At 44.3% G+C, this 97,948-nt stretch carries 88 protein-coding genes, 5 tRNA genes and 2 pseudogenes; 46 read left to right on the top strand and 49 right to left on the bottom strand.

Features of this window, described 5'->3' with window-relative positions; genetic code table 11:
- Positions 1 to 21: 21 nt before the first annotated feature.
- The 5 genes from F0229_RS13900 to F0229_RS13880 form a co-directional block, all read right to left on the bottom strand.
- Positions 22 to 108, bottom strand: a tRNA-Leu gene (locus F0229_RS13900).
- 80 nt (positions 109 to 188) lie between these two features.
- Positions 189 to 264 (bottom strand) — tRNA-Gly (locus F0229_RS13895).
- Between the two features lie 45 nt (positions 265 to 309).
- Positions 310 to 383: transfer RNA gene (locus F0229_RS13890), tRNA-Cys, on the bottom strand.
- A gap of 199 nt (positions 384 to 582) precedes the next feature.
- On the bottom strand, positions 583 to 2,028 hold the full coding sequence (gene viaA, locus F0229_RS13885) for an ATPase RavA stimulator ViaA (RefSeq protein ID WP_017064542.1): 1,446 nt from the start codon (positions 2,026 to 2,028) through the stop codon (positions 583 to 585).
- An 11-nt stretch (positions 2,029 to 2,039) separates the two neighbouring features.
- Positions 2,040 to 3,695, bottom strand: coding sequence for an ATPase RavA domain-containing protein (locus F0229_RS13880; protein WP_017067123.1), 1,656 nt, complete (start codon positions 3,693 to 3,695; stop codon positions 2,040 to 2,042).
- 288 nt (positions 3,696 to 3,983) lie between these two features.
- Between F0229_RS13880 and F0229_RS13875 the strand changes: the two genes are divergently transcribed.
- The 5 genes from F0229_RS13875 (at position 3,984) to F0229_RS13855 (ending at position 8,359) form a co-directional block, all read left to right on the top strand.
- A complete protein-coding gene (locus F0229_RS13875) occupies positions 3,984 to 4,499 on the top strand; it encodes an NUDIX hydrolase (protein ID WP_171733069.1) in 516 nt (171 codons plus the stop codon).
- 39 nt (positions 4,500 to 4,538) lie between these two features.
- Positions 4,539 to 5,543, top strand: coding sequence for a low-specificity L-threonine aldolase (ltaE, locus tag F0229_RS13870; RefSeq protein ID WP_171733068.1), 1,005 nt, complete (start codon positions 4,539 to 4,541; stop codon positions 5,541 to 5,543).
- Positions 5,544 to 5,631: 88 nt separating this feature from the next.
- A complete protein-coding gene (locus F0229_RS13865) occupies positions 5,632 to 5,946 on the top strand; it encodes a cytochrome c (RefSeq protein WP_017069125.1) in 315 nt (104 codons plus the stop codon).
- 167 nt (positions 5,947 to 6,113) lie between these two features.
- Positions 6,114 to 7,049, top strand: a complete 936-nt coding sequence (gene ylqF, locus F0229_RS13860) for a ribosome biogenesis GTPase YlqF (RefSeq protein WP_029405588.1) — start codon at positions 6,114 to 6,116, stop codon at positions 7,047 to 7,049.
- 284 nt (positions 7,050 to 7,333) lie between these two features.
- Positions 7,334 to 8,359 (top strand): GGDEF domain-containing protein, encoded by a 1,026-nt coding sequence (locus F0229_RS13855; RefSeq protein ID WP_171733067.1) that lies wholly within the window; start codon positions 7,334 to 7,336, stop codon positions 8,357 to 8,359.
- Positions 8,360 to 8,516: 157 nt separating this feature from the next.
- Here F0229_RS13855 and F0229_RS13850 read toward each other — a convergent pair whose 3' ends face one another.
- Complete coding sequence (locus F0229_RS13850; protein WP_055318731.1) at positions 8,517 to 9,062, bottom strand: GNAT family N-acetyltransferase; 546 nt, start codon at positions 9,060 to 9,062, stop codon at positions 8,517 to 8,519.
- A gap of 166 nt (positions 9,063 to 9,228) precedes the next feature.
- Between F0229_RS13850 and F0229_RS13845 the strand changes: the two genes are divergently transcribed.
- Positions 9,229 to 10,371: a fatty acid desaturase gene (locus F0229_RS13845; protein ID WP_029405586.1), complete on the top strand. Its 1,143-nt coding sequence runs from the start codon at positions 9,229 to 9,231 to the stop codon at positions 10,369 to 10,371.
- Positions 10,372 to 10,610: 239 nt separating this feature from the next.
- Positions 10,611 to 10,901: a putative quinol monooxygenase gene (locus tag F0229_RS13840; RefSeq protein ID WP_017062602.1), complete on the top strand. Its 291-nt coding sequence runs from the start codon at positions 10,611 to 10,613 to the stop codon at positions 10,899 to 10,901.
- A 230-nt stretch (positions 10,902 to 11,131) separates the two neighbouring features.
- Here F0229_RS13840 and manA read toward each other — a convergent pair whose 3' ends face one another.
- The 4 genes from manA to mngA form a co-directional block, all read right to left on the bottom strand.
- Positions 11,132 to 12,319, bottom strand: coding sequence for a mannose-6-phosphate isomerase, class I (manA, locus tag F0229_RS13835; RefSeq protein ID WP_171733066.1), 1,188 nt, complete (start codon positions 12,317 to 12,319; stop codon positions 11,132 to 11,134).
- A gap of 2 nt (positions 12,320 to 12,321) precedes the next feature.
- Entirely contained in the window at positions 12,322 to 13,488 is a 1,167-nt protein-coding gene (locus F0229_RS13830; protein ID WP_171733065.1) for a glycerate kinase, read from the bottom strand.
- 45 nt (positions 13,489 to 13,533) lie between these two features.
- The gene (gene mngB / locus F0229_RS13825) at positions 13,534 to 16,173 is read right to left on the bottom strand and encodes a mannosylglycerate hydrolase (protein ID WP_171733064.1); all 2,640 of its coding nucleotides are present in this window, start codon (positions 16,171 to 16,173) and stop codon (positions 13,534 to 13,536) included.
- Between the two features lie 237 nt (positions 16,174 to 16,410).
- Positions 16,411 to 18,345: a PTS 2-O-a-mannosyl-D-glycerate transporter subunit IIABC gene (gene mngA / locus F0229_RS13820; protein WP_171733063.1), complete on the bottom strand. Its 1,935-nt coding sequence runs from the start codon at positions 18,343 to 18,345 to the stop codon at positions 16,411 to 16,413.
- 317 nt (positions 18,346 to 18,662) lie between these two features.
- Here mngA and F0229_RS13815 point away from each other — a divergent pair, with 317 nt between their 5' ends.
- From F0229_RS13815 to dcuC, 4 genes and pseudogenes are all read left to right on the top strand, one after another.
- Entirely contained in the window at positions 18,663 to 19,385 is a 723-nt protein-coding gene (locus F0229_RS13815) for a GntR family transcriptional regulator (protein WP_171733062.1), read from the top strand.
- 215 nt (positions 19,386 to 19,600) lie between these two features.
- Positions 19,601 to 19,801 (top strand): hypothetical protein, encoded by a 201-nt coding sequence (locus F0229_RS13810; RefSeq protein ID WP_081325372.1) that lies wholly within the window; start codon positions 19,601 to 19,603, stop codon positions 19,799 to 19,801.
- Positions 19,802 to 19,824: 23 nt separating this feature from the next.
- Positions 19,825 to 20,028 (top strand): annotated as a pseudogene (locus F0229_RS13805) (hypothetical protein); the annotation flags it as partial.
- A gap of 425 nt (positions 20,029 to 20,453) precedes the next feature.
- Positions 20,454 to 21,821, top strand: a complete 1,368-nt coding sequence (gene dcuC / locus F0229_RS13800; RefSeq protein WP_016788598.1) for an anaerobic C4-dicarboxylate transporter DcuC — start codon at positions 20,454 to 20,456, stop codon at positions 21,819 to 21,821.
- 190 nt (positions 21,822 to 22,011) lie between these two features.
- On the opposite strand, the gene F0229_RS13795 is transcribed toward dcuC, so the two are convergent.
- Both F0229_RS13795 and narQ read right to left on the bottom strand, forming a co-directional pair.
- Complete coding sequence (locus F0229_RS13795) at positions 22,012 to 22,644, bottom strand: response regulator (protein WP_017062609.1); 633 nt, start codon at positions 22,642 to 22,644, stop codon at positions 22,012 to 22,014.
- Complete coding sequence (gene narQ / locus F0229_RS13790; protein WP_065583907.1) at positions 22,631 to 24,361, bottom strand: nitrate/nitrite two-component system sensor histidine kinase NarQ; 1,731 nt, start codon at positions 24,359 to 24,361, stop codon at positions 22,631 to 22,633. Before narQ ends, F0229_RS13795 begins: the two co-directional genes overlap by 14 nt.
- Positions 24,362 to 24,614: 253 nt before the next feature.
- Between narQ and napF the strand changes: the two genes are divergently transcribed.
- The 6 genes from napF (at position 24,615) to F0229_RS13760 (ending at position 29,230) form a co-directional block, all read left to right on the top strand.
- Complete coding sequence (gene napF / locus F0229_RS13785) at positions 24,615 to 25,094, top strand: ferredoxin-type protein NapF (RefSeq protein WP_017072237.1); 480 nt, start codon at positions 24,615 to 24,617, stop codon at positions 25,092 to 25,094.
- A 22-nt stretch (positions 25,095 to 25,116) separates the two neighbouring features.
- Complete coding sequence (locus tag F0229_RS13780) at positions 25,117 to 25,422, top strand: chaperone NapD (RefSeq protein ID WP_017062612.1); 306 nt, start codon at positions 25,117 to 25,119, stop codon at positions 25,420 to 25,422.
- Entirely contained in the window at positions 25,419 to 27,908 is a 2,490-nt protein-coding gene (gene napA / locus F0229_RS13775; RefSeq protein ID WP_104216304.1) for a periplasmic nitrate reductase subunit alpha, read from the top strand. The genes F0229_RS13780 and napA overlap by 4 nt, the downstream gene beginning before the upstream one ends.
- Positions 27,909 to 28,017: 109 nt before the next feature.
- Complete coding sequence (locus tag F0229_RS13770) at positions 28,018 to 28,473, top strand: nitrate reductase cytochrome c-type subunit (RefSeq protein WP_008219291.1); 456 nt, start codon at positions 28,018 to 28,020, stop codon at positions 28,471 to 28,473.
- Positions 28,474 to 28,502: 29 nt separating this feature from the next.
- A complete protein-coding gene (locus F0229_RS13765) occupies positions 28,503 to 29,081 on the top strand; it encodes a NapC/NirT family cytochrome c (RefSeq protein WP_017069144.1) in 579 nt (192 codons plus the stop codon).
- 11 nt (positions 29,082 to 29,092) lie between these two features.
- Positions 29,093 to 29,230, top strand: coding sequence for a TIGR02808 family protein (locus tag F0229_RS13760; protein WP_010430103.1), 138 nt, complete (start codon positions 29,093 to 29,095; stop codon positions 29,228 to 29,230).
- 436 nt (positions 29,231 to 29,666) lie between these two features.
- On the opposite strand, the gene F0229_RS13755 is transcribed toward F0229_RS13760, so the two are convergent.
- Positions 29,667 to 30,350 carry an SH3 domain-containing protein gene (locus tag F0229_RS13755; RefSeq protein WP_171733061.1) on the bottom strand — a complete coding sequence of 228 codons (684 nt, stop codon included), beginning with the start codon at positions 30,348 to 30,350 and terminating at the stop codon, positions 29,667 to 29,669.
- 96 nt (positions 30,351 to 30,446) lie between these two features.
- Here F0229_RS13755 and F0229_RS13750 point away from each other — a divergent pair, with 96 nt between their 5' ends.
- The gene (locus F0229_RS13750) at positions 30,447 to 31,022 is read left to right on the top strand and encodes a hypothetical protein (RefSeq protein ID WP_171733060.1); all 576 of its coding nucleotides are present in this window, start codon (positions 30,447 to 30,449) and stop codon (positions 31,020 to 31,022) included.
- A 269-nt stretch (positions 31,023 to 31,291) separates the two neighbouring features.
- Positions 31,292 to 31,534: a hypothetical protein gene (locus F0229_RS13745; RefSeq protein ID WP_017062621.1), complete on the top strand. Its 243-nt coding sequence runs from the start codon at positions 31,292 to 31,294 to the stop codon at positions 31,532 to 31,534.
- A gap of 169 nt (positions 31,535 to 31,703) precedes the next feature.
- Here the strand turns inward: F0229_RS13745 and F0229_RS13740 are convergent, their stop codons facing one another.
- Positions 31,704 to 32,162, bottom strand: coding sequence for an Lrp/AsnC family transcriptional regulator (locus F0229_RS13740; RefSeq protein ID WP_017062622.1), 459 nt, complete (start codon positions 32,160 to 32,162; stop codon positions 31,704 to 31,706).
- Between the two features lie 149 nt (positions 32,163 to 32,311).
- Between F0229_RS13740 and F0229_RS13735 the strand changes: the two genes are divergently transcribed.
- Both F0229_RS13735 and F0229_RS13730 read left to right on the top strand, forming a co-directional pair.
- On the top strand, positions 32,312 to 33,241 hold the full coding sequence (locus tag F0229_RS13735) for a DMT family transporter (RefSeq protein ID WP_017064490.1): 930 nt from the start codon (positions 32,312 to 32,314) through the stop codon (positions 33,239 to 33,241).
- A gap of 158 nt (positions 33,242 to 33,399) precedes the next feature.
- Positions 33,400 to 33,864 (top strand): hypothetical protein, encoded by a 465-nt coding sequence (locus F0229_RS13730; RefSeq protein WP_017062624.1) that lies wholly within the window; start codon positions 33,400 to 33,402, stop codon positions 33,862 to 33,864.
- Between the two features lie 48 nt (positions 33,865 to 33,912).
- On the opposite strand, the gene F0229_RS13725 is transcribed toward F0229_RS13730, so the two are convergent.
- The 6 genes from F0229_RS13725 to F0229_RS13700 all read right to left on the bottom strand — a co-directional run bounded on the left by F0229_RS13725 (position 33,913) and on the right by F0229_RS13700 (position 38,280).
- A complete protein-coding gene (locus F0229_RS13725; RefSeq protein WP_171733059.1) occupies positions 33,913 to 35,286 on the bottom strand; it encodes a HAMP domain-containing sensor histidine kinase in 1,374 nt (457 codons plus the stop codon).
- A gap of 66 nt (positions 35,287 to 35,352) precedes the next feature.
- Positions 35,353 to 36,084, bottom strand: a complete 732-nt coding sequence (locus tag F0229_RS13720; RefSeq protein WP_017067448.1) for a response regulator transcription factor — start codon at positions 36,082 to 36,084, stop codon at positions 35,353 to 35,355.
- An 81-nt stretch (positions 36,085 to 36,165) separates the two neighbouring features.
- Positions 36,166 to 36,846 carry a spondin domain-containing protein gene (locus tag F0229_RS13715; protein ID WP_017072230.1) on the bottom strand — a complete coding sequence of 227 codons (681 nt, stop codon included), beginning with the start codon at positions 36,844 to 36,846 and terminating at the stop codon, positions 36,166 to 36,168.
- A gap of 9 nt (positions 36,847 to 36,855) precedes the next feature.
- The gene (locus F0229_RS13710; RefSeq protein WP_065583911.1) at positions 36,856 to 37,539 is read right to left on the bottom strand and encodes a spondin domain-containing protein; all 684 of its coding nucleotides are present in this window, start codon (positions 37,537 to 37,539) and stop codon (positions 36,856 to 36,858) included.
- Positions 37,532 to 37,672, bottom strand: a complete 141-nt coding sequence (locus F0229_RS13705) for a hypothetical protein (RefSeq protein ID WP_017067451.1) — start codon at positions 37,670 to 37,672, stop codon at positions 37,532 to 37,534. Before F0229_RS13705 ends, F0229_RS13710 begins: the two co-directional genes overlap by 8 nt.
- A gap of 266 nt (positions 37,673 to 37,938) precedes the next feature.
- The gene (locus F0229_RS13700) at positions 37,939 to 38,280 is read right to left on the bottom strand and encodes a YggL family protein (RefSeq protein WP_171733058.1); all 342 of its coding nucleotides are present in this window, start codon (positions 38,278 to 38,280) and stop codon (positions 37,939 to 37,941) included.
- A gap of 254 nt (positions 38,281 to 38,534) precedes the next feature.
- Between F0229_RS13700 and F0229_RS13695 the strand changes: the two genes are divergently transcribed.
- Positions 38,535 to 40,562, top strand: a complete 2,028-nt coding sequence (locus tag F0229_RS13695) for a PhoX family phosphatase (RefSeq protein WP_171733057.1) — start codon at positions 38,535 to 38,537, stop codon at positions 40,560 to 40,562.
- Between the two features lie 256 nt (positions 40,563 to 40,818).
- On the opposite strand, the gene F0229_RS13690 is transcribed toward F0229_RS13695, so the two are convergent.
- The 3 genes from F0229_RS13690 to F0229_RS13680 form a co-directional block, all read right to left on the bottom strand.
- Positions 40,819 to 41,439, bottom strand: coding sequence for a LysE family translocator (locus F0229_RS13690; protein WP_017064486.1), 621 nt, complete (start codon positions 41,437 to 41,439; stop codon positions 40,819 to 40,821).
- A gap of 164 nt (positions 41,440 to 41,603) precedes the next feature.
- Positions 41,604 to 42,890, bottom strand: a complete 1,287-nt coding sequence (locus tag F0229_RS13685; protein WP_017062632.1) for a DEAD/DEAH box helicase — start codon at positions 42,888 to 42,890, stop codon at positions 41,604 to 41,606.
- Positions 42,891 to 43,072: 182 nt separating this feature from the next.
- The gene (locus F0229_RS13680) at positions 43,073 to 44,056 is read right to left on the bottom strand and encodes a GTP-binding protein (RefSeq protein ID WP_017069160.1); all 984 of its coding nucleotides are present in this window, start codon (positions 44,054 to 44,056) and stop codon (positions 43,073 to 43,075) included.
- Between the two features lie 552 nt (positions 44,057 to 44,608).
- On the opposite strand from F0229_RS13680, the gene clcA reads away from it, so the two are divergent.
- Entirely contained in the window at positions 44,609 to 46,015 is a 1,407-nt protein-coding gene (gene clcA, locus F0229_RS13675; protein WP_017062634.1) for a H(+)/Cl(-) exchange transporter ClcA, read from the top strand.
- A gap of 206 nt (positions 46,016 to 46,221) precedes the next feature.
- Positions 46,222 to 47,202: a TDT family transporter gene (locus F0229_RS13670; protein WP_061038186.1), complete on the top strand. Its 981-nt coding sequence runs from the start codon at positions 46,222 to 46,224 to the stop codon at positions 47,200 to 47,202.
- 159 nt (positions 47,203 to 47,361) lie between these two features.
- Here F0229_RS13670 and hmpA read toward each other — a convergent pair whose 3' ends face one another.
- Positions 47,362 to 48,558 (bottom strand): NO-inducible flavohemoprotein, encoded by a 1,197-nt coding sequence (gene hmpA, locus F0229_RS13665; protein ID WP_171733056.1) that lies wholly within the window; start codon positions 48,556 to 48,558, stop codon positions 47,362 to 47,364.
- Positions 48,559 to 48,924: 366 nt separating this feature from the next.
- Between hmpA and norR the strand changes: the two genes are divergently transcribed.
- Both norR and F0229_RS13655 read left to right on the top strand, forming a co-directional pair.
- Positions 48,925 to 50,517 carry a nitric oxide reductase transcriptional regulator NorR gene (norR, locus tag F0229_RS13660; protein ID WP_017072223.1) on the top strand — a complete coding sequence of 531 codons (1,593 nt, stop codon included), beginning with the start codon at positions 48,925 to 48,927 and terminating at the stop codon, positions 50,515 to 50,517.
- Between the two features lie 89 nt (positions 50,518 to 50,606).
- Positions 50,607 to 50,966: a glutaredoxin gene (locus tag F0229_RS13655; RefSeq protein WP_017062638.1), complete on the top strand. Its 360-nt coding sequence runs from the start codon at positions 50,607 to 50,609 to the stop codon at positions 50,964 to 50,966.
- A 109-nt stretch (positions 50,967 to 51,075) separates the two neighbouring features.
- Here the strand turns inward: F0229_RS13655 and F0229_RS13650 are convergent, their stop codons facing one another.
- Positions 51,076 to 51,711, bottom strand: a complete 636-nt coding sequence (locus F0229_RS13650) for an OmpA family protein (RefSeq protein WP_029235219.1) — start codon at positions 51,709 to 51,711, stop codon at positions 51,076 to 51,078.
- Positions 51,712 to 51,969: 258 nt separating this feature from the next.
- Here F0229_RS13650 and F0229_RS13645 point away from each other — a divergent pair, with 258 nt between their 5' ends.
- The 6 genes from F0229_RS13645 to F0229_RS13620 all read left to right on the top strand — a co-directional run bounded on the left by F0229_RS13645 (position 51,970) and on the right by F0229_RS13620 (position 57,567).
- Positions 51,970 to 52,596 carry a thioredoxin domain-containing protein gene (locus F0229_RS13645; RefSeq protein WP_171733055.1) on the top strand — a complete coding sequence of 209 codons (627 nt, stop codon included), beginning with the start codon at positions 51,970 to 51,972 and terminating at the stop codon, positions 52,594 to 52,596.
- 76 nt (positions 52,597 to 52,672) lie between these two features.
- On the top strand, positions 52,673 to 53,146 hold the full coding sequence (locus F0229_RS13640; protein WP_017062642.1) for an FKBP-type peptidyl-prolyl cis-trans isomerase: 474 nt from the start codon (positions 52,673 to 52,675) through the stop codon (positions 53,144 to 53,146).
- Positions 53,147 to 53,318: 172 nt separating this feature from the next.
- On the top strand, positions 53,319 to 53,909 hold the full coding sequence (locus F0229_RS13635; RefSeq protein WP_017062643.1) for a TetR/AcrR family transcriptional regulator: 591 nt from the start codon (positions 53,319 to 53,321) through the stop codon (positions 53,907 to 53,909).
- 143 nt (positions 53,910 to 54,052) lie between these two features.
- Positions 54,053 to 55,084: an NADP-dependent oxidoreductase gene (locus tag F0229_RS13630; protein WP_017062644.1), complete on the top strand. Its 1,032-nt coding sequence runs from the start codon at positions 54,053 to 54,055 to the stop codon at positions 55,082 to 55,084.
- 35 nt (positions 55,085 to 55,119) lie between these two features.
- Entirely contained in the window at positions 55,120 to 55,740 is a 621-nt protein-coding gene (locus F0229_RS13625) for a glutathione S-transferase family protein (RefSeq protein WP_017064479.1), read from the top strand.
- 150 nt (positions 55,741 to 55,890) lie between these two features.
- Complete coding sequence (locus tag F0229_RS13620) at positions 55,891 to 57,567, top strand: RluA family pseudouridine synthase (protein ID WP_017062646.1); 1,677 nt, start codon at positions 55,891 to 55,893, stop codon at positions 57,565 to 57,567.
- Between the two features lie 166 nt (positions 57,568 to 57,733).
- On the opposite strand, the gene F0229_RS13615 is transcribed toward F0229_RS13620, so the two are convergent.
- The 3 genes from F0229_RS13615 to F0229_RS13605 all read right to left on the bottom strand — a co-directional run bounded on the left by F0229_RS13615 (position 57,734) and on the right by F0229_RS13605 (position 60,153).
- Positions 57,734 to 58,027 carry a YkgJ family cysteine cluster protein gene (locus tag F0229_RS13615; RefSeq protein ID WP_080582263.1) on the bottom strand — a complete coding sequence of 98 codons (294 nt, stop codon included), beginning with the start codon at positions 58,025 to 58,027 and terminating at the stop codon, positions 57,734 to 57,736.
- A 175-nt stretch (positions 58,028 to 58,202) separates the two neighbouring features.
- Positions 58,203 to 59,387, bottom strand: coding sequence for a D-alanyl-D-alanine carboxypeptidase family protein (locus F0229_RS13610; protein ID WP_017064476.1), 1,185 nt, complete (start codon positions 59,385 to 59,387; stop codon positions 58,203 to 58,205).
- A gap of 178 nt (positions 59,388 to 59,565) precedes the next feature.
- Positions 59,566 to 60,153 (bottom strand): DUF4136 domain-containing protein, encoded by a 588-nt coding sequence (locus F0229_RS13605; RefSeq protein WP_171733054.1) that lies wholly within the window; start codon positions 60,151 to 60,153, stop codon positions 59,566 to 59,568.
- Between the two features lie 268 nt (positions 60,154 to 60,421).
- On the opposite strand from F0229_RS13605, the gene F0229_RS13600 reads away from it, so the two are divergent.
- Positions 60,422 to 60,676: a YgjV family protein gene (locus F0229_RS13600; RefSeq protein WP_017068159.1), complete on the top strand. Its 255-nt coding sequence runs from the start codon at positions 60,422 to 60,424 to the stop codon at positions 60,674 to 60,676.
- Between the two features lie 135 nt (positions 60,677 to 60,811).
- Here the strand turns inward: F0229_RS13600 and F0229_RS13595 are convergent.
- Both F0229_RS13595 and F0229_RS13590 read right to left on the bottom strand, forming a co-directional pair.
- Positions 60,812 to 62,276 (bottom strand): annotated as a pseudogene (locus tag F0229_RS13595) (diguanylate cyclase).
- A gap of 294 nt (positions 62,277 to 62,570) precedes the next feature.
- A complete protein-coding gene (locus F0229_RS13590; protein WP_017072213.1) occupies positions 62,571 to 65,738 on the bottom strand; it encodes a glycosyl hydrolase family 18 protein in 3,168 nt (1,055 codons plus the stop codon).
- A gap of 475 nt (positions 65,739 to 66,213) precedes the next feature.
- Here F0229_RS13590 and F0229_RS13585 point away from each other — a divergent pair, with 475 nt between their 5' ends.
- On the top strand, positions 66,214 to 67,800 hold the full coding sequence (locus F0229_RS13585) for a BCCT family transporter (RefSeq protein ID WP_017072212.1): 1,587 nt from the start codon (positions 66,214 to 66,216) through the stop codon (positions 67,798 to 67,800).
- A 129-nt stretch (positions 67,801 to 67,929) separates the two neighbouring features.
- Here F0229_RS13585 and F0229_RS13580 read toward each other — a convergent pair whose 3' ends face one another.
- Positions 67,930 to 68,292 carry a RidA family protein gene (locus tag F0229_RS13580; protein ID WP_017062654.1) on the bottom strand — a complete coding sequence of 121 codons (363 nt, stop codon included), beginning with the start codon at positions 68,290 to 68,292 and terminating at the stop codon, positions 67,930 to 67,932.
- Positions 68,293 to 68,573: 281 nt separating this feature from the next.
- On the opposite strand from F0229_RS13580, the gene F0229_RS13575 reads away from it, so the two are divergent.
- On the top strand, positions 68,574 to 69,020 hold the full coding sequence (locus F0229_RS13575) for a DUF417 family protein (RefSeq protein WP_017064470.1): 447 nt from the start codon (positions 68,574 to 68,576) through the stop codon (positions 69,018 to 69,020).
- Between the two features lie 123 nt (positions 69,021 to 69,143).
- Here F0229_RS13575 and F0229_RS13570 read toward each other — a convergent pair whose 3' ends face one another.
- The 6 genes from F0229_RS13570 to F0229_RS13545 all read right to left on the bottom strand — a co-directional run bounded on the left by F0229_RS13570 (position 69,144) and on the right by F0229_RS13545 (position 73,830).
- Positions 69,144 to 69,662, bottom strand: a complete 519-nt coding sequence (locus F0229_RS13570; protein ID WP_171733053.1) for a GNAT family N-acetyltransferase — start codon at positions 69,660 to 69,662, stop codon at positions 69,144 to 69,146.
- 69 nt (positions 69,663 to 69,731) lie between these two features.
- Positions 69,732 to 70,196, bottom strand: a complete 465-nt coding sequence (locus tag F0229_RS13565; protein ID WP_017062657.1) for an acyltransferase — start codon at positions 70,194 to 70,196, stop codon at positions 69,732 to 69,734.
- A 118-nt stretch (positions 70,197 to 70,314) separates the two neighbouring features.
- Positions 70,315 to 70,464, bottom strand: a complete 150-nt coding sequence (locus F0229_RS13560) for a hypothetical protein (RefSeq protein WP_017062658.1) — start codon at positions 70,462 to 70,464, stop codon at positions 70,315 to 70,317.
- 94 nt (positions 70,465 to 70,558) lie between these two features.
- The gene (locus F0229_RS13555) at positions 70,559 to 70,915 is read right to left on the bottom strand and encodes a hypothetical protein (protein ID WP_171733052.1); all 357 of its coding nucleotides are present in this window, start codon (positions 70,913 to 70,915) and stop codon (positions 70,559 to 70,561) included.
- A gap of 213 nt (positions 70,916 to 71,128) precedes the next feature.
- Positions 71,129 to 72,376 carry a RidA family protein gene (locus F0229_RS13550; protein WP_171733051.1) on the bottom strand — a complete coding sequence of 416 codons (1,248 nt, stop codon included), beginning with the start codon at positions 72,374 to 72,376 and terminating at the stop codon, positions 71,129 to 71,131.
- A gap of 569 nt (positions 72,377 to 72,945) precedes the next feature.
- Positions 72,946 to 73,830 carry an AraC family transcriptional regulator gene (locus tag F0229_RS13545; protein ID WP_017067592.1) on the bottom strand — a complete coding sequence of 295 codons (885 nt, stop codon included), beginning with the start codon at positions 73,828 to 73,830 and terminating at the stop codon, positions 72,946 to 72,948.
- Between the two features lie 193 nt (positions 73,831 to 74,023).
- On the opposite strand from F0229_RS13545, the gene F0229_RS13540 reads away from it, so the two are divergent.
- The 6 genes from F0229_RS13540 (at position 74,024) to F0229_RS13515 (ending at position 79,961) form a co-directional block, all read left to right on the top strand.
- Positions 74,024 to 75,172, top strand: a complete 1,149-nt coding sequence (locus F0229_RS13540) for an iron-containing alcohol dehydrogenase (protein WP_048615371.1) — start codon at positions 74,024 to 74,026, stop codon at positions 75,170 to 75,172.
- Positions 75,173 to 75,397: 225 nt separating this feature from the next.
- Positions 75,398 to 76,144 carry an amino acid ABC transporter ATP-binding protein gene (locus tag F0229_RS13535; protein ID WP_029224268.1) on the top strand — a complete coding sequence of 249 codons (747 nt, stop codon included), beginning with the start codon at positions 75,398 to 75,400 and terminating at the stop codon, positions 76,142 to 76,144.
- Positions 76,144 to 76,941, top strand: a complete 798-nt coding sequence (locus F0229_RS13530) for an amino acid ABC transporter permease (protein ID WP_017062664.1) — start codon at positions 76,144 to 76,146, stop codon at positions 76,939 to 76,941. Before F0229_RS13535 ends, F0229_RS13530 begins: the two co-directional genes overlap by 1 nt.
- A 12-nt stretch (positions 76,942 to 76,953) precedes the next feature.
- Positions 76,954 to 77,763, top strand: a complete 810-nt coding sequence (locus F0229_RS13525; protein WP_102447775.1) for a transporter substrate-binding domain-containing protein — start codon at positions 76,954 to 76,956, stop codon at positions 77,761 to 77,763.
- 134 nt (positions 77,764 to 77,897) lie between these two features.
- The gene (locus F0229_RS13520; protein WP_171733050.1) at positions 77,898 to 78,824 is read left to right on the top strand and encodes an ABC transporter permease subunit; all 927 of its coding nucleotides are present in this window, start codon (positions 77,898 to 77,900) and stop codon (positions 78,822 to 78,824) included.
- Positions 78,825 to 79,016: 192 nt separating this feature from the next.
- Positions 79,017 to 79,961, top strand: a complete 945-nt coding sequence (locus tag F0229_RS13515; RefSeq protein WP_171733049.1) for an ADP-ribosylglycohydrolase family protein — start codon at positions 79,017 to 79,019, stop codon at positions 79,959 to 79,961.
- 60 nt (positions 79,962 to 80,021) lie between these two features.
- Here F0229_RS13515 and F0229_RS13510 read toward each other — a convergent pair whose 3' ends face one another.
- The gene (locus tag F0229_RS13510; protein WP_171733048.1) at positions 80,022 to 80,912 is read right to left on the bottom strand and encodes a LysR family transcriptional regulator; all 891 of its coding nucleotides are present in this window, start codon (positions 80,910 to 80,912) and stop codon (positions 80,022 to 80,024) included.
- A gap of 102 nt (positions 80,913 to 81,014) precedes the next feature.
- Here F0229_RS13510 and F0229_RS13505 point away from each other — a divergent pair, with 102 nt between their 5' ends.
- Positions 81,015 to 81,626 carry a LysE family translocator gene (locus tag F0229_RS13505; RefSeq protein ID WP_171733047.1) on the top strand — a complete coding sequence of 204 codons (612 nt, stop codon included), beginning with the start codon at positions 81,015 to 81,017 and terminating at the stop codon, positions 81,624 to 81,626.
- Positions 81,627 to 81,694: 68 nt separating this feature from the next.
- Here F0229_RS13505 and F0229_RS13500 read toward each other — a convergent pair whose 3' ends face one another.
- From F0229_RS13500 to F0229_RS13475, 6 genes are all read right to left on the bottom strand, one after another.
- On the bottom strand, positions 81,695 to 82,882 hold the full coding sequence (locus F0229_RS13500; RefSeq protein WP_171733046.1) for a DUF1501 domain-containing protein: 1,188 nt from the start codon (positions 82,880 to 82,882) through the stop codon (positions 81,695 to 81,697).
- An 8-nt stretch (positions 82,883 to 82,890) separates the two neighbouring features.
- Positions 82,891 to 84,252 carry a DUF1800 family protein gene (locus F0229_RS13495; RefSeq protein ID WP_171733045.1) on the bottom strand — a complete coding sequence of 454 codons (1,362 nt, stop codon included), beginning with the start codon at positions 84,250 to 84,252 and terminating at the stop codon, positions 82,891 to 82,893.
- 140 nt (positions 84,253 to 84,392) lie between these two features.
- Positions 84,393 to 84,824: a GNAT family N-acetyltransferase gene (locus F0229_RS13490; RefSeq protein WP_171733044.1), complete on the bottom strand. Its 432-nt coding sequence runs from the start codon at positions 84,822 to 84,824 to the stop codon at positions 84,393 to 84,395.
- A 90-nt stretch (positions 84,825 to 84,914) separates the two neighbouring features.
- A complete protein-coding gene (locus tag F0229_RS13485) occupies positions 84,915 to 85,409 on the bottom strand; it encodes a GNAT family N-acetyltransferase (protein WP_017058965.1) in 495 nt (164 codons plus the stop codon).
- Between the two features lie 72 nt (positions 85,410 to 85,481).
- Positions 85,482 to 85,820 (bottom strand): zinc ribbon domain-containing protein YjdM, encoded by a 339-nt coding sequence (locus F0229_RS13480; protein WP_004731484.1) that lies wholly within the window; start codon positions 85,818 to 85,820, stop codon positions 85,482 to 85,484.
- Between the two features lie 179 nt (positions 85,821 to 85,999).
- Complete coding sequence (locus F0229_RS13475; RefSeq protein ID WP_102278796.1) at positions 86,000 to 87,163, bottom strand: threonine/serine exporter family protein; 1,164 nt, start codon at positions 87,161 to 87,163, stop codon at positions 86,000 to 86,002.
- A gap of 523 nt (positions 87,164 to 87,686) precedes the next feature.
- On the opposite strand from F0229_RS13475, the gene F0229_RS13470 reads away from it, so the two are divergent.
- The 3 genes from F0229_RS13470 to F0229_RS13460 all read left to right on the top strand — a co-directional run bounded on the left by F0229_RS13470 (position 87,687) and on the right by F0229_RS13460 (position 88,456).
- A tRNA-Gly gene (locus F0229_RS13470) sits at positions 87,687 to 87,761 on the top strand.
- A 38-nt stretch (positions 87,762 to 87,799) separates the two neighbouring features.
- Positions 87,800 to 87,874 (top strand) — tRNA-Gly (locus tag F0229_RS13465).
- Positions 87,875 to 88,198: 324 nt separating this feature from the next.
- Positions 88,199 to 88,456 carry a hypothetical protein gene (locus F0229_RS13460; RefSeq protein ID WP_171733043.1) on the top strand — a complete coding sequence of 86 codons (258 nt, stop codon included), beginning with the start codon at positions 88,199 to 88,201 and terminating at the stop codon, positions 88,454 to 88,456.
- A gap of 126 nt (positions 88,457 to 88,582) precedes the next feature.
- Here F0229_RS13460 and F0229_RS13455 read toward each other — a convergent pair whose 3' ends face one another.
- The 5 genes from F0229_RS13455 to F0229_RS13435 all read right to left on the bottom strand — a co-directional run bounded on the left by F0229_RS13455 (position 88,583) and on the right by F0229_RS13435 (position 96,126).
- Positions 88,583 to 89,137, bottom strand: a complete 555-nt coding sequence (locus F0229_RS13455; RefSeq protein ID WP_171733042.1) for a cupredoxin family protein — start codon at positions 89,135 to 89,137, stop codon at positions 88,583 to 88,585.
- Positions 89,138 to 89,243: 106 nt separating this feature from the next.
- Positions 89,244 to 92,387, bottom strand: coding sequence for an efflux RND transporter permease subunit (locus F0229_RS13450; RefSeq protein WP_171733041.1), 3,144 nt, complete (start codon positions 92,385 to 92,387; stop codon positions 89,244 to 89,246).
- The gene (locus tag F0229_RS13445) at positions 92,384 to 94,108 is read right to left on the bottom strand and encodes an efflux RND transporter periplasmic adaptor subunit (protein WP_171733040.1); all 1,725 of its coding nucleotides are present in this window, start codon (positions 94,106 to 94,108) and stop codon (positions 92,384 to 92,386) included. The genes F0229_RS13450 and F0229_RS13445 overlap by 4 nt, the downstream gene beginning before the upstream one ends.
- 11 nt (positions 94,109 to 94,119) lie before the next feature.
- Positions 94,120 to 95,562, bottom strand: a complete 1,443-nt coding sequence (locus F0229_RS13440; RefSeq protein ID WP_171733070.1) for a TolC family protein — start codon at positions 95,560 to 95,562, stop codon at positions 94,120 to 94,122.
- 99 nt (positions 95,563 to 95,661) lie between these two features.
- Positions 95,662 to 96,126 (bottom strand): hypothetical protein, encoded by a 465-nt coding sequence (locus F0229_RS13435; protein ID WP_017059270.1) that lies wholly within the window; start codon positions 96,124 to 96,126, stop codon positions 95,662 to 95,664.
- Positions 96,127 to 96,359: 233 nt separating this feature from the next.
- Between F0229_RS13435 and F0229_RS13430 the strand changes: the two genes are divergently transcribed.
- The coding region (locus tag F0229_RS13430; protein ID WP_216606141.1) for a VCBS domain-containing protein at positions 96,360 to 97,948 on the top strand (1,589 nt) is incomplete at its 3' end.

Here is a 97,948-nt window from a genome sequence, read left to right as displayed (position 1 = left end):
GCGAGGTAATAATCAAATAGATGGTGCCCCGGGCCGGACTTGAACCGGCACAACGCGAACGTCGAGGGATTTTAAATCCCTTGTGTCTACCAATTCCACCACCAGGGCACGCAATACTTTATTGCGATGCCGATTACTGAAAAGTAAAACACCATCTTAATGTCGAAATGAACCAACACTACAAAATATGGAGCGATACATCGGGTTCGAACCGATGACCTCAACCTTGGCAAGGTTGCGCTCTACCAACTGAGCTAGTATCGCATTTTCATTCTTAATATCTCTTACTTATAAAACTAAGAGAAAGAATGGAGGCGCCTCCCGGAGTCGAACCGAGGTCCACGGATTTGCAATCCGCTGCATAGCCACTCTGCCAAGGCGCCTTTTGAATTCAACACTTTAGGGACTTAAGTAAGCCGCACCGCTGTGTTCGGGTGTCTACTTTACGGATTGAGGGGAGATAGTCAAACAAAAAAGTGAATTTAAATTCCGTTTGCTGACATTTAAATCAAATTGCTGCATGTTCGATCTCTTCAATCAAAAAACACACAGCAAAATGGAGTTAAACAAGATGTTCTAGCGTTACCACTTCTTCATGAAACGACCGACAAGACTCGGATGATACGCCCAGCAGTGGTCAAACATAGTCATAAGTTGAGGGTTGCCATACTTAGAAAGGCTAACCGCATGGAAACGGTTTTTGTGTTCTTTCAACTTTTCAACCTGAGCAATCATTTCGTCTGATTGTTTCGGCGCAATAAAGTCAGAAAGTACGATTAAATCGGCATTCTTGTATTTATCACCAGTCATTAGGTCAATCGACTTCATGAGAACAGGTTCCAAATCCGTACCGCCGTGGAATGAGTAACTTAAGAAGTCGCTCGCTTCACGTAGGCCATCTTGCCTTGTTAACTCATAGGTAATCTGCTCAGAAGAAAAAAGAATCACATAACAGTCTCTCTCTTCTGCAAGAGCAATTTGCATTAAGGCATAAGCCATTGCTTTAGCAGACTGCTCAGGGAAACCACTCATAGAACCCGAAGCGTCCACACAGACGATAAACGGGCCCTTTTCAATATCGATGTTCTTGCTATCTGGTTTTTGCGCCTTCACTTTGCGTAACGTGCGTGATTTACCTTGCGAGCGATAGCTCAGTAAACGCTTGTCGGCCAAGTGCTTGTAAAAGATAACCTCAAGTTCAGGATAAGCTAAGAACATGGTTTCGTTTGGCAGCATCTTGTTAAGGTCATCACTTTCATGAATCCCGACAATATCATCGACCGCTTCATCGCTTTTCTCTTCAACCACCTGCAATTCTTCTACAGGGGCTTTGTGTAGCGAAGGATCATCTTCCTCACCAGCCATACGGCCTAGCTTTTCAGCGATCTCTTGCAAGCCCTTGTGCTTATTCAAGAACTCAGCATGACGTTTCATGATGGTAAGGTCTGTTTTGCTTAATTTGGCAGAAGCCATGTCCCACAAGCGCCCTACACTGCCTTCGTCACCCGACTCAGTCACTTTATCCATGTTTTTCATGGTTTCCATGCGCTGATAAAGATCGGCTAAGACTTTTTCTTTGCTTGTTTCAAGTTCAGTTACTTGAGCTTGTTTAATCGCATCAGAAAGTGATTGGTACCATTGGTCGCAAAAGTAGTGTGGAAACATCGCGTTATAAACACCCTTGTTGTTCTCCATAAGGCGTCGAGCTTGTAGATAAAACGCTGAGTGCCACTCCAGCTTTTTGATAACGCTGTCAATCTCATCAAAGAACTGAGGTTCATCCCAGTAAATCACTTCTTGGTAAAGGGCGATTTCCTCTTGGAATCGATCAGTTTCACACACCTTAGTAACGCGTTTTTTAACTTTACCGCGCCATTTAACTAAGTGGTTTTTCACTGATGTTTTCACACCTTTGTTCTCTGCAGCCATCATGACTTGAGAACGAGCGATGAGATCATTCATCGCGGTATCAATGATTCCGGAATCAGCTACCATCAAAGCGAGGTTTAAGCCGTCTGCTCCTAACATATGCTCTCCTCTTACTCGAAGTACTGGCTCATAAACTTAATACGCTGAGCGATCTTGGCACTCTTCACTTTCGTGGTTTCAAGATCTTGCGTTACCGATTGCAAACTTGCTTCCATCGCTTTTGGTAAATCAGGGTCAATATAGTTATGAGGTAATGCATCATGGAATTCAGTACGAACGCGTTTTAACTTGAATTCAGCTTCAGTTAACTGTTCTAAGGCTTTCTCAGCGCCACTCAACCACTTGTTGTACAGTTCTTGGTCTAAACCGTCAGTAGTAACCACACTCACCAATACAGAGCGATTGGCGATGTCTTTAATCACTAATTGGTTTGATGCATCCAAGTCGAGTTTTAAACGGCATAGGTTTTTATTTTCGTTTACGTAACCGTAAATATCACCGTGACCTTCTTTAAGAACACGATCAAAATCGTCTTTGGCTACGTATACCCAACGGCTATCGCCTTTCTCAGATTCAGAAACCGACATGTTGCTTTGCAGCATAACCAGTTTCACTAGATTGTAAGCACTGCCCACGCTGTACATTTTCGCGTTCTTGATGTCATTCTGGTAAACATCTTTACGCAACAAGCCACTGGTTGACTCCATAGAAAGTGACACCGACAACGTTGATTCAACATCGTCTTGAATCTCTTCTAACTCTTCACGAGACATTTCAATTTGAGCTTTCGACTCTTGTTGATCAAACGCTCGGTTCAATGCAAAGTCTTTCACCACGCTACGAACCACATCACGTGATTCTGGGCTATGCCACAAACAATCTTGCAGAAGCATAATATCCAGCGGGTTCACGCTATCGCGACCACTGAAGAACGCACTCGCTTTCAATAGTTTAACGGCCTTCTTCCAGCGTCTGTCTGATACATACAATTCTGACTCTGAAGCAGAGCCTTGCTTCTTAACCGTCTCTTCAAGCATGGTTTTTAGTTCAAACAACTTATCAAACGAATTGTCTGTCAGTTCCAGCTTATCGAGCTCTTTCTGCCATTGATGGTATTCAATGTCCGTAATCGCCAAACCTTTTGGAATTACCGCTTCTTGAGAAGTACCCGTCGTCAGCATCGATTTGAAGTTTTGTTTGTTTTGAATACGGTTCACGAACACGCGTACCAACATACGGTCATAAAGTGCTTCCAAGCCGCTGTCTTCATCTGGAAGTTCGTTGGATGCCGATACTAGTAGACGCATCGGTACACGTTCAATATCACTGCCGTTTTTGAAAGTCTTTTCGTTAACGACAGTAAGTAGCGTGTTTAGGATTGCAGGGCCGGCTTTCCAGATCTCATCAAGGAATACAACTTGTGCTGTTGGTAGGTAACCTTCGGTCAGCCTTACATAACGACCGTTGTCTTTTAATTCTTGGATACTTAGCGGGCCGAACACTTCCTCTGGCGTAGAGAAACGTGTCATCAAATATTCAAAATAACTACTGTTGTCAAAAGCCTGAATAAGACGTTTTGCGATAAGGCTTTTTGCAATGCCCGGAGGGCCTAATAGAAACACGCTTTCACCAGCCAATGCAGCCAGTAAACATAGCTTAATCGTGTCTTCTCTTTCATAGACTCCATCAGAGAGAGCATGCGCTAATTTATTGATTCTTTCAGAGAGTAGCGCCTTGTCAGCATGTGAAGAAATAGAAGGGTTCATGCGTTACTCCGAAAATCTTTGAACAATTGAGAGTGTAGATATGTTTTTATACATTTGTTAGCACTTTGTTACAAGTGTATTTTATTATTGAGTTGCATTTATATCAGATGGTTACGTCGGTAATTTTGGCGCAATCATAGATTCCAATTATGAGAGTAACATCACGAACGGCGTGAAACTAAATCTATTGCTAACCCTAATTTTTCTTTTATTTTCGACACCATAGACGTTATGGTGGTGCACGTCTTCCGTTATACGAAAAATTGGCAAGGAATGTGGCCAGACTGCATGAGTAAAGTTATCCATAAATGGAAAAGTATTTCTCTCATAGAAGAGAACGTGACGCTCCCTACGAACGTCGTGGTAAAACATACAACAATAAACCACCCTGGCGCGGCAGTTATTCTTCCTATCACTTCGTCTGGAACAATCATCCTCATTAACCAATTCCGCCCTTCTCTTAAGAAATGGCTTTTGGAACTACCTGCAGGCACGATGGAAATTGATGAGTCACCTCTTCAATGTGCCCAGCGTGAATTGGAAGAAGAAACCGGTTACAGCGCAACTTCCTTTCAAAGCTTGGGGCAAGTCACCCCTTTGGCTGGCTTCTGTGATGAAATACAGTATCTGTTTGTCGCAAAAGACTTAAGCCTCACTACCCGCTTTGAATGCGATGACGATGAAGTAATAGAAGTGATCGAACTGAGTTTAGAAGAACTGCACGATAAAATACGACACGATCAAATCACTGATACCAAAACTATCGCTTGTTTAAGTAAAGCCCAACTATGTGGCCATCTATAGCCAATTATATGGCTACCTAAAGTACTCTAGGAGAGAAACATGGACTTTCGTTCTGATACCGTAACTAAACCTTCGCAAGCTATGCGTGACGCAATGGCAAACGCAGAAGTGGGCGATGATGTTTATGGCGATGACCCAACCGTCAACGAACTAGAACAGTGGGCAGCAAATGAGACAGGCTTTGAAGCGGCAATGTTTACCTCTTCAGGTACACAAGCCAACCTTCTTGGCTTAATGGCGCATTGTGAGCGTGGTGATGAATATCTGTGTGGCCAGCAGGCGCACAACTACAAATACGAAGCTGGCGGCGCTGCGGTCCTTGGTTCTATCCAACCTCAACCAATCGAGAATAACCCAGACGGTACTTTAGACTTTAAAAAGCTTGCCGCTGCGATTAAGCCCGACGACAGCCACTTTGCTCGTACCAAGCTTCTTAGTTTAGAAAACACGATCAATGGTAAAGTCCTGCCAATGTCTTATCTAGCGGAAGCACGTGAATTCGTAAACCAACACAGACTTCAAATGCACCTAGATGGCGCGCGCGTCTATAACGCAGCAGTCGCATTAGATGTACACATCAAAGAGATCGCACAACATTTCGATTCTATGACGATTTGCTTATCAAAAGGCTTAGGCGCGCCGATTGGCTCTCTACTTCTTGGTAGTAAAGAGTACATCGCTAAAGCACGCCGCCTACGTAAAATGGTGGGTGGCGGTATGCGTCAGGCAGGTATTCTTGCCGCAGCGGGAAAAATGGCTTTAACAGAGAACGTTACTCAACTTAAAGCTGACCACGAGAACGCAAAAAATCTAGCGATTGGTTTAAGCAAACTAGAAGGTTTTTCTGTTAACCCTGATTTCATTCAAACTAACATTGTATTTGCTAAGTTAGATGAGTCTGTGGATATCAACCGAATCGCACGCGAACTGGGCGAACAAGGCATTACGATGTCACCAGGGAATCCTGTTCGATTTGTTACTCATAGAGATATCAGTTCAGAAGACATCGCTACTTTCCTAACTAAGTTGGAAAATGCGCTTTAAGCCATACTAAATGTTCACCCAGAACAAATAAGACTTGAGCTTCCTCTTAGGGGAAGCTTTATAATCATGTTTTTATCGGAGTAAAAACGTGCATTACCCAACCTTCGCTCTAATATTACTAGCTCTTTCCTCTAACCTTCATGCCTCTGATTTTGGCGACGCTGAACTAGGTAAAGTTAAATCACCAAGCTGCGTTTTTTGTCATAACCCTACCAGTCAATCGACTAATAACTCCTATCCTAAGCTTTCTGGCCAAGATCCAACCTATCTCTTTAATACAATGAAAGCGTATCAAACCGGAGATAGGCAGGGCGATTACGCGGATATGATGCGAGCGCAACTAAGTAAGCTTAACGATCAAGATTTGAAAGACATAGCGGCTTTTTACGCTTTACAAGATTAGCGGCTCCCACCTTTAATAGGTCAATCATCAGCTAAATAAACATCACCAAGTCGCCTATACTTCAAGCAAACTCACTGAGCTCATTGAAGGTCGGGATAGATATACCTTTACACGTATCATCCAACCCTTACAATGTGCAGCAAATATATTTATCAAGGTTTATCTCTATGTCTATTCAATGGTTTCCGGGTCACATGCATAAAGCCCGCAAAGAAATCGAAGAAGTTATCCCACAAGTTGATGTGATCATCGAAGTACTGGACGCTCGTATCCCGTTCAGTAGTGAAAACCCAATGATCTCTTCACTGCGCGGCGATAAGCCTTGTGTAAAAGTGCTGAACAAGCGTGACCTTGCAGATCCTGAACTGACTCAACGTTGGATTGAGCACTTCGAGAAGGAGCAAGGCGTTAAAGCGATTGCGATTACGACTAGCGTAAAAGAAGAAGTTAACCACGTTATGGAGCTGGTACGTAAACTGGCACCGCACCGTGAACAGATGGGCAAAAACATTCGTACAATGATCATGGGCATCCCGAACGTGGGTAAATCGACCATCATCAACTGCTTAGCTGGACGTACGATTGCGGTTACTGGTAACCAACCTGCGGTAACTCGTCGCCAACAACGTATCAATCTGCAAAATGGCGTGATCCTTTCAGATACTCCAGGAATCCTTTGGCCTAAAGTAGAAAACCCACACAGTGGCTTCCGCTTGGCTGCAACAGGTGCTGTAAAAGATACAGCAATGGAATACGATGAAGTGGCATTCTACACAGTAGAATACCTAGCAAAGCAGTACCCTAACCTTTTGCAAGAGCGCTACCAAATTGAAGAGCTGCCTGAGTCTGACATCGAATTGATGGAAGCGATTGGCCGTAAGCGTGGTGCACTTCGTGCCGGTGGTCATATCGACATTCACAAATGTTCAGAAATCCTGCTTCACGAATTGCGTAACGGCACTTTAGGTAAGGTAACACTTGAGCTACCTGAAATGATCACACAAGAGCTGATCGAAGTTGAAGAAGCGGCTGCGCTGAAAGCCGAACAACAGATTAAGAAAAAAGAAGAGCGTCGTAAGCGTTACTTGAAGAACAAGCGTTAATCGCTATTAGTTTTTATTAATCTACTTTAGTTTCTGTTTACCACTCTTACACCTGCCTCTAATATATTCACGTTCTATCGATGATAGAGCGTGAATATTGCCTGTTACCGTTTGTTGATCTAGCTAACATACTGACAAATCTATAGAAACGGTCGTTTACAATCCCAAAGACTGTGACATACTACGCAAATTATTGTGTATCAATCTCGGCTAATTTCTCAATGCGCTCTTATTCTGGGTTCAAGAATCAAAGATTTAAAACCTATTTCGATAATGAAATTTATTTGCCGTACATAAATTTCATCTACACCCCTATCTCAATATTCTGTGCTTTTATCGTCACCGACTACATCCACTTTGGTAGCGAGTGCATTACGCCTATCATTTTCCGAGTCATACTTTTTTTATTGATGATGGCCGCCGCCAGATACTGTATTACAAACAAACCCAACGTTTTGGAACTCGTAGAAAGTGCCTTCCTTGTAATTAGCTCACTTTTCTTGGTCTATGTCGGTCGACTAGCCATCGAGCTGAACAACTTCGATTACCAAGGTGGCATCATTTTAGTGATGATCTACATTGGTACGTTTTCAAGATTGTCAGCCAGATACGGTATATCTACGCTGTCGTTTATCTTTTTGGCTTATCTCATCGGCCTTGCGCCACTGCTTTATGAAGCGGAGCCAGAGCATGAAATAGAAACAATTTCCGTTTATATCTCGGCTTACATCCTAATCTCAGCGGCCTGTGTTAGACGTGACCTGGAAGTACACAAACGTTTCGCTCAATCCGAGCAACTCCGCAAACAAGCGATTCAGCTTCGCAAGCAATCTAATATGTTCGAGGCCCTTTCCTATCAAGACGCACTAACGGGCTGCTACAACCGCCTTTATCTTCATCAGGTGATAGAACCGAGCATAGACCGTCAGCGATCCATTACATCGCTCATGATAGATATTGATCATTTCAAATCGATTAACGACACCTACGGCCATCAAATGGGTGACATGGTGATTAAAGAACTGGCCGATGAGATTCAAAAACGACTACCGACTAGCAGTAACTGCTTTCGATACGGGGGTGAAGAATTTTTGGTGATGGTGCAAGGGGAAACAAAGGCTTCAATTGAATCGCTAGTTAACTCCCTTTTAGAGTCCCCTTCTCGCCTTAGGTTAGAGGTAACGATTTCAATCGGTGTAAAACATGCACCTCAGGCCCTTGGTTCTGTCGAGCAACTTATCGACGACGCCGACCAAGCACTCTACATTTCGAAGAAAGGCGGTAGGAATAAGATCACATGGTGTGATTAATCACCCAGTATTTCACGCACCTTAGCGATTAACAAAAAAGACGACTACTCCAATCAAAAAAGCCCCGAACAATTTAATGCTCGGGGCTTTTATCTTTATTCTTCAGCTTTGGTAAGCGTTGCAATTAAGCAAGGAACCAGTATTCAACAAGAATCGTCTAAGAATACACGACGCTTGCTGTTTTCTGTTCAAGTTCAACGGGAGAGTTCCAAGAAATCACTTTTTCGTTCACTTGGCTACCACATGGTGCATTCCAAACTTGCTCTAGCTCTTCTTTGCCTCCAATTGCTTCATAAAACGCGATAGCTTGGCGATTTTCAGACATCACTTCTAGGTAAAGCCCTGAATCCGAATAGTATTGCTGTAACCACTTCGATAGTTCAGACAATAGACGCTTGCCTACACCGCGACCGCGGTAATTATTGTCTACGTGTAACGCATCAATGAACGTACCTCGTTCAAAGTTGTGATTGCCAAACGCGCAGACGAAACCAACCAGTAAACCGCCTTCTTCTAGCAATAAAACATGTTGGTTGAAAGGAGGATTAATCAAACGAGTCTGCCAAATAACAGATCTGTCCTCCAAAACATCATTTTCTAAGTAATCATCAGCAAGGATGCCACGGTAATATAGCTTCCAGCTATCCGCGTGTAATTGGGCAATCCGCTCATAATCTTTATATTCAGCTACCTTAATTTCCATTTATTAGCCCTTAGTACTTCCATTTATGACTTGCTACTACATTTCACACTACCTTTATACAATATTTAAGCAAAACATACTAATACACGTTTACACTTTCAATATTGACTTACACGTGTACGCTGATATTCTAGCGCACAGATGTAAGCCCAATGGAAATTTGCTAATGAATAGTGCCGACAAACAATCTACAAAAAAGCCGCCATTAATCTGGCTCAATATTTTTGTATTCTCTTTTAGTATGCTGCTTGCTGTTGTTGCGGCTCCCGTTTATGGCTACTTTTTTGGCTATGGCATGGAGCACTGGATATGGCTAGCAATCTGCTTTACGTTCTGTAACCTTTCAATCACGACGGGTTATCACCGCTTATGGTCACATAAAGCGTTTGAAGCGCATTCAAGCCTAAGATTCCTGTTTGCATTAGGTGGTGCGTTTGCTCTGCAGAACAGCGCGCTACACTGGTCTTCTGACCACCGGGTACACCACAAACATGTCGATAATAATGACAAAGACCCGTACTCTGCAAAACGCGGCTTTTGGTACTCGCACATTGGTTGGATGATTCGTAATTACAGCACCTCAATGTATGAAAACTATGAAAACTGTCGTGACCTGAAGAAAGACAAGATCGTAATGTGGCAGCACAAGCACTACGTTCTGTTGGCATTACTGATGAATTTCGGAGTCCCTATCGCATTAGGTGTTATTTACGGTGACGTACTTGGCATGTTGTTAATCGTAGGCGCTGTTCGTTTGGTACTTAACCACCACACAACATTCTTCATTAACTCTCTTGCTCACATCTGGGGTAGCCAACCTTTTACCGACAAAAACACGGCCCGCGATAACGGTGTGTTGGCGGTTCTAACTTTTGGCGAAGGCTACCATAACTTCCACCACATTTTTGAGAACGACTACCGTAACGGCATCTACTGGTGGCAATACGATCCTACAAAGTGGTTGATCAAAAGTGCTTCATTGATGGGACTGACAAGTAAGCTTAAGAAGACCCCTCAAGCTCGTATTGAGAAAGCTGAAGCGTCAATGTTACTTAAACGCACCCAGCAAAAAATCATGCATCGTGCCGACAAGCAACAAATCGCAGAGAAGCTTCAACAAGAGTTTGATGCTCTAGTATCAAACATGAACGAATATTACGAAGTTAAAAAACAGCTACTTGAAAGCAAGCGCGAAGACGTTGTGAAGAAGTACGAACACTCTGTTCTTAAGGTTCGTTATCAGCAAATCAAAATGAATTTCGAACAACAGAAGAAAAATTGGGCAATGACGGTTGAGCAATACGCTTAAGCTAAAACAGTACGCTTAACACCCCAGTAACAACACAGTTTGATTCTTATTCAAAAGCCCTCATATTGCTATGAGGGCTTTTTTTAATAAGCATAACCTACTCGGCTCTGGCCCTATGCTCTCGAGTTTGAATTGTGGATGGTAAGAACCATAGTTATTGGATTTCAGAACTCTTTCTTCATTCTGAATTTATAACTATATTACTTAAACTTACCGAGTTTAAAGCGAAGGAATTGAAAATGAGCAAACTGACTATTATTGCAACGATCGTCTCTAAAGAAGACAAAACTGAGCTTGTAAAAGCTGAGATGATTAAATTGATCGATAAAACCCGTGTTGAAGACGGCTGTATTAACTACGATCTGCACCAAGATAACAGTAACCCTGCTCACTTCGTTTTTCATGAGAACTGGGAGTCTGAAGTTCATCTAGAGAAACACTTAGCGAGCCAACACATCGCTGACTACATGGCTGCGACTGAAGGTTGTATTGAAACCTTTGTGCTTAATAAAATGACGCACATTGCCTAACCAGTCACTCAGTACTAATTCAATAAAAAGCCCTGCTCTGATCGCAGGGTTTGTCTTTTCTACAAGCTTATATCTGCTCATTCTAATAATGAAAAAACCCGCCAGAGTAGCGGGTATGGTCAATAATCATGACTGTCAAAGACAGATAGGTAACAACCATCAATCCAATATTGAGTACCACTTTACAGTGGCACTCTGACATTTCTTTTGCTGATCGCTAGCACGGGGCACTAGTTAAAAGCACGAGCCAAAATGCCATTCCCTTGATATTGGTAAACACTTGAATTACTACTTACAAAGACCGATTCTCCGGGCTTAAGAGAAACTGACCGCCCTTCTGAAGTGACGGTCGCCTCTCCTTCCACACAGAACAAGATCTCCGCGCTACGTAGATACTGTGACTTGCTCTCATCAGTCGCAGACAAGATATCAAAGCCAAAGTCATCCACTGGAATCGGATAACTCACCTTGCCCTCTTTCAATACAGGCTTAAGGCGGATATCTTCTGGCTTAATCGGCTCAAAGATTGTGTTGTCGATAAGCTCAGGGACATCGATATATTTGGGAGTGAGACCGGCACGCAGCACATTGTCTGAGTTTGCCATAATCTCTAAACCCGTACCTTGAACATAAGCATGTGGGGTTTCTGCGAACAGGAACATCGCTTCACCGGGCGCCAGCTCAACCGTGTTAAGCATTAATGGCGCAAATAAGCCAATATCACCTGGATAATGCTGTTTGAATTCGATGCTGTATTGAAGAGCTTCACGCCCCATGACCGTTTTGGCTGGTCGCGCATGTGCAGCATAAAGCTCATTAAGCGCAGACGCTTTGCGGTCACCTTCAAGAGACATAATGGCGCTAAAGAACGACTTCAAAGAATCACTGTCGGCATTGGCTTTTAGTACATTAAGCTCAATCGCTAACGAAGGAATATCCGCTTCTTCGAACAAGGCAATAATGTCGTCGATTGGACGAAAGCCATTCATCGCTTTGTAGAAGGTCAACGCATAAACCAACTCAGGTTTATGGTTTGGATCTTTGTAGTTGCGATTAGACGCATTCAAAGGGATACCAAGTGCATTCTCACGCTCAAAACCTAATTCTGATTTTCGCTTGTTCGGGTGAACCTGAATCGATAACGGTGTTTCAGCGGCCAACACCTTAAACAAGAAAGGCAATTCACCGAAACGAGCCGCCGTGTATCCGCCTAAGACATCGATTTTGTTTTCATCAATCATGTGAGAAAGCGATTCACCGGTATCGCCTACCTTTGAACAACCATTTGGATGAGCACCCATCCAAATTTCTGCTTGAGGTTCCTGGTTTGGGTTCACAATACCAAACAATTGGTTAATGGAGTCTTTGCTTCCCCATGCGTAGTTTTGAATAACGTTGTCGAGTTTAAATAGAGACATAATTACTTCTCATTAAAAATCTGGCTACCAAGCTTGAGCGTGGCGGCGATATTACGGGCAGTGCGAGTCAGGTTTTGATTCGCTTCTGATAAAACTTGGTCTAAAGACTGAGGTGAACGTACGGTTCCAAATAAGCTAGACATTGAGCCGTAAAGTTTTTCAACGTCTTGCCCCAAAGAGCCCGCAATTCCAATGGTTGGAATACTCAACTTTTGAGCTCGCTGAGCGATGCCGAAAGGTGTTTTACCTTGCAGGGTTTGGTTGTCCATCTGCCCCTCTCCGGTCACGACCAGTGAAGCACCTTCAAGAACCTTATCTGCATCCAAGGCATCTAATACCATCTCAATACCCGCTTTAATTTGGATATTGAATGCAAGACTTAACCCCAGAGGTGTACCACCAGCAGCACCAAATCCAGCTGTGTCGCGATGATTAGTACCCGTATGTGCTTGAGCGATATCGGCAAAGTGCCCGATCGCAGTATCAAGTTGTTCAACTTGAGCTTTTGATGCGCCTTTTTGCGGACCAAACACAGTACTGGCTCCGCTTTCGCCACATAATGGATTATTCACATCACACGCGACCACGAACGTCACTTCTTTGCATCTAGGGTGCAGTCCTTCAAGATCGATGCTTGCTAACCGGCTTAATTCGGCGCCGCCACCAGATAGCTCGTTGCCTTGCTTGTCTAATAACTTGCCTCCCAACGCTTGTAAGATGCCAGCACCTGCATCATTGGTTGCGCTGCCGCCCAAACCCATAATGATTTGTTCAACACCTTGATCTAGTGCATCTTTGATCAATAGCCCAGTACCAAACGAAGATGCGTTTGACGGTGCTCTTTCTTCTACGGTTAACATGTCTAAACCCGATGCTTGAGCAAATTCCACCAAGGCAGTTTTTACGTTGGCGCCATCAACAGTCTGTTCCAACGAAGCCCAATAAGCCGAACATTCACGCCCGATTGGATCCGTCGTGTGCAGCCGTTGCTTCTTACCATTGAGCGCCTCTAGCAACACATCTACTGTGCCTTCTCCGCCATCAGCGAGTGGCATTTTCACAAACTCTGCATGAGGGAAAACGTCAGCAAACCCACGCTCAATACAAGACGCAACTTGATGAGCGTCGAGTGACTCTTTAAATGAATCGGGGGCAATTACAATTTTCATTGTCGTTCACCATTCCCGCCCACCAAGGTGAGCGGGTGATTGAAATTAGAATTTGATTTGGAATGTTTTCGCTTGGCAAGATGCTAGTTGGCCGAAGGTTTCTGTTGCTAGATCACCTTCGCGTACTCGCTCATCCATACTTGTCTCTTTCCAGCTTGAAACCGCTTGAGTGAAGGAGATTGAATCCGACACTGAGCCTGTTTCTGCCGGGTTGTAAACACGCATGATCAACGCATCTTCGTCTTCCGCTTTCTTGAGTACGCTTAGTACCGCACCTGCTTGTTGTTTCGATAGCAAGCTGAAGCTCATTGGTAGGTTTTGCTCGCCCACATTCAGCTTCATTGCGTTGTAAGGGATCTTGTTGTAGCATTCGACTGGAGTGACATTGTCACGTGCTTGCGCCATGATGTTCGCGTCAATATGGTTACCAGAGAAGCCACACAGTGTGAATTCACACACTAACTTGCCGCGCACTTGTGAATCTGGTGTCGGGATCTTGATGCCTGATGGACGGCCCGGACGAAGCAATAGCTCTTCTTTACCCAACACGCCGATACCACGGAATAGTGTCAGTGCGAAGGTATCTCGGTTTTCGTCACCTTGAGATGCAATCACTTCAAATTCACGTAGACCATTCGACATAATCGCCATGCCCGCTTTGCCGTTTTCTAACGCTGCAAAGTTCATTAACTGGTACACAGGAACTGGTGCTTCTTTCCACTTCTCTTCTTCCCAAACCGCCATTGCTGGGTCATTGGTTGGTCGAGTAATACAACCAAACTGGTTATCTGCAACCACAGTTTCAGAAACGAATGGCGTTGGTACTAAAACACGTACACGGTGGTCGTCGGCTTGGTTGTCTAGCTCCATGCGTACTTCAATGCGGCGAGAACCCTGCTTCAATACCACTTGGCATTGCGCTTCAATGAACCCATTTTGACCCGTGCGTTCTTCACGTTCTGCAAGGTTTGCAGGCACGTTCATTCGGAAAGCGATGTTCGCTACCGATTGGAAGCCTTGGTGATTGATCGAAGTTTCCACTGGGAATTCGTCTGAGTACAGTAACCATTCTTGACGAGATGGAGAGTAATCGTACTCATCGCCGTCATCAGAACCGTCTTCTAAACGAAGGACTTGGTCGAATACTTGCTCTGTCTCTTTGTCGAAAATAGTCAGAGTACCGTTGTCGTTTACATTGATTCGGTAGTATTCGTTCTCTAGCAAGTAGTCTTTTTGTTCTGCAACTTTTACTGCGCCCTTCTCGTTACCTTGGATGTGTAACGTGGTGAAGCCCATCGCTGGCACAGTGCGTTTGATTTGAATATCAAACTCCATGAACGGGTCGTAGTTGCCGTAGTGAACAATTTGACGGTCTACTTTACCTGGGTCAATTTGGCGCTTGTCTTGGATGAAGTACTCAACTGGGTTTTCGTTTTCATCAAAGATAGAGAACTCTTGAGCACGGATAGTGATGGTTGTGTTCACCACTTCTTCACGCTCGTATGGTGAAAGGTTGAACATCACCAGTTTGTCGCAACCTTCGCGATCTGGCATGTGGTCAACAATCTTACGCTTGTAAAAGTGAATCAGGTTGGTCGCCATGTCGTCCGCAAGGATGTAGCGGTTTAGGATCTCAGCGTGAACCTTGTCAGAACAACAGCAACCAATCGAGTCGTGAGCGTGGTTCTTCATGCTCTCTTTCCACATTTTCTCAATCAAACCGTGGTGGTATTCAAAGCCTAATGTCCAAGCGATAGACGCTAGTGGTTCTAAGATGTTTACAATCTTGTTTTCGATTTCCGCGTGGATCAGTTTGATGTCCATACGTGTTGACGAAATCGTGCGGTGAACACGCATGTATTTACCGTCGTTGAATTCGCCTTTGATTGTGTCGAGTTGGTCACGCGCTGCTTCTACTTTCTCGAATACTTCTTCAAAGCGACTCATTGAGAACTCGCGATCTGGGTAGATTTCGCGAAGCTTGTCCATTACTTCAAAGATGTCTTTTTGAATCGGCATTTGGTCGTGGCCGTTCGGTAGCAAGATATCTTTAGTCACCGATGGCTTTTCTAGTACTGGGAAGTACTTATCTAAACGAGCACGCAGCCCTTCTTCGTCTTGTGGAAGGTATTTACCAATCGCGTAACCCAGCGGAAGCACTTGTGCCGTCACTTCACTGCCGTCATTAGACTGCCATAAGAATTCTGTTTTGTTGGTGCCATGACGCTCTGAACAACCACGCCAGAACATTGCACGCGTGATGTCGAAGCCGTTGTAGATCATTGGCAGCTGTGAGCTCATGCTGAATGAATCTGGTAGGTAACCAATCTTCATTGCATCGCCAAACTTCATACAGTCACGAATGCCATACATCATGTTGCGTACAATTGACTCACCAGAAACTTGCATTGTGTCGGTTTGAGAATACCAAGGGCCAATAATTAACTTGCCCGCTTCAACCAATGCTTTTACGCGCTCTGTGTTTTCTGGTTTGATTGCGAAGTAGTCTTCTAAAACGGCGGTTTGACCATCTAGAACGTAGTATTTGTATTCTGGATCGCTCTCCAGACGGTTCATGATTTCTTCCATGTTGTTCACAAGAAGAATACGAGACTCTTCTGTTGTGAAATACCATTCACGATCCCAGTGCATGTGAGGAGTAATGTGTACGCGTGATGTAGTCATAATCATTTACCTAAATGTGTCGCTTCGAGTAAAACTAAAGTTCGAACCCAAATACGACTAAATTAAAGTTTTTCAAGGGGTTAAAATTGGCTGCCACTAAATTTAGGGCGCAGAAAACCACGCCCAGAATCTGTGTGAATAAAACCGTTAGGAGCACAGGCATTTAGGACAGCCAAGTTGTTCGTTATTTTTTATACGGTGTTTTAATTGCGAGCTAGAAGCTAGCTCAAAATTCAGTTAGTTCTGTGTTGCAGTACTTGCTTCAAACTTACCCTTTTTTACAGCGTGACCACGCCACATCAGAAGAGTAACAGTTGAAATCACTGTGCCGACAATCGCAGCACCGAACCAGATTGCAGCAGCAGAGAATGCGCCCAAACCTGAATCGTGTAACAAGAAGATAGAGAAGATACCTGCACCCGGAGTCGATAGACCAATACCTGCCGCGCCAACCATCGCACCTGTAACCACTGATCCTAGTAAGAATGAGCCGATTACACGGATTGGATCTTCAATCGCCATTGGGATTGCACCTTCGGTAATACCCGCAAGGCCAAGTAGCCATGTCGATTTACCGGTTTCAATCTCAAAGTCTTTGAATAGGCGTGGAGCAATCATGGTTGAAGCCGTTACAGTGAACGCCGATACCATTTTTACTGAACCAAAGATTGCGTAAGGGCCATAAACACCGTTCGCCATTGCACCTAAACAGAATGCGTAAGCGGCTTTGTTTACCGGACCACCTAAGTCGAATGATACAAACAGACCAAGAATCGCACCCAATAACAGCGCATTGGTGCCTGACATACCGTTCAACCAATCCGTTAGACCTTGGTTTAAGAACGCAACAGGTTTACCGATAACAAACAGCATCAAGCTACCCGCTACCAAAGTACCAATCACCGGGTAAAGGTAGAAAGTAAGGAAGCCGTTAAATGCAGGGCCTAAGCGAACATGCTCTTTCACCCAGCGCATCACGTAACCCGCAATCAAACCACCAACAACACCGCCTAGGAAACCTGAACCAATGATGTTTGCAGCAATACCCGCAGCAAAACCAGGACCAAGTGCCGGTTTGTCGGCTAATGAGTAAGCAGTGTAAGCTGCCAGTACTGGCACCATTAATGTACCTAATAGGCCGCCACCTAATTTACGATACATCCACAGCCAAGAATCTTTTGTTGCGTAAAGCTCTTGCAGGTCAAAAATTTGCGCAATAAGAACAGCAACCGCAAGAACAGTACCACCAGCAACGATAAGAGGAACTGCGTAAGAAATACCAGAAAGCAGCGCTTGTTTAAGCTCAGTTTTCAGTGGCAGTTTTTTCGGTTTGTCATCAGTAGCCACTGTACGCTCTGCACCGTTACCTTTTTTCGACTCTTCAATCGCTTCATTTAGAATGCGTTCACCGTGTTTAATCGGTTCTGCAACTGGCGTTTCAACACGAGGGATTCCGTTAAAACGATCCACTTCTTTAATCGCGACTTCAGCAGCAAAAACACACGCCACAGCATTGTTTAATTGCTCAGCCGTCAAACGATCTTCAATGCCATTTGCGCCCTGCTTTTCAACATGAACCTTGTAGCCAAGCTTTTTGCCCGCTTTTTCAAGGTATTCTGCAGCCATATAGGTGTGAGCAATGCCTGCAGGGCAAGCAGTAACACATACAATTGTCGGCGCATTTGTATCTAAGTTGTCTTGTTTTTCTTCTTGCTGATTATCGCCATCAAGAAGCGCGAAGATTTCATCAACGGTTGTTGCTTTTAATACTGCTTCACGAACATCGTCATCAACCAATGTGGTTGTCAGTTCGGTCAGCAGGTGCATGTGGGTAGAACCCGCTTCTGCATTTGGAATGGCAATTAGGAAGATAAGATTCACATCTTCGTCTTCATCTAGGCCTTTCCATTTCATGTCTTCTTTCAATGTTGCAACAGCGAAACCAGCTTCTTTAACCGCGTCAGTCTTGCCGTGCGGTACTGCTAGGCCTTCGCCAAGCGCTGTCGGGCCTTGCTCTTCACGAGCAAATACTGCATCAAGATACTCTTGTTTGTTGTGCAGTTTGCCTTGCTGATTCAGTTGGTCAGCAAGTGCGTAAATCGCTTCTTCTCGACTGCTAAACGTAGTTTGCAGATTTACGAGCGACTTATTCGTTAGAGTAGTAAGTTTCATAACCTTTGTCCCATAGTCACGGATTAGTACGACAGTCGTCCCTGTCGACGAGATGAATAATACAACTTTAAGACATTTAATCCGTGATCACGATCTCATCAATACATATTTGTATTTAATTTGTATTTAAACTGTATTGGTAAATCCTTTAAGAAAGCTTGTTATGTATCGTTTAATTTGTATTATATGTACTACAAAACGCCGATACGATGCTCACACTAACCTTTAAAGCAAGGCTTATATAGAGCAAATTTACGTATTTAAGGTACAGGTTGTTAATCAAAGTCTAGTTGTCCTAGCGCACAAATGAGGCAAAAATGGCAAGACTCCCTATGTATCGCCAAATCGCCGATGCAATAAGAGAAAAGATCAGTTCTGGAGAATATAAAGTTGGAGAAGCACTCCCAACAGAAGCGCAATTGCGTGAAGTATTCTCGGTAAGCCGCGTAACGGTTAGGCAAGCACTGAAACTACTCATCGAAAACGATGAGCTTGAAAGCGTTCAAGGCAGCGGAACTTACGTCAAAGAGAACAAGATCAATTACGACATCTACAAACAGTCGAGCTTTCAAGAAAAGTGGGCGCATTTGGATGTCGTTACCCACAGTGAGGTTCTGGCTTTTGAAATGAAGCCGTGTTCTTTGGCGATGTCTGAACATTTAGATATAAAAGAAGGTGAATTGGTTTTCTACGTAAAACGTGTTCGTTTCATCGACAACAACCCAATCACGGTTGAAGAAACTTGGTTACCTGTTGCCCTATTCCCAGATCTCACCTATCAAGTGATGCAGACATCAAAATACGACTTTATTGAGAACACCAAAGGCATGGTGATTGATCGAAGTGAGCAAGAATTGGTGCCGATTCTTCCGCCTGAAGACGTTGCTAAACAGTTAGGTATTAACCCAGCTCAGCCTATCATTGAAAAACGTACTCGCGGTTACCTCGCCAATAACACGGTATTTGAATACAGCCGAAACTACTTCACGTCTAACGATTACCGATTCACTTTGGTCGCCAGACGCCAAAGATCAGGCTGAATCTAGCACCGCATATAGCCAACACAGAGGACGCCTGTTCTCTGTATTGGTGCGCATTCCCTACTCATCACACTGCTTTCAACCACTCCAAATATTCCTAAACCGATATCAAATAACCTCACGAAAGATCATTCACCTTCATTTAAATACTGTTCGCGCGCTTTGACCATAAAATGAACGCCAAATAACAAGAGCAACCGTCGACAGGAATGTAGATGAATACCAAACAACTTGAGGACGCGGTCAATGAAGTGACCTTGTTCAATCAACACCTGCACTTAATCCAATCCGTCCACACCATTCCTACACCAAAAGTGAATTTGGAGTCGATGGCTATGGAGCCTGCGCCGACAATGCCAACGGTTCGATTCGATCACTGTCTACTCATCAGACTAACACTTAGTTCGTCGTGTTAAATCACTTTATATACAAAACCATTATGTCGAAACACACTATCTCACGAACATCGCACCCATTAGCAAATACAATTTCATACACACGATTCCTACCAAAGCTACCTTTAGTTCTAATCGCTTTCTCTATGCCCCTATTCGCAGAAGAAGTTGAAGAAGTGGTACTCGAGGACGAAGTCGTATTAAATGAAGGTTCTGAGTTAAACGAAGAAGCTGAAGAATCGCCTTATTATAACTTGTGTTTTAGCGCTTACTTATGGGAAGTAAGTAGGCGTTAAACATAAGTAATCTTTAAATGTAAGTAAGCTTAAAAGCTAAGATTCTCACCTCTTTACTCCGATAAATACCCACTTCGTTACACGTTTCCTTCCAAAGTACAAAAAATACTCGCGATTTATAAAACAACACCACCATATGCAAATAGAACAACCAAAGGTGATCCAAGTTATATTCTATTGAGATAGATAATTTGTTTATTAACATCTAAACAACAGTAGTTGTTCATGATTTACAACCACAATTAACATTAAAGAAAATGTTTGTCTTAGATCATATCAACCTCAACTATGCCTCGTGCCACAGTGCAGTTTTCTGTACATTCATTGTCATATTCTGAAACACTTTCTTATATTTTTTAAACTTTGTGGAGATTTCTATGTTAGAGCTCTTGATCGGATTAGTGATTACTATCGCTGTTGGTTACTTTATTGTGAAAGGCTATAAAGCGGCAGGTGTATTACTGACAGCTGGCCTTGCCCTACTTCTTATTACTGGCCTTATAGGTCACACAGTCTTACCCGCTAAGGTCGCTTCAACAGGTAACATGGTTACCGACTCACTAGAATTCGTTAAGTACATGCTTCAGTACCGTGGAGGCGGCCTAGGCATGCAAATCATGCTTCTTTGTGGCTTTGCTTCTTACATGACGCATATCGGCGCAAACAATGTGGTAGTAAAACAATTCTCTAAACCGCTTGCTGCTATCAAATCTCCATACGTACTTCTTGTTGCGGCTTACATCGTAGCGTGTCTAATGTCTCTAGCAGTAAGTTCTGCAACAGGCCTTGGCGTGCTATTGATGGCGACCCTATTCCCAATGATGACGGCAATGGGTATTTCTCGTCCAGCAGCGGTGGCGGTTTGTGCATCACCTGCAGCAATCATTCTTTCACCAACGTCGGGTGATGTGGTTATCGCAGCAGAAAAATCAGGTATGTCTCTTGATGTGTTTGCTGTTCAAACGGTACTGCCTGTTTCTATCTGTGCGATCATCGTGATGGCGGGTGCGGCTTTCTTCTGGAACAAATACCTAGATAAGAAAGAAAACACGCCAATGGAAAAAGTAGACGTTTCAGAAATTGAAACGAATGCGCCGGCTTTTTATGCTGCTCTTCCATTCTTACCTATTTTTGGAGTATTTCTATTCAACGGTCGTACCATTCCGGGCCTTTCACTTGATATCTACACCATCGTAGTAGGTTCAATTTTCGTGGGCGCTGTTATCGATTACGTTGTGAAGAAGTTTGACGGCGAAAAAACACTAGAAGACCTAGATTCTTGCTACCAAGGTATGGCCGAAGCATTTAAAGGCGTAGTAATGCTGTTGGTTGCGGCGGGTGTATTTGCTCAGGGCCTAATGTCTATCGGTGCAATTGATAACCTAATCGGTCTTGCCGAATCTGCAGGCGCAGGCGGCATCGCATTGATGCTTATCCTCACAGGTCTAACGGTTGCTGCGGCAATTGCGACAGGTTCAGGTAATGCACCTTTCTATGCATTCGTAGAACTGGCTCCATCATTAGCGGCGAAAATGGGCTTGAACCCAGCGTTCCTAATCATCCCAATGCTTCAAGCATCGAACCTAGGTCGTACAATTTCCCCAGTATCTGGCGTAATCGTAGCGACTTCTGGTATGGGTAAAATCAGCCCATTTGAAGTCGTAAAACGTACGTCTGTACCGGTAATCTGTGGTCTTATCACGGTTATCTTCGGTACGCTTGTATTGGTTCCAATGGCGGCTTAAGCCTTAAGTTTCTAATCTCAAAGAACGAGAACAAACGAACACCAATACTGATATAAAATGCGTAAACAAAAAGGCGCTGAACTTAATAAGTTCAGCGCCTTTTTTAATGCCACTTTCTCACATCGTCAAAACTATCGAGACATGTATAAACAGTCAGGCTTGAAATAGTGTTATCTCAAAGGACCAAGCCCTACTTCATTTCACCATAGCGTTCTAGATACAGAACCGTGGCAGCGGTACGGGAAGGCACTTGCAGCTTTTTCAGTAGACTCTTCATATGTACCTTAACTGTCGATTCAGAAATGAACAGGTGATCAGCGATCTGCTTATTGCGGTAACCTTTCGCGACTTCTTGAAGGATCTGCATTTCGCGTTCAGTCAGTTGTTCGAAGATATCATTGCGACTTCCAGCATCATTTAGGTAACGAGCAACCACACTGCTGTAAGCCTTGTCACCGCTGTGTGCTTGCTTAAGCAGTTCAATTAACTCATCGGGTTCAGTGTCTTTCAACAAGTAGCCATCAGCGCCTGCTTTTACAATCGCTTCAATGTCTGCAGGGCTATCAGAAACCGTTAGAATAACAATGTTTGCGCTAGAACCGTCAGTGCGAAGTGCTTTCAAGGTATCTAAACCAGACATGCCCTTCATATTGAGATCCAAAAGGATCAAATCAGGTTCTTCTTCATGAGCAAGAGCAACCGCTTCAGTGCCGTTACTTGCTTCTGCAATCACTTCGAATTCGTCTTCAAAGCTCAGTAATTGGCTTATACCTCTGCGCATCAATGGATGATCATCAACCAGCATTACTTTACAAATCGTCAACTTTAACTTCCTTCAAACTTTTATATTTCAATATGACTGTACAGCCTTCACCTTGCGCCGCTTCAATCGTCAAGTCGCCATTCAGTCTTGCCGCACGCTCCTGCATAATGCTCATCCCGTAGTGGTTCACCTTGGAACTACTTGAGTCAAAGCCATCTCCATTATCTTTTATCACGACTAATACTTCACCGTCCTCATCGATACAGCATACATCTATCAAGTCGGCATTGGCGTGTTTTATTGCATTTATTGTTGCTTCACGAATCAATTGAAGCAAGTGAACCTGACTATGCGCATCAAGCTCGATCGATGAGAGATTATTAGTGAGGTTAATCTTCGCATCGGTTCTCTCGCTGAGCGCCTCAAGCATGGTACTTAAGGCGTCTCCAAAGTTGCCCTCTTTAATGGTCAACCTAAATGTGGTGAGTAGCTCTCTTAACTGGGTATAAGCGTCGGCTAAGCCGTTTCCGATCTCAGACGCGATTTGTTCAGATTGCTCTCGGTGCTGTTGCTCTGGCAGTTTGCCAATCACACGCTTTAATAGTGTAACTTGAATTTTCAAGTACGACAGTGATTGAGCCAATGAATCGTGGAGTTCACGTGCAATCGTGGCACGCTCTTCCATGATAATAAGCTGTTCAGCTTTCTTTTGAGCACGATTGTAGTAGATCGCTCTCGATAGCAGTTGAATGAAGCTTTCGATCAGAGCTTTAGTTGAGTGCCCGTGGTGATATGAACAGTATAAATAGCCGAGAATAAGTTCGTTATCGTCGAGTTTCATCTCAAACTTTTCGTAGTCTAAATTCGAATCGTAACCTTCATCCATAATCAATGAACGGCCTGAGTTATCGACAATCTCGAGCCTCAGTGATCCAATCCCTTCCAAGCTCACGAGATGCTGCAAGATAGCTCGGAAGTTTTCAGGAGCAATACGCGTCACCGTGAGCTCTTGTGACGAGTTATAAAGTGCCTGCAGCGACTGGTTCGCATTTTGCAGCTCAATCGTCTTTGCATCCACCACATCTTCAAGGTTTCGATAAAGCACGCCCAAATCTTTGGCCATCGAGTTAAATGTCTTAGTCAGAATGCCCAGTTCATTGTTGTTAGTGACATTTAATTCCACCTCAAAGTCACTGTTTTTGATCCGCTGACTGGCTCCAACGAGCGCGTGGAGTGGCTTAACAACTTGTTTACGTACAAAGTGAACAACAAAAAGAGATATGACCAGAATCCCACCAAGGCCGATACCACCAGCCCACGCTAACTTTATTAACTTGTCTTCAGAGAACTCTTGCAGCTTATAAACGAAGCCATCGATTTCAGCCACGAAGTTTTCAACCAACACCAGGTAGTGATCGCGCTCTTCGCTATTCAAGACCTGTTTTAGCTCATGCCAACGGCCGATAATTAAATAGTAATCTTCTGTGATGTCTGTCGGAACATTCCAACTGACCAAATTAGTCATGGATGGCGAGTAAAGAGAACTTTCGAATTCACGAATATGAGATTCGTAATCGACGGATTCTATTTGAATATCATGGGCTAAACGGTAGCTTTGCATTCGCATTGAACCGGCCACGTTAACCGCTTCCGCATCATTCAAACTTGAAGCCAAAGTAAAGATGGCAAAGCCAGTCGTAGCAACCGACAACAGCAGTATAGAGAGCAAAGATTTTGCTATCGTACTTGTTACAGATGAAACCGGTTTTATAAGCAAAAGTGCCTTCCTATTGATAAATGACTTGCCAGCGATATCGTATTGTCACACATCAAAAATCATAGCTCCATTCAATATGTGATCACTCGCTCCGTAATTTATTGATCTAAGACAATATATGCCCCCAATTAGCCCTTAGGGGGTATTTATACAATTGTTTCTAAAACTACACTACTTGTGAGGACCCATTACAAGATATTAATAGAATAATGACCTACAATTACAACATCTTAGTAACATCTATAGGTATCTAGTGGTAGATCTATCAAAACGCCGTCTTTTTTCAAGACGAAAAGTTGACTCAAGCCAGATTCGTTTGCCTTGGATTGACAGCCTAGAAAGCTTTACAGATGACTGTACTCGCTGCGGTAAATGCATCGAGAGTTGTGAGACTAAGATAATCATTGTAGGCGATGGTGGTTTTCCCACTGTAGATTTCTCTATTGATGAGTGTACGTTCTGCTATCAATGTGCAGATGTTTGTCCCGAACCCATTTTTAAGCCAAAGCAAGGAGAGCCTTGGCAAGCAAAAGCACAAATCTCTGATAAGTGTTTAGCGCAACAAAATGTTGAATGCCGAAGCTGTGGTGACATGTGTGAACCTATGGCCATTCAATTTGAACTTAGAGCAGGCAGTGTTGCTCTACCAAAAATCGAGTTAGATGAGTGTAGCGGTTGTGGGGCCTGCGTAGCAGTTTGTCCGACTTCAGCTATTCTTGTGAGTAATGCATAAATAAAAATAACGAGAGCAATTTATGGCACTAAATGAAGTGCATATATCAAGTTTAGTCGTGCATGTGAGCCCTGAGCATCTAAATGAGATCAAAGCGGAGATCGATCAATTCGATAACGCTGAAATCTACGGAGATAGCCCTGAAGGCAAAATCATCGTGGTCCTAGAAACTGAAAACCAAGGTTTTGTAACGGACACCATCGAAGCAATAAACAACATTAAGAACGTTTTGGGGACAGCTTTGGTTTATCACCAAATCGAAACTGGACTCGACGAAACGGATTTAGAAACTGGAAGTAACAATTCTCAACTTGAGGGTGAAGTATGAAAATGACAAGACGTGCGTTTGTGAAAGCAAACGCAGCTGCATCAGCGGCAGCCGTTGCAGGTGTAACTCTACCGGCAACAGCAACCAACCTGATTGCTAGCTCTGATCAAACAAAAATCACGTGGGATAAAGCGCCTTGTCGTTTTTGTGGTACGGGCTGTTCAGTACTAGTAGGTACTCAAAACGGTAAAGTGGTTGCGACTCAAGGCGATCCAGAAGCTCCTGTAAACAAAGGCCTTAACTGTATCAAAGGCTACTTCCTTTCAAAAATCATGTACGGCAAAGACCGTCTAGAACAACCTCTTCTTCGTATGAAAGATGGTGAGTTCCATAAAGATGGTGATTTCGCACCCGTATCTTGGGACAAAGCGTTCGACGTGATGGCTGAGAAATGGAAAGCTTCACTGAAGAAGAACGGTCCAACAGGTGTTGGTATGTTCGGTTCAGGCCAATGGACAGTAATGGAAGGCTACGCAGCCGTTAAGATGATGAAAGCGGGTTTCCGTTCAAACAACATAGATCCAAACGCTCGTCACTGTATGGCTTCTGCTGTAGTAGGCTTCATGCGCACTTTCGGTATTGATGAGCCAATGGGTTGTTACGATGACTTTGAACACGCAGACGCATTCGTACTGTGGGGTTCAAACATGGCAGAAATGCACCCAGTACTATGGACTCGTATTACAGACCGTCGTCTAAGCCACCCACACGTTAAAGTAAACGTACTGTCTACTTACTACCACCGTTCTTTCGAGCTTGCAGACACGGGTTACATCTTCGAACCTCAATCAGATCTAGCAATTGCTAACTTCATTGCTAACTACATCATTCAAAACGATGCCGTTAACTGGGACTTCGTGAACAAGCACACGAACTTCAAGCAAGCAACGACAGACATCGGTTACGGTCTGCGTGACGATGATCCACTACAGAAAGCAGCCGCAAACCCTAACTCCGGCGAAATGACTGCTATCTCTTTCGAAGACTACAAAGCGTCTGTTGCTGAATACACAGTTGAGAAAGCGTCTGAAATGTCAGGTGTATCTCAAGAAGACCTAATCAAGCTGGCTAAGCAATATGCCGATCCAAACATCAAAGTAATGTCACTTTGGACTATGGGTATGAACCAACATACTCGTGGCGTATGGATGAACAGCCTTGTGTACAACATCCACCTTCTTACAGGTAAGATTTCTACTCCAGGTAACAGCCCATTCTCACTAACTGGCCAACCGTCAGCGTGTGGTACAGCGCGTGAAGTTGGTACATTCGCTCACCGTTTACCTGCCGATATGGTGGTTGCTAACCCTAAACACCGTAAAATTGCAGAAGATATCTGGAAACTTCCAGAAGGCACCATTCCACCGGTACCCGGCGCTCACGCTGTTCTTCAAGACCGTATGTTGAAAGACGGTAAAATCAACGCTTACTGGGTAATGTGTAACAACAACATGCAAGCGGGTCCAAACATCAACACTGAACGTCTGCCAGGTTACCGTAACCCAGATAACTTCATTGTATGTTCTGACCCGTACCCAACGGCAACAGCTCAAGCGGCTGACCTCATCCTTCCAACAGCAATGTGGATTGAGAAAGAAGGCGCTTACGGTAACGCAGAGCGTCGTACACAAGCATGGTACCAACAAGTGAAAACTGTAGGTGAAGCTAAGTCTGACCTATGGCAAATCATGGAATTCTCTAAGCGCTTCACTATTGAAGAAGTTTGGGGTGAAGAACTGGTTGCGAAAATGCCTGAGTACCGTGGCAAAACCATGTACGACGTGCTTTACAAAAACGGCAACGTTGATGCATTCCCACTGTCTGAAGCTCAAGAGCTTAACGACGATGCACAAGCTCAAGGTTTCTACGTTCAAAAAGGTCTATTCGAAGAATACGCAGCCTTTGGTCGCGGCCACGGTCACGATTTAGCACCATACGATCGCTACCACCAAGTTCGTGGTCTACGTTGGCCTGTTGTTGACGGTAAAGAGACACTATGGCGCTATAAAGAAGGTTCAGATCCATATGCTAAGAAAGGTTCTGATTGGGACTTCTACGGCAAACCAGATGGTAAAGCACTGATCATCAATGCACCATACGAAGCGCCACCTGAAGTACCAAACGATGAATACGATATGTGGCTATGTACCGGTCGTGTTCTTGAGCACTGGCACACAGGTACTATGACTCGTCGTGTACCAGAACTTTACAAAGCAGTACCGGATGCACTTTGCTACATGCACCCTGCTGACGCTAAAGCTCGTGGCCTACGTCGTGGTGATGAAGTTCTTATCGAAAACAAACGTGGTGAAGTTCGTGTGCGTGTTGAAACTCGCGGCCGTAACCGTCCACCACAGGGCTTGGTATTCGTACCATTCTTTGATGCAAGAATTCTGATCAACAAGTTGATCTTGGATGCAACGGATCCTCTGTCTAAACAGACGGATTACAAGAAGTGTCCAGTTAAGATCACTAAAGTTGCTTAAGCCCTAGGCTTAGAGAAACGATCTTAAGTATTTAATATTGCGACTACTTTTTCATCCTTTTGAAGAAGTAGTCCTCTCAAAGAATTAGCCTTTAGGCGGAGAAATTAACATGAAAAAACTGATTACTGCCCTACTATCAGCCGGTCTTTTGCTAGCTGGCGTAGCTCAAGCTGAGCTGGATAACCCTGGCGGCATTGGTGGCGTAGAGTCTTTACGTGGTGTAAGTGAGCTTGAAGCAACACGAGCAGCTGACGACTTCAAAAAGTACCCTCGCGACCAAGTGCTTGAGAGCGATTACGTATACCAGCCACCATTGGTACCTCACAATATCCGTAGCTACGAAGTCTCTCTGAACGCAAACAAATGTCTGTCTTGCCACAGCTGGAAAAATGCGAAAGAGATGGGTGCGACAAAAATTAGTGTTACTCACTACATGAACCGTGAAGATGCAGTACTTGCTGACGTTTCACCTCGTCGTTACTTCTGTCTACAGTGTCACGTTCCTCAAGCTAATGCGAAACCATTAGTAGAGAACGAGTTCAAACCTGTTGACTCACTACGCTAATCTTAGCCGTATTGTAGAGAGGCTATTATATGAAATTATTAAAAGCGTTTTGGAAAAGACTTGCGACACCAAGCAAAGCAGCCGTAGGCGTTGTTTTGTTCTTGGGTTTCTCGGGTGGTCTTTTGTTCTGGGGTGCATTCAACACGGGTATGGAGGCAACCAACACGGAAGAATTCTGTTCTGGCTGTCACGCACCTATCGTTGCTGAAATCCAAGAGACAATTCACTACTCTAACCGTTCTGGTGTTCGTGCAATCTGTTCAGACTGTCACGTACCGCATGAGTGGACTGATAAAATCGTTCGTAAAGTTCAAGCATCAAAAGAGCTATACGCTCACTTTATTGCTAAGACAATTGATACGCCTGAGAAATTCAAAGAGCGTCGTCATCACTTAGCTGAGCGCGAATGGGCTCGATTGAAGAAGAACGATTCACTTGAGTGTCGTAACTGTCACCAGTTCGATTACATGGACTTCTCAGAGCAGAGCCCCCGTAGTGCGAAACAACACTCGACTGCACTAGCTTCTGGTGAAAAAACGTGTGTAGACTGTCACAAAGGTATTGCACACAAACTACCAGACATGCACGGCGTTGAAGGCTGGCAATAAGGAGCGATTGAATGAGTACTTTAGAAAGCGTAATTTGGCACATCCTAGGTTACAGCGCTATGCCAGTTATCATTCTTGGTGGCTTTGCAGGTGTTGCAGCCGTATCTCTTTGGATTTTATCTATGGGTAAAGACAAAGAAATCGATTAACAATCGAGATTCCATCAACTTCTACCAGATAATTCTGATATGAGTTGATACGAAAAAGCCACTGATTTCAGTGGCTTTTTTATTGTCTGGTGCTTCGTATTTCGACTGTTAAGGTATTCCTACTGTTAAGTAAGAGGCAAAACGTTAAGCTTGGTTTTCCGAAGCTTCTGGATCGACGTTCTCTTTATCGACATCTTCCTTATCAAAAATCGGCAGCACCTGCTTTACGGAATCCCGACAACAATACTCTCATACCATAAAAACTGTAGACCCATTGTTTAAACGGAATAGCCAGATACTGCTTATATCGGATTAAATATAATGAGGTGCCAATAAAGAAGCCCACTCTGCGATAAAGTAAGATTTCAAAAATTTTACTTATGAACGGTAACCCTAAAGAATATTAATACGTCCAACACTTAAAATGGGGCGATTTTTACTTCGTAAATATTTCGTTTGTATTTACATCTAAATAAATTTTATTTTCAAGAGACAGTCCGCCGCAATAAATAAAATAGACATCTCGATTGCTGTACTTAACAGATTTCACCCATCCGCCTAATTCTTCAAAATCACTTGGGGCACACTCCCCCTCAGAGATCAGTTTAGCCACCGAATTACGGAATTTTTCTTGATGGAGCTTGAGGTCATCAGACTTAACCAAATAGGAATCCAATATCTCTTTGCTTTCTTTTTCCGAAATAATGACTTCATCATTCGATAAGCCTGACATAGAGACCCATTCCGCCGTCTGTGGGCCGCCTTCTTTAAGGACTATATAGTCTGAGATACGTGCCCATTCGCCTTGTTTCTCGAGTACCTCCACCTTTTCTCCTTTATAGAGGTAATCTGTTATCAAGCCATCAATTTCAGGTTGCTCGACCACTTCTAGCTTTCTCTCCAAAACGTAAAATTCCGTCTGCTCGGGTTCAGGCTGAAGATCCATGGTAGGTACAAGGTCAGATTCAGATTGCTCGGTAGCTTCTAACGCCGGCTCTTCCGTTTTCTCTTGTGGGATTGGGTCTTTATTCATGACTAAGAAGTAGTATGCCGCTCCTCCCCCTCCGCCCAATATCAACAACACAAGTAAAGCGATCAGCGCTTTTTTCATCAAATCCACCAGCTCTTCCGTTATAGGTATGTCTCAAGTGTACATCAACTCATGCTGCTGCTCATCTATACTCTCAATAGAGCGCACGGTAAGTAGAGGAAAGTCATGAGTTTTTGGGGGAAAGTTATCATTGTAAGCGTAACTTTGAGTGCCAATGTCGCTCTAGCGAATCATTGTGACCGTGAAAACTGGCAAACACTGTTGGATCGTCAGCTCTCTTTTGAAGGTCGCTATAATCAGTACACCAAAGAGTTCAACCAAGTTCTTTCAACCTATGAGTCACAGACATTGTTATCTAAACACTTTAATGAAAAGCAGATCATTGAGCTTTGGGCAAAGTACGAAGAAAGGTTTAATGTGCAGCTCAATAGTCATATGAATACCGCGTATGACGTCTCCGAGGTTTTGCTACAACAGGCGTATGTTGTGTCTAGTGAACTTGAAGGCGCTGACTCTCTAGCGTATTCATGGCAAGCCGTCGCCAAACACTGCACCAAAGCAAGACTCCCGCGCCAGGCAGAAAGCGCAAAGGTGCACGTACAAAGCTCACAATCACTCTCCCGAGATCTCCATACACTCAGTGAAAAATTCCGTCAGCTGTCTTCAAAATACCGCAGAGAAGCGACGATGATTGATGAAGCGCGCCACATAAACCGACCAGCAAACGATGCATCAAACTGAAATCACCATTAGATTCTCTCACTCGTTCGACTGGACTTTTCCGATAAATATGCTCAATCCCATTCATAATATTCTAAGAACTCGTTAATCAAAGCTTTATCAATAGGTTGTAAAAGTAATGTGCTATCTATCAACAATGAAGTTCGATTTCCGACCAATGCAAGCGAGTATGTGAGATATTCATCACAAAATAGATTTACAAACGCCAGAAAATTGTTATCATGAATCTTCATATAACTTAATAACAAGAAACATTTTGGCTAGGTAATATGCAAAAGACTATGGCTTTCAACTGCTTGAGTAACACGGAATGGACTGCAGAGATAAGAGGTAAACTTTTATCTGTAGCTAAACACATGGAAGAGTTCGGTTCAGTAAGTGAGCTAGAGCTATGTAAGATATTTGGAGAGACAATTTGGAATGACGGCGTGGATTATCATTCACATGCTTTTTCATTCAGAATTAATGCACAAACTGGGGATTGTTCAATCTCTAACTTTAAGTATCACTAAGTTTTGCACCTATCATATACGGAGTACCTTTCACGAGGTGCTCCGTTTTTTATTGCCTGAAGCCTGACACTTAATGGATGATTTTTGATATTGACCGCGCTTCTACTTCAGGAGTAAACCATTTCGTTTTCAGCTCATTCTGCCTTCGTGTTACTGCTCAGAGTTTGGCTTAATCGGTATAAATTGGCAGTGGTGCATTGCCTTTTACTTGTCTTATCGCAAGGTGGGTATGAATATCTTTCACGTTAGAGAGCCTTTGAAGTTTTCTTGTAAATGCCTCGTAGGCCATCAAGTTCGGGCTAACCACTTCTAGCAAATAGTCATAAGCCCCAGATACAACGTGGCAACTGATCACCTCTTCCATCTCTACAACAGCCGCCTCAAACTTATCTATCGACACTTCTTGGTGGTTGTTTAGGCTCACCTCAACAAACACACTCATTGCGATGCCGACTTGTTCTCGTGACAAGCTCACACGATAACCGTCAATAATGCCCTTTTCTTCTAGCCTTTTGACTCGTCTTGCACAAGGCGAAGGTGATAAACCCACTTCATCAGCAAGTTCAGCCGTGGTTAACCTGCCATCTTTTTGTAGCAGTTCGAGAAGATGCCTATCAATTCTATCCATAGTAAATGCCAAACATTAGTTAAATCCGTTAATTATTTGGTGAATATTAGCAGAAATCATCAACGATAGTTCAAGTTTAGCCAAAACTTGCCAACCTGTGGCACACCAACTGTTCCATAATGAGTCATCACCCACTCTCCTTCTATATTATGAATCTTGGCTACTTATCTATTACTGTCACCCTACTCATTTGGGCGAGCTTTTTTCTTTCTCTTAAAGGCGGCGCAAATTCAGATTTAACACCTGCTGATATCGCTCTCACAAGATTTCTCATACCGGCTTTGGTGTTATTGCCTTTGATGTGGAAAGCACGCAGCGCAATTGCCGTCGTCCCTAAACGGTATCTAACGGGTATGTTCGTAGGTAGCGGATTACCTTATCTGCTTGTTGCCGGAACGGCCATGCAGTTTGTTCCGGTCTCACATGGCAGTGCTCTTGTTCCGGGCACGCTCCCTCTGTTCGTCACAGGAATTGCGGTACTCTTTTTTAAGCAACCACTCAGCCGACACCGTGTTGTTGGTTTAGGTTTGGTTTTACTCGGTATACTGTTGTTTTTAGGAAGTAGCTTAAGCAGCTTCAACTTTGAATACACCAAAGGTCATTTATTGTTTTTATGCGGAAGCTTAATGTGGGCGATGTTCACCATCTCAGCCCGTGTCGCTAATCTTAATGCGTTAGTCAGTGCCGGTTTTATTTCTCTCTGTTCTACTTTGCTTTTACTCGTCCTAATCCTGACTGGAACCCTCCCAAGCCACCTAATGGACACACCAATCGCTAATTGGCCCTTCACGGAGCTTGCCGTTCATTCAACAGTGCAAGGCGTTGGGGCGGGTTTAATCGCTGCGTTCACTTACCTTTATGCGGTTAATACCTTAGGGGCTGAACGCTCTGCCGCTTTTGGCAGTGCAACACCCGCAGTGGCGACCTTGTTGGCGATCCCACTATTCAACGAGATTCCTGATGCGATGACTTGGCTCGCCCTTGGTTCTATTTGCATCGGCAGTTTGGTCGCGAGCAACATATTCATGAGAAACGACCAGTCGATGCAGTACCAACCGCCAAGCCATAGCAAAGCCTGATACTGCGTTCAAACCTAAATACAGTTCCCCTAAGCATCGATTTTAGGGCTTGTAGTACACAGATAAGCCTGCCAACGCAGGCTTATCTAAAATCTGCTTTTTCTAAACTCGCTTCTCCATTAAACTGTCCGACCTTTTTGCAGATCCAAGAGAACACCATGCAACGCGACTACACCTTAAATTGCTTAATCACCATGCCTCGCCATGAACTAGAAGAATTTAGTTTAAGAATGATTCATCGCCTTGTACCTGAAGATGCAATGACGGAATTGTTTACGTTCGAGCAAGAAGAAGTCACCAGCGAAGAACGCATGCAATCAGCGAAATTTGACGCAATGCTTCGAATGACAGCTATCGCGCTTGGTGAAGTAAACCTAGCCTTCTCAGAGTCGGATAACTCGCAACAGAACATCGAGCGAATGACTCGCCTACTGCTTTGGCACTTCTACTCAATTTCTTTCAACCTTGAAGAAGCAATCGCAATCGAAGTGCACTGTGAGAAAGTAGAAAAGATCTTAAAGAACGCACCTAAAGATGCGTTTGGCTGGGTTAAAGAATTAACTGAGCTACTTCACTTCTACGCGAAAGTGAACGAAGGCAACGAAGACAGTAAAGACGCTTAACGTTAGTTCTACGTAAGTATACATCGAGCTAAACGAAGGCAGACAGAGCTATACCGAAGGCAAATAAAAGCTTTGCTGAAAGGAGTTCTCTGCCTTTGTTGTTTCTAGCACGCTGTGATGTAACATCAGTATCGACTGCGCGATCTTGGTTCCTATTCCCAAAGAACCATTCGGCGCTTCCAGTTCAACCTCATTATGAATCACCACCTTCACCCGTTTGGAATCCGCTTCAAAACCAACATCTAACGACACCACAGTGCCACTTGGGCTATGCCTCAATGCATTATCTAACAGATTCAAAATCAACCTCTCAAGCAGATCACTGTCACCCACAGCCTTGATTCCAATAGGCATATTAATGTTCAACTCAACATTTTTATGGCGATATTTGCTTTGTATCGTTTCTAAGCATTCGCTCATCAGCCCATTGAAATCGATTGAAGCGTATTGATATGTGGGTACCGGGTTATCTTTCTTGGCGCTATCTAACAGCGAATGGAGCTGTTCAGATAACTTGTTGCCATTGCGATATGCCACATCTATGAGTGGATCCGAATGTGGGTTTTGAATCCTCCACGTTTCTAGATACCCCAATACACTCGACAATGGCGTTTTCAAATCATGACTGAGCTGTAATAAGCTTTGTCTGCGGTGTGATGACTGATATTCAAGTTGCAAAAATTGCTGTTGAATGTGCTTCGCCATCAATTGGTACGAGCGTGCAATCGGCACCAATTCTGGTACTTGATGAATCAAGTTCGGATCCAATCGAAAATCTTGCTCTGCTTGTTGTTGCAGCTTGTTGGTTACTGCTTCAATTGGGTTTAACAGGCTACGTTTGACCAACAGATAAGCCCCAACCGCAAAACCTAAGATAGAGATCAGCATAAGCCCCGCTAGCGCGATGTATGGCGTGTCGACCTGCGAATTGGCAATCACCGTGTGACGATTACTGCCAATCAAAACGTACAGATACCCGACGGTCGAACCTAGCTCTTCAATCGCTGCTACGGAAAACACCTTACGAGCCCCGGGATTGATCGGATCTTCCCCCAGAATGGGATAAGGCTCGTCGTTTAAAAACTGTTGAATGGGTGCTAAGTCTATCTGGTTGGCTAACACAGTGCCTTCTGGCGCAGCATGAGTCGTAATCTTGCCCTGACTGTCGAGGAAATAGATATCAAAATCTGGCCCTATCAACATCAAGGTGTGGAAAATGGATTTGAGCGCTTTAGGGTTGTAGTCGGTACCAATCATCAGAGGATTATCATCGCGCATATGAACCGCGAGCTCTTTGTGTAAGCTCTGCTTAGTTCTTTGTTCTATGGTCTCTTTTTGCCAATTATAGGTATAAGCAATCACCACACTCACGAGCAGAAACCACAAACTGGTGAACAACACTAAACGCGATTTGAAACTCATGTTCTCTCCTCGATGGCTCTTAGGTCTTACTGGCCTTTTAGTAAACTTCGGACGCGACACATAAGCCTAAGCTTTCGACTCAAACTTATAACCAACACCCCAAACGGTTTTAATGAAATCATCATCACTATTCGGCATCGCAAGCTTGGTTCTTAGCCGGTTGACTGTGCTACACACGGTATGGTGATAGCCAGAGTGATGAGTATTCCAAACATGATCGAGCAGCTCGTCTTTGCTATACACACGCCCCGGGCGGGTTGCTAAGAAATGAAGTAAGGTAAACTCGGTAGCTGTCAGCGGTACGTCTTGGTTATTGAGTGACACCTGATGGCGTTCAGGTTGAATAGTGAGCACACCAAAATTCATAATCGATTCTGCTGTCACAACCTCTTGAGTCGCTGATTCGACATGGCTTAAACGGCGAAGCACGTTCCTCACTCTTGCTTGAAACTCGAGAACGCTGAACGGTTTCGTTATGTAGTCATCAACACCGGCTTCTAAGCCTGACACCTTATCTAACTCAGCGTCTCTTGCGGTTAGCATGAGTACTGGCGTCCAATCCTCTTGCTGACGCAACATTCGACAGAAATCGAGTCCGTCACCGTCTGGTAAGCCACGATCCAGTACGATCAAATCGAAATGACCCTCTTTATAGAGCGCCTGAGCCTTTTCAATCACATTAGCTCTGATTACGTTATGCCCTTGGAACTTAAGATGCATCTGCACCAGTTCAGCCAAGTCATCATCGTCTTCAACCAACAATATGTTTGCCATCAAATTTACCGCAGCACTATTCATGATCCCTGCTCTATTCTGAGTCCGCCCACCTTTCAATTGACCGGAACAGAGCAGGAATTCTTTCATCGTGCTTTCAACCTGTTACTGAGTTCGAGTAATGGTGATTCTTGCACCGGGGTTAAGGAAACGATGATTTGCACTTAAAGTAGAAGTCGTAAGGCCATCATCTTGGCTGATTACGCCAGAGTGAAAACTCACTATATCGGTGTCGTCTCGTGTGGTATTAAAACCTTCACCACCGCCTGCTGGTCCCGGAATGGTTGCAGCAAGCTCATCGTTCAGCTCAGTTCCCGAATCCCAAACATTCATGTTCATGGTAAAGGTATCACCCACCGCTAATGACTTGAGCGATAATCCGGATTCGCCGACAAACGCATCATTGGTGTTCACCAACATGGAAGCAACTGAGATATACCCTTCTTGATTTGGGTCGACACGAATCGACACCGTGTCTTGCTCACCTGAAAGAATCAGTCCATTGCCTGAGATGCCTTGATAAACATTGGCGTCACTGTCACTGAGCGCAAGCAATTGTGCATTACTACCCCCTTCCGCCAAGTATTCCAGATCGACAGAGGCACTTTGCCCAACTTCAAACAGATCAAAATTCGTATTGTGAGTCAACACCGCGAGTGGTGACATTGGTTGATTGGGGGTGAGGTTAGTAACACTCACATCATAGCGATAGTAATCGTCGTCATCGTCCGGACAACCCGCTAACACAGCTACTGATGCAGCGATAAATAGAATTCTAGCTTTCATACATCCCCCTTACTTCACAACAATGGTGATAGTTGCAACAGGGTTTAACCATCGATGGCTACTGCTATCGAGGTCACTGATGCCGCCCGCCGCATCACCATCACCAATGTTACCTGGATGAATATGAACCTTAGCGTTTGATACTGCCGTTTCTACACCTGTGCCACCAGCGCCAAAGGTAATGAATGGAGGGTTCGGCATACTGCCCGCCAGCTCATCATTGGCTTCTGTGCCTGCGTCATAACCATTTAGAGTCGCTTTGTAGGTGCCCGCTTGAGTTGGGATCTTCCAGCTATCTAGACCAACAAAGCCGTCGTTTGTCGGCAGCAACATTGCACCCAATGATAGGTACTCTAAATCACCAGTACTGATATCAAACGTAGTTGCGACGCCTGGATTGAGGATGCCGGCCGCTGGGTTCTCAACCACCACGCCTCCCGCGTTGGCAATGACACCAGATAAACCTGAAATATCGCCACCTTCGGCCATGGACTCTAGTTCCGAAGAAGCCGTTTCACCCGTTCTAAACATGAACAAGCTTGAGTCATGAGCCGCCGCTAAGATAGGCGTAAAGTAGATCCCTTTCGTTGCATTAGTGACAGTGACTTCAAGCTCAGCAGCCTGAACTTGAGCCGCTCCGAAGGCCAACATAGCCGAGCTGATCACTAAGCTGATTTGAGTACGTTTATTCATTTTGATTCCATCCTTTATCGAGTCCTATCGTTGCCAACAAAACGAATAACAGCGATATACCGTTACCTTTGCCAGAACGAACTGTGGTGTTGTTGACTCTAAGAATGACGATCAAATCTATCAGCAACTTCATTGAATTCTCATAAAACTCTCACAAGTTTATCCAAACTTATTACTGCAAATAAAAATAGCGATAAAGTACTAATATTTAATCGAAAAATATCAATTTATCATTTACGTCAGAAGGGATAGAAAAGAAGATAAAGAATAGAAATGGAACGAATAAAACGCAAAAAGGCCGAATCGATTTAACGATTCGGCCTTTATTCTAGCGTACTGTTGTTACTCTTTCCTAAGCCGTATTTGGCCTTTCAATCGAGCTAACAACACAACATCAAATTAGAACGCGTAGTTTGCGTCAATCAGTTCGCTAACTTCCACTTTGCTTACTTCAGCACGAGCTTCAAGCCATTGAGCAATTTGCAGTTGTTCTGCTTCTGTTACTGAACGGTAGCGCTCAATTGAGCATAAGAAACCTTCAAACAGCTCAAGGCCGCCGCCACCAAAGCACAGACCGATGCTGTCGATGAAATCAATGAACTCATCAATGAACACATCGTATTGATCAAAATCAGTAATCGATGTCTTGCAGCTTACTTCAAAACCCAGAATCGCGAATTCACCTAGGTATAGCTTTTTGCGTAGGCGACGATTTTTGTTTTCGATTTTATCTAATTTCATAACTGCCTCTCTTTTCGTTTGATAAAGCATTTATACACAGTTCCACATCAATCCCCAAGAGTTTTGTATTACACAAGGGTGTTAATGGCAAAAATCGTGCTACAGAAACAAAACCTTAATCAAATCTATAAAAATCTGTCACTTAACTGCTTCACGATTAGTCACACATTGACCCAACTTATTAACCAATTAGTTAGTAGGTGGGTAAGTCATGAATAACGAATAATAAAATCAGCCAATAGGAAGCAGTAAAGATGAGCAAGGAAACATTTGATAGCACTCGTTTTAATAAGAGCAAAAACAAACCCTTCGAAGAAGTTTTAGATGCGAACCTTTCAAGAAGAAATGTTCTCAAAGGCGGTTTAGGCATCAGTGCAATGACGGCGTTTGGTGCTTTTGGTTTAGCAGGCCACAGCACAGCGCACGCGGCGACAGCATCATCTAGCGCACCGCAAAAAAGCACTGCTACACTTGCATTCGAATCGGTTAAAGGCTCACTGACAGACAGTGTCGTTGTGCCAAAAGGCTATACAGCACAAGTATTGGTTCCTTGGGGTACTCCACTTAACAAGCAAGGCAATGCTTGGTTAAAAGATGGAACCAACAACGCACAAGATCAAGCAAACTCACTGGGCATGCACCACGACGGCATGCACTTCTTCCCGCTTAATGGCAACAGCAACGACGGTTTGTTGGTGATTAATCACGAATACATCGACCAAAAAGCACTGCACGCTAATGGTCCTACATACGATGAAGGCAACCGCCCTAGCCTTGATGAAGTACGTAAAGAGATCAACGCACACGGCGTGAGTGTGGTTCGTGTAAAACTTGAAGGCAACCAATGGGTGATGGTCGATAACGATCCACTTAACCGCCGCTACACAGGCGCGACCGTAATGGATCTGTCTGGTCCTGTTGCACACAGTGAATTTACCAAAACCAAGTTCTCACAAGACGGCAGCCAAGCTCGTGGCACGTTGAACAACTGTGGTAATGGCTACACACCATGGGGCACTTACCTAACGTGTGAAGAAAACTGGCCGGGTTATTTCGTTAACAAAGGCGAGACAACACCAGCGCAAGAACGTATTGGTATCGCTACCGACAAAACACGTTACGGTTGGGACACGCTTTCTGGTGACAAACAAGAACGCCTAGACGAATTTGCTCGCTTTGACGTAACACCAACAGGTGAGTCAGCAATGGACGATTACCGTAACGAAGCACACGGTCACGGCTACATTGTTGAAATCGACCCATACACAGCAAACTCTCGCGCTAAGAAACGTTCTGCACTGGGTTGTTTCCGTCACGAAGGCTGTACGTTTGGTAAGTTGACCGAAGGCGAGCCAATCGTATTCTACTCTGGTCACGATTCTCGCTTTGAATACCTTTACAAATTCGTTTCTGAAGCAAATTGGGACCCGCGTGACGCAAAGCCTAGCAATCGCCTAAGTGCAGGTGATAAGTACATGGACAAAGGCACACTGTATGTGGCTAAGTTCAACGATGATGGTTCAGGTACTTGGCTACCACTAACGTTGGGCAGCAAGACTACAAACGGCGGTAAGCTAGGTGATTCATTTGACTCTCAAGCAGCGCTTATCATCAATACAGCAGGCGCTGCCGACCTTGTTGGTGCAACGCCAATGGATCGCCCTGAATGGTGCTCTGTTGACCCAATGACAGGTACGGCTTACCTAACGCTGACTAATAACAACAAGCGTAAAAAAGCGAACTCTGCAAACCCTCGCGTAGACAACAAGTTCGGTCATGTTATCCGTTGGGATGAAGGCAAAACGGCAGGCGAGTTCGATTGGGATATCTTCGTATTTGGTTCACCAGCAGTGGAAGACAAGTCTATTAACCGCTCTGGTCTAACAGACATGAACCAGTTCGCGAGTCCTGACGGCTTAGCGTTTGATGCTCGTGGTATTTTATGGATTCAGACAGATAATGGCGCAGACGAAGTCACTGGCTACACCAATGACCAAATGCTGGCAGTGGTTCCATCTCAATTAACGGATGACCAAGGCAACAGCGCGGTAATTGATGCAAACAATCAAGCGCAGCTAAAGCGTTTCTTTGTGGGACCAAACGGATGTGAAGTAACAGGCTTTACCATCAGCCCAGATTTCAAGTCACTGTTTGTGAACATTCAACACCCGGCAAACTGGCCATCGTCTGAAGATGCAACCGCACAAACTCAAGGCAAAGTCCGCCCAAGAGCATCTACGGTTGTGATTCGTCGAGAAGACGGCGGTGAAATCGCGGTTTAAATATACAACGCAGGCTAAGATCAGAAACATTTCTGTTATCTAGTCTCTGTTCGCTAGCTCAGTAAAATCAAAAAGAGCGATAAGGCCAAATGCCCTATCGCTCTTTTTATATTCTATGCATTCTTCGGTTTAAGTAAGAATCCGAATTTTCAAAACTCACCGTAATCCTAAGTCGTCATCATCCCACGTACGCGTCACCCTCGAGAAGGAGGAACGACTGAGTCGGGGATCTCTGCTCGTTGTAGGCTAACCAGAATTAGCTCACGAACAACCAAACACCAACGCCCATCATCAACGTACCTGCAATGCGGTTCATCAACTTAACATTGTCGGCTTTGCCCAGCATATGCTTTAAGCTCTTTCCGCCTGTCGCGTATAAGGTCATGCAAACAAACTCAGAAACCAGAATGATTGACACGAGAATGAACAACTGCGGTGCTAAGTCTTTATTGCTGTTAATAAAAGGAGGCAGCAAAGAAATCATAAACGCCCAGCCTTTTGGGTTCGCAATTGCAGTGACAAAACCTTGAACCACCAAGTCCCAATCATTGCTGACTTTTGTTGTTTGGTTGTCAGTACTGATCGCCAGTTTGCCTCTCGAACGCCACATCTGAACGCCTAAATAAAACAGGTAGCCCGCACCAACAAATTTAAAGCCCGTAAATAGCCATGGGTAATTCAACATGATCGAAGCGATACCCAATACCGCGGCAATAGAAACCACAGCGACACCAGCCAGTTCACCGATCATCATCCATAATGTACGCTTGTATCCAACACTCATTCCAAGTGTCAACGCCAAAGTCATACACATACCGGGCGTGATTGACACGAAGAAAAACGTGGGAATAAAAGCCCAAAGTAGTGCGCTATCCATATTATTACCTTATCGACTTGTTTTTATTTATTAGTTCTTGTTTCTTGATCGGGCTTGAAATGAAGCGAGGTTGAAACGAAGCAGTAATGACAATAAACAATATTGCGATCAATACAAACAAAAAGAGCCACATAACAGTGGCTCTTTTCAATCACCAACCGTAATTACTTACGACGGTTTTTAATTCGCTTCATCATAGTCAAACGACGTTCAGCGCTTGCTTGATCTTGTGGCTCTTCGTTCGCGTTGTTCTTACGACCCTGACGGTTTTTGTAAGCCGATTTAGTGTTCAGCTTCTCGATGTAAGCATCACGTTTCTTCGGTTCATAACCCGGTTGTTCAACACGACGAATGCGCTGTTGAATCAGTTTTTCAACTTGAACGACAGTCAGCTCTTCTTCGCGGTTAACGAAAGAGACAGCGTGACCTTGCTTACCTGCACGACCTGTACGGCCAATACGGTGAACATAGTCTTCCGCTAGGAAAGGCATGTCGTAGTTAATTACGTGTGGTAAGTCTTCGATATCAAGACCACGAGCCGCAACGTCGGTTGCTACCATTACACGCGCTTTACCTTCTTTAAAATCGTCTAGAGCACGACGACGAGCACTTTGCGCTTTATCACCGTGACACAATACTGCTTTAATGCCGTCTAGCTTAAGCTCTTTAACTACATCGTTCGCTGTTTCTTTGTAGTTAACAAAAACAAGCACTTGGCGCCAGTTTTTACGACCAATCAGCTCAGAAAGCAGTTCTGTTTTACGCTCTTGATCCACTGGGTAAACCACGTGGCCGACAGTAGCAGCCGTTGAGTTTTCGCGCTCAACACTAATACGTTTTGGTTTACGCAGAATATCAACAGACAGTTGGTTTAACTGAGTAGAAGTCGTTGCAGAGAACATCATGATTTGCGGTGATGTTTCTACATCCAACATGATCTTACGAACGGCATTGATAAAGCCCATATCAAGGATACGGTCAGCTTCATCAAATACTAGGAATTCTAGGTTAGCAATAGACACGTTACCCGCTTCTAAGTGCTCTTCTAAACGACCAGGTGTTGCAACCAAAATATCCACACCCAGTTCTAGTTGACGAACTTGTGAAGACATCTTGTTACCACCGTAAACCGCAGAAACGCTTAGATCCGTGTATTTAACGTAGTCTTTAATGTTTTGAGCGATCTGCGCAGCAAGCTCTCGAGTTGGAGCAAGAATAAGGCCGCGAGCCGTTCCTCTAGACGCTTTTTTACCGCTGTTCAAAAGGTGTTGGATAACAGGCAATGAAAATGCCGCTGTTTTACCCGTACCGGTTTGAGCAGTAGCAAAAATATCATGGCCTTTACGAGCCATTGGAATCGCTTTTTGTTGAATTGGAGTGAGTTTTTCATAACCACACTCAGTCAACGCTTTGACTAATTCAGGAGCAAAACCTTGAGAGGAAAATGACATTGTTACGGGTTCCTTAAGCAGACAGCCTACATTCTTATTTCAGCCGAGCACTATAAAGTAATTAGAGTGATTTATCTCACATTTATCGTGATATAACGCAAACTTTCTCATTTAATCTGGTGTTTACCCCGCCTTAAACGAAGTAAACACCGAGTTCATTGGTTCAAACAGCAAAAATGAGGCTATTTGATGCCACACAGCTTGAGTAGAATCTGCTCGAGATCGCCCCACGGCATGAGTTGTGAGTCGATCACTTCCAGTCGAGATTCAAAGCCATCAAGCGTAATTTCGTTCACAGACACGACTTGATTCGCCACATTGAATGCGTAGCAACCTTGGTCGGTGTTCACGACAGCTTTTACACGCTCGGCCGTTAGATCTGACAACATAGAGAATAGCGCATCGAAGTCGAACTTATGCTCTGCGCCAAACAACCAACCACAACTGAAATAGCCCTGTCCTTTATTCTCTTTACGGATGAAAGCTTCACCAGGAGGAAGTTGGAATTGAGGCTCTTGTTCAGCGTGATCGTGATGATGCGCTTCAATATGAGATGAAGCACTGCCGTATACTCTTTCAATGTCTAACACTTCCAATGGCACTTCACCATCGTGAATTAGCTTATGGAAGACTTTTGCTGGTGTTTGATCCGTCACCCAATCATTGAACACATCGATGTCTTCAGAATGAACAAGGTCAACCTTAGTACCAAGAATCACATCTGCACTATTTAGTTGATCATTAAAATTCTGATTCGAGGTGTACTTTTCATTAGACAGATTTCGTGGGTCAACCAAACCAAGCGTCGCTTTTAAATCGACATATGGTGTGTACTGATCGGAAGTCAGTGTCGCTATAACCTGTTTAGGGTGACCAAGCCCTGTCGGCTCAATCAATAAACGGTCTGGCTTTTGGCGAAGTAAGGCATTAATACCTACCGACATCGGCACGCCCGCAGTACAACACATACAGCCACCCGGCACTTCTTTAATCAAAGCGCCTTGATCTGTCATCAATGCACCGTCAATGCCGATTTCCCCGAATTCATTAACCAGAACAGCCCAGTTTTCATTCTCAGGTTTATTTTTTAGCAGGTTCAAGATGGCTGTCGTTTTACCAACACCCAAGAAACCCGTAATGATGTTTGTAGGAACTTTTTTAGTCATATCAGTTCTCCTTTTTAAGGGAGTATATACTCAATCACCAAAAAGTTGACCCCAATCGATTGTTTACACTGAGATTCGTTAATAGAGGTTGGCGCGAAAATAATCAGAAGAGATAAAGCAGTAGAAGCGGAATGAGGAAATGGGATGCTCCAGACGAACTAAAGGCGTACTTACTCAGTACGCCTCACCCTCGTTACTCAATCGTGAGTTCGCGAATCAGGAAGCCTTAAATATCGACCTGAACATTTAACGAGGAACTAAAACTTTGTTTCTGAATCCATCCAAATTGTGTGTAAAACCTCACTTCTCCTTGCGGTTCGTTATGTTGCTTTACGATTTAACTATGGTTCATTTTTGGGGATATTCAAGCCGCCGCCAGAGAATCGATCAAAATTGTGACGGTGATTCCACTATTGGCCATAGATTCCATTTATGTAACACGTACATTCAATAAATGGAATTCAACTTTTCAACTTTGTTGCTATAGGATATGCAGAGGAAGCGTATAATTTAATGCAACCCCGCCTTAACTCATTCAGGAAACTTATCTCTATGACCAGAAGAGAGAAAATTAAGCAGTCCTTATTAGCCAAAATGCCAAGGGATGCTATTAATCAATTTCTCTCAAGAGATAAGACCCCAGCTTCGGTTCTCTTCCTTTCTTGTATTGTGGGTGTACTTGCAGGTGTAGTGGGTACCTATTTCGAAGTTGCGGTTCATTTCATCACAGAAACCCGTACCGATTGGCTAAAAGATGAAATCGGTAGCCATCTACCACTGTGGCTTGCCGCTTTCCTTATTAGTGCTGCATTCGCCTTTATTGGCTATTTTCTCGTTCACCGTTTTGCTCCAGAAGCTGCCGGTTCAGGTATCCCTGAAATCGAAGGGGCAATGGACGGCATGCGCCCTGTTCGATGGTGGAGAGTATTACCCGTAAAATTCTTTGGCGGCATGGGCGCGTTAGGCTCTGGTATGGTTTTAGGCCGCGAAGGGCCAACCGTTCAAATGGGCGGCAGTATCGGTCGTATGGTCACAGATATCTTTCGAGTCAAAGATGATGACACTCGCCATTCACTGTTGGCTTCAGGTGCCGCTGGTGGCTTAGCCGCCGCATTCAATGCACCGCTAGCTGGCATCATGTTTGTGGTTGAGGAGATGAGACCACAGTTTCGCTACTCACTCATATCAATCAAAGCCGTCATCATCTCAGCAGTTTCGGCCAACATTGTATTTCGCTCTATCAATGGTCAATCAGCCGTTATTACAATACCTCAGTACCAGCCACCTGAACTCGACGCACTTTGGTTGTTCTTGCTGTTAGGTGTGTTGTTCGGTCTGTTCGGTGTAATTTTCAATAAGCTGATTACGCTTTCCCAAGACCTGTTTGTGGCGATCCACAAGAATGACCGTAAACGCTACTTGATGACAGGCACTCTACTTGGCGGTTGTTTTGGCTTGTTGCTACTCTATATACCTGAATTAACCGGTGGTGGTATTGGTATCATCCCGAACATCACGAATGGCAGCTACAGCGCCAATGTGTTGTTGCTGATTTTCTTAGGCCGAGTCCTCACTACCCTGCTTTGTTTCGGCTCTGGTGCACCAGGCGGTATCTTTGCACCAATGCTTGCGCTAGGAACACTCTTTGGTTATGCGTTCGGGCTTATCGCAGCTGCATTCTTTCCTGAACTGAATATTGAACCGGGTATGTTTGCCATAGCTGGCATGGGAGCCTTATTTGCTGCCACTGTTCGAGCGCCTATCACTGGCATACTGTTGGTTATTGAAATGACCAATAACTACTACCTGATCCTGCCGTTGATCATCACCTGCTTAGGTGCGGTAATCATTGCTCAAATGTTGGGTGGGCAGCCAATTTACAGTCAACTGCTTAATCGTACGCTGAAAAACGAAAAACTAAGACAACAAGATCTCCCTCAACAAGAGAAAGTATGTTAATTACAAATGACTCATGAAACAAAAGCACACATTCAACGTGCTTAATCTCCCGATTCCGTATCAAAATCAAAAAAGCAAACGTTAAACTTGGTATCATCCACTCAAAATTAGTTGAGTGCCCTCAAAATCTATTGATGAAAGGCCTACACACTCTAACTAAAGCAAATATTCTAAAAGTCTTTAATTAACTAAGTCGGAGTAAGTCGTTGAACTGGAGAAGATTAACCCAAGTAAAAAATGTGCCGCCATCTCAGGCGTCTTTAGCACTTGGCGTTATTGGGTTAGGACAAGCTTGGGCGTTATATATCCCGGGCATTGGTGAGATAATTCGTCCCTACCTCGCTGCATTCGGCGCGCTATTATTGCTGCCTGTTTTACTGCGCTATTTAACGAGCTTTAATACCTTCCTTAATGACATTCGCCACCCGTTAAGTGGAAGCTTGATGGCACCAATGAGCATGGCTTTATTGATTCTGTGCGACTATTTAGCCGAGATATCGCCAGCTATCGCCTATCCAGTTTGGTTCTGCGCGCTATTGCTGCACTTTACCATGATGGTGTTGTTCTTTAGTTTTCAGATCATCAACTTCAAAATGTCGAACATTGTACCGAGTTGGTTTCTGTATCCGGTCGGTTTGATCAGCAGCTCCTTAGCAGGCACACAGTTCGGGCACACTGTATTTTCAGAAACACTTGCTGTCACTTGTATTGGTATCTATTTCCTTATGTTGCCAGTGGTGTTGTACCGCTTGGTGTTCGAAGGCAATCTTCCTCGCCGAGCAAGACCAACACTCGCTATCATGGCAGCTCCGGTTAACTTATCTTTAGCCGCTTACTTGGTTAACTTCGACAACCCAGACCCAATTCTAACAGGTGCATTGTCGGGCATTGCCATCACCATGACTCTGTTAATTTACTTGTGTTACATCCGCCTAATGCGTTTGAAGTTCCAACCTTCAATTGCTGCCGTCACCTTCCCATCCGTTATCAGCGCTATTGCCATGCATCGTCTAACCACATTTTTCGGCGCGGAATACCCACAATGGTACTGGCTGCACAAGTTCGGATTCTTTGAGCTAACCATCGCCACCATCCTAGTAATTTGGGTCGCAGGTGGTTACGTGAAAATGTACTGGCCTGAATTTTTTGATTCCGACTACATGTCTAAGAAGGTGAAACGTTCTTAGATAGAAGCGAAAAGATCTTAGCTGAACCATCGTGTTCTGCAGTAGTCGATGATGTCAGACAAAACCAACCAAACCCAAAAAGGCCTCACACTGTGAGGCCTTTGAATAGGCAAGGTTTTTAATAGATCAGGCGAGTGTTAACACAACTACCTTGAGCTCTTAGAAGTTAGCGTGAGGGCCGAATACTTCGTAGTGAACGCGTGAACGATCAACTTTGAGTGCGTCTAGTTGTTCCACGATGTTCTTCATGAAACCAACAGGACCACATATGTAGAAATCGCTCTCTTCAAAGCCTTTAGTATCAGAGATAGACGCTAGATCCATTTGGCCTTGATGCGTGTTTTCACATGCAGATTCGTCTTTGTTCATGTACCACGTTTTCGCTTCCCAACCTTTGTTGGTAACAATGTCTTTAACACGAGTCGTGAAAGAGTGTTGGCCTACGTTCTCACAAGCGTGAAGGTAAAGTACTGGCTCGTTTTTATCTTCCGTGTTTAGGAACTCAAGCATAGACTGCATTGGCGTTACACCAACACCTGCAGAGATAAGTGTTACTGGCTTGCTGCGCTCTTGATACATGAAGTCACCCGCTGGTGCGTATAGGCTAACCTCATCACCAACAGCAACCGTATCGTGTAGGTGGTTAGATACAACGCCTTGTGTCTCTTGGCCTTGTCCTTCACGTTTAACAGAAATACGGTATTGCTTGCCGTTTGGCTTATCAGACAGTGAGTATTGACGAATCTCGCTGTATTGAGAGCCTTCTGGTTTCACTTCGATACCGATGTATTGACCTGGTGTGTAATCCAGAACTTCACCGCCGTCTTTTGGCTGAAGGATAAAACTTGTTACTAGCGCTGACTCTTCGATTTTGTCTGCAATCACAAACGCACGCGCTGCTTCCCAACCACCAACAGCTTGCTTACGCTGTAGGTAAAGTTCAGCTTCACGATCGATGAATACTTGCGCCAAGAATAGGTAAGCGGCTGTCCATGCTTCTTCCACTTCTGGAGTAAAGGCGTCAGCAGCTAGTTCACGTAATGTCTCAATCAGGTGCAAACCAACAATTTGGTAGTGCTCTGGTTGAATGTTAAAGCTTGTGTGTTTCTGAGCAATACGTTCAACGGCAGTTGTTAACGCTGCTAGATTTTCAATGTTCTTTGCATATGCCGCGATAGCTTCAAACAGTGCTACGCCTTGGCGACCTGTTCTTTGGTGAGTCATATTGAAGATATCTTTCAACTCAGGGTTATGCGTGAACATACGTTGATAAAAATGCTGAGTTAAAGCTGGGCCTGCGCTCTCAAGTAGAGGAATAGTAGATTTGATGATTTCGATATGTGCATTGTTAAGCATGAATTTACTCCGAACACTGAGCCTTATGACCTATATGTCATTTTGACTACTAAAAATTAAGAATGACTTATCGATTTTCTGAAACCTTAGTTATTTTTAGAAACTGAGTTATTTTGACTCGTTTTCATTTCAAAAAATCGCGAAACCTGATTAATGCAACCTGATTGATTGAGATCAAGAATAGTCTGTTTAATCAGCGCTATAATTGGGCTTCGCTGTCTCTTTTGCACAATCAGTGCCAATTTTATCAATCCTCGTCATTACTGGTCTCCTTTTCAAAACCCATCTTATAACAATGTCAAAAAGACCTTTTTTTTAAGTCAATAAGACTCTATCATGTAGATAAGCACACAGTTAGAGTTTTTTATGCAAGATATCTCCGCATCTACCCTCATGGAAATGACCATTGGCCTCGCAAGTGGTGTCAACGATCAAGATCGTTTCAATCGCCTGATCGATGCCATTCGCAAAACCATAACGTGTGATTGTGTCGCGCTTTTAAGCCTTCAAGGCGACACGCTAGTACCTATCGCAATGCAAGGGCTCAGCCGAGATACATTCGGTCGTCGCTTTATCATTTCAGAACACCCACGATTTGAAGAGATCTGCGCGTCTCGCTCTCCTGTTCGTTTCGATGCTGATAGCTCCCTACCCGATCCTTTCGATGGTTTGCTTATTGACCATGATGGCGATTTACCAATGCATGCTTGTATGGGCTTGCCTTTGCTATTTGGCGACAAGTTATTGGGCATTCTGACTCTAGATAGCTTGAAACCTGATGTCTTCGCGAATATTCCGGCGCGTAACCTTGAAGTGCTGGCGGCTATTGCAGCCTCAACCATGCAGATGGCACTGACCTTCTCGCAACTTGAACATCAAGCAAAACAGTCAAAGCAATTACTCGAAGAGTTGAACGTCGAAGCGTGGGAACGTGACGGCGGCGAGTTGATTGGTAACAGTGACACCATGGTCGCACTTAAGAACGACATCGCTGTTGTCGCGCCGTCTGAATTCAACATCCTGATTCATGGTGACACCGGGGTTGGTAAAGAGCTCGTGGCTCGCACCCTGCACCACCAATCTCAACGTAAACGTAACCCACTCGTCTACGTAAACTGTGCTGCAATTCCTGAAAACTTAGTAGAGAGTGAACTGTTTGGTCACGTTCGTGGCGCGTTCACTGGCGCAGACAAAAACCGCTTAGGTAAGTTTGCTTTAGCCGATGGTGGCACACTGTTCCTTGATGAGATTGGTGAGTTGCCTTTGGCTGCTCAAAGTAAGCTCCTACGTGCTCTACAAAACAACGAAATCCAACCGGTTGGCCAAGACAACATTCAAACCATTGATGTGCGAGTATTGGCAGCGACAAACCGAGATCTAAAACAAGAAGTTGAAGACGGTCGATTCAGAGCCGATTTGTACCACCGATTGAGTGTGTACCCTATCGCGGTGCCTGCACTGAAAGATCGTGGTGACGACATCAGCCTATTAGCGGGTTTCTTCTTAGAGCAAGCGCGTCGTAAGCTTGGTATCAACCAAGTTAAGTTCCGCTCCGACGTTCTTTCTTTCCTAAACCGTTATGGTTGGCCGGGTAACGTGCGTGAACTTGAGCATGTGATCAGTCGTTCCGCATTGAAAGCGTTAGCGCGCAGCACCAATAAAAACCTGGTGACAATCACCAAGGAAGATTGTGGTCCTCTAGACCAAGATCAGCCAATTGCGACGACTCAGGTGAAAAACACACCATTATCGACACCAACGATCGACCTTTCTGCAGGGCTACGTGGTGCAACGGACGATTTTCAACGCAGTATCATTACTGAGGTGTTGGAAGATGCCAACTTTAACTGGGCACAAGCAGGGCGAGTTCTGAAAACAGACCGAGCAAATCTGACTCGACTGTCTAAGCGTTTAGGGCTAAATGTGGCTAAGTCTCATACGATCGAACGGACAAAATAGATATTAGCGGTTTGTTGCGAGCATCTGACAAAACTTGTGTATATAATGCTGCAAATTGTAACGCTAATTTTAAATATGTAGAGAGAGTTATGAAGTTTATCCGTTGGTTCTTAGGTCGTGTCATCTTGTTATTGAATTTTGTTTTCAGCCCACGTGGTGTGAAGCGTTCTCAAGAAGAACAAAGCAAAGTAAATGAGCAAGCAAAAACGCACACGTTATACCAATTCGAAGCGTGCCCATTTTGTGTGAAGGTGCGCCGCGCGATGAAACGTCAGTCGGTTCAATTTGAACTTCGTGATGCAAAAAACAACGAGCAACACCGTGCTGAGCTTGAAGCTGGCGGCGGTCGTGTGAAAGTGCCTTGTCTACGTATCGAAAAAGACGGTAAAACTGAGTGGATGTACGAATCTTCAGATATCGTGACTTACTTAGAAAAGCAGTTTGCATAAGCAATAAAGCAACAAAAGTCAGATACAAAAAATCCCTCGAATGTGAGGGATTTTTTATGTCTGTTATTTGGCGTTAATCGCTTCAAATTGGGCGCGAAAGTTCAAACGACTACTTCGTGACAATCAGCATCAATTCCACACGGCGGTTACACGCCTTGCCTTGGGCAGAAGCGTTGGTGCAAGCTGGAACATACTCACCGAAGCCACGAGTATAAATAGAACGACTCGACACATAGTTACTCTCTAATCGAGCCTTCACTTCTTTTGCTCGCTGCTCTGAAAGCGGATCATTGATTCGATCTGTGCCCGTGTTATCGGTGTGCCCTTCAATCACCACATCAATATCTTGGCGTTGAGCAAGGTAGCTGCCTAGCGTATCTAGCCATTGATTATACGCTGGCTCAGGGAATGCTGAACCTGTTTTAAAGTTCACGTGCTGCTCAAGCTTTACCATCACATGGTTACCCGGCAACACTTCAAAATCGATACGGTTTTGTCTTAAAAAGACTTCCAGTGGGTCGTTAGTCGAAACGCCACGTCCGTAGTTGGTCGTGATGGTTCTGTGTTGATGAGTGCTACTCTGGATAGAGTACCCACGATTGCTTGCTACATGAGTCGTTTGAACCACACCCCATTCAGGATGCATCAAGTCGTAATCGGTTTGTGGTGCAGTCTCTAGCATGTCACCGCCAAGTAAGTCAGTTGGTGACGTGGCTTCACACCCAGCCAAAGCTATGCTTAACATTATCGCTAAATATCTCATTACTTCACCAACCACTCATGCAGATAAACCATTCACTAATGTCTATATCGGCACCGAGGGAAAAACTTTAGACGAAAAGAAAGCAGAACCCAAAAAAGTGCTGTTGATCACAGTTAACCGTCTACTAGCTTGTCTTCAGCCGCTAGTTCGAACTGTTTGCATTTATTTACCTTATAATTGTTTTCCAATTCGTACTAAATAGTTAGAATCTCACGACTTCTCAACGCTAGAGCAAACATTATGTTTAAACCATTTACTAAATTCATCACAGCACTCGCTGCCGTACTCATTATCGCGGGTTGTAGTGAAACAGACGAGCCACAAAAAGGCGTTCAATACGAAGCGCTTCCTACTGCTCTAACAGAATTTAACTTGTCTCCGATCACAGAAATCTTCTCTCTTAACTGTGGTCACTGCCGTCAAATGGAAAGTGCCATTCCAGAGATTGAATCTCTAACAGACCAAACTATTGGCAAGATGCACGTGACGTTCAACGAAAGCGCTCAAATCAGCGCAATGATCTACTACACAGCAGTGATGCAGCTTGATGCGACGCCTGACCACGCATTCATGGACGACCTATTTAGTGCCGTTCAAATGGGTGCAGATGCAACACCTGAGCAGCGTCAACAAGCACTAGAGACAGCGTTTACTTCTCGTGGTTTGGTTAGCCCATACCAGCTGAATAAAGAACAGCAAGTCGCTCTTTTCGACTACGTTAAGCAAGCAGAAGAGATCTCAGTAAAAGGTCAGATCAACTCAGTACCAACCTTTATCATCAACGGTAAATACCAAGTACTAACAGCAGGTCACCAAGACGTTGCTGGCATTGCAAAAACGATCAACTACCTTTTGACTCAACCATAATCACGGCTTTAGTCAACTGATTAACACATTTTGTATTAACTACGAAATTCAGCACTCAATATAAATAGGTTTTACTATGTCTAAATTTGTCATCCCGGTCATTGTCTTTCTTTTGGCGGGTTTCATGATTTACCGTACTTGGACGAATCATAAGTCTGGCGGAGAAAACTTCGAACAAGGCCAACAATTTCTAATTGAAAACGGCACTAAAGAAGGCGTGATTACGACTGAAAGCGGTCTTCAATACCTCGTTCTTGAAGAAGGTACAGGCACAGAGCACCCAACTAAGAACAGCAAAGTAACGGTTCACTACCACGGTACGCTAATCGACGGCACTGTTTTCGACAGCTCTGTTGAGCGCGGCGAGCCAATCTCATTTGCTCTTAAGCAAGTAATTAAAGGCTGGCAAGAAGGTTTGACTTACATGGTTGAAGGCCAAAAAGTTCGTCTATTTATTCCAAGCACTCTAGCTTACGGTAAAGGCGGTTCAGGCCCTATCCCACCATCATCGACTCTGATTTTTGATGTAGAACTCATCTCTATCAAATAATCGAAGTTACTGATTTAAGCCCCAACATACGCGCTATGTCGGGGCTTTTTTATATCTGAACATTTGAAGCCTCTTTAGATATTGAGCTATTTAGCTACTGTAACAACGACCAAATATACCCTCGAAAACCGACCACTAGACGACTGGTCTAATTTAACTTATAGTACCGCCCATGAACGAAAAAACGAATGACACACGCCTGCATGTTTTAGATGTTGGCTACCAATTAATAGTGAACAACGGCTTTAACGGCGTTGGCTTATCGCAATTGCTTAAAGAAGCGGACGTGCCGAAAGGGTCGTTTTACCACTACTTTAAATCGAAAGAGCAATTTGGCGAGGCTCTGATCCAGCACTATTTTGAGACCTACATCAGCAGAGTTGAAACTATTTTGGTTCATGGTGAAGGCAACCATTACCAGAGAATTGTCAGTTATTTCACTCGATGGTCACAGATTGAAAACGGCACCTGCAATGCTCATAAATGCTTGGTCGTTAAACTCAGCGCGGAAGTTTCTGATCTTTCTGATCCTATGCGCCAAGCGCTATTAAAGGGTGCAGAAAAAGTGACGAATACCATCGAACAGTGCATTGTCGGCGGTATTGAAGATGGCTCCATAAAGGTTGAAGAGAGCCAAGAAGCAGCTCAGAACCTATACTCAATGTGGTTAGGCGCCAGCTTATTGAGCAAGCTGAGCCAAAGCTCACATAGCTTACAGTCAGCTTTGAGCCTTACCGAACGAATTTTAAAAGGTGAAAGCTAATAACGCGCAGCGCGCTTTATTGGCTTTAACTTAAAAAAATCACCCGCCCTCTTATCAATTTGATGACGGCGGGATTTTTAGACAACAAGACTAGACGACTGGTCTAATTCTAAATGTATAAAATACACAATTAAGGACATCCAATGACTCAACAAGACAATCGCCGAATCGTATTGGCTTCTCGCCCAGTTGGCGCACCGACTCAAGACAACTTCCGTTTAGAGACAATAGCTGCGCCAAGCATCAAAGACGGCGAGATGTTACTTCGCTCAGTTTACCTTTCTCTAGACCCATACATGCGTGGTCGTATGAGCGATGCTAAATCCTACGCAGATCCCGTTGCGATTGATGAAGTGATGGTAGGCGCAACCGTATGTCAGGTTGAAGAATCAAACCACGCTGATTACGAAATTGGCGAGTGGGTACTGGCTTACACAGGTTGGCAAGATCTTGGTGTGTCTAACGGTGAAGGCCTAATCAAACTCGGCAAAGAACCAACGCACCCTTCTTACGCGCTTGGCATCATGGGTATGCCTGGTTTTACCGCTTACATGGGCTTGCTTGATATCGGCCAACCTAAAGAAGGCGACACGCTAGTCGTTGCAGCAGCAACAGGTGCTGTAGGCGCAACCGTTGGACAAATCGGCAAACTAAAAGGCTGTCGTGTTATCGGCGTTGCAGGCGGTCAAGAGAAGTGTCAGTACGCGAAAGAGATTCTTGGCTTTGATGAATGCATCGACCACAAAGCTGACGACTTCGCGGAGCAATTGGCTAAAGCGTGTGACAACGGCATCGACGTTTACTTTGAAAACGTTGGCGGCAAGGTATTCGATGCAGTAATGCCTCTGCTTAACACAGGTGCTCGTATTCCTGTGTGTGGCCTTATCTCTCAATACAATGCGACTTCACTGCCTGAAGGACCAGATCGTATGTCTAGCCTGATGGGTATGCTGCTTGTTAAAAGAATTAAGATGCAAGGTTTCATCATCTTTGATGACTACGCACACCGTTACAACGAATTTGCTGTTCAAATGACAGAATGGTTGTCTCAAGGCAAGATGCACTATCGTGAGCACCTGGTTGAAGGTCTAGAAAATGCGCCACAAGCATTCATGGGCCTATTGGAAGGTCAGAACTTCGGTAAGCTTGTTATCAAAACGAACGAAGCTAAATAAATTCAATAAACTGAACCCGTTAACTAGGTAGAATCATGATTACTTTGCATCACCTGAATAAGTCGCGCTCAAAGCGCATCATCTGGCTATTGGAAGAGCTTGGGGTAGATTACCAAATCAAACCCTACCAACGAGACAGTGTCACTTTTCTTGCACCACCAGAACTCAAATCCATTCACCCATTGGGTAAATCTCCTGTCATTGAAGACGATGGCGTCGTGATCACTGAATCTGGTGCTATCACGGAATACCTAATCGACAAATACGGTCAGGGTAAGTTCGCACCTACACGCGGCACCGCAAACTACGTTGAGTATTCGCAATGGCTTCACTTCGCTGAGAGTTCAGGTATTTTGCCAATGCTGCTTAAGATCTTTGTAATGAAGGACGGCTGTGAAACTAACTTCCTAGGCGGTTATGCAGACGATGAAAACCAAAAGATCTTAACTTACGTGAATAATGCACTTGAAGGTAAAACCTACTTGGTTGCAGACACACTAACAGGTGCAGATTTTATGATGTCGTTCATCGTAGAAATCGTTGGTAACTTTGGTGCAACTGCGCTTTACCCTAACATCGCTAAATACGGTGAACTTTTAAAGAGCCACCCTGCTTACCAAAAAGCTGAGCAAGTAGAGCTAGAACACTCGAACTGATCGAGTTTCACTCAAACACGTGCTTGCTAGAGTAAACACAAGAAACTAAATGAAGCCAAAGCCGATTTATCTTCTGCTTTGGCTTCTCATTTGTCTTCATTTCGACAACAATACCGAACTCTAACTGAACAGCCATAGAGTTTGATCTTAATGCCAACAAACCTCGCTCAATACACACCTCTGCACCTAGCAAACACGAATGTCGATTTAGCGCTACCGACTCGTTTTACGTTTCCGTATTACTATACCCCGCACCCTGTGTGTGAATTCGCTATGCTGCAGCTTCAGCAATCACTTGTCGACTGTGGTGTGAATGAAACCTCGCAAGGTAATCTCTACGCTGTGCTTCTTGTTCAGAATCCAACCACACAAGGGTTAGGTTACCTTTCTGCGTTTTCAGGCTTGCAGTTAGATCCGGCTTTGGTCTCTCAGTTAAACAACATTCACTTTGTTCCACCAGCCTTCGATTCAAAACAGTTTCAATCTCAAAACAGTGCGAACCTTGCTCGACAATTGCAGCTCTCGGACGACATTGAAAAGCTGCAACAGTCGCACAATCTAGACACATTATTGGCCGAGCTTGAAGGGTTAAAAATCGAATCAGCAAAAGCTATCGAAGCCTTTCAGTTAGCAATGGCCGCAAACAAAGCTCAGCGTAACGAACTCAGAGAACAAGCCAATCAAGAAAAAGCATTAGGGAATCTAGAGTCAGCGGCGAATTTGCTCAAACAACTGGGCAATCAAAGTAGCCAAGAGAAACGTGACCTAAAAGCACTTCGTATTGAGTGGAAACAGAAGATCGCAGAGCGCCAATCACAAATTGATTTGATTGAAAGCGAACTGAAAAACCGTAAGCAAGATCACCAAGCAGTTTCACAACAGTTGGAAACTCAACGCCTCTCTCACTATCGCTTTATCAATCAAGCCAAGCAATCTAAGAATTTACTCGAGTTGCTCGATGGTAAAGACGCGCTTGAAGGCTCTGGTGACTGCTGCCTACCTAAGTTGCTTAACTTTGCGTTTGAACACGGGTTCAAGCCGTTAGCATTATCTGAGTTTTGGTGGGGATTACCGCCTACAGACATCATTCGACAACACGCAAACCTCTACCCTGTTTGTCAGAGTAAAAGCTTTGAGATCCTCGAACACCAGTTAAGTGGCATAGAGCTAGAAGATAACCCGCTTATCGTGAACCCTGCGGTTGGTAAGTCTTTTAATATTGTTTATGAAGACGATGAAATCGTAGTCGTCAATAAGCCTGAAGAGTTCTTGTCGGTTCCCGGTAAGTTCATCGAAGATTCAGTTTATACCCGCATAAAAGCGCGTTACCCGGATGCGACTGGTCCTTTGATTATCCATAGGTTGGATATGTCGACGTCAGGTTTGTTGATCTTGGCGCTCACGGCGGAATCAAACAAGCATATTCAGAAGCAGTTCATTAATAGAACCGTAGAGAAACGCTACACCGCTTTGTTAGATGGCGAGATAACGGGCGAATCTGGCAATATCAGCCTTCCTTTGCGCGGCGACATCACGGACAGACCAAGACAACTGGTTTGTCACCAACACGGCCGAAATGCAGAGACCCATTGGCAAGTGGTTAGCACTCACAATGGCAAAACCAAGGTTCACTTGTACCCTAAAACAGGGCGAACCCACCAGCTGCGAGTGCACTGTGCTCATCCATTAGGGCTTGGTGTACCTATTCGTGGTGACGACTTATACGGATACAAACGCGAGCGCTTACACCTGCACGCTGGCTACTTAAAGTTGATTCACCCGACAACCGGTGAATGGATGGAGTTTGAAGTGCCTTCCGAGTTCTAAACTCTAACTTATCGAGCTAAGACTCTTATCTCACTCAATATTTGATCTCATAAAACGCATCAAGGTTCTACAACTGCTTAAGGTATAGAACCCTGATATTTAATTTTAATGTGATTATCACAGTTCATTAGCGTACTTTAGTTACTGAGTTCAATACTGCAGACGCCTAGCCCATCACATCTTTGCGCTGGTCAACACATTCGAAAGAGCCCATTTCGAACTCGCGACAGATCCATGGTCGGTTTTCGTAGATAGTACACATCAGTGTTTCTCTATCTACCGCAGAACACCAGCCGTCGTCTAAGCGCTTCATGGTTTCACCGCCCCATTCATCATAAGCGATGTGCTCTTCAGGTACGCCCGTATCTGTGATGATCATAACCTCTAAACGACAACAGCATGCCTGACAATTTGCACAGGTTACTTCGGGTTCGGTTACGTTCTTTATATCTATCGTCATAAGTGACTACACTGCTAAATTTTGCGTATAGTAATCGAAACCGCCCGCTACGGCTAATAAAGATAGTGCGGCGCGGCGTTTTCATTGATGTAGAAATAACAAAGGGCGCTGTGATTCACTCACAACACCCATAATATTTCGACTTTTCAGCGCGGCTTATCGCCACAGGCTCTATTTAGAACAGGCTCGCGAAGAACAGCTTAACGTAGTCTATTAAACGTTTGAACAAACCGCCCTGTTCAACCGCTTCAAGCGCGATCAAAGGCTGAGTTTGAACATCTTCGCCATCAACGGTGTAATGAACCACACCTAGAGTTTGACCTTCTGCAATTGGCGCTTTCAGTTCAGAGTTAAGCTCGATAGATGCAGTCAGCTTTTTACTGTCTGACTTAGGCAACGTAATGAACGTGTCTTCTGCCACACCTAATTTCAATGTGTCTTGCTCACCAAACCATACCTTCTCTTCAGCCACTTGATCGCCGCCTTTATGCGGGTTTAGTGTATCGAAGAAACGGAAACCGTAGCTCAACAGCTGTTTGCTGTCTGATTCACGGCTCTTAACGCTTGATGCGCCCATCACAACCGCGATAAGTCTCATCTCACCTTGTGTCGCTGAACTCGCCAAACTGTAGCCAGCACCAGAGGTGTAGCCCGTTTTCATGCCATCAACGGTTAAGCTTCTATCACGCAACAAGCCATTACGGTTATGTTGAGTGATGCCGTTGTAACTGAAAGAGCGTTCGCTGTATAAGCCATACACATCCGGTAAATCACGAATAATGGCACGACCGAGTAACGCGATATCGTAAGGAGTCGAATAGAGGTCGTCTGCATCCAAACCATGTGCATTGGCAAAATGGGTGTTTTCTAGCTTCAGAGAGGTAGCCCAAGAGTTCATCAGGTCAACGAATGCATCTTGTGAGCCTGCAACATGCTCTGCAATCGCAACGCTAGCATCATTACCGGATTGAATAATCAAGCCACGATAAAGATCCATCATTGCTACATCGGTGTTTACTTCGATGAACATTTTTGAAGAGTCTGGGAAGTTCTTCGCCCACGCGTTCTCACTGATTCGTACCTGATCATCAGCAGAGATGTTGCCTCGCTTCATCTCTTGACCTGCCACATAGCTGGTCATCAGTTTGGTCAAGCTTGCTGGGTTTAACTTCGTATGTGCGTTTTTTTCTACCAGCACATCACCAGAATTAAAATCAATTAACACATACCCTTTTGCGCCTAGGCTAGGTGGGCTTGGTACTATAGAAGGTGCTGCGATAGCTGCATTACTTACCATCGCGGCGTTACTTACAATGAATATACTTAATAGAGGGAGAGAGTATTTGGAAAACAGTTTCATTGAATCAAACCTAAGTTAACGTTTTGAGCAGTATAGACAAATGCTAGCAAAAGAAGCGCGAACTTTACGTTGCTTTACGTATTTGTACCATTCGTTACAAATAAAAAAGTATAATCTGCGATCTGACCATATTTTCCACAACTAATATTTACTCCACGAATGCATTCAACGCCTAATGCTATCGCTCAGGCATGCGTCTAAATAACATTTCAACAAAGTCAGTAATACGCTGTTTGCTCTCGCTTGGCTCTAAATCAGGTTGGATGCCAGACTGTGCTAATGCTTGCCATTGTACGACCTCTGAGTTAGGTACGAAAAACGCAATGTACAACGACCCTTTCTCCGCGACTTTACCTTCACCATCGTAAAATGGCACACCAGTAGATAGCTTAATCGCATCGAAGATAGACTCATCGTTCAGTTCCGATTCTTCCGCTAATCCAAAGCCTACAACAACATCACCGACACCATCCTGCTTTAACTGATAACCTTTACTTGAGAGCTGTTCTTGAATCGAATCACGCACTAAATCGGTTACCACGGTTTCGTCGTATTTTTGAGAAAGGTAAACCTTTTCTGACTCAGGGTGCCAGGAGTACGTCATCACGCCGTGTTTCATGAAACCAAAGTCACCGCTAGTGACCACACCATAATTGTGTGTGGGTGGTATTTCTTGCGTAGAGCATGCGGTCAGCCCAATAGCCATCAAAGCCAATAGTGCTGCTTTTTTTATGCTTTTTGTTGCACAAATGGATCGTTTTATCATTCGAGGCTTCCTTACCTATATAAGAATAACTATCAATTCAACCTCCAACATAAATAGTAATTATGTTAATAGAAAGGTCATTAAACGTTTGCGTAATCGCTAACCTTCACCTCTGTCTGTTTTGGGGGTTTAATCACAAAAACAGAGTTGGTATAGTTCTCCCCGTTAAACAAAACCAGACCATTCGAGGCACGGAGCTTCCTCAATCATCTCATGAAGAGAAGAATTGGTACCGACAAAGTATCGGCAAATTTAAGAGGGTCAAACAATGGAATTCAATATGGTTGAAATTTTAGGTTACGCTGCGTCTATTATGGTCGCAATTTCATTAACAATGAAAGATATCGTTCGTCTGCGTGTCCTTAACTTTATTGGCTGTGCACTCTTCACAGCATACGGCATCATGATTGACGCATGGCCAGTTGCAGCCACCAACGGCTTTATCGCTTGTGTAAACATCTACTTCCTTGCAAAAATGCAAAAGGAAAAAAAAACGGAAGCGATGAAAGCAGCGAAAGCTTAAATTAACGATTAGCCTTTCAAATAATTCTGAAAAAGCCCAAATAGAGCGATCTATTTGGGCTTTTTTGTGTTTGTCGTTCTCAAGAGCTCGATTTGTGTGAACAAAACTTTTCAATTCAATGAGGCTTTCAACCGATCACATGTAAGCAACGTGATATTCGTTCTCTCGATACGCTTGAGTGTTGTTACGTCCACTCTCTTTTGCTTGATAAAGCGCTTTGTCGGCTTTATCGATAGCGGTTTCAATGTCAGTCAGTGCTTGAGCATGGCAACAACCAGCGCTGATTGTTACTGGCGACACTAAACCTTGAAGTTGCTCAACACATAACCGTAACGCCTCTGATAATTCGAATAACTCATGTTCATCACAATCAAACGTCACCAAAATAAACTCTTCACCGCCATAGCGTGCAATCAAACGACGACGGTTAACAAATCTCTTCAGTGATTTTGCGACCTCACAGATAACCCTATCGCCTTGAGCATGACCATATTGATCGTTCACCCGCTTGAAATGGTCAATATCCAGCAAAATGACACCGACATTTGTTAGCGGATAAGGCGACCTTTGAGTAATTTTCAGTTTTAGCTGTTCGATAAAACTCCGTCGACTAGGAAGCCCAGTAAGGTAATCGAGGCTTGCCACATCCAAGATTCTAAGATGACGATGCCGCAGGTAAAGCACCAACACGACAATAATGCTCAACAAACTTACAACCAAAGCCATCAAGCTAATAAACAATAGGCTATGATTTCGATTAAGCTCTTGCTCTAAGATACCTGCAGAAATGACCCAATTAAGATAAGGGTAAAACTTATAGAAGATTTTTTTGTTGGTCGTGCCACTATCACTGGAAATCGAGTAACTGAATTGACCTTCTGGTTTTGGTGGCGATTCGATCAATAAGCAGTTCAGACGAGTAGCCTATTAAGGATTTCAATGATTTGTGCTCATAATCTGGATGAAGCACTAAGTTACCCTGCAGATCGACAATGTACACATATCCGCTATCACCAAACGCATACTTTCTAAGTTTATCTTTTAAACCTTCAAGATCGACCAAATACATCAATTCTTCTTTATAGGTCGTCGCAACCAAAGTATTACCACTCGGTAGCCTCATCGAATAAGCGACTTTGGCTCTGCGGCTTATCTCATGAGGGTTAGCGTGAAAGTACTCGATCATGCCAGAGTCAATAGTGAGCTGTTTTTGGATATGAGTAAGATGCCCACGCTTCTGACCTTGCAAGAATGGATGGTAGAGATGGACGCCTTGGGGTGACATCAAATAGATATAACCCGATTGTCCAATATGCAATTCACGGGCAATTTGGCTTACCTGTTCAACTTCTTGTTCTGGCGTGGTATGCCATACATGAGACGCAACGGTATCCGTAATTCCTTTAAGATATGTCTTTATCGCCTCATTAACTGTGGTGTCGACAATATCGTAACTCGCGTTCACAATCGTACGAAAAAACAGTTGGTTAGATTCCAACAATGACCTTTCAGTTCGATTAAATTGAAAGGCAGAAAGAATCATCGACACGACGGCGAGCGCAATTGAAAAATTAAGAATGTATTTACGTCTGACTTTCAAGATTACCCCGTAGATTTATAATTTCAGGTAACGCTGTGACTTCTCTTATATACAGACTGTTTTATATCATGTTTTTATTTTTTACTGAACGAGTGTCGATATTTTTAAGGGTTTCTATACGTAATCTGTGACTTATAACAAAAACGCCGAACTGGATTCAGTTCGGCTTTTTGATTTTACGTCTAGATTGATTACTTAATTGATACTAATTCCTGATAAATAGACTTAAAAGCATTTGTGTTTATTACCTATTACTACACTCTATTGTCTATAAATAGTTTGCTTAGCATTAAATTAAGAACAAACTTGAGTCCAGCTACCATCGCTACCCGGTTCAGAACTTGTCCACCAGTTTGCTTGGTAAACACTACCGTTGTGAACCACTTGGTCTCCTGTGTTTGCATGGCTTGGGTTACCTGCCCAATCTTTCTGAGGTAAGTCTGGGTAAACCGCTAAACCTGCCGTATCACATGTACCTGGATTGGTGCCACCATCGCCAGGGTTACCGCCACCTGAACTGATATCACCTAATGGTAGATCTGGCTGCTCGAAGCTAAACGCGTAATCAACGCCACCGACATTCACCGCGTAGTTAGCAGGGCCAGAAATTGGCAAGTAATACACCATGTCTAACTCATACACACCGCCAGCAGGAAGCTCTTCCCATGTCGGCAACGTAAACGCCACTCGGTGCATGGTTCCATCTAGTCCACCGATGTTATCCGCGCGAGTATGACCTGAAGCAATCACGGTCAAACCACCACCCGATTGATCTTTCGCGTTATCAGGTGCAGATACTGGGATATCGAATTGGAACTCAGTTCCACCCGGAAGAGCTTGCCCTGTGTTGTTCGTGAACGTGATCTTAGGGTTGATTGGGTAGTTTTGGTCACCGACTTTGAAGCCACCAACCGATACCGCGATATCTAGCGCTTCTGTTGGAATAGCACCCGTCGCTACTTTGTTTCCATATGGTGTTGCAGACTTAAACTTATCGTAGATAGCTTTCGTCATGGTGTTACCCATGTGGAACTCACCGTTACCGCTGTTACACGCTTGCTCAGTCGTATCGATAGAGCTTCGGTTGCCATTCGCATCGAGAACATAACAGTTATAATCCCCTGCTAGTTCCCAGAACATAATACCGCCGATCTCTTTGTCGATAACGTAGTCCGCTTTCACGTCGATAGACTGTTTATCTTCTGTTGAAAGGAATACGCCCTTCTCTGCGTTCCACAACCAAGGGGCAACCGCCACACTGTCGTAGTTTCTCGTGTAAGTGCCCGTTAGAACATCTGAAGGATCATTCACAGGATCAAGCTTGTAAGCTTCAGCGTAAGAGCCCCAAATACCCTTCTCTAGGTTCTTCGCGTGCCACATAGGGTTAGAACCCGCGCCCATTTCGTTACCTTTTGGATCGGTATCGTGCCACATGTTGTCGATACCAATAGCGCCATGGCCACAGTTGTTTTTCTCGCCTTCACCCGTACCCGCTGAACATTCAGATTGGTTTGGCAGTGCTGCTCGGCCCCAAAGACCATTCTCACCACCCGTTACGCCTTGCCAACCACGAGTGTAGTAAGGCACACCGATGTTAATACGGCCTGCTGGCATAGAACCACGGAAGTAATGGTAAGCCCAATCCGTGTTCAGATAACCAATACCACCGTAAGCCGCCGTGTCGTATACGTTCCACTGCGCTAGCTCTGAATCTTTACCCGTATCAAACAAGGCTGCGTTATGACCTACGTGATCGTTCCACGCACCGTGAAGGTCGTAAGACATGATGTTTACGTAATCGAGGTACTTGGTTACATCGAATGTTTCCATACCGCGTAATAGGTAACCAGAAGAAGGCGCTGCGATCGTTAACATGTAGTGATTGCCATCTTGCGCAGACGCCGCATCGAGCTTCTCACGTAGCACTTTCATCAACACTTGGTACGAAGCCCACAGGTATTGACGACGTGGTTCCATGAAGTCTTTGTCGTATGGATTACCGGCACCCGCCATTGAGGTTGGGTATTCGTAATCGATATCTAGACCATCGAACTGGTACTTACGCAGCATTTCGACCGCTGAAGTCGCGAATGTTTCGATACCTTGATGGTTGATAGAACCATCAGCATTGGTCGTCATGGTGTAGAAACCACCATCAGCCACGCGGCTGCCATCAGTCGCGAAGTGACCACCTGTTTCAGCCCAACCACCGATTGAGATTAACGTTTTCACGCCGTGTTTTTTCTTCGCTGTCGCTAATGCACCGAAGTGACCTTTGAAGCCTAATGCCGGATCAACTTCCACACCCGGCCACTCTTTACCAACCGCTGCGTTATTTGGATCGTTTACATCACCGACGTTTACTTTGCCATCTGAACCGATGCTCACGAAAGCGTAGTTAATGTGTGTGAGTTGTTCCCAAGGAATATCATTTACTAGGTAAGCAGCTTGTGGGTCATCCCCTGCACGCCAACTTGTGAAGTAACCAATGACACGACGGGGATGGTCTGCGCCCATTTTCTCACGGCCTTCATCATCGTAAATTGTACAGTAAGGAACATCGACACCTTGAGTTTGATATAAGCCATCAGGGCGACATGTGCTCACTGTTGGAGCGCCGTTCACGGTCAAAGATGCCAACGCAGAATCTGCAGTCGCACCTTGGTCGTCTGTTGCTTTCGCGTAAACCGCTAAAGAACCCGCTTGAGTTGTTGTGTAATCTAACGTGTAAGGGCTCGTTGCAGCAGTGCCCACAAGAGCACCCGCTACGTAGAAATCAACCTTATCAACCGTGCCATCGCTATCTGCTGCCGTTGCTGTCAGTGTGACTACACCACCAACATCAACAGATGTCACTGAAAGTGCAACTGAAACTGTCGGTGCTTCATTCCCTGGTTGTGCTGAATCAACAGAAACAGAAACCGCACTTGCAACACTTGCTGCGCCTTCATTATCCGTTGCAACAACAGAAACCTGATGATTACCCGACGTTGCAGCCCAAGTCGCTTCGAAAGGTGCCGCTGTGACTACCGCAACAGATGCGCCATCAACAAAGAACTCAACCGAAGCCACACTGCCATCAGAATCTAGTGCTGTTGCACTCAATACAACATTATCGCCTTCAGTAATCACGTCAGAAGCAGAGGGTGCCGTTAATGAAGCCGTTGGTACTTCATTTGGCGTACCGCCACCTCCGCCACCACTACACACATCAATCTTTTTCCATTGTGCATAGTCACCCTCAAATTGGCTCGGGTTGTTATTTTGATTCCAGTAATTCGCTGAGTACGCGCTGCCGTCATGTGAAACCTGATCACCACCGGTGTACACCGTGGCGGAATCCCACGCTTCTAACGTTGAACAATCCACAGCCGCGTAGCTGTTGAACGCCATTAAGCATGACGCGGTGAGAGTACTGAGTGTAAAAACCTTCTTGGCCACTCTTCCTTGGTTTAGGTGCATGTTAGCTGTCCCTTAAGTTATTGTTTCAAGATGCTTAATTTAAGTGTCATATTTCTCATCACTTAAATCTCTTCGCAAAACAACTGTAGGTAACAGTGCCAATTTAACACCTAAAATATTCGATATTTATAAAATGACTCGCATTAATTTGTTTATAGCATGCAATGAGTCGACACTTATTTTGCACGAACAACTAATATTAAATTTATTTCGGTACGCTAAAAAATATCGCCTAATTCGTATCCTTAATTACAAAACTCTATTCATATCTGCTTTATTTGTTCGTTCTGAAATTTCGTTTTAAAACTAACCAAAAGGGATTGATTTCGCCGTAGAACTGATTTCTTTTCTAAATTTGCCCACTTTTTCTTAACAATTGTGGTAGTATCGCGGATTTTTTTGACGAACCTCACATTTCAATGCAAGTGTGGAAGAAATACATAGGCTCGAAAGAGCCAAATATAGCGAAGAAATAATGTCCAACTTGACGCAAGTCGCCAACGAAAACATCAACGCAGAATCTACTTCTATCGATTTCAATAAAGCTCAATCTTTGGGTGAAAAACTGGAACTCGGAAACCCAGTCTTTTGGCTTAGTGGCAGTTTTTTAACCCTCTTTGTCATCCTAGCCTTCACCAACACCTCCGTGTTGTCCGAACTTGTAAACATCGGCTTTAGTTATTCAACTAAGTGGTTCGGTGCTTTCTGGCAAGTCCTACTACTTCTCAACTTCATTATCGGTTTAGTGCTTGCACTAGGTCGCACCGGCCACGTTCGCTTAGGAACGCTTGCCCTACCTGAAATGACCACCTTTAAATGGATGTCTATCGTCCTATGTACGCTGCTAGCCGGCGGTGGTGTGTTCTGGGCAGCCGCAGAGCCTATCGCTCACTTTGTTTCAGCTCCGCCACTGTATGGCAACGCAGATCCTCAAGCGATGGCGTTCAATGCTCTATCACAATCTTTCATGCACTGGGGTTTCCTTGCATGGGCAATCTTAGGTGGTTTGTCTTCCATCGTGTTAATGCACTTGCATTACGACAAAGGCCTTCCTCTTAAGCCTCGCACTCTGCTTTACCCAGTACTTGGCGACAAAGCGATTAACAGTTGGGTTGGTAACGTTGTCGACGCATGCAGCATCGTGGCTGTAGCCGCAGGTACTATCGGCCCTATCGGCTTCCTTGGCCTACAAATCAGCTACGCACTGAGCGAACTGTTTGGCATTTCAGACAGCTTTGCAACTCAAAGTGTTGTTATTATCTTTGCTATCGCAATGTACACGCTTTCTGCTTTGAGCGGCGTGAACAAAGGTATCCAACTGGTAAGCCGTTACAACATCATCTTGTCTGTGTGTCTAATCGGCTACATCCTTCTTGTTGGCCCAACGAGCTTCATCGTTGATGGCTACCTGCAAGGTATGGGCGAAATGGTTGATAACTTCATCCCAATGGCGCTATACCGCCAAGATACAGCATGGCTAGGTGGCTGGACTGTGTTCTTCTGGGGTTGGTTCTTAGGTTATGGCCCAATGATGGCGATCTTCATTGCTCGTATCTCACGTGGCCGTACTATTCGCCAAATGATCGTTTCTATTAGCATCGTTGCACCGCTTGTAACGTGTTTCTGGTTCAGCATCGTTGGTGGTAGTGGTCTAGCGTTTGAATTAGAGAACCCAGGTGTGATTTCTAGTGCGTTCGAAGGCTTCAACCTTCCGGCGGTTCTTCTAGCAATTACCGCGCAACTGCCGTTCCCAACTCTGATTGCAATTCTGTTCCTGATCCTGACGACCACGTTCATCGTGACAACAGGTGACTCAATGACTTACACCATCAGTGTGGTAATGACGGGTACGACAGAGCCAAACGCAGCGGTACGTACTTTCTGGGGTATCATCATGGGTGCGGTAGCGATCGCACTTATCTCAATGGGTTCAGGCGGCATCTCCGCTCTACAGTCGTTCATTGTAATCACAGCGGTTCCGGTATCGTTTATCTTGCTCCCGTGTCTATGGCACGCGCCGAAGATCGCGAAGCAGATGGCAAGAGATCAAGGTATCGCTTAATACCTGACCCGATTTAGTTTCGGGTAGCGTAGAACACTAAAAAGCCACTCAAGTGATTCACCTGAGTGGCTTTGTTTTATCTGTTCGTTACTTCTATCTACGATAGCTTATTTCAACCGATAGTTCGGCTTATTGAAACTTTTCACCCGCAGCAACCATAAACGACATCTCAACCAGTAGCTCAGGATTAGCAAGTTCTGCTTTCACGCATGCACGGCTTGGCGCGCAGCCTTCAGGGAACCACGCTTCCCAAACTTCATTGAGTGCATCAAAGTTAGCGAAATCCGTGAGATAAATAGTCACTGACAATACGCGAGATTTGTCGCTGTCTACCAAACTCATCATTTCTTCGGCTTGTTCGAAGATTTGCTGAACCTGACTCTTAATTCCTGCTGTTGTATCCGTCTCTGCCACTTCCACAAAGCTTGCAATACCGTTAAAAACAGTTACATCAGACCAACGTTTGGTCGGGTTAATTCTATGAATTTTCACTGGTTATACTCTTCTTATAATTAGGGTGAACATCAGCGTAATCTAATCCAAATCGCGAATATTGAAAACAAAAATTGGAAAACTCGCGGTACCTTTTGAACAGCACTATCGCTTCCCCATTGCTTTGGTTCTCAACATCACTAGCCTTTAAGCCCCTATCGAGACAATAAGTCGCCACGTGTCAAATCTCTAGATAAATATATTAATTATTATTCTCAATGCGAAATTTAATCTGAACTCTTGCGGTCATATTCAAGGATTTTATTAAATGGAGTACTTTTATGCATGTTCAAACCTATGATTTAAAACAGAGTAATGTGGGATATAACCTTGGAGTGGTTGGAGTAGCATTAGTGCTCGCTTGGATTGGAATTTATAAGTTTACGCCAACTGAAGCGATGCTCATTGAACCGCTAATCGCGAATCATCCTGCAATGAACTGGCTTTACAATCTGTTCTCAGTACAAGCTGTGTCTAACATGGTGGGTGGCGCGGAGATCATCGTCGCGATTGGATTGATCGTTGGATTTAAGAAGCCGACAGTAGCTTTCTACTCAGGCATTGCTGCATCGGCTATCTTTGTTGTGACACTTAGCTTCCTGGTTACAACGCCAAACGCTTGGAAAGTATCGGATGGCATCTTAGTCACTAACTTCTTCCTAGTGAAAGATATCCTGTTTTTGGCTATCGCGATTAGCGTAATCGAACATAACAAACCTCAGAAGTAACCGTAAATCTAGAAGTGGCCAAACCTAGAAGTAACCTTAAACCTTTAAATAAAAAGACTCGAAGCTGGCTAGAAGGACGCTGCCAGCTTCTAATGTATAAGGCACTGATAGTCAGCTAGTCAGCTAGTCAGCTAAAACCTTACGATAATAATTAGCATCTTGATGTTCTCCTTTAAACACCGCGTAGCTCTCAACATACTCGACCAATTCAAAACCGGTATTGGATAAGATTTTGTTGGAACCGATATTGCCCACTAACGCATAGGCATCAACATATTTAAGGTTGGTCTGTTCCTCCAAATAGAGTAGAAACTGCTTTACTGCGTTAGACGCAATGCCTTTTGAAGCAAAGGAACGACCTACTCGATACCCTAGCTCTCCACTATGGGCGATCTGGTCGATATCGCGGATGTTGATTCTTCCACAGACAGTGCCATTGGCATCTTTGATCAACATAGGAATCATCTCACCATTCTCGTATTCAGTTAGAAAGCTGGTGATTTGCTCGGTCACACCTGCATTTGAATAGAAGCTATCACCCCTAACTGGAATAAATTGCTCAAACCACTCTCGATTTTCGACCTCAAAATCCAAAAGCGCACTCGCGTCATTCGGTTGAAGTAAGTGTAAAAATACATCCATGACAAATACTCTAATGTTTCCCTAAAAAGCCGCACCTTATGATTCATGAACCACGGCTTATTAATACGGTTACGGTAAACCTCTCAATTTCTTGGCTGGGTTACCTGCGTAGATACCTTTTTCGGTGATGTCTTTCGTTACCACACTGCCCGCGCCGATTACTGCACCTTCGCAAATGCTGACAGACAGAACCGTAGCGTTAGAACCGATCGTGACGTTGTCAGCTATCAAGGTACGCCCCCAACTTTCAGGATTAGGATCTGGCTTGCCCTCTTTGAATAAGTCGTTGGCAAACATGACTCCGTGACCAACAAAGCAGTCACTTCCAATGGTCACATACTCACAGATAAAGGTGTGAGATTGAATCTTGCTTCTCGCACCTATCACGGTGTTCTTTTGAATCTCAACAAAGGGGCCAACGAACACATCATCTTTAAGCTCACAGCCATAAACGTTACTTGGCTCGATGATAGTGACATTCTCGCCACAGGTAATATCAGTAATCTGTGACTTTAATACTCTTGGACTTGCCATACTTCACTTCCTCTCGACATTAGCGTCACAATTCAACCTAAGAGATTGTGCCGTAGCCATTAAAGTGCAGCAAATAGATATGTTGAGAGTTGGCAATGGATCAGAAATTCTGCATAAATTAAAACAGTCCCACCAGCACAACTGACAACAGCACCCCACCGATAAAACTTGGGGCGTGGAATGGCTGAGCTTTAGATCTAACGTACTCTTTTTGAAGGTCTTCTTGGTAAGTTTTAACGGCGAGTTCTTTTACGTAGTTATTTTGCATAATAAGCTCCTTCTTAATCAGTAAGAGAAGCTTAAGACTTCAAGTTAGGTTGAGGTAAAGCAAAAAATCAGATTAATTGAACACTTTATTTTTGTTACTCAAGGATTACCCTGAACACATCGTTATTCACGCCGCCAACATCTACTAACTCCCCCGGTTTCATTAGAAGCGAGGTGTTAAGCTGTCGTGTTGAACGTGGCTCTTTTGTTTCTCGAATCACTAACATATCGACAAAATAGCCAGAGTCTTTCTTTGATATTGAGCCAGAAAACGTAACGCTTTCAACCCTATCGGCAAGGACTGAATTGAATGTTTTATCCTCTAAAATACCTGCGGCGATGGATGTATCACCATAAAATAGCGTGATGGTTGTTGGGTCGGGTACCAACTCTTGATTGGACGAACACCCTATTAGGGTAAGGCATAGCAGTAAAATGGCTCGAAATTGCATAAACTGGTTTTCTTTATTACGTTAAGCGTCTGTTTTTCATATTAAAACACTTCAACCTTATAAATACCATGTTTACGGGATAAGCTTAGGTGTGTCGCTTCGATGGACTTGAGTAATGAAGTGAACGGATCAGATCTCGGCCTGTTGAGTTTGCTCCCTATTTGGAAGCTAAACCGAGATCTGATCGATATTATCGAGAAGGGTTCAATTGATTTATGCAACAACGTCTTGTGGAGGTGTCCCTTCACAGTTAGAAACGACAGCATCAATTTGAATTAAAGCGTTCATAGGAATCTCTGAAACCCCTACTACCGTTCTTGCCGGTAACTCAGCATTAAAGAACGTAGTGTAGATGTCGTTCACCGCATCAATATCTGAAACATCTTTAAGCTGAATATTAATTTTCACCGTATCGTCCATGCTGTGCTCAACACTTTCAATGATCGCCTTAATATTCTTAAGACATTGTTCAGTTTGCTCTTTTATACCACCAGCAACCACTTCATTGGTTTTCGGATCTACAGGCAGTTGACCTGAAATATGATTGTAGTGAGAGAAAGCGACTGTGTGCGAATAAGCCATAAATGGCGCATCAACCGTATTATTAGCTTCGATAACCAGTAAGCGAGTGTCTTCTGGCAGTTGTGGCGGTGTACCGTCGCCATGTGAAATGGATGTATCAATTTGAATTAAAGCACCCATTGGTAATTCAGCTGCGTTAACAACAGTACGAGCAGGAACGTAGCTTGGGAAGAATTTAGCACATACTTCATTTACCACTTCCGCATCTGCGATATTTTTTAGGTAGATAGTCGTTTTAACCACATCATTCATGACATGACCGATACTTTCTAGAATAGCTTTGATGTTTGATAGACATTGTGCTGTTTGCGCTTCGATACCACCATCAACCAACTCACATGTATTTACATCGATAGGCAATTGAGCCGAAAGGTTGTTGTAGTGAGAAAAAGCCGCAGTCTGCGTCGATACAGTACTTTGAGGCGCGTTATCTGTATTTCTTGATACCTTAACTAGCGCGCAAGGTGCTTGTGGTTTAGTGCCTTCGCCGTTTGAAATAAGCGCATCCATTTGAACTAAAGCGTCACTGTTCGGTAGCGCAGCTACGCCCACGACTGTGCGTGTAGGGAGGCTGTTTTGGAAGAAGCTTTTGTAAACTTCATCAATAGCATCGATATCAGAAATATTCTTAACGAAAACATTAATCTTCACAACATCATCCATAACATGGTCGATGCTTTCAACAATGGCCTTAATATTATTTAAGCATTGTGCTGCTTGGTCTTTAATATCACCAATCACTACTTCACCTGTTTTAGGGTCAACAGGTAATTGAGCTGAAAAGTTATTATAATGAGAAAAAGCGACCGTTTGTGTAGATACAGAATTAATTGGTGCGTTTTCAGTATTTCTTGAAATTTTAATGATATCGCTACTCATCGGAATTATCCTTTTAATAATATAGTCATACGTATTTATATTTAACAATCGTATTGGAAAGAATGATTAAAGTAGCGCCATATTAAGTGAATTATTTTAAGGTAAACGTGATATCAATCAGACTCTCAGTTGACTACAAATCAGCAAGTTACAGAATAATTAGTCATCGAACGACTAATTATCCGTCCCACTAGGCTTTATCAACTGCTAAATTATCTTTAATTTTAAGTCTATTCAATAATCCTGAATACTCTCTCTGATAGTACGGTGAGTAATTCCAGAATTTTAGATAATATTTGATAGGTTGTTCACACTAAAACTTCGTTAATAGCTAAGTTAGTGAGTTTCTCCCCTATACCTGTGCATAAACTCTTAGGCTATTTAATTAATTATTTTCGAGAGCTTATTTTATATAAGTACGTTAATAATATATTCGAGAATCAAATACCTACAATCTGACAATGCCTATGATTAGATACATTTACTCATATAATTCAACAAATATGAGCAATCGTCACCATAGCTTTTGGCATTATAGCTCTCAACACATAGTTTCGTTGAAAGAAGAACTAAACCGCTCTTGGAGTAGTATTGAAGTGGCGCTTAAATTCGCGGCTAAATTGAGATGGGCTGGAGTAACCGACTCGACGTGCAGCATCACTAATACGAAGGCCTTCTAGTTGAATCAGCTCTTTGGCTTTATTAAGTCTAACCTTTTTCAAGTATTGAAGAGGTGATTCAAAGGTGACATTACGGAATGCATTGTGGAAGGCAGACACGCTCATGTTGGCTTCGTCAGCAAGCGATTGAACGGTGATGGTTTGGTCGTACTCTTCATGCACTTTAGACAGCGCTTTGGCAACACGTGCGTAATGGCCATCATGATGAGCTAAATCAAACAGCACACGCCCTTCTGAACCGGTTAATGCGCGGTAGACAATCTCCGTTACCATGGCATCGCCCAATATGTTGGCCTCAATGTCGCAATGCAGCGTTTTCACCAATCGGGTAAAGCTCTCTAGCATTTGCTCTTCCATTGGCGTCGATTCTAAGCCACTCGAGTTCTGTTTGTGCTTGTTGCAGTAGCTCTCTAAGAAGCCTTGATCTTCGAGCTTTTTGACTAAGCTATGCAAGCGTTGAGAATCAATGCTAATCGACAAGCCAAGCAATGGTTCACCATTAACAGGCAAGGCTTCGCACTCTAACGGCATTGGCACACCCACCACAAGATAATCACCTGCAGCGTAAGTCACTGGCCTTTCGCCAATGTAGATGTTCTTTTTACCCTGTCCGAGCATGATAATGCCAGACTGGTAAGTAAATGGCTGACGCTGATTCCCTCCACTGCTTCTATACAACCACACGCCGCTAATTTCAGTTTCTCTGATCCCTTCGAGATCATCCCAACCTTTGTGTTCTACATATGACTGTAACAACTGAGCGAGTGTTTTCATAAGTGGCGACTTTCCATTCCAAGTGCTAAGAGTAAGTAAGCTAAAGCAGAGGAAGAATATCAAGTTTGTAGAAATAGGCAATTTATTTGGAGGAACAGCTCTTCATTGACCTAGATTACTGTACTAATATGCAAATATAGAAATTGAGCAATAAACCAAAATAACAAATTTCGCTTTACACAAGGAATCTCTGATGCAATTTACTTACGTTAACCCTACTGTTATCCATTTCGGCCAAGGCCAAATCAACGCTATCAGCCAAGCGGTTGATACTTCGAAGAAAGTACTGGTCATCTATGGTGGCGGTTCAATCAAGAGCAACGGTGTTTACGACCAAGTTGTAGAATCTTTGAAAGATCACTCTTGGATCGAGTTCTCTGGCGTTGAAGCAAACCCTACCAAAGAGACGCTAGACAAAGCAGTCGCTCTTGTTAAAGAAGAAAACGTAGAATTCATTATCGCTGTTGGCGGTGGTTCAGTAATCGACGGCTCTAAGTACGTTGCTGCAGCGGCTAAATATGACGGCGACGGTTGGGACATCCTAACGGGCAAACACCAAGTAACTGAAGCGACGCCAATCGGTGCGGTACTGACACTTCCTGCGACAGGTTCTGAATCTAACATGGGTGCGGTAATCACGCGTAAAGCGACTCAAGAGAAGCTTGCTTTCCTTAACCCTGCAGTACAGCCTAAGTTTGCGGTTATGGACCCAGATGTAATGAAGTCTCTACCTGAGCGCCAATTGATCAACGGTTTAGTTGATGCGTGGGTACACGTGTGTGAGCAATACATCACGATGCCAACAGACGCGATGGTTCAAGACGGTTACGCGGAAACACTGCTGAAAAACCTACTTGTACTGGGTAAGCAATACGACGAGCGTGACAACGACGCATGGCGTGCAAACCTAATGTGGACAGCAAACCAAGCGCTTAACGGCCTAATTGGTACGGGTGTTCCTCAAGATTGGGCAACTCACATGATTGGCCACGAATTCACAGCACTATGGCACGTAGACCACGCACGTTCGCTTGCGATTGTTCAACCTTCACTACTTCGTAACCAAATCGAAGCAAAACGTGGCAAGCTAGAGCAAATGGGTCGTAACGTATTTGGCCTAGAAGCGGGTGCTGATTTAGCAGAACGCACAATCGCTGCAATCGAAGCGTTCTACCACAGCCTAGACGTAGCAACCATGTTTGACGGCTACGAAACAAACAAAGCAACGGCGATTGACAATGTTGTCGCTCAACTTGAATCACACGGCTACCTACAACTTGGTGAGAATCAAGCAATCACGCCAGAGAAAACACGTGAGATTCTAGAGTCTGCGATTCACTAAGAATCGGGAAAATAGAGAGAAAGTAAAGATAGTGGTCATACAACGATGAATTTTCACATCTGACTGAACCCATTACTTTTTTCTTTCGTACAACAGAAGCAGCGTTCATTTTGAGCGCTGCTTTTTAATTTGCCCTACAAGATGCTATTAAATTCTCATAAGTCCCTAATTTTATGTGCAATCATATTTCTATATTGTTAAGGTAAACCTGTCTCTTTACTAGGTATGAACAACGATTTGAACAATCTCAAGGAAATGGTTAAGTTTAAGTCACTTAACAAGTGGTATGGTGATTTTCATGCCCTAAAGGGTATCGATTTAAATATTGAACAAGGAGAGATAGTGGTGATTTGCGGGCCGTCTGGTTCGGGTAAATCAACCTTGATCCGTTGCATCAATCAGCTAGAACCTTTCGAAAGTGGCGAACTTTCCGTGCTAGAACAAGTGCTCCCGAGTAAGTTCAACACACCGGGCCAAGTCGGAATGGTGTTTCAGCACTTTCATTTATTCCCCCATCTTACCGTGCTTGAGAACCTTACTCTTTCTCCAATTCGTACGCTTAAAAAAAGCAAACAAGAAGCCGAAAAGATAGCAATGCACTATCTCGAGCGTGTGCACATTGCAGAACAAGCCAACAAATACCCAGTGCAACTTTCTGGCGGTCAGCAACAACGTGTGGCTATCGCCCGTTCTCTGTGTATGAAGCCGGAATTACTCTTGTTCGATGAACCCACTTCAGCGCTTGATCCGGAGATGATCAACGAAGTACTCGATGTGATGGTTGAACTGGCGAGCGAAGGCATCACCATGGTGTGTGTCACCCACGAAATGGGCTTTGCAAAACAAGTGGCCGACCGCGTTATCTTCATGGATGAAGGACAAATTGTGGAATCGAATACCCCACAAGCGCTCTTTGAAAACCCTCAACATGAACGTACTCAAGCGTTCCTAAATCAGATCCTGACTTATTGATGTTGATTCGAATTATTAAACCAGCCCTTTCCGCTCTAATACAAATTGTTGTACTAGTGGCCGCTGTTGTCTGGATTCTCGATTCTGGCGCACAAACCATGGGATACAGCTGGCAATGGGAGCGCGTGCCGGACTATATTGCTTTCTATGAAGATGGCGAATGGTGGCCTGCAGAGTTAGTTGAAGGGCTACTGGTTACCATCAATATCTCTCTGATTTCTTTGGTCGCGACACTGATCATCGGCTTAACGACGGCGCTATTGAGAAACTCAAATTCTGTGGTTGGACGCACCTTGGCCACCAGCTATGTTGAGTTGATTCGTAACACGCCGTTATTAGTACAAATTTATTTGCTCTATTTTGTGTTTGGCCCCGTGTTAGGGCTGGATCGTTTTAGCACTGCCGTTTTGGCCTTGGCACTTTTCCAAGGTGCTTACACCGCCGAAATCTTCCGTGCTGGTTTAAATGGTATTGCGAGAGGACAATTTGAAGCAGCTCAATCTTTGGGTTTATCAAAGACCTATACTTACTGGGATGTGATTCTTCCTCAGGTGGTGCAACGCACCTTGCCACCTTTGACTAATGAAGTGATCTCTCTTATTAAAAACTCTTCAATTGTGAGTGTCATGGCTATTTTTGACCTGACGACTGAAGCCAGAAACATCGTTTCTGAAACCGCGATGCCATTCGAGATTTGGTTCTCTGTGGCGATCATTTATCTTGCTCTTACACTTTCACTTTCTGCCGTTGCTGCTTGGCTTGAGCATAAGCTCGGGGCTAACTGGCGAACACAATAAGGATTTATCAGCATGAAGCTATTTAAAACCGCGATTACAGCCCTACTTGCGCTTGCCGTAATTTTGCCTGCACTTGCTTCTGAAACGCCTAACCTCGATAAAATCAACGAACGTGGCTCACTGCGCGTTGGTATGTCGACATTTGTTCCTTGGGCGATGCGTAACAAACAAGGCGATCTCGTTGGCTTTGAAATCGACGTGGCGAAACGCCTTGCCGAAGATTCTGGTTGGAAAGTCGAATTTGTACCTACGGCATGGGACGGTATTATCCCTTCTCTATTGTCGAAGAAATTTGATGTGATCATCGGCGGTATGTCTATCACTGAAGCTCGTGCCAAAAGCGTATTATTCACTGAACCTTACTCGCACTCTGGCGTTCAACTGGCTGCTAATAAAGAGCTAGCGGAAGGTTTTACTCAAATATCTGATTTTGATTCTCGCCGTGTAAAAATTGCAGCACGTCGTGGAGCATTCACGGTTCAAGTCGCTCGTGAAACCTTCCCTAAGGCGAAAGTTCTACAGTTCGATGACGATGCTCAAGCATTCCAAGAAGTATTGAACGGCAACGCACACGCGGTTATCGCGTCTAGCCCGAAACCAGAACACGAAACGATCAAAAACGCAGACACGCTATTTATTCCATTTGAAGAGCGTCTATCAAAAGGTAACGAAGCATTTGCAGTTCGCCTAGGTGAAACTGACAAGGCAGAATTCTTCAACGAATGGATCAAAGCACGTACTGAAGACGGTTGGTTGAAAGAGCGTTACGAGTACTGGTTCTCTACTCTAGATTGGCAAGACCAGATTGCTCAAGGTCAGTAATCAGAACTTTTGCTAGTAAATCTAGGCAGTGCGTTGTCTGCACTGCCTTCTCATCGGCAACTTGATTCGCTTTATTGATGATCTAAAACTCAACAAAACAGCCTACTAATTATTATTGTTTAAACAGGAATGACGTGAGTAGTACTAGCGCATTGACAACACCTAAGCCCAACGTTCATATGAAGCCTTGGTATCAACGCCTTAACCTTTTGGATGGCGTGTTACTCGCTGTTATTTGTGTGTTTGCAGGCTGGCTTTATTATCGCTCTGCTGTTGGTATTAACTACCAATGGCGCTGGGAAGATGCGTTTACACTAATTTTTATTCCGCCTTCTCAAGGCAGTATTCCTTACTTTTTCCAAGGCTTGGTCGCGACACTGCGCTTGAGTGCTTGGAGCATGGTGTTAGCACTCTCTTTTGGCACATTACTTGGCGTTGCAAGGCACTCTAAAATTGCTTTCTTCAAAACACCGGCACTGATTTTCATTCAGTTGGTCCGTAATATTCCGCCGCTGGTGTTTGTCTTCATATTCTATTTCTTCGTTTCTAACCAACTGATTCCATTACTTGGTTTAGAAAGTATCTTGCGTGAACACAACGGCGAGATTAATGCTGTTCAAGATTTCCTGTTCGGCCCAGCTAACCTTTGGGAAAACTTGGCGTCTGGTGTTATCTGTATTGGCTTGCTCTCTTCTGCTTATATTGCTGAAGTGATTAGAGCTGGCTTAGAAGGTATTCCTAAAGGCCAATGGGAAGCGGCCGATTCGCTCGGCTTGTCTGCGTTGTCTAAGTATCGATTTGTTGTCGGTCCACAGGTATTAACGGCTATCACACCACCTTTGGCTGGCCAAGCAATCTCCTTGGTTAAAGACACGTCGATTGTGTCTCTGATTTCTATCCAAGAGATGACGTTTGTTGGTACTGAGATGGCAAACTCTTCAGGTTTGATCTTTGAGATCTGGCTCATTGTTGGCTTCGTATATTTTGCTTTGTGCTTTGCGCTTTCACGTCTGTTCAAAGTGATTGAGCAGCGCTCTAGTGCCTATCTCAACCATCAATAACACCACCAATCAAAAATACGAATTCACCAGACTATTCATCGCCCTTATCAATTTCACCTGATTGGTTTAAACTATTGACCAATCAGGATTTATCCCTTCATATTTCTTCTTAGAAACACAGCAAAATACTCGCCTAATCACTATACTTAAAGTATCGAACTACGTTGATTCTTCTCAAGGACATCACTCAACATGGACAATCATAAAGAAAGAGCTTTTTACGCCGTTGTTGGCGCATTGGTTGGAGACGCCGCTTCAATGGGGCTGCACTGGCTGTATGACCAAGAGAGGATCTTAAACGTGGCTGGTTTTGAGCCTGAATTTCGCTCACCGAATCGGTTCGATTATCAAGATAAAGGCTACTTTGCGCACCAAGGTAAAACCGCAGGCGAGCAATCGCAATATGGTGCTCAGTTATTGGCGATGGTCGACAGCTTAGTCGACAACCAAAAATACGATGAAGCGAACTATATTCAACATTTCCGCTTCTGGTTTGATTTTGGTGGCAGTTGGCAAGGCTACATTGATAAAGCGACGCGCATGAGCTTGCTGAACATCCATCAATTAGAACTAGAGGACGCCCCGATTACTGCCTGTGGCGCAGACGATACGCAGCTCCCCACAGTCTCAAAGATCATTCCATTAATCGCATGTACTTATACTTCTCACACCTTACCAGCAATGGTAGAGAGTGCGGTACGAGTGACCAACAACAACGACAAAGCCGTGGAATGGGCACAAGCCATCACCTTATTGGTTCAAGCGGCAATTCAAGGCAACTCTCCACTGCAATCGGTAGAAATGGTACGACAAACCTGCAGCAAGTTTATACACGATCAAATCGATGAAGCACTGGCTGAACCTGCGCTTTCAATAACAGATGCCGCGAAGAAGTTTGGACTGCATTGTGAACTGAGTGCCGCATTTCCCTTGCTGATTCGCATCATTGCGGGGGCCCAGAGCTATAAACAAGGTATTCGAGACAATATCTTATGTGGCGGTGACAGCTGCGGGCGTGCAATTGTGATTGGCGCTGTATTAGCGGCATGTTTCTACGAAGAAGACGGTGAAATTCCAACCGAATGGCTAAAACAAGTCGAACTCAATGGCGGTGTACTGTCTTTGCCTATTGAGTGATTTCCACAAAAACGAACTAGAGTCTGACATAAGACAAGTAAACTTCTAGGTCGAAGACTGTCATTCCTTTAAAGTTGGAACACACTGCGATAACTCATTCTTCAGCCAAACAACAAACGGGCTTTCTGGCTCTTCATGGTTGCTATCTTGCGTGAGCAATATGTACTGATGACCGGAAGGCACAAAGCCGAACGGTGCGATTAAGTTGCCTCTATTCAAATCATCAACCACCAATGGATAAGAACCAAGAGCCGCTCCTAGCCCATCAACAGCCGCTTGAAAGCAGAAATAGAAGTGTGCAAAGGTCTGGTTTGATATAGTTTGTGACACCAATCGGCGATCAAATTCACTATCTTTGGTGATGGATGCCCAGTGGCTCCAAGCGTTTGGTCGCGTGCTGCTGTGCAGTAATTTTACATCGGCTAGCTTGTCTTTGACCTGTTGCCAGTAATCAGGCGAGAACACAGGGCCAACCCACTCTTCAACTAACGGTATCTGTTTGTAATGCTCGGTTACGTTGAAGTCGTCTCGGCGAATGGCCATATCTAATCCAGTTGCGCCTAATGTCACAGGCCCACCTGCGGTAGACAATCGAACATCAATTCCGGATTCGTTATAGAAATCACCGAGTCGAGGCATTAACCAGCGCATGGTCAATGTGGGTTCGCATGAAACCTCCAACGCTTGATGATTCAGCTGATTAAGCTTATGGACTCCAGTTTCCAAGGCTTGGAACGCTTGCTCTGTGTAACCTTTGAGTAATTCCCCCTCTTTGGTGAGACACACATTCCTGCCCTGTTTATAGAACAAGGCGTGAGATAAGTGATTTTCCAATACCTTGATCTGCTTACTCACTGCGCCATGTGTGATATTGAGTTTATCCGCCGCATCACTGTAACTGCTCGAATGCGCTGCTACGTGGAAAATATGAAATGCTTTCAAATGTCTCATGTGTGATTTTTTCTCACAGATAGATGGAATTCATTTCGATTATAGGCAGCAATAAAAAACCATACAATGCTCGCTCATCAAATATAAAGAGTTGGAGTCATTATGGAGTGGTTAAGCCTAGCAGTATTGGGACTATTGATTGTTATTAGTCCAGGCGCTGATTTCGTTTTAGTTTTGAAAAACAGTGTCAATCAAGGAAGACAAGCAGGGATTTGGACTGCAATCGGTGTGAGTTTAGCGATTTGTGTTCACATCAGTTATTCAATGCTTGGGATCAGTTACTTAATCTCACAGAATGAGCAGCTGTTTGACATGATTAGATACGCAGGTGCAGCCTACCTTATTTATCTAGGACTAAAAGGTATCTTGAGTGCAGACAACAAGCTTGCACCTATCGAAGATACAAAGCAAAGCACCAGTGTTTGGCGCTATTTAGCCCAAGGCTTTTTATGTAACGTGCTCAACCCAAAAACCATGTTGTTCTTTTTGAGCATCTTCAGCCAAGTCATCTCACCTGATGCAGAAAACCAGCATGTCGCACTCGGCTATGGGCTTTATATGATTTTTCTTCACGGCTTGTGGTTTGGGATTGTCGCTATGCTGTTTACTTCGAGTACATTGCAAAAGCATCTATTGAGAGCAAAGAAAAGGCTTAATCAAGCGTGTGGATTTGGCTTAGTGACGTTCGGAGCACTGTTGGCAATTAAATCGTAAACAAGCGAGTCAGAAATAGAATGCGATTCAAACGACTGAATCGCATCTAACAGGGTCTTGGTAAATCTCTAAACAAGATTCATCGGTCTAATATCGGCACTATCAGGGAAGATAATGTTGAGTTGTTTCACTTCTACCGATAAATGTTGGTAGAGCACGCCCTTGATAACCGAGCGCATATCAGTCGTTGGATTAAGGTCTCGGCCCTCATATAGCTGGCTTTGGCTCAAGCCCGGCCAATTGGCAATAACCTTACCCCCCACTCCTTTCAATGATGGCAGCGCACCACCCGCAACAAACATGACGTTGCCAGTGCCGTGGTCGGTGCCTTTGGTGCCGTTTTCTTTTGCTGTTCGACCAAATTCACTGGCCGCGATGATCACTGTCTTCTGCCAACGATCACCTAGTGAAGCTTTGAGAGCCGCTAACCCAACATCCAAAGTTTTAAGCTGATTACTCAACCGTCCATTTACGTTGCCTTGATTGGCGTGAGTGTCCCACCCACCGAGTTCTAACGCTGCGATGTTTGGTCCGTTATCAGCCGACAATATGTCGCCTGTTTTACCCATCAATGATTTAAACTGTTTGCCGACACCTTGATCGCCCACCAGTTGATCTATCTTCATGACACTTTCAAAGTTTGAAGACAGCATTTGGTCACTTTGAAACAACTCTTCCAGCAATTCCGTTTGTTTATCGCGTGTTTTTAAGCGGTTTGGGTACCAACTTGCCACGGTCGATTCGCCCTGCATGATGAGTGGTAAGCCCGAATCAATCGCAATTCCATCGTATTTTTCTGAGCTCAACGTGAGTAAACGGTTAATCCACCCTACGGTGTTAAACGGGTCGGAAGTACCATTCTCTAATATCTTCTGTCCATCAAAATGTGAACGCTCACGATAAGCGGTTGAACAAGCGTGTACAAAGCTGAGTTCGTTACTCTCATACCATTGATGGCACTGCTTTAGAGATGGATGAAGCCCAAAGAAATCATCCAACTTCACTAGCTGTTCAGGTTTTAATCCGATGTTGGGTCTCAAATTAGAGTAATCCGGATCGGCATGCGGCACTACAACATTTAAACCATCCATCGCGCCACGCAGTGATACCCAAATGAAGATATTGTCTGAACCTGTTTTGGCAAAGCTTGGAGATGGCAGCATCGCACTGACGCCAACAGCCGCCGCAATACCCATGAACTGGCGGCGGCTAATACTATGTGGCGCTTTATTCTGAGAACAATCTGACTTTTTCATACCCACTCCTAACGATATTGAAACTGCGGACTTAGCCACAACAGGGAAAGTTGCATTGCAGCGCTGTCGGCTTTGTTCAATACAATTTGGGTGTGTTCATCAATAGCATCGCCATATAAACCCGCGATCACTTTATCCACTACCGCTTTCGGCTTAACTCCTGACGCTTTAGCCGATTTTATTGCAGCAGACGCAAGCCTATTCGCAACTTGCATACGTTGAGTCAACGCCGAAGGGCTATTGTAGTCTCTGTCTTGATCCGACCAGCCTGCAGGTGAACCCGGTTTAAAAGGAGGCTGCCCTAAATTGTTGAGTGCATTGAATGCCTGTTTCTCGTTTAAAGAAATATCGGCACTACGAAGAACGGCAAACAGCCACTCCTTCGGCGGTCTAAAACGATTAGGGTTAGGTTTACTCGCCTCAGCACTGTTCAATAACAAGCGATAAACAGGCAGTAAATTCCCCTCGCCTCTCAGATATTCAGCAACCATTTGCTCTGAGAGTTCTTTAGGTATGTCGCCAATGAAATGCTGGCACAGCTTACCAACCAAGTACGCAGCAGTGTCTTTGTGGGTCGCTAAGGTTTTTAAACACGACTCTCCTTGCGAGACGCCGGATTGAGAATAGGACTTTCCAAGCAGTGTGATACTTCCTGGCTCATGCAGGTTATTAGCAAATCGAAACCCAGCATCAGGAGATTTGAATTTAATGCCCCAGCCTGAAATCGCTTTTGCTAAGGCAATGACGTCTTGCTGAGTGTAAGAACCGTCAACGCCAAGAGTGTGGAGTTCTAAGATCTCACGAGCGAGGTTCTCATTGAGCCCCTTATTACGGCGCTTTCCGACTTTTGAATTGGGACCAATCGAGAGTTGATTGTCGAGATACAGAAGCATCGCAGGATGTTTAGAAGAAGCCATCAGCATCTCGCCAAAGTTACCATTCCAATGCTGGCGAACCACATCGTTTTCAATGCAGGCGGCCAAGGGCATCAGTTTTCGATTATCGACCGAGATGGCGAAGTGATTGCTCCAAAACTGAATGATGCGCTCTTGAAAACCATAAGGAGTTTCAACACTTTGTAGGTGGCGAGCTTGAGCTTGTTGTCGATACTGCGTTCGAAGAAAAGACTGCGCTTCTTTCTTCGTGGCTTGCATCTGTTGTTCGTCACCCTTGGCCTTCATTCGTTGTACACGATTCTCTCCTACTTTAATCAGAGTAGATTCAGTACTCGGTAAGTCTTGTATAGCTTGGTGAACGAATGGCTTTTTATCCAACTGTTCTACAGGAGAATAATAGGTTGTTTGACCTAGTTTTGGCCCAAAGCCAAACCTTTGTTCACCCACGATTTTTGAAGTCGGGTAATAATTCATTGCACACTCCCTTACGCTCGATCTTTTCTAAGTGTAATCGCTTAGTCATCAAGCATAGGGAGCTTTACAAGGTTTTACGTTAGATAAGTGTCAGGTGCCTATCAAGTTACCGACACGGTGTGATCATTTTGAATGAGTGTCTATTCACGCCACATATAGACAAACTGATCGTTTTGCGAGGTGATTTCGAAGCCAAACCTTAAATACAACTCCCCAACTCGATTACCTTGTAAATAACACAACTCCACAGGCTTATTGAGTTTGGCTGCTTGAGCTAAGCAATCCGTTAAAACTTGGCTGCCAATACCTTTGCCATGATATTCAGGCAGTAGAAAGAATCGGCAAAAATAGAAGTGCTCGCCTTTGTCTTGCAACAACACACTACCAATCGCTTTACCTTGATATTCAATGATTTCAGGGCGTTCTTCTGCCCACTCTTCGGCGTGTATATCTCGTTGAATTTGTTCATCCCAGCCAAATACGGCCTTGATAGGTTCGAACTCAGCGGCCTTCTTAAGCTCGAACAGAAATTCATAATCTGATGACTGAGCAGCTCTTGTTGAATACTTCAAAATACCTCCAACAATAATTGGCTGTGGTTTCATTTTCGCTAAAACCGGAATTCAGCGCCCCCGATAAAACTAAATGCCACGCTTAAATGTTCATTTGGGTTCTAGTTGGTAACGTAAGACTTCGTGTTTATCTTGCTCTGAATAAAAGGTATTCAGGAATTGTCCACCGCACTTCTCTATCACCTTTTGCGAAGCAATATTGCCCCTCTCACACGTAATAATAGCGCTTTCGGTCAATACGTGTCGTTGAACCCAAGACAACATATGACTTGCGATACCCCGCCCTCTCGCTTGTGGCAAAGTCTCGTAGCCGATATGTCCGATGACATCGTGAATGTACGGACTGGTGCCATGACGAACTCTTATCACTCCAAGAATACGTCCAGACTCGAAACAAAAATAAGTAGAAGCAGGCGTCCACCCTTCTGGCAAACCCCCACCTTTTGAATAAGCAATTCGTCTTTCTAAATAGGCATCACTGCCATCAGAAATGCCCGTGTAAATATCTAACCCATCTTCAACACAGGCGTTCACATAGTGATGAAAGGCAGTTGAATGCGAAAGAGCAGCTTTAACCATGTCCATATAATGTTGATTCTCCTCCGGTTTTTACGCTATTTAGTTCAGTAGCAACTCGCAATTTTGACCGATTATCGACTATTGCTTCTTAACGTACTTCGCCGTAACCAACATTTCACCGCCACCATCCAACTTGCAATCTAGCTGGTGATCTTTGCCTTCGTTGATGCGTCGAATCACGGCTTTAGTGCCGATTTTCAGTACGCTAGAACTGCCTTTAATTTTTAGATCTTTAATGAAGGTAACTTTATCGCCACTTTCCAATACAACGCCATTTACGTCCTTAACACGCGCGGCTTCTCTTTCTAAACGCTCTTCTTCTGGATTCCACTCATAGGCACACTCAGGGCAGATTAGGTTGTTTTGGTCTGGGTAGACATATTCAGATTGGCATTGCGGACAAGGAGGTAGAGACATACGTTAATACTTAATTTAAATAGAATTTGTTCCATTTTAATGGCTCTTGTCAGGCTTAGCGAGCATAAATCTAACAAGTTTTACGGAGAGCTAATTGTCTTCAAAAAAGAGCAGCACCTAAAACGAACAAACACAGCCGCTAAGCTGTGTTTGTTTAAAGGTTTGAAAAGCGGAACGGCTTAACGTTCGACTTTTGGTGAGTAAATCGAGTAAGCGGTGATTTGCCCTGCCACGATTGCAGAGAACATGAATAACGCCGACAAACCAATACTAGGAATAGGCAGAATCGACTGTTCAAACACCGATTGGCTGGCACTTACTAATACTCGGCTACCCGGAACCAAGATGATGATCCCTTGCACGATATAAATAGAGCCCGTGAGCTCCATCTTCTTGGCAATCCAAGTCCCGTACAAAGTAATAAGAACCGTCGTAACCCAAGTACCGACAACCCAACCACTATCAAAACCTAGGTAGAACGGGCCCCACATACCGAGAACCGCTACTGGTAAACCAAGTAAGATGTCTTTAGGTCGCGCATTGAACATCACACCGATAGAAACAGAGATCAGCACCAAGCCAGATATGTGCATCCACATCGGTACCGCATTGATATAGTCGATGGAGACCGCTTGTCCCCATATCGCTTCACCGATGTTGAGCCCCATGATAATCCCTACAAACAGCTTAATCAGGGTTAAGGCGCTCTGCCCTAGCAAGCTGGTACCAGAAACCAAGTCATTAAACGCCAAACATTCTAGTGCGTTGGCTATGGATAACCCGGGGACAAACAAGACGATCGAGGCGATACACAACGCCCACACTGGTATCGGCAACCCTGTGCTCGCCAAAAACGCTACAAAGATACCCGTTAACAGTGCCGAGATGAATTCAACTGCGATAGCGCGACGTGAATGAAGGACTTGCTGACAGACCCAAACCATCAAACCCAATAACGCAGAAAAACCCACCGCTTCCAACGTACTGCCCACCAGCATCAAATACGCAGGCGGAATCCCCATATTGGCTAGTGCAGTCACAAATTTAGAGTAACCGACAGGCTCTGGTACAGGCTCACTGCTCGGTTGGTTAATACGAATGATGGTATTAGCCAACAAACTCAGGTTAATTGAAGCAGGCTTTAGACGCTTAAGAATCACAGCGTTGTTATCGTCTGGAAACTGATAATTGATCGCGGTTGGCGTTGCTTGGATCATCACATCCACACCATGCTTTTTAGCATAATATTGTGTATATTTTTCAAGCTTATACGGAGCACAACCACTGCGGTGAAGAGTGTCACCAATTTCAACAATTTTGTTAATTCGGAACTGAGAAGGCATGGGTATTTTAGGGGAGACAAAATGTGCGGCAAATGTACCAAACGATAGACGGAATGACGAGGCTTTTGCGTGAATTATCAACTGAACTCGTTACTTTTTTCTGCAAAGGCTTAGAAGTCTCTATAACTCTACTCATTTGGGATTAGTTTACTGAATGTTTTGACCGACTAATAAGTTAAATTTATGCATTCAGATTGTTATTAATGGACGCCAAAACACGATTAAAAATCAGTTTATGTTAACACTCCAAATTCCTTAATTTGTATGGGTTTTATGACAAGCTAACACCAACAAACTGGTTTATAAATCAAACCGAATTTGTCACAGAAATAGCGGGGGATTTTCCATTGTTTCTCGCCCTCCGTTTAACGAGAGTTTAGTCACATTTTATTCACTCTTAAAACGCCGAACATGATTGAAAAACTAGCGGAGTGGTGGTTATGCGAGCACTTAGAATAAAAATGAAAGAAAAAGGTTTCGTTTTCAGTTAGATGTGGCATTATCACTCTCGTTAAGACGATGTGCGTACATCGTATAATGGCTATTACCTCAGCCTTCCAAGCTGATGATGCGGGTTCGATTCCCGCTGTACGCTCCAGTCTTCTTGATGCCTCAGTCTTACTCTTAAGACAGTGTGCGTGCATCGTATAATGGCTATTACCTCAGCCTTCCAAGCTGATGATGCGGGTTCGATTCCCGCTGCACGCTCCAACTTCTCCTTAAGCTCCATGACGTGCTTTCTTCCAGCGATACCCTATTCAAAAACTTTCTCCGTTCGATAAATCCATAGTCATTAAATCTATACTGATTTAACTTATTTTGTTTAAGCTTAGACTGACGAATCAACGCTAATTGACCAACCAAAGCTATTAACTCCTTAAATCGCTTCGTATTTCTGACACCTATCCAAATCACACATTGCAGTTCAGCTTTTAATGATTTTCAAAATTATTCCAATTTAATAATCTTGGTCAATATCTGCAAAAACAGTTGTGGTAATGTGCGCGCATTAGCAACAACCAAAAATAATTAAAAATGTTTAAAAGCAATGAGTTAACAATTAGCATCAAAGCAATTAATGTCGCGCTAGCAAAAGTTGAAAATGCCAATAAAATTCAGCTAGATACATTGAAAGGTTATGTGAACAGCGAACCTGAACAGGCTGTACTGGCTTTTCGATCGCTGAATGAAGCAGAGGCAATCGATGACAAGTTTAAAAAGATCATGGCAGAGCTACCGCACCTGAGCGGCGAGGCACACCACCTGCTTGAAACTTCTATCTTGCTACAGTGACTATAAATAAAGATAAGCCTCAGCGAATCCCTCACAGCAAAGCGCTTTAGGTATAAGTTAAGACTTATCTTTAATTTTCTAGCCCTCATTGAATTTCTAATTCAACAAAGCGCTATTGATTAACGTCTAAAGCGTTAACGACTTCACCATACCCGCTTCAGCGTGACCAGGGATATTGCACGCTAACTCTACGTTATTATCACCATGAAAATGCCAAAGCATCTGCTTCGCTTTGCCCGGCTTAACCGTGACTGTACTGCCCGAGTCATGAGCGTGATTACCCATTTTTTTCATCATTTCACGATGCTCTAGCTGCTCTGAGGCAGAACCAATCGAGAATTCGTGATCAATCTTGCCTGTATTCATCACAACAAACTGCACTACGTCATTTGGCTCTATATCGACCTTGTTTTTAAATGTGATTTTCATATCATCACTTAGCAGAACATGAACCACTTTATCCGGCTTTGCGCCTGTCGCAGGCATACCCACTTCAGACATGCCTTCCATATTCATCATCGAATGGTCCATCTTTCCATCCTTCATCATGCTGTGATCCATTTTTGAATGATCCATCTCTCCACTCTTCATCATCGAGTGGTCCATATTCGAATGGTCCATTTCAGCAAAAGCCGTTGCAGTAGTTAACGTCAGTGCAATCGCAATAAGTGTCTTTTTCATGATCGTTCCTTAGATTAATTCAGTTATTTATTTGTTAGTTTCAAATGTTCATGTGGTACGCCCTTACTCACTCTGTTTTGGTAAGTAAGGGCTAATAATCAATACGTTATTTGTTTGTCTCGTTTTGGCTATGCATAATCTCACGCTGTTTCCAGAGCTTAAAGATTGCAGGCAACACCAGTAGGGTAAGCAACAGTGCAGACGCCATTCCGCCTATCATCGGCGCAGCAATTCGCTGCATCACTTCAGAGCCCGTTCCCTCGCCATACATAATTGGAATGAGGCCAATAATCACCGTAAGTACCGTCATCATCACAGGGCGAACACGCAGTCCTGCGCCCTCACGAATCGCATCCGTTAAGTCTTCACTCTTAAGTGCTTGCTGGTTCTGCTCCGCATCCAATTTTTTGTAGTGCCATGCTTGGTTTAGGTAAACCAACATGATCACACCTATCTCAACAGCAACCCCTGCAAGGGCGATAAAGCCCACCCCTACTGCAATGGAGAAGTTGTAATTGAGGATATGCATTAGCCATAGGCCACCAACCATTGCGAGTGGCAATGTGAGCATGATCATCATCACCTCACCGACACGGCGGAAGCTTAGGTAGAGCAACAACATGATGATGGCGATGGTGATTGGTACAACGACACTCAAACGCTCCTTCGCACGCTCCATGTATTCGTATTGACCAGACCATGCCAGTGAATAACCCGCAGGTAAGACGCTTTGATCTGTAACGACTTTTTGCGCCTCTGCCACATAAGAACCAAGGTCGCGACCTTCGATGTCAACGAACACCCAGCCATTAGGACGCGCGTTCTCCGTCTTAATCATTGGTGGTCCATCTTCATAGCGAATATCTGCAACATCAGACAAAGCAATTCGCGCTCCATTTGGTGTCACTAACGGCAGGTTCTGCAACTTAACGACAGAATCACGATAGCTTTGTGGGTAACGGACATTGATTGGGTAACGCTCTAGCCCCTCAACGGTTTCACCCACGTTCATGCCACCAACCGCAGTCGAAATAACCTGTTGCACTTCTTTAATGCTCAAGCCATATCGCGCAGCAGAACGACGTTTGATGTCTATCGTCACATAACGACCACCCGCAACACGCTCAGCGTAGACAGAAGCCGTACCACTCACGCTATTGAGGATGGGTTCAAGTTGAGAGCCAATGTCCTCAATCACGCTCAGATCTGGGCCTGCGATTTTGATACCAATTGGCGTTTTAATACCGGTCGCCAACATGTCGATACGCGTTTTGATTGGCATGACCCAAGCGTTGGTCAAACCGGGGAATTGAATCAGATCATCAAACTCTTTACGCAGAGACTCCGTAGTGACACCGTCACGCCACTGTTCTCGCGGTTTAAGCTGAATAACCGTTTCAATCATAGTCAGTGGCGCAGGATCGGTTGCAGTCTCTGCTCGACCAATTTTGCCCCACGTGGTTTCGACTTCTGGAATGGTTTTAATGAGCTTGTTGGTTTGTTGCAACAACTCACGAGCCTTACCTATTGAGATGCCCGGATACGTGGTTGGCATGTACATCAAATCCCCTTCGTCCAAAGGAGGGATGAACTCACTACCAAGCTTACTGGTTGGGTAATAAGCAGACGCCATTAAGCCAAGTGCGATAACAATCATCACCTTTGGATATTTTAGGCTGAGATTTAGAAGCGGCTTGTACATCGCCACTAGGCTGCGGTTGACTGGATTTTTGTGTTCAGGTAGCACGTTGCCACGAATGAAGTAACCCATTAGTACAGGCACAAGCGTGATAGCCAAACCAGCTGCAGCGGCCATTGCATACGTCTTGGTAAACGCAAGTGGCGAGAACATCTTGCCCTCTTGCCCTTCTAGCGCGAACACAGGCACAAAACTCAAGGTAATGATAATCAGAGAGAAGAACAGCGCCGCGCCAACTTCTTCTGCTGCCTTACCAATCACTTGCCAACGGTTTTTGTCAGTGAGCGGAGTCCGTTCAATGTGTTTATGAACGTTCTCGATCATCACGATGGCACCATCCACCATGGCGCCAATCGCAATCGCGATCCCGCCAAGAGACATGATATTGGCGTGAATACCCTGCCAATGCATCACAATGAATGCACCTAAGATACCAACAGGCAGACTTAGTGCGATAACCAACGACGAGCGGATATGGAACAAGAACAGCGCACACACCACGGCGACCACGATGAACTCTTCAGCCAGCTTCTTCCAAAGGTTTTCAACGGCTGAATCAATCAAAGTCGAACGGTCATAAGTCGCGACAATCTCAACACCATCAGGCAAGCCAGCTTGCAGTTCAGCGAGTTTGGATTTAACCGAGTCGATCACTTCACTGGCATTTTCACCAAAGCGCATCACGATAACGCCGCCAACCGCCTCGCCCTCACCATTGAGTTCCGAGATACCACGACGCATTTGTGGGCCAAGGTTAATGTCAGCAATGTCACCTAATAGCAGCGGAGTACCTTTGTCTGTCACTTTTAACGGCAAAGATTGAATGTCTTCGATGCTTGTAAGGTAACCCGTGGTGCGAACCATGTGTTCGGCTTCGGCAATCTCAACAACAGACGCTCCTGTTTCTTGATTACCATCTTGGATTGCCTTGTTGACTTGCTGAAGCGTCAGGTCATATGCACGTAACTTGGCAGGATCAATCTGTACTTGGTACTGCTTCACCATGCCGCCAACGGTCGCAACTTCAGACACGCCTTCTACAGTTTGTAATTCATACTTCAAGAACCAATCTTGCAAACTACGAAGTTCCGCTAAGTCATGCTGACCGGTTTTATCTTGCAACACGTAGCTGTAAACCCAGCCCACACCGGTTGCATCTGGCCCTAGTGTTGGCTTGGCACTCGATGGCAAGTTAGGTGCAACTTGGCTTAAGTACTCCAACACTCGTGAACGCGCCCAGTACATATCGGTATCGTCATTGAAGATGATATAGACATAGGAATCACCAAAGAACGAGTAGCCACGAACTGTTTCAGCACCCGGTACAGCTAACATGGCGGTGGTCAATGGATAGGTAACCTGATCCTCGACCACTTGTGGGGCTTGCCCCGGATAACTGGTTTTGATGATCACCTGAACATCTGACAAATCAGGAATGGCATCGACAGGTGTATTTTTAACGCTGTATAAGCCGCCAAATACGATGGCTACAGTAGCAACCAACACTAAGAAGCGGTTGCTAATAGACCAGCGAATGATTGCATTGATCATAGTTCGCCCTCACCCGTGCTATTCGTCGGTTCGAGAGATTTGAGCACATAATCAGAACCTTGCTTCGCCACTAGAAACCGAATGGTTTGACCCTCGGTAAACTCAGATAAATCAAGGTCATCACTGGCTTGGAAATTCATTTCACCCGCTTTCCAATTCCACTCAGGGACTGGCTGATGTTTTACGGTGATCATGCCAAAATCTGCCATCAACATAGTGATGTCGCCTGATACCCAAACTTCGCCAGCGATCTTGTGTTTGTTGACCTTGTAATCAACAACCTCGTACTGCCCTGACTCTGTCTTTCTCATCTCAAAATCAATCGCCTTACCACGTTGCACGTCACTCATGTCCAAGCCTTCCGCAAAGGTGAAATTCATCACCATGCCCGGCCAATCCCATTCAGGAACAGGCTGATGGTTAATCGTCACCATGCGACTGCCTTGCATAACATCGGAAATTTCACCGTTTGCCCATACGGTTTCAGCTTGTTCCTCAACACCATTGATGCGTGACAGATCAGCAGATTGGCTCGATTCAGAATCCAACATGAAGTGCGCAGAAGTGACAATGTTTTCGCCTTGCTCTAGCCCTTGAAGCACCTCTATTTTTTCGCCAGCTTCACGACCAACCTCAATACGAGCAGAGCGATACTTGCCAGAACCTTTTGACATCACCACTCGAGTCATACCACCGGAGTGAATCACCGAAGATCTTGGGATAGTAAGAACGGCTTCATCACTGATGGGTTTCAGCGCAATATTGGCAAACATATTTGGCTTAAGCTCGCCATTTGGATTGGAGAACTTCAAACGAACGCGCAAGGTTCGAGTTTTTGGGTCAAGGATTGGGTACACGTAATCGACATTACCCAACCACTCTTTGCCGGGAATGGCATCTAGCGTCATCACCGCATCGCTGCCTGACGAGATCCAGTGCGCTTGACGCTCAAACACCTCAGCATCAACCCATACTTCGCCTAATGGGCCAGCACTGATCACCGCTTGTACAGGTGAAAGGTAACCACCTTCTCGGATATTCAAACTTGCGATGACACCATCGGCTGGCGCTTTGACTTCAATGGTTTGTGAGGCTTTCCCTTTACGAGCGATGGATCGTATCTGCGCTTTATCTACACCTAGGGTGACCAAGCGTTCAGTCGAGCCCTTGATTAAACCTTTACGACCCGTTTTATAAGCACTGATCAACTCTTCTTGTGCTTTAACAAGCTCTGGAGAATAGAGTGTGAAAAGCACATCACCTTTGTTTACCTTCTCACCGACTGCGTTGATGGAGAGTTTTTCCACCCAACCAGAAACACGGACGTTGGTTTGCCATAGCGCACTTTCATCAAATGCCACGTAGCCAACCGTTTCAATGCGTGGTGATAGCGCTTCTCTCGTGACTTGTGCGGTTTTCACGCCAAGGTTATTTTCCACAGAAGAATCAATAAACACGGTTCCGGGCTTATCTTTGGCTCCGCCGTTCACATCGTCAGCATATACAGGGATAAGATCCATCCCCATTGGTGACTGGCCCGGCTTATCACGCTGATAATTTGGGTCCATCGGAGCCACCCAGTACAGAGGCTCATCGCTGGCTTCTGTACTGGTTGCCATTGCTGACATGTCGTGTGCTGGATTAATTAGAAAATGGTTCACACCAAAACCCAATGCACCACCGACCAATAAAGCGATTGTTGCTACTTTTACTGTATTCATTGTCTATTCCCCTATTGATTGGCTGTGTGTTTAGTTGCGCTTGAGTTAAGTTGTGGTTGGTTTACTTGGTATTCAAAGCCACTGACTAACGCCGCCAGTTTGCTGTTAACGATGTTGAGATCGGTGATCAAACGTTGTTGCTCTAACTTAAGCGCCAGCTCATCGGTCGTTGCTAAAATGACATCGTTAAACTGAGCGGTATTGTTTTGATAGCCCCTTTCAACCGCGCTGATTCGTGCTGCGGTTTGAGGAAGCAAGGACGTTTGATAGCGATCTAATCGCTGGATCAGATTTGATCTGTCCACCAGCAATGCGTTCACTTGCGCGTTCATTTGGGAAAGTAAGGTGTCTTTTTGAGATTTGGCCGCACCAACTTGATACTGAGCAGCCGATAAGTTCTTATCTTGTCGGCTCCCTGTAATCAGCGGGATGTCGACTGTCAGATAAGCACTCACCAGGTCAGAAGCAGGTTCACCCGCCATGTTATTGGCTTGACGGTGTGCATACATCACTTCCACCCCAAACTGCGGGGTATAAGCTTGCTCGGCTAACTCGACCTGAGTTTGATTGGAGGAAATACTGACATCGGAGATCTTAACCAAAGGATGGTCAGTCAGTAGCTGGTAGTGCTTGGTTGAAGCGATATTGGTCGCTAATTTGCTTTCCAACAACGACCAATCGATTTGGTTAGTTGCATTCAGTGTGCCCTGAGAATCAAGAACCTGAGAGCCTAGCCAATCAGAACCCAACCATTCAGAAAGCTGAGAGATTAGACGACGCTGAACCTGCTGGTTTGCCTGAAGTTTCTCATCAAGCTTACTCACTTGAAGCTGAGCGTTAAGCAGATCTTGCGCTTCACTTTTACCAATCGAGTAATTGGTTTGTACATAGTTTTCAAGCTCAACCAACAAACGACGATTTTGACGAATCACCGACTCAGCCTTTTGCTGATAACCTAACTTAAGCCAAAGCTGCGTCATGCTATTCGCAACCGTCAATTCTCTTGCTTGCACCTGCAAAGCTAAAGCATCAGCCTGTTGGCCTGCCTTTTTTTGTTGAAGGTTAAGCGTATCGCCACGCTCAAACTGCTGCATCAACCCTACCGATATATTGGTCATCGGGTCTTCGTCGAATTGAAAACTATCGACAGGCAAACCGCCAAATCCAACTTTTAATTTAGGATCCATTAAGGTCGAGCTGGCAATGCCCGTTTCTCGCATCGCTTGAGACTGAGCAAAGTACTGCTTGCGATTTCCATCTTCGCTTAAAGCAATCTCAATCAGTGTATTGAGTTGCTGCGTCGAGCTTGCTTGGTCATGTGCTGAAATGTGTTGAGCATTTGAAGCTGACGCCGTGGTAGCCGCGAGCGTAGCACTTGAAAACAAGGCCATAGGCAAGGTAGCAGCAACCACTAAGCTCGTGTTCATGACAAACACAGAGGTTGTTGGTTTCATATTCACAATGAATGTCCATATCTAACGCTAATTAGCGCATAAAAAAGAATGGCTTATCAGATTTATCTAACTGATAGAGCTGTATTTTTAGATATAGATTTATGCGGAAGGTGGGCGTAGCAAAGATTGAGCGCGTGCGACTTTCTGGCCAATCGTGACCGATTGAAAACGAGCTAATGAAAAGGAAAGTTGATCAACGGCTTGAACAGCCTGGATTGGATAGGGACTTGCAGAACACATTGAGGCACAGCAATCGGCACTCGAACAATGGTTACCCATCATCGGACTGCCGTCTTCGCTCATTGAAGACATATCGAATTGAGCCATCAAAGCATGGGCACTCATGTTAGAGTCTTCAGCGTGTACTTCTTCACTCATCACATGACACCCTGCCATTGAATCATTAACCGAAGTATCGCTGTGGTAACAAGCCGACTTGCTCGACCCCATTTCCATCATCATTACTTCAGTCATCAAGGCTGAGGAGCTTGAGGCATAGCTAGACATCAACATCGCAATGATGCTGAAAACAATAATCCAAGTTTTTCGGAATGTGTTTGTCATAGCTTACCTTTGAATTTACACCGCAACTATAAACGTTACCCTTAGTGTAAGGTCAATGCCATTGTGCCGATATTTACCTGACCGTTGAAAAAGTATTCATCCTCTCTTTCATCAAAATGAGATAATTCTTCGACTTTGCAGTTTTTTCTTTAAAAATTATCCAATTAGCTAGCGAAACCTCTATCTGTGTATTTTACTTAAGATAGTGCAACCACGATTCACGGATGATAAAAATGGCTAACAAAAAAAACGTCGAAGCAAACAAGAAAAATACAGAAATCAAAAATAAGAAAAGTAACAAGCTAGAACAAAAGAAACCAACACAAAAAAAGAAGCGCAGACTGCATTCACATCTAAAAGTGAATATCCCACTTTTTCAGTCACTCATGATGATTTTGCCATCATTGGCTAAACACGCTGCTGCAGAAAGTATAGACAATTCCAGCGACGCTGCAGATCAAGTAACCGCAAATAACGTGACCGAAAAAGATGTCACCGATGACCATAGCAAGGCGGACTCATCAGCGGTTGCTCTCCAAGAAGCTCAGACGAGTGACAGCGACGTAAACTCCACCTTAAGTGCAAGTCATGCCGCCCATGGTTCGAGCTCTCACTTGGTTCCTTCTCATCATTTGTCGACGCTTTCTCACCCGCAAGTCCATTACATTCCTTCGGTATCGATGCCGACTATCTCCTCAGGGAGTAACGGTCAGCCGACTCATTCGAATGCGTCTACGACGCCCGCTTTACCTGTCACTTTTATGCCAGAAGTCATAAAAGGTACCTACGGAGAGCTTCATGTTGATGCAAATGGTCAATACACATTCGTATTGAATCCAAATTCTCCTCAATACATCCTGTTAAACCAGCACCAACCAGGTACTGATCATTTTGCGTTACATCTATCTAACGGCTCGAGCATCATTGTTCAGATACCGGTAACAGGTAAGCAAGACACGCCAAATATTTCTGGAGACTTAACAGGTGTGGTAACAGAAGATCACAATATTGATTCACAAGGCTTGTTACATGCGAACGGCAAAATCGATGTCATAGACCCTGACCAAAATGAAAGTTCGGTTACGCCGGAAGTTATCTCAGGTAAATATGGTTCATTAACTATCGATGCTGATGGACATTGGCAGTATCAAGTTGATAACTCGCTCTCTAATGTTCAAGCTTTAACCGCAGCCACTTCACTGCATGAAAGTTTCACAATTCACACCAAAGATGGCACACCGCAAACCATCGATATGACGATTGGCGGGAACGACGACAATGCAGTAATTACGGGTGTGGATACTGGCACGTTAACTGAAGATTTAACGACACAAGTTCAAGGGCAGCTTTCGGTCACGGACTCTGATCTTGGAGAAGATCATTTCCAGGCATCACAAGTAACTAGCAATTTCGGTACGCTAAGCATCACCAAAGACGGTGCGTGGACATACAATTTAGACAACAATAACCCAGTAGTTCAAAGACTTGGCCAAGGTTCAACTGCGACAGACATCGTCACTGTTCACTCTGCCGATGGCACACCACATCAAGTCACTATTACCGTTAATGGCACTAATGATACTGCTGTTATTTCAGGTACAAATTCAGGGGCGGTAACTGAAGAGTCGCAACTGAAAACGTCTGGGACTCTGACTATTACAGATACCGATAAAGGCGAAGATCACTTCTCGAATACCGATATCGCAGGTCAATTAGGCACCCTACATCTTAAAGATAACGGTAATTGGACCTACGATTTAGATAACAAAAACACGGCAGTTCAAGCACTAGCGCATGGTAAAACGGCGACGGACACTATCAC

The sequence above is a fragment of the Vibrio sp. AIC-3 genome (assembly GCF_013114515.1).
Taxonomy (GTDB): Bacteria; Pseudomonadota; Gammaproteobacteria; order Enterobacterales; family Vibrionaceae; genus Vibrio; species Vibrio crassostreae_C.
The sequence above is the reverse complement of the archived record's forward strand: the minus strand, read 5'-3'. Positions and strand labels throughout refer to the sequence as shown.

What these genes read in the sequence shown, in the direction of transcription:
- viaA (WP_017064542.1), bottom strand. Translation starts at nt 2,028, where the DNA reads ATGTTAGGAGCAGACGGCTTAAACCTCGCTTTGATGGTAGCTGATTCC.
- F0229_RS13880 (WP_017067123.1), bottom strand. Translation starts at nt 3,695, where the DNA reads ATGAACCCTTCTATTTCTTCACATGCTGACAAGGCGCTACTCTCTGAA.
- F0229_RS13875 (WP_171733069.1), top strand. Translation starts at nt 3,984, where the DNA reads ATGAGTAAAGTTATCCATAAATGGAAAAGTATTTCTCTCATAGAAGAG.
- ltaE (WP_171733068.1), top strand. Translation starts at nt 4,539, where the DNA reads ATGGACTTTCGTTCTGATACCGTAACTAAACCTTCGCAAGCTATGCGT.
- ylqF (WP_029405588.1), top strand. Translation starts at nt 6,114, where the DNA reads ATGTCTATTCAATGGTTTCCGGGTCACATGCATAAAGCCCGCAAAGAA.
- F0229_RS13850 (WP_055318731.1), bottom strand. Translation starts at nt 9,062, where the DNA reads ATGGAAATTAAGGTAGCTGAATATAAAGATTATGAGCGGATTGCCCAA.
- F0229_RS13845 (WP_029405586.1), top strand. Translation starts at nt 9,229, where the DNA reads ATGAATAGTGCCGACAAACAATCTACAAAAAAGCCGCCATTAATCTGG.
- F0229_RS13840 (WP_017062602.1), top strand. Translation starts at nt 10,611, where the DNA reads ATGAGCAAACTGACTATTATTGCAACGATCGTCTCTAAAGAAGACAAA.
- manA (WP_171733066.1), bottom strand. Translation starts at nt 12,319, where the DNA reads ATGTCTCTATTTAAACTCGACAACGTTATTCAAAACTACGCATGGGGA.
- F0229_RS13830 (WP_171733065.1), bottom strand. Translation starts at nt 13,488, where the DNA reads ATGAAAATTGTAATTGCCCCCGATTCATTTAAAGAGTCACTCGACGCT.
- mngB (WP_171733064.1), bottom strand. Translation starts at nt 16,173, where the DNA reads ATGACTACATCACGCGTACACATTACTCCTCACATGCACTGGGATCGT.
- mngA (WP_171733063.1), bottom strand. Translation starts at nt 18,345, where the DNA reads ATGAAACTTACTACTCTAACGAATAAGTCGCTCGTAAATCTGCAAACT.
- F0229_RS13815 (WP_171733062.1), top strand. Translation starts at nt 18,663, where the DNA reads ATGGCAAGACTCCCTATGTATCGCCAAATCGCCGATGCAATAAGAGAA.
- F0229_RS13810 (WP_081325372.1), top strand. Translation starts at nt 19,601, where the DNA reads ATGAATACCAAACAACTTGAGGACGCGGTCAATGAAGTGACCTTGTTC.
- dcuC (WP_016788598.1), top strand. Translation starts at nt 20,454, where the DNA reads ATGTTAGAGCTCTTGATCGGATTAGTGATTACTATCGCTGTTGGTTAC.
- F0229_RS13780 (WP_017062612.1), top strand. Translation starts at nt 25,117, where the DNA reads ATGGCACTAAATGAAGTGCATATATCAAGTTTAGTCGTGCATGTGAGC.
- napA (WP_104216304.1), top strand. Translation starts at nt 25,419, where the DNA reads ATGAAAATGACAAGACGTGCGTTTGTGAAAGCAAACGCAGCTGCATCA.
- F0229_RS13770 (WP_008219291.1), top strand. Translation starts at nt 28,018, where the DNA reads ATGAAAAAACTGATTACTGCCCTACTATCAGCCGGTCTTTTGCTAGCT.
- F0229_RS13765 (WP_017069144.1), top strand. Translation starts at nt 28,503, where the DNA reads ATGAAATTATTAAAAGCGTTTTGGAAAAGACTTGCGACACCAAGCAAA.
- F0229_RS13760 (WP_010430103.1), top strand. Translation starts at nt 29,093, where the DNA reads ATGAGTACTTTAGAAAGCGTAATTTGGCACATCCTAGGTTACAGCGCT.
- F0229_RS13750 (WP_171733060.1), top strand. Translation starts at nt 30,447, where the DNA reads ATGAGTTTTTGGGGGAAAGTTATCATTGTAAGCGTAACTTTGAGTGCC.
- F0229_RS13745 (WP_017062621.1), top strand. Translation starts at nt 31,292, where the DNA reads ATGCAAAAGACTATGGCTTTCAACTGCTTGAGTAACACGGAATGGACT.
- F0229_RS13740 (WP_017062622.1), bottom strand. Translation starts at nt 32,162, where the DNA reads ATGGATAGAATTGATAGGCATCTTCTCGAACTGCTACAAAAAGATGGC.
- F0229_RS13735 (WP_017064490.1), top strand. Translation starts at nt 32,312, where the DNA reads ATGAATCTTGGCTACTTATCTATTACTGTCACCCTACTCATTTGGGCG.
- F0229_RS13730 (WP_017062624.1), top strand. Translation starts at nt 33,400, where the DNA reads ATGCAACGCGACTACACCTTAAATTGCTTAATCACCATGCCTCGCCAT.
- F0229_RS13725 (WP_171733059.1), bottom strand. Translation starts at nt 35,286, where the DNA reads ATGAGTTTCAAATCGCGTTTAGTGTTGTTCACCAGTTTGTGGTTTCTG.
- F0229_RS13720 (WP_017067448.1), bottom strand. Translation starts at nt 36,084, where the DNA reads ATGAATAGTGCTGCGGTAAATTTGATGGCAAACATATTGTTGGTTGAA.
- F0229_RS13715 (WP_017072230.1), bottom strand. Translation starts at nt 36,846, where the DNA reads ATGAAAGCTAGAATTCTATTTATCGCTGCATCAGTAGCTGTGTTAGCG.
- F0229_RS13710 (WP_065583911.1), bottom strand. Translation starts at nt 37,539, where the DNA reads ATGAATAAACGTACTCAAATCAGCTTAGTGATCAGCTCGGCTATGTTG.
- F0229_RS13705 (WP_017067451.1), bottom strand. Translation starts at nt 37,672, where the DNA reads ATGAAGTTGCTGATAGATTTGATCGTCATTCTTAGAGTCAACAACACC.
- F0229_RS13700 (WP_171733058.1), bottom strand. Translation starts at nt 38,280, where the DNA reads ATGAAATTAGATAAAATCGAAAACAAAAATCGTCGCCTACGCAAAAAG.
- F0229_RS13695 (WP_171733057.1), top strand. Translation starts at nt 38,535, where the DNA reads ATGAGCAAGGAAACATTTGATAGCACTCGTTTTAATAAGAGCAAAAAC.
- F0229_RS13690 (WP_017064486.1), bottom strand. Translation starts at nt 41,439, where the DNA reads ATGGATAGCGCACTACTTTGGGCTTTTATTCCCACGTTTTTCTTCGTG.
- F0229_RS13685 (WP_017062632.1), bottom strand. Translation starts at nt 42,890, where the DNA reads ATGTCATTTTCCTCTCAAGGTTTTGCTCCTGAATTAGTCAAAGCGTTG.
- F0229_RS13680 (WP_017069160.1), bottom strand. Translation starts at nt 44,056, where the DNA reads ATGACTAAAAAAGTTCCTACAAACATCATTACGGGTTTCTTGGGTGTT.
- clcA (WP_017062634.1), top strand. Translation starts at nt 44,609, where the DNA reads ATGACCAGAAGAGAGAAAATTAAGCAGTCCTTATTAGCCAAAATGCCA.
- hmpA (WP_171733056.1), bottom strand. Translation starts at nt 48,558, where the DNA reads ATGCTTAACAATGCACATATCGAAATCATCAAATCTACTATTCCTCTA.
- norR (WP_017072223.1), top strand. Translation starts at nt 48,925, where the DNA reads ATGCAAGATATCTCCGCATCTACCCTCATGGAAATGACCATTGGCCTC.
- F0229_RS13655 (WP_017062638.1), top strand. Translation starts at nt 50,607, where the DNA reads ATGAAGTTTATCCGTTGGTTCTTAGGTCGTGTCATCTTGTTATTGAAT.
- F0229_RS13650 (WP_029235219.1), bottom strand. Translation starts at nt 51,711, where the DNA reads ATGTTAAGCATAGCTTTGGCTGGGTGTGAAGCCACGTCACCAACTGAC.
- F0229_RS13645 (WP_171733055.1), top strand. Translation starts at nt 51,970, where the DNA reads ATGTTTAAACCATTTACTAAATTCATCACAGCACTCGCTGCCGTACTC.
- F0229_RS13640 (WP_017062642.1), top strand. Translation starts at nt 52,673, where the DNA reads ATGTCTAAATTTGTCATCCCGGTCATTGTCTTTCTTTTGGCGGGTTTC.
- F0229_RS13635 (WP_017062643.1), top strand. Translation starts at nt 53,319, where the DNA reads ATGAACGAAAAAACGAATGACACACGCCTGCATGTTTTAGATGTTGGC.
- F0229_RS13630 (WP_017062644.1), top strand. Translation starts at nt 54,053, where the DNA reads ATGACTCAACAAGACAATCGCCGAATCGTATTGGCTTCTCGCCCAGTT.
- F0229_RS13625 (WP_017064479.1), top strand. Translation starts at nt 55,120, where the DNA reads ATGATTACTTTGCATCACCTGAATAAGTCGCGCTCAAAGCGCATCATC.
- F0229_RS13620 (WP_017062646.1), top strand. Translation starts at nt 55,891, where the DNA reads ATGCCAACAAACCTCGCTCAATACACACCTCTGCACCTAGCAAACACG.
- F0229_RS13615 (WP_080582263.1), bottom strand. Translation starts at nt 58,027, where the DNA reads ATGACGATAGATATAAAGAACGTAACCGAACCCGAAGTAACCTGTGCA.
- F0229_RS13610 (WP_017064476.1), bottom strand. Translation starts at nt 59,387, where the DNA reads ATGAAACTGTTTTCCAAATACTCTCTCCCTCTATTAAGTATATTCATT.
- F0229_RS13605 (WP_171733054.1), bottom strand. Translation starts at nt 60,153, where the DNA reads ATGATAAAACGATCCATTTGTGCAACAAAAAGCATAAAAAAAGCAGCA.
- F0229_RS13600 (WP_017068159.1), top strand. Translation starts at nt 60,422, where the DNA reads ATGGAATTCAATATGGTTGAAATTTTAGGTTACGCTGCGTCTATTATG.
- F0229_RS13590 (WP_017072213.1), bottom strand. Translation starts at nt 65,738, where the DNA reads ATGCACCTAAACCAAGGAAGAGTGGCCAAGAAGGTTTTTACACTCAGT.
- F0229_RS13585 (WP_017072212.1), top strand. Translation starts at nt 66,214, where the DNA reads ATGTCCAACTTGACGCAAGTCGCCAACGAAAACATCAACGCAGAATCT.
- F0229_RS13575 (WP_017064470.1), top strand. Translation starts at nt 68,574, where the DNA reads ATGCATGTTCAAACCTATGATTTAAAACAGAGTAATGTGGGATATAAC.
- F0229_RS13570 (WP_171733053.1), bottom strand. Translation starts at nt 69,662, where the DNA reads ATGGATGTATTTTTACACTTACTTCAACCGAATGACGCGAGTGCGCTT.
- F0229_RS13565 (WP_017062657.1), bottom strand. Translation starts at nt 70,196, where the DNA reads ATGGCAAGTCCAAGAGTATTAAAGTCACAGATTACTGATATTACCTGT.
- F0229_RS13560 (WP_017062658.1), bottom strand. Translation starts at nt 70,464, where the DNA reads ATGCAAAATAACTACGTAAAAGAACTCGCCGTTAAAACTTACCAAGAA.
- F0229_RS13555 (WP_171733052.1), bottom strand. Translation starts at nt 70,915, where the DNA reads ATGCAATTTCGAGCCATTTTACTGCTATGCCTTACCCTAATAGGGTGT.
- F0229_RS13550 (WP_171733051.1), bottom strand. Translation starts at nt 72,376, where the DNA reads ATGAGTAGCGATATCATTAAAATTTCAAGAAATACTGAAAACGCACCA.
- F0229_RS13545 (WP_017067592.1), bottom strand. Translation starts at nt 73,830, where the DNA reads ATGAAAACACTCGCTCAGTTGTTACAGTCATATGTAGAACACAAAGGT.
- F0229_RS13540 (WP_048615371.1), top strand. Translation starts at nt 74,024, where the DNA reads ATGCAATTTACTTACGTTAACCCTACTGTTATCCATTTCGGCCAAGGC.
- F0229_RS13535 (WP_029224268.1), top strand. Translation starts at nt 75,398, where the DNA reads ATGAACAACGATTTGAACAATCTCAAGGAAATGGTTAAGTTTAAGTCA.
- F0229_RS13530 (WP_017062664.1), top strand. Translation starts at nt 76,144, where the DNA reads ATGTTGATTCGAATTATTAAACCAGCCCTTTCCGCTCTAATACAAATT.
- F0229_RS13525 (WP_102447775.1), top strand. Translation starts at nt 76,954, where the DNA reads ATGAAGCTATTTAAAACCGCGATTACAGCCCTACTTGCGCTTGCCGTA.
- F0229_RS13515 (WP_171733049.1), top strand. Translation starts at nt 79,017, where the DNA reads ATGGACAATCATAAAGAAAGAGCTTTTTACGCCGTTGTTGGCGCATTG.
- F0229_RS13510 (WP_171733048.1), bottom strand. Translation starts at nt 80,912, where the DNA reads ATGAGACATTTGAAAGCATTTCATATTTTCCACGTAGCAGCGCATTCG.
- F0229_RS13505 (WP_171733047.1), top strand. Translation starts at nt 81,015, where the DNA reads ATGGAGTGGTTAAGCCTAGCAGTATTGGGACTATTGATTGTTATTAGT.
- F0229_RS13500 (WP_171733046.1), bottom strand. Translation starts at nt 82,882, where the DNA reads ATGAAAAAGTCAGATTGTTCTCAGAATAAAGCGCCACATAGTATTAGC.
- F0229_RS13495 (WP_171733045.1), bottom strand. Translation starts at nt 84,252, where the DNA reads ATGAATTATTACCCGACTTCAAAAATCGTGGGTGAACAAAGGTTTGGC.
- F0229_RS13485 (WP_017058965.1), bottom strand. Translation starts at nt 85,409, where the DNA reads ATGGACATGGTTAAAGCTGCTCTTTCGCATTCAACTGCCTTTCATCAC.
- F0229_RS13480 (WP_004731484.1), bottom strand. Translation starts at nt 85,820, where the DNA reads ATGTCTCTACCTCCTTGTCCGCAATGCCAATCTGAATATGTCTACCCA.
- F0229_RS13475 (WP_102278796.1), bottom strand. Translation starts at nt 87,163, where the DNA reads ATGCCTTCTCAGTTCCGAATTAACAAAATTGTTGAAATTGGTGACACT.
- F0229_RS13460 (WP_171733043.1), top strand. Translation starts at nt 88,199, where the DNA reads ATGTTTAAAAGCAATGAGTTAACAATTAGCATCAAAGCAATTAATGTC.
- F0229_RS13455 (WP_171733042.1), bottom strand. Translation starts at nt 89,137, where the DNA reads ATGAAAAAGACACTTATTGCGATTGCACTGACGTTAACTACTGCAACG.
- F0229_RS13450 (WP_171733041.1), bottom strand. Translation starts at nt 92,387, where the DNA reads ATGATCAATGCAATCATTCGCTGGTCTATTAGCAACCGCTTCTTAGTG.
- F0229_RS13445 (WP_171733040.1), bottom strand. Translation starts at nt 94,108, where the DNA reads ATGAATACAGTAAAAGTAGCAACAATCGCTTTATTGGTCGGTGGTGCA.
- F0229_RS13440 (WP_171733070.1), bottom strand. Translation starts at nt 95,562, where the DNA reads ATGAAACCAACAACCTCTGTGTTTGTCATGAACACGAGCTTAGTGGTT.
- F0229_RS13435 (WP_017059270.1), bottom strand. Translation starts at nt 96,126, where the DNA reads ATGACAAACACATTCCGAAAAACTTGGATTATTGTTTTCAGCATCATT.